At 37.0% G+C, this 101,331-nt stretch carries 89 protein-coding genes, 9 pseudogenes and 1 riboswitch; of the genes and pseudogenes, 25 read left to right on the forward strand and 73 right to left on the reverse strand.

The features are described from left to right. Positions 1-239 precede the first annotated feature (239 nt). On the forward strand, positions 240-584 hold the full coding sequence (locus Q8G36_RS19035; protein ID WP_305162769.1) for a hypothetical protein: 345 nt from the start codon (positions 240-242) through the stop codon (positions 582-584). A gap of 507 nt (positions 585-1,091) precedes the next feature. On the opposite strand, the gene Q8G36_RS19040 is transcribed toward Q8G36_RS19035, so the two are convergent. From Q8G36_RS19040 to Q8G36_RS19065, 6 genes and pseudogenes are all read right to left on the reverse strand, one after another. Continuing rightward, positions 1,092-1,544, reverse strand: a complete 453-nt coding sequence (locus tag Q8G36_RS19040) for a VOC family protein (protein ID WP_305162770.1) — start codon at positions 1,542-1,544, stop codon at positions 1,092-1,094. A gap of 732 nt (positions 1,545-2,276) precedes the next feature. After that, positions 2,277-2,744 (reverse strand): annotated as a pseudogene (locus Q8G36_RS19045) (VOC family protein). A 216-nt stretch (positions 2,745-2,960) separates the two neighbouring features. After that, a complete protein-coding gene (locus Q8G36_RS19050; protein ID WP_305162771.1) occupies positions 2,961-3,113 on the reverse strand; it encodes a hypothetical protein in 153 nt (50 codons plus the stop codon). Further along, a complete protein-coding gene (locus tag Q8G36_RS19055) occupies positions 3,107-3,502 on the reverse strand; it encodes a hypothetical protein (protein ID WP_305162772.1) in 396 nt (131 codons plus the stop codon). The genes Q8G36_RS19050 and Q8G36_RS19055 overlap by 7 nt, the downstream gene beginning before the upstream one ends. Positions 3,503-3,627: 125 nt before the next feature. Next, the gene (locus Q8G36_RS19060) at positions 3,628-4,128 is read right to left on the reverse strand and encodes a helix-turn-helix transcriptional regulator (RefSeq protein ID WP_305162773.1); all 501 of its coding nucleotides are present in this window, start codon (positions 4,126-4,128) and stop codon (positions 3,628-3,630) included. 307 nt (positions 4,129-4,435) lie between these two features. Beyond that, positions 4,436-5,287, reverse strand: coding sequence for a LysR family transcriptional regulator (locus Q8G36_RS19065; protein WP_305162774.1), 852 nt, complete (start codon positions 5,285-5,287; stop codon positions 4,436-4,438). A gap of 195 nt (positions 5,288-5,482) precedes the next feature. Here Q8G36_RS19065 and Q8G36_RS19070 point away from each other — a divergent pair, with 195 nt between their 5' ends. Continuing rightward, positions 5,483-6,733: an MFS transporter gene (locus Q8G36_RS19070; protein ID WP_305162775.1), complete on the forward strand. Its 1,251-nt coding sequence runs from the start codon at positions 5,483-5,485 to the stop codon at positions 6,731-6,733. A 200-nt stretch (positions 6,734-6,933) separates the two neighbouring features. On the opposite strand, the pseudogene Q8G36_RS19075 reads toward Q8G36_RS19070, so the two are convergent. The 7 genes and pseudogenes from Q8G36_RS19075 to Q8G36_RS19105 form a co-directional block, all read right to left on the reverse strand. After that, positions 6,934-8,050: pseudogene (locus Q8G36_RS19075) on the reverse strand (UDP-N-acetylmuramoyl-L-alanyl-D-glutamate--2,6-diaminopimelate ligase); the annotation flags it as partial. 173 nt (positions 8,051-8,223) lie between these two features. After that, a complete protein-coding gene (locus Q8G36_RS19080; protein ID WP_305162789.1) occupies positions 8,224-8,916 on the reverse strand; it encodes a 4'-phosphopantetheinyl transferase family protein in 693 nt (230 codons plus the stop codon). Between the two features lie 99 nt (positions 8,917-9,015). Further along, positions 9,016-12,468, reverse strand: a complete 3,453-nt coding sequence (locus tag Q8G36_RS19085; protein ID WP_305162776.1) for a type I polyketide synthase — start codon at positions 12,466-12,468, stop codon at positions 9,016-9,018. A 29-nt stretch (positions 12,469-12,497) separates the two neighbouring features. Then, complete coding sequence (locus tag Q8G36_RS19090) at positions 12,498-15,734, reverse strand: amino acid adenylation domain-containing protein (RefSeq protein ID WP_305162777.1); 3,237 nt, start codon at positions 15,732-15,734, stop codon at positions 12,498-12,500. Positions 15,735-15,857: 123 nt separating this feature from the next. Continuing rightward, entirely contained in the window at positions 15,858-17,057 is a 1,200-nt protein-coding gene (locus tag Q8G36_RS19095; RefSeq protein WP_305162778.1) for an FAD-dependent oxidoreductase, read from the reverse strand. A gap of 19 nt (positions 17,058-17,076) precedes the next feature. After that, entirely contained in the window at positions 17,077-17,424 is a 348-nt protein-coding gene (locus Q8G36_RS19100; RefSeq protein WP_283917670.1) for a DoxX family protein, read from the reverse strand. A 108-nt stretch (positions 17,425-17,532) separates the two neighbouring features. Continuing rightward, positions 17,533-18,120, reverse strand: a complete 588-nt coding sequence (locus Q8G36_RS19105; RefSeq protein WP_305162779.1) for a TetR/AcrR family transcriptional regulator — start codon at positions 18,118-18,120, stop codon at positions 17,533-17,535. Positions 18,121-18,333: 213 nt separating this feature from the next. Between Q8G36_RS19105 and Q8G36_RS29365 the strand changes: the two are divergent. The 5 genes and pseudogenes from Q8G36_RS29365 to Q8G36_RS19125 form a co-directional block, all read left to right on the forward strand. Next, positions 18,334-18,552: pseudogene (locus Q8G36_RS29365) on the forward strand (cytochrome c biogenesis protein CcdA); the annotation flags it as partial. Between the two features lie 1,437 nt (positions 18,553-19,989). Continuing rightward, positions 19,990-21,354, forward strand: coding sequence for a branched-chain amino acid transport system II carrier protein (brnQ, locus tag Q8G36_RS19110; protein WP_305162780.1), 1,365 nt, complete (start codon positions 19,990-19,992; stop codon positions 21,352-21,354). A 474-nt stretch (positions 21,355-21,828) separates the two neighbouring features. Beyond that, complete coding sequence (locus Q8G36_RS19115; RefSeq protein WP_305162781.1) at positions 21,829-22,776, forward strand: IS110 family transposase; 948 nt, start codon at positions 21,829-21,831, stop codon at positions 22,774-22,776. A gap of 5 nt (positions 22,777-22,781) precedes the next feature. Next, the gene (locus tag Q8G36_RS19120) at positions 22,782-23,060 is read left to right on the forward strand and encodes a hypothetical protein (RefSeq protein WP_201253575.1); all 279 of its coding nucleotides are present in this window, start codon (positions 22,782-22,784) and stop codon (positions 23,058-23,060) included. A gap of 384 nt (positions 23,061-23,444) precedes the next feature. Then, the gene (locus tag Q8G36_RS19125; RefSeq protein ID WP_034315006.1) at positions 23,445-23,648 is read left to right on the forward strand and encodes an alpha/beta-type small acid-soluble spore protein; all 204 of its coding nucleotides are present in this window, start codon (positions 23,445-23,447) and stop codon (positions 23,646-23,648) included. Between the two features lie 309 nt (positions 23,649-23,957). On the opposite strand, the gene spoIIP is transcribed toward Q8G36_RS19125, so the two are convergent. The 6 genes from spoIIP to Q8G36_RS19155 all read right to left on the reverse strand — a co-directional run bounded on the left by spoIIP (position 23,958) and on the right by Q8G36_RS19155 (position 30,984). Beyond that, entirely contained in the window at positions 23,958-24,692 is a 735-nt protein-coding gene (gene spoIIP / locus Q8G36_RS19130) for a stage II sporulation protein P (RefSeq protein WP_305162782.1), read from the reverse strand. Between the two features lie 225 nt (positions 24,693-24,917). Then, positions 24,918-25,880: a proline dehydrogenase family protein gene (locus Q8G36_RS19135; protein ID WP_305162783.1), complete on the reverse strand. Its 963-nt coding sequence runs from the start codon at positions 25,878-25,880 to the stop codon at positions 24,918-24,920. Between the two features lie 706 nt (positions 25,881-26,586). Then, on the reverse strand, positions 26,587-28,449 hold the full coding sequence (locus Q8G36_RS19140) for an ABC transporter permease (RefSeq protein ID WP_305162784.1): 1,863 nt from the start codon (positions 28,447-28,449) through the stop codon (positions 26,587-26,589). After that, positions 28,424-29,188 carry an ABC transporter ATP-binding protein gene (locus tag Q8G36_RS19145; RefSeq protein WP_305162785.1) on the reverse strand — a complete coding sequence of 255 codons (765 nt, stop codon included), beginning with the start codon at positions 29,186-29,188 and terminating at the stop codon, positions 28,424-28,426. Before Q8G36_RS19145 ends, Q8G36_RS19140 begins: the two co-directional genes overlap by 26 nt. A 90-nt stretch (positions 29,189-29,278) precedes the next feature. Continuing rightward, positions 29,279-30,280: a sensor histidine kinase gene (locus Q8G36_RS19150; protein ID WP_137020817.1), complete on the reverse strand. Its 1,002-nt coding sequence runs from the start codon at positions 30,278-30,280 to the stop codon at positions 29,279-29,281. A gap of 14 nt (positions 30,281-30,294) precedes the next feature. Further along, positions 30,295-30,984, reverse strand: coding sequence for a response regulator transcription factor (locus tag Q8G36_RS19155; RefSeq protein ID WP_305162786.1), 690 nt, complete (start codon positions 30,982-30,984; stop codon positions 30,295-30,297). Between the two features lie 131 nt (positions 30,985-31,115). Between Q8G36_RS19155 and Q8G36_RS19160 the strand changes: the two are divergent. Further along, a pseudogene (locus tag Q8G36_RS19160) lies at positions 31,116-31,217 on the forward strand (EamA family transporter); the annotation flags it as partial. Positions 31,218-31,617: 400 nt separating this feature from the next. Here the strand turns inward: Q8G36_RS19160 and Q8G36_RS19165 are convergent. Next, the gene (locus Q8G36_RS19165) at positions 31,618-31,872 is read right to left on the reverse strand and encodes a DUF192 domain-containing protein (protein ID WP_305162787.1); all 255 of its coding nucleotides are present in this window, start codon (positions 31,870-31,872) and stop codon (positions 31,618-31,620) included. A gap of 351 nt (positions 31,873-32,223) precedes the next feature. Between Q8G36_RS19165 and Q8G36_RS19170 the strand changes: the two genes are divergently transcribed. Both Q8G36_RS19170 and Q8G36_RS19175 read left to right on the forward strand, forming a co-directional pair. Beyond that, positions 32,224-32,820 (forward strand): TetR/AcrR family transcriptional regulator, encoded by a 597-nt coding sequence (locus Q8G36_RS19170; RefSeq protein ID WP_275732746.1) that lies wholly within the window; start codon positions 32,224-32,226, stop codon positions 32,818-32,820. Between the two features lie 170 nt (positions 32,821-32,990). Next, a complete protein-coding gene (locus tag Q8G36_RS19175) occupies positions 32,991-33,647 on the forward strand; it encodes a DJ-1/PfpI family protein (protein ID WP_137020917.1) in 657 nt (218 codons plus the stop codon). Positions 33,648-33,837: 190 nt separating this feature from the next. Here Q8G36_RS19175 and Q8G36_RS19180 read toward each other — a convergent pair whose 3' ends face one another. The 10 genes from Q8G36_RS19180 to Q8G36_RS19225 all read right to left on the reverse strand — a co-directional run bounded on the left by Q8G36_RS19180 (position 33,838) and on the right by Q8G36_RS19225 (position 41,558). Continuing rightward, positions 33,838-34,671 (reverse strand): MBL fold metallo-hydrolase, encoded by an 834-nt coding sequence (locus tag Q8G36_RS19180; protein WP_305161778.1) that lies wholly within the window; start codon positions 34,669-34,671, stop codon positions 33,838-33,840. Positions 34,672-34,722: 51 nt separating this feature from the next. Further along, positions 34,723-35,109: a MarR family winged helix-turn-helix transcriptional regulator gene (locus tag Q8G36_RS19185; protein WP_283918330.1), complete on the reverse strand. Its 387-nt coding sequence runs from the start codon at positions 35,107-35,109 to the stop codon at positions 34,723-34,725. A gap of 321 nt (positions 35,110-35,430) precedes the next feature. Continuing rightward, positions 35,431-35,637: a hypothetical protein gene (locus Q8G36_RS19190; protein WP_048682657.1), complete on the reverse strand. Its 207-nt coding sequence runs from the start codon at positions 35,635-35,637 to the stop codon at positions 35,431-35,433. Between the two features lie 50 nt (positions 35,638-35,687). After that, positions 35,688-36,320 (reverse strand): hypothetical protein, encoded by a 633-nt coding sequence (locus Q8G36_RS19195; RefSeq protein ID WP_305161779.1) that lies wholly within the window; start codon positions 36,318-36,320, stop codon positions 35,688-35,690. A 263-nt stretch (positions 36,321-36,583) separates the two neighbouring features. Continuing rightward, positions 36,584-36,988: a ClpX C4-type zinc finger protein gene (locus tag Q8G36_RS19200; protein ID WP_305161780.1), complete on the reverse strand. Its 405-nt coding sequence runs from the start codon at positions 36,986-36,988 to the stop codon at positions 36,584-36,586. Positions 36,989-37,215: 227 nt separating this feature from the next. Then, positions 37,216-37,467: a hypothetical protein gene (locus Q8G36_RS19205; RefSeq protein ID WP_305161781.1), complete on the reverse strand. Its 252-nt coding sequence runs from the start codon at positions 37,465-37,467 to the stop codon at positions 37,216-37,218. Positions 37,468-37,843: 376 nt separating this feature from the next. Beyond that, complete coding sequence (locus Q8G36_RS19210) at positions 37,844-38,956, reverse strand: DUF4030 domain-containing protein (RefSeq protein WP_305161782.1); 1,113 nt, start codon at positions 38,954-38,956, stop codon at positions 37,844-37,846. After that, positions 38,946-39,524 (reverse strand): RNA polymerase sigma factor, encoded by a 579-nt coding sequence (locus Q8G36_RS19215; RefSeq protein WP_305161783.1) that lies wholly within the window; start codon positions 39,522-39,524, stop codon positions 38,946-38,948. The genes Q8G36_RS19210 and Q8G36_RS19215 overlap by 11 nt, the downstream gene beginning before the upstream one ends. A 569-nt stretch (positions 39,525-40,093) precedes the next feature. Beyond that, positions 40,094-41,068 carry an anti sigma factor C-terminal domain-containing protein gene (locus Q8G36_RS19220; RefSeq protein ID WP_305161784.1) on the reverse strand — a complete coding sequence of 325 codons (975 nt, stop codon included), beginning with the start codon at positions 41,066-41,068 and terminating at the stop codon, positions 40,094-40,096. After that, on the reverse strand, positions 41,052-41,558 hold the full coding sequence (locus Q8G36_RS19225) for an RNA polymerase sigma factor (RefSeq protein WP_061461601.1): 507 nt from the start codon (positions 41,556-41,558) through the stop codon (positions 41,052-41,054). Before Q8G36_RS19225 ends, Q8G36_RS19220 begins: the two co-directional genes overlap by 17 nt. Before the next feature lie 654 nt (positions 41,559-42,212). Between Q8G36_RS19225 and Q8G36_RS19230 the strand changes: the two genes are divergently transcribed. Beyond that, positions 42,213-43,157: a hypothetical protein gene (locus tag Q8G36_RS19230; RefSeq protein ID WP_305161785.1), complete on the forward strand. Its 945-nt coding sequence runs from the start codon at positions 42,213-42,215 to the stop codon at positions 43,155-43,157. A gap of 286 nt (positions 43,158-43,443) precedes the next feature. Here Q8G36_RS19230 and Q8G36_RS19235 read toward each other — a convergent pair whose 3' ends face one another. The 3 genes from Q8G36_RS19235 to Q8G36_RS19245 all read right to left on the reverse strand — a co-directional run bounded on the left by Q8G36_RS19235 (position 43,444) and on the right by Q8G36_RS19245 (position 45,055). Next, on the reverse strand, positions 43,444-43,716 hold the full coding sequence (locus tag Q8G36_RS19235) for a hypothetical protein (protein WP_305161786.1): 273 nt from the start codon (positions 43,714-43,716) through the stop codon (positions 43,444-43,446). Positions 43,717-43,847: 131 nt separating this feature from the next. Further along, the gene (locus tag Q8G36_RS19240; RefSeq protein WP_305161787.1) at positions 43,848-44,213 is read right to left on the reverse strand and encodes a CPCC family cysteine-rich protein; all 366 of its coding nucleotides are present in this window, start codon (positions 44,211-44,213) and stop codon (positions 43,848-43,850) included. A gap of 626 nt (positions 44,214-44,839) precedes the next feature. Further along, a complete protein-coding gene (locus tag Q8G36_RS19245; RefSeq protein WP_305161788.1) occupies positions 44,840-45,055 on the reverse strand; it encodes a hypothetical protein in 216 nt (71 codons plus the stop codon). Positions 45,056-45,515: 460 nt separating this feature from the next. On the opposite strand from Q8G36_RS19245, the pseudogene Q8G36_RS19250 reads away from it, so the two are divergent. Continuing rightward, positions 45,516-45,647 (forward strand): annotated as a pseudogene (locus Q8G36_RS19250) (IS110 family transposase); the annotation flags it as partial. 230 nt (positions 45,648-45,877) lie between these two features. Here Q8G36_RS19250 and map read toward each other — a convergent pair. The 5 genes from map to Q8G36_RS19275 all read right to left on the reverse strand — a co-directional run bounded on the left by map (position 45,878) and on the right by Q8G36_RS19275 (position 48,954). Next, positions 45,878-46,618 carry a type I methionyl aminopeptidase gene (gene map / locus Q8G36_RS19255; RefSeq protein WP_305161789.1) on the reverse strand — a complete coding sequence of 247 codons (741 nt, stop codon included), beginning with the start codon at positions 46,616-46,618 and terminating at the stop codon, positions 45,878-45,880. 239 nt (positions 46,619-46,857) lie between these two features. After that, complete coding sequence (locus Q8G36_RS19260) at positions 46,858-47,529, reverse strand: HAD hydrolase-like protein (protein ID WP_305161790.1); 672 nt, start codon at positions 47,527-47,529, stop codon at positions 46,858-46,860. Between the two features lie 158 nt (positions 47,530-47,687). Further along, positions 47,688-48,005 (reverse strand): hypothetical protein, encoded by a 318-nt coding sequence (locus Q8G36_RS19265; RefSeq protein ID WP_305161791.1) that lies wholly within the window; start codon positions 48,003-48,005, stop codon positions 47,688-47,690. Positions 48,006-48,391: 386 nt separating this feature from the next. After that, a complete protein-coding gene (locus Q8G36_RS19270) occupies positions 48,392-48,727 on the reverse strand; it encodes a hypothetical protein (protein ID WP_305161792.1) in 336 nt (111 codons plus the stop codon). Beyond that, positions 48,685-48,954: a class I SAM-dependent methyltransferase gene (locus tag Q8G36_RS19275; protein WP_305161793.1), complete on the reverse strand. Its 270-nt coding sequence runs from the start codon at positions 48,952-48,954 to the stop codon at positions 48,685-48,687. Before Q8G36_RS19275 ends, Q8G36_RS19270 begins: the two co-directional genes overlap by 43 nt. Positions 48,955-49,268: 314 nt before the next feature. Between Q8G36_RS19275 and Q8G36_RS19280 the strand changes: the two genes are divergently transcribed. After that, complete coding sequence (locus Q8G36_RS19280; protein ID WP_305161794.1) at positions 49,269-49,628, forward strand: hypothetical protein; 360 nt, start codon at positions 49,269-49,271, stop codon at positions 49,626-49,628. Between the two features lie 211 nt (positions 49,629-49,839). Here Q8G36_RS19280 and Q8G36_RS19285 read toward each other — a convergent pair whose 3' ends face one another. Continuing rightward, positions 49,840-50,283, reverse strand: a complete 444-nt coding sequence (locus Q8G36_RS19285) for a cell wall hydrolase (RefSeq protein WP_305161795.1) — start codon at positions 50,281-50,283, stop codon at positions 49,840-49,842. Positions 50,284-50,438: 155 nt separating this feature from the next. Beyond that, positions 50,439-51,025, reverse strand: a pseudogene (locus tag Q8G36_RS19290) (LysE family translocator). Positions 51,026-51,156: 131 nt separating this feature from the next. Here Q8G36_RS19290 and Q8G36_RS19295 point away from each other — a divergent pair. Beyond that, positions 51,157-51,345, forward strand: a pseudogene (locus Q8G36_RS19295) (LysR family transcriptional regulator); the annotation flags it as partial. 181 nt (positions 51,346-51,526) lie between these two features. On the opposite strand, the gene Q8G36_RS19300 reads toward Q8G36_RS19295, so the two are convergent. The 6 genes from Q8G36_RS19300 to Q8G36_RS19325 form a co-directional block, all read right to left on the reverse strand. Continuing rightward, a complete protein-coding gene (locus Q8G36_RS19300) occupies positions 51,527-52,105 on the reverse strand; it encodes a TetR/AcrR family transcriptional regulator (protein ID WP_305161796.1) in 579 nt (192 codons plus the stop codon). Positions 52,106-52,220: 115 nt separating this feature from the next. Continuing rightward, complete coding sequence (locus Q8G36_RS19305; RefSeq protein WP_305161797.1) at positions 52,221-53,864, reverse strand: amidohydrolase; 1,644 nt, start codon at positions 53,862-53,864, stop codon at positions 52,221-52,223. A 43-nt stretch (positions 53,865-53,907) separates the two neighbouring features. Further along, positions 53,908-55,275, reverse strand: a complete 1,368-nt coding sequence (locus tag Q8G36_RS19310) for an APC family permease (RefSeq protein WP_305161798.1) — start codon at positions 55,273-55,275, stop codon at positions 53,908-53,910. 57 nt (positions 55,276-55,332) lie between these two features. Further along, positions 55,333-56,271 (reverse strand): agmatinase, encoded by a 939-nt coding sequence (gene speB, locus Q8G36_RS19315; RefSeq protein WP_305161799.1) that lies wholly within the window; start codon positions 56,269-56,271, stop codon positions 55,333-55,335. Between the two features lie 998 nt (positions 56,272-57,269). Then, positions 57,270-57,500 carry a hypothetical protein gene (locus tag Q8G36_RS19320; RefSeq protein ID WP_305161800.1) on the reverse strand — a complete coding sequence of 77 codons (231 nt, stop codon included), beginning with the start codon at positions 57,498-57,500 and terminating at the stop codon, positions 57,270-57,272. Between the two features lie 55 nt (positions 57,501-57,555). Continuing rightward, on the reverse strand, positions 57,556-58,032 hold the full coding sequence (locus tag Q8G36_RS19325; RefSeq protein WP_305161801.1) for a hypothetical protein: 477 nt from the start codon (positions 58,030-58,032) through the stop codon (positions 57,556-57,558). A 319-nt stretch (positions 58,033-58,351) separates the two neighbouring features. Here Q8G36_RS19325 and brnQ (Q8G36_RS19330) point away from each other — a divergent pair, with 319 nt between their 5' ends. Continuing rightward, positions 58,352-59,692, forward strand: coding sequence for a branched-chain amino acid transport system II carrier protein (brnQ, locus tag Q8G36_RS19330; protein ID WP_305161802.1), 1,341 nt, complete (start codon positions 58,352-58,354; stop codon positions 59,690-59,692). 76 nt (positions 59,693-59,768) lie between these two features. Here brnQ (Q8G36_RS19330) and Q8G36_RS19335 read toward each other — a convergent pair whose 3' ends face one another. From Q8G36_RS19335 to Q8G36_RS19375, 9 genes are all read right to left on the reverse strand, one after another. Beyond that, positions 59,769-60,101: a hypothetical protein gene (locus Q8G36_RS19335; protein ID WP_305161803.1), complete on the reverse strand. Its 333-nt coding sequence runs from the start codon at positions 60,099-60,101 to the stop codon at positions 59,769-59,771. A gap of 430 nt (positions 60,102-60,531) precedes the next feature. Then, positions 60,532-61,059, reverse strand: a complete 528-nt coding sequence (locus Q8G36_RS19340) for a DinB family protein (RefSeq protein WP_370694096.1) — start codon at positions 61,057-61,059, stop codon at positions 60,532-60,534. A 639-nt stretch (positions 61,060-61,698) separates the two neighbouring features. Continuing rightward, the gene (gene sdaAA, locus Q8G36_RS19345) at positions 61,699-62,574 is read right to left on the reverse strand and encodes an L-serine ammonia-lyase, iron-sulfur-dependent, subunit alpha (protein WP_141992553.1); all 876 of its coding nucleotides are present in this window, start codon (positions 62,572-62,574) and stop codon (positions 61,699-61,701) included. Positions 62,575-62,614: 40 nt separating this feature from the next. Beyond that, entirely contained in the window at positions 62,615-63,277 is a 663-nt protein-coding gene (gene sdaAB / locus Q8G36_RS19350; protein WP_305161805.1) for an L-serine ammonia-lyase, iron-sulfur-dependent subunit beta, read from the reverse strand. A 46-nt stretch (positions 63,278-63,323) separates the two neighbouring features. Continuing rightward, the gene (locus Q8G36_RS19355; RefSeq protein ID WP_207441097.1) at positions 63,324-64,358 is read right to left on the reverse strand and encodes a PTS sugar transporter subunit IIC; all 1,035 of its coding nucleotides are present in this window, start codon (positions 64,356-64,358) and stop codon (positions 63,324-63,326) included. A gap of 415 nt (positions 64,359-64,773) precedes the next feature. Continuing rightward, on the reverse strand, positions 64,774-69,105 hold the full coding sequence (locus Q8G36_RS19360) for an endonuclease (RefSeq protein ID WP_305161806.1): 4,332 nt from the start codon (positions 69,103-69,105) through the stop codon (positions 64,774-64,776). A 54-nt stretch (positions 69,106-69,159) separates the two neighbouring features. Next, a complete protein-coding gene (locus Q8G36_RS19365; RefSeq protein ID WP_305161807.1) occupies positions 69,160-71,970 on the reverse strand; it encodes a bifunctional metallophosphatase/5'-nucleotidase in 2,811 nt (936 codons plus the stop codon). Between the two features lie 837 nt (positions 71,971-72,807). Continuing rightward, positions 72,808-72,951, reverse strand: a complete 144-nt coding sequence (locus Q8G36_RS19370) for a PhzF family phenazine biosynthesis protein (RefSeq protein ID WP_305161808.1) — start codon at positions 72,949-72,951, stop codon at positions 72,808-72,810. 315 nt (positions 72,952-73,266) lie between these two features. Next, positions 73,267-74,679 carry a LysM peptidoglycan-binding domain-containing protein gene (locus tag Q8G36_RS19375; RefSeq protein WP_305161836.1) on the reverse strand — a complete coding sequence of 471 codons (1,413 nt, stop codon included), beginning with the start codon at positions 74,677-74,679 and terminating at the stop codon, positions 73,267-73,269. Between the two features lie 299 nt (positions 74,680-74,978). Between Q8G36_RS19375 and Q8G36_RS29370 the strand changes: the two genes are divergently transcribed. After that, a complete protein-coding gene (locus Q8G36_RS29370; protein ID WP_305161809.1) occupies positions 74,979-75,095 on the forward strand; it encodes a hypothetical protein in 117 nt (38 codons plus the stop codon). A 197-nt stretch (positions 75,096-75,292) separates the two neighbouring features. On the opposite strand, the gene Q8G36_RS19385 is transcribed toward Q8G36_RS29370, so the two are convergent. Further along, positions 75,293-75,991 (reverse strand): GntR family transcriptional regulator, encoded by a 699-nt coding sequence (locus Q8G36_RS19385; RefSeq protein ID WP_305161810.1) that lies wholly within the window; start codon positions 75,989-75,991, stop codon positions 75,293-75,295. Between the two features lie 403 nt (positions 75,992-76,394). Here Q8G36_RS19385 and Q8G36_RS19390 point away from each other — a divergent pair, with 403 nt between their 5' ends. After that, a complete protein-coding gene (locus tag Q8G36_RS19390; RefSeq protein WP_305161812.1) occupies positions 76,395-77,006 on the forward strand; it encodes a hypothetical protein in 612 nt (203 codons plus the stop codon). Positions 77,007-77,366: 360 nt separating this feature from the next. On the opposite strand, the gene Q8G36_RS19395 is transcribed toward Q8G36_RS19390, so the two are convergent. Continuing rightward, the gene (locus Q8G36_RS19395; protein ID WP_305161813.1) at positions 77,367-78,383 is read right to left on the reverse strand and encodes an ABC transporter permease; all 1,017 of its coding nucleotides are present in this window, start codon (positions 78,381-78,383) and stop codon (positions 77,367-77,369) included. Continuing rightward, positions 78,380-79,105 (reverse strand): ABC transporter ATP-binding protein, encoded by a 726-nt coding sequence (locus Q8G36_RS19400; RefSeq protein ID WP_305161814.1) that lies wholly within the window; start codon positions 79,103-79,105, stop codon positions 78,380-78,382. The genes Q8G36_RS19395 and Q8G36_RS19400 overlap by 4 nt, the downstream gene beginning before the upstream one ends. 118 nt (positions 79,106-79,223) lie before the next feature. Between Q8G36_RS19400 and Q8G36_RS19405 the strand changes: the two genes are divergently transcribed. Beyond that, a complete protein-coding gene (locus Q8G36_RS19405; RefSeq protein WP_305161815.1) occupies positions 79,224-79,823 on the forward strand; it encodes a TetR/AcrR family transcriptional regulator in 600 nt (199 codons plus the stop codon). Positions 79,824-79,866: 43 nt separating this feature from the next. Here the strand turns inward: Q8G36_RS19405 and Q8G36_RS19410 are convergent, their stop codons facing one another. Together Q8G36_RS19410 and Q8G36_RS19415 are read right to left on the reverse strand one after the other, a co-directional pair. Next, positions 79,867-81,126, reverse strand: coding sequence for an MFS transporter (locus Q8G36_RS19410; RefSeq protein WP_305161816.1), 1,260 nt, complete (start codon positions 81,124-81,126; stop codon positions 79,867-79,869). A 352-nt stretch (positions 81,127-81,478) separates the two neighbouring features. After that, positions 81,479-81,670 carry a hypothetical protein gene (locus Q8G36_RS19415; protein ID WP_076370632.1) on the reverse strand — a complete coding sequence of 64 codons (192 nt, stop codon included), beginning with the start codon at positions 81,668-81,670 and terminating at the stop codon, positions 81,479-81,481. A gap of 332 nt (positions 81,671-82,002) precedes the next feature. Beyond that, positions 82,003-82,145, forward strand: a riboswitch (cyclic di-AMP (ydaO/yuaA leader). Positions 82,146-82,320: 175 nt separating this feature from the next. Between Q8G36_RS19415 and Q8G36_RS19420 the strand changes: the two genes are divergently transcribed. Beyond that, a complete protein-coding gene (locus tag Q8G36_RS19420; RefSeq protein WP_305161817.1) occupies positions 82,321-83,652 on the forward strand; it encodes a TrkH family potassium uptake protein in 1,332 nt (443 codons plus the stop codon). 22 nt (positions 83,653-83,674) lie between these two features. Continuing rightward, entirely contained in the window at positions 83,675-84,331 is a 657-nt protein-coding gene (locus Q8G36_RS19425; RefSeq protein WP_305161818.1) for a potassium channel family protein, read from the forward strand. Between the two features lie 143 nt (positions 84,332-84,474). On the opposite strand, the gene Q8G36_RS19430 is transcribed toward Q8G36_RS19425, so the two are convergent. The 4 genes from Q8G36_RS19430 to Q8G36_RS19445 all read right to left on the reverse strand — a co-directional run bounded on the left by Q8G36_RS19430 (position 84,475) and on the right by Q8G36_RS19445 (position 87,454). Then, positions 84,475-85,308, reverse strand: a complete 834-nt coding sequence (locus Q8G36_RS19430; protein ID WP_305161819.1) for an STAS domain-containing protein — start codon at positions 85,306-85,308, stop codon at positions 84,475-84,477. A 65-nt stretch (positions 85,309-85,373) separates the two neighbouring features. Further along, positions 85,374-85,616: a hypothetical protein gene (locus Q8G36_RS19435; RefSeq protein WP_305161820.1), complete on the reverse strand. Its 243-nt coding sequence runs from the start codon at positions 85,614-85,616 to the stop codon at positions 85,374-85,376. Between the two features lie 79 nt (positions 85,617-85,695). Beyond that, positions 85,696-86,397, reverse strand: coding sequence for a class I SAM-dependent methyltransferase (locus Q8G36_RS19440; RefSeq protein WP_305161838.1), 702 nt, complete (start codon positions 86,395-86,397; stop codon positions 85,696-85,698). 436 nt (positions 86,398-86,833) lie between these two features. Beyond that, the gene (locus Q8G36_RS19445; protein ID WP_305161821.1) at positions 86,834-87,454 is read right to left on the reverse strand and encodes a class I SAM-dependent methyltransferase; all 621 of its coding nucleotides are present in this window, start codon (positions 87,452-87,454) and stop codon (positions 86,834-86,836) included. Between the two features lie 287 nt (positions 87,455-87,741). On the opposite strand from Q8G36_RS19445, the gene Q8G36_RS19450 reads away from it, so the two are divergent. From Q8G36_RS19450 to Q8G36_RS19465, 4 genes and pseudogenes are all read left to right on the forward strand, one after another. Next, positions 87,742-88,020, forward strand: coding sequence for a PadR family transcriptional regulator (locus Q8G36_RS19450; protein WP_370694097.1), 279 nt, complete (start codon positions 87,742-87,744; stop codon positions 88,018-88,020). 16 nt (positions 88,021-88,036) lie between these two features. After that, entirely contained in the window at positions 88,037-88,336 is a 300-nt protein-coding gene (locus Q8G36_RS19455) for a permease prefix domain 1-containing protein (RefSeq protein ID WP_305161823.1), read from the forward strand. Then, positions 88,329-88,604, forward strand: a complete 276-nt coding sequence (locus Q8G36_RS19460) for a pentapeptide repeat-containing protein (protein WP_305161839.1) — start codon at positions 88,329-88,331, stop codon at positions 88,602-88,604. Before Q8G36_RS19455 ends, Q8G36_RS19460 begins: the two co-directional genes overlap by 8 nt. Further along, positions 88,538-88,747 (forward strand): annotated as a pseudogene (locus Q8G36_RS19465) (pentapeptide repeat-containing protein); the annotation flags it as partial. The gene Q8G36_RS19460 and the pseudogene Q8G36_RS19465, both read left to right, overlap by 67 nt. A 241-nt stretch (positions 88,748-88,988) precedes the next feature. Here Q8G36_RS19465 and Q8G36_RS19470 read toward each other — a convergent pair. From Q8G36_RS19470 to Q8G36_RS19505, 8 genes and pseudogenes are all read right to left on the reverse strand, one after another. Then, positions 88,989-89,879, reverse strand: a complete 891-nt coding sequence (locus tag Q8G36_RS19470; RefSeq protein WP_305161824.1) for a PhzF family phenazine biosynthesis protein — start codon at positions 89,877-89,879, stop codon at positions 88,989-88,991. 424 nt (positions 89,880-90,303) lie between these two features. Next, the gene (gene galE / locus Q8G36_RS19475; protein ID WP_305161825.1) at positions 90,304-91,275 is read right to left on the reverse strand and encodes a UDP-glucose 4-epimerase GalE; all 972 of its coding nucleotides are present in this window, start codon (positions 91,273-91,275) and stop codon (positions 90,304-90,306) included. Positions 91,276-91,384: 109 nt separating this feature from the next. Beyond that, a complete protein-coding gene (locus tag Q8G36_RS19480) occupies positions 91,385-94,987 on the reverse strand; it encodes a CDP-glycerol glycerophosphotransferase family protein (RefSeq protein ID WP_305161826.1) in 3,603 nt (1,200 codons plus the stop codon). A gap of 157 nt (positions 94,988-95,144) precedes the next feature. Further along, entirely contained in the window at positions 95,145-96,032 is an 888-nt protein-coding gene (gene galU, locus Q8G36_RS19485; protein WP_305161827.1) for a UTP--glucose-1-phosphate uridylyltransferase GalU, read from the reverse strand. Between the two features lie 347 nt (positions 96,033-96,379). Beyond that, positions 96,380-96,503 (reverse strand): annotated as a pseudogene (locus tag Q8G36_RS29375) (hypothetical protein); the annotation flags it as partial. A gap of 234 nt (positions 96,504-96,737) precedes the next feature. Beyond that, positions 96,738-97,379: an NAD(P)-dependent oxidoreductase gene (locus tag Q8G36_RS19495; protein WP_305161829.1), complete on the reverse strand. Its 642-nt coding sequence runs from the start codon at positions 97,377-97,379 to the stop codon at positions 96,738-96,740. Positions 97,380-97,579: 200 nt separating this feature from the next. Next, positions 97,580-97,990: a disulfide oxidoreductase gene (locus Q8G36_RS19500; protein ID WP_305161830.1), complete on the reverse strand. Its 411-nt coding sequence runs from the start codon at positions 97,988-97,990 to the stop codon at positions 97,580-97,582. A gap of 2 nt (positions 97,991-97,992) precedes the next feature. Further along, the gene (locus Q8G36_RS19505) at positions 97,993-98,682 is read right to left on the reverse strand and encodes a DsbA family protein (protein ID WP_305161831.1); all 690 of its coding nucleotides are present in this window, start codon (positions 98,680-98,682) and stop codon (positions 97,993-97,995) included. 314 nt (positions 98,683-98,996) lie between these two features. Between Q8G36_RS19505 and Q8G36_RS19510 the strand changes: the two genes are divergently transcribed. Further along, a complete protein-coding gene (locus tag Q8G36_RS19510) occupies positions 98,997-99,431 on the forward strand; it encodes an Rrf2 family transcriptional regulator (RefSeq protein ID WP_305161833.1) in 435 nt (144 codons plus the stop codon). Positions 99,432-99,475: 44 nt separating this feature from the next. Here the strand turns inward: Q8G36_RS19510 and Q8G36_RS19515 are convergent. Beyond that, positions 99,476-101,331, reverse strand: a 1,856-nt coding sequence (locus Q8G36_RS19515) for an SH3 domain-containing protein (protein WP_305275178.1), incomplete at its 5' end; no start/stop codon positions are given.

A 101,331-nucleotide genomic window follows, 5' to 3' on the forward strand; every position in this document is an offset into this window, starting at 1 on the left:
CCTCATCTTATCAAAACGGTCCTATCTCTTTCGTTCATCTAAAGCAACCTATACCATGTGGTTTGAAATCCTGCGAATAAGCGAGTATTCGTGAGCATTATTTATTAAACTGAGGGAGTTCATTAAGAAAATCGATTCTGAAAACAGTTCGTGCTAATGAGTAACTTCATTTTTACTTTACATAAAGATTTTGCATTTGGGCAAAATTATAGAAATAAATTTAATTGGAGAACAACATTATGATTTTCCTTGCCCTTTTATTAATGTTAGGCGGTTTATTAATTATTAATACTATTTACGCTTATCACACCAAGCACATTGACTCGAATTTTTTATCCACTTTATGGTACTATATAAAACTTTTACCTCTTTTCCTGTCTGCGAGTATTATGATTGGATGCGGAGTGAAGTTTTTAACAAAAATTGTAGATAACTTAACCTTCTCACTTATTGTCTCTAAAGGAATGGAGATACTAGTTAGTGTCGCAATTGGATATATATTTCTAAAAGAAATTCCCAATTGGCGAACAGGGATTGGTATCACAATTATATTAATTGGTTTTTGGTTATTAAAAGGAAAATAGAAAGAGTTTACCTTGATAGACTCTTTCTTATGACAAGTGTACTTTCGTTAGTTATTCAAGAATATGGCCCAATTGTTGAACAAAAATCAACAGCACTCTTGAACTACCTGCCCCGTTAGTTCGATAAAAAAAAGGCTGCCGAAGCAACCCAATTTAATGAACTAACGCATCCGTTAGTTCATTAAGAAAATCGATTCTTATTAAAGAATCGCGCCCTTTTATTGAATAAGAATTTTCTTCAAATCGAGACGGATTGGCATATAACGTTTTCGTATTCACGAACCCGAGAGCTTAGAACGAAGTTCTTAGGCTCGCAGGGTTGTCGCCTGAATCTGCTTCCCTGCTTCTTCTTCTGGCGACCAAGGGGGCTCGGAGAGTCCCGCAGCGTGAATGCTGTGTTATATGACGTACCCGACTTCTTCGAGTTACTTTCACACTGCTTTTCTGTTTCAATTTTTACTTCAATAATGTATATTTCAGTAAGGCTTTTTATAAAACGTCACTTACTTATTTGTTACCGAGTTGTTCCGCCAAACCGATTAGAAGTCCTTCGGTTCCACGAATGTAGCAGAGCCGATACGAGTCCTCGTACTGAACCACTTCGCCAACGAGCTGAGCACCATACTTAGTGAGTCTGGAAACCATTTCGTCAATGTCTTCAACGGTGAACATGACGCGTAGATAACCGAGGGCGTTTACAGGAGCAGTCCGGTGATCTGATATAGCAGGTGGGGTGAGAAATCGCGAAAGTTCAAGTCGGCTGTGGCCATCTGGGGTAACCATCATAGCAATCTCTACGCACTGAGAACCCAATCCGGTTACGCGACCAGCCCATTCACCTTCGACAGTGGCTCGCCCTTCGAGGTTCAAGCCAATCTCCTCGAAGAAAGAGATTGCGTCATCAAGGGATTCTACAACGATGCCGACATTGTCCATTCTTAGTAATTTATTTTTTGCCATAGTTTTATCTCCTTATGTGTAAAAATTTATTATCTGATCATCTTCATAATTATTCTATTAAAAAGTTACAAATTCCTTCCAAACAAAAAACACCTTGTCACAGTTCATGATAACAAAGAAAAGTCACAGTATAGGAAAATGTGAAATTGGGATTTCGGGTATGTCATATAACATCTTGTTAACGAACAACACTTCGTAAACCCTCTACTATTGGAATATTCGCGAACCTTATTTCGTGAATGCCATCATGTTCAAATAGTTTCAAAAATTCGATACCGTAGTTGCTATTCGATAAAACAACTTCGACTTCCCTACAAAATATTCCTGCCCTGTACTCCATTAAATGGCCCAATTGTTGAACAAAGATCAAACAGCACTCTTGAACTAAACTGCCCCTTAGTTCCATAAGACTTATTGTAGAGGTGACATATACTGTGACAAAAAAAAGACGGTTTTACCGTCTAATAGATTGCACCAGTTTTCTTAGTAAAATCAAAACTAATATTACGCAAAGAGATGATAGAATTAATCCTGGAATTCCTATATTAGTTAACAAATTCACACCGCCTAATCATTACCATTTCTAAATTTTAGGTGTTTTGATGAAAATAGTCAATACTCACGGTTCGAATAAGCTACACTTCTAGAACTATCCTTAGTTGCATAAAGAAAAGGATTACCACAGCAATCCCCTTGTTAAACTCAATAATCCGTTACTGAAGCAGAGCAGAATTAGTTGTGAGCAGTATTTCGTCTATACCAATCCTCTAATGACATGTCTCCAAAATATTCCTCAAAGTCCAATCTTAAAGGAGCAATCAATTCAAGAGCATTTCCATCTGGGTCATCAAAATAAATAGCTGCGTGAGCTTATGGATTGTTATCTAGAACTAAAGGTTGTTGTTCTTCAGTTAAGTCAAAGGTTGTACGAATTTCGATTCCTTTACTATTTAACCAATCTTTTGCTGATGTCATGTCCTCTATATCTACTTGTAAAGCTACATGTCGTATTGAAGGATGGTAGGGAATTTCTACATGGTTTGTTTCCCAAAGACCAAGCCAACTTTTACCTTTCTCAATCCAGAAGAAAGCTAATTTATCATTTTGATATGCAATTTCTAAATCTAACTTTTTATAAAATTTTATTGAGTTTTCAAGATTACTTACAGGTAAATGTGCTTCATAAAGACCCTTTATCATTTCTCGTCCCACCTCGTTATGATATCTATACATTCCTTATATTTACTGTATCATACTAATATTTGGATTCTCCAGATATAGGCCTGAATCAAGCTACATTTATTATCGTAGTTTTTGAGTTAAATCAGAATTTTGTTGAACTATCCTGCCCCGTTAGTGCCATAAGAAAAAGGCTACCTCAGCAACCTTCCTTATTGAAGTAAAGCACCTGTTAATTTAACAACTAAACTTAATTTTTTTCTCTTTTACGAAATAGAAACCTGTCCCATTTTCTTGTGGAACAAACCCTTGTCGAGCTGAACTATTTTCTACCATATTTTGCTCTTCTGCTGTTATAACTGTGGTAACATCTTTTCCTTCAGCTACCATACCTTCTCTACGATCTTGCTCCTCTCTAGTAACAAGTTTATATGTATCTGTTTGTTTTGAGGAAACTTCTGCTGATTCTTCATTAACCCCACCACATAGCTAAAAACAAATAATGACCAAAGAGAAGTCGGTAAACCTATGGCACAAATTGCAAGGGGATATACACCAAATTTATCTTTTTCATTTTTTTGCTTTTTAATAGATATATAAGTTAATACAGGTGTAACTAAATACAAGAAAACACTTATCATTGTTAAGCCAGTTAAATAGTATATAGGGTATATTTTCGCAATATTTTCATTCATAAAATAAGAAATTCCCTGACCAAATATTCCTAATATGGTAGCCAAAATTATACTTCCAAGTATAAGAACATTAGCTTTTATCATCAATCCCACCTCCAATTCAAAATCAACAATAATATTTAAGTTATAAGATAACTGTTTCAAATACTGGGTTTTAATCGAATTTTTTTACAAATTATCAAACTTTATTTTAAATCAACAGCAAAATCTTATTCTTCATATATCCCCATCCCTATACCTTTGTCTATCTCGATAGTCCCCACCTCCTGTAATTCATTTAATCGACTTAAACTCTCTTCTTTATCAAAAGAACTATGCCAACGATAATCATATTGATCCAATATACGGTAATGGTTACTAATCAAATTTTGTTGCAAACGAAAATCCCCTCTATACTCGATTTCTTTCCACCATATCTTACCACCCATTGTTTTTTCTTTAGGCGTACCACCATTTTTGCTAGTAATTAACTGAACAAACTCAACTGGATTGTCACCAATTGATGATATCAACAATTGGCTATGATTAAACAAAGCACAAAATGCAACAACAGTGGTCCAATTGGCTTCTGTTCTTCTTTTTTCAATTTGAACTAGTGTTTTTTTTGAAATCCCTAGAATTTCAGACATCTTATCTTGAGAAAAACTTTGTTCTGTTCGGACAAGTTTCATTTTTTCTGATATTAAATTGATGAATTCTTCTTTTTCCATATATACTAAATCCTCCTTTTTAGTGTAATTTTACACTAAAAGTATTATTTTTCAAAAATAAATACCCTTTCTGAATAAAAAGCAACTTTAAAACACAAAGAAAAAAGCAAGAAATAACCTTGCTCTAAATAAGTTTGAAATGGGAATATTTCTTAATTAAAGCTTGTTGAACTAACCTGCCCTTTTAGTGCCATAAGAAAAAGGCTGCCTCAGCAACCTTCCTTATTAAAGTAAAGCACCCGTTAGTTCTATAAGAAAAAGAGCTGCAGTTCAAAGCAACTCTAAAGATAAAACCCCTTTTTTATAATTAACCAATCGTCTTCAGAACATTTTTTAATTGTACGATATTGTTCTGTTCGCCGTCGGACATCTTATAAACGAAAACGGTATTAATGACATTGTTAAAGCTTAATTTGTAATAGTGAATGTTTGTATAGTTATATAAATCTATAAGCTTAGTATTCAATACTGCAATGGTATTGCTGATTTGCAAAAAATCTTGGATACTGCTGATTGATTTTATTTCCTTTAATTTATATGGTATTTGATTATTCATAAGCCATTCGGTCACAGCTCTTGTATACATACAACCTATACTTAATACGAGCAATGTAATAGGTTTTTTCCAATCAAAATTGATGATATGGTCCTTACTTGAAATGATCTCGAATGTTTCAGTTGCAACGATGTCATAAGTTAAGTCGGGATATTTCTTAATAGGTTCACTAATGAGTGCACAATCTAATTCGGAATTGTGCACTTTTTGGTTTATGGCATTACTGGAATCTACGGCGAAATCCACATCCATTTGAATGTCGTTCATATTCAAAGTATTCGCGATGTGGGCACCATAGATTTTCAAGGTTGTATGTGATGTGCCAAAGTCCACTTTAGAGTTAGTTTGAAAGGCACCAATGTTTTGTAAAAATTCTTCGTACTCTTGTGCAATAAGTTGAAGATAGTTTTTATACTGTATTCCTACGCTAGTGATTTTCAATCCTTGGGGCGTGCGTTTAAAAACAAGGTTGCCAATTTCCGACTCTATTTTTTTCACTTTAGCCGTAAGGGCGGATTGAGTGTAGTTCGTGATTTCTGCAGACTTACTTAAATTTTGACGGTTTAATATTTCAATTTTCAATGCTATTTCTTTGATGTTCATATAGTTGGCACACCCTATAAAAAAATTTTATGAACCCTATCATTTTCCTCCATTTTACGCTTCTGGGCAATCAGAGTAAACTCTAGTTAGCTTAATAAGTAAGGGAGACTAGATAATGCTAGAAGCTAAAAATAAGAATTTATCCCACCGAATTATTATTGAACGATACATCAAGCATAGGGGGAGCATTTCTTAATGCATACATATTATAAATGGTTAATCGTATTGGTGGCCACGTTATCCCAAACTGCAGCAACCTTTGTGACATATGGCATGGGACCCATCGCTGCATTTTATCAAATTGAATGGAATTTAACACCACTTCAAACAGGCTTCATTGTTTCAGCGGTCAATATTGGTCCAATGTTTTCAATGCTGGCGTTCGGTTATTTGATGGATAAAAAGGGGGAAAAACACATTATCGGGTGGGGGAACATTTTATTGGGGCTCTCAGCTTTAACGCTAGTTTTTGTTAATGATTATATGGTATTGCTGCTTTTATTATTGTTGGTTGGTATATGGTACGGAAGTGCTCAAACCGGTGGAAGCACGGCCATCGTAAAATGGTTTCCAAACGAACATAGAGGTCTGGCTCTAGGGATAAGACAGACGGGAATACCAATTGGAGGATCTTTAGCCTCTGCAGTTTTATCCTATACATATTATCATTTCAATTTGCCATCAGTACATGTAGTACAAGGGATCGTAGCAATAATGGGAGGGCTGCTCTTCCTATTATTATATAACGAACCAGAAAGAACGAGTGTAACGGGATCAACCTCGGTTGGGTTCAAGGAGAAAATGAATGTCATCAAAAATAATAAAGAGTTATATCCGATGTATATAGTAGGTGTTGTGATGATGTCATTACAGATGATTATCATTGCGCATTTTATGAGTTATTTGCATAACGAAGGGGGCTATTCATTAACAGAGGCAGGAAAATATTTAAGCGTCGTTTTAATAGGTGGTATGGTTGGACGGGTAGTCATCGCATGGGCGAGTGATCAATTCTTTGAAGGTAAAAGGGAAAGGTTATTGCTAATTGTGATGGCTGTTACCGTAATTCTTACAGTGATGCTGCCACTCATCATGACTGTTGAAATGGAAATCTTGATGCTATTATTTTGTTTTCTTTTGGGTTTTGTAGCCATTGGTTGGTATTCCATTTTTATTGCTTGTATCACAGAGCAATCGGATTCACGTTTTATAGGTTTAACGGTGAGTTCAGCATTGACATTAAATCAATTATTCATTGTCATAGCACCCTCTTTATTCGGATTAGTCGTTAATCTATTGAACAGTTATCAACAAGCCCTATATTTGGCCGGAATATCTGTAGCTTTGGGAGCGATTAATTTATACAGAGTAAAAATAAAAAAAAGAATGGATCATGGCATCACCACAAAGTTTGATCAAATTAATACAAACAACCTTGATAAATGAATAAATAGAAAGGGCATGTTTTGAAAAAAGATTAATCAAAACATGCGCTTATACTATTTAATTGGAATATTGTTTTATAAAAAAGATTGATCATTTTTGTATTCCTTAATCAACTAAAGCACCCTATAGTTTAAGTACAATATTTCACAAACAAAAAGAAGATGCCTGGTTAAAGCATCGTTAAGACAAAGTAATTAATACTACTTCTCAGATATTGCCTTTCTCGCTATTTTTTTATCATCAAAATGAATTGTTTTATCTTTTAATTTTTGATAGGTCTCATGACCTTTTCCAGCTATTATAACAACATCATTTGAAGTAGCCTCTTTGATAGCATTATATATAGCTTCTTCTCGATCAGCGAGTAATTCATATTGTAATGAATTAGACTTTTTCATTCCTTTTTCTATGTCATTCATAATTTTAATAGGGTCTTCTGAACGTGGATTATCAGAAGTAACAAAAACATTGTTACGTATCTGCTAGCGATTTCTCCCATAATTGGTCGTTTTCCTTTATCTCTATCCCCACCACAACCAAAAACAGTAATTACTTTTCCTTTTGTGGATTCTTTAATTGATTTTAATACGTTTTCTAAAGCATCTGGTGTATGAGCGTAGTCAACTAAAACAAGATAATCTTGTCCTTCATCCACTATTTCCATCCTGCCACTTATACTTGTTAACAAGGAAAGACTACTTCTAATATTCTCAAGGGGTATTCCTTCAATTAACGCTGCTGTTATACCAGCTAATGCATTATAAACATTAAAACCCCCTACTAATTGGAGGTGTATTTCAATTTCTCCTTTAAAAGTAATCAGTAAAAACCGAATTCCTTGCGATGTCATGGTGATATTTTTTGCAGAAACATCAGCTTCATTGTTGATTCCGTAAGTAATAACCTCCACTGCTGATAATTTACGAAAATGTTCAAAACTTGGGTCATCTGCATTAGGACAGCATATTTTTCATCTTTAGATTTAAATGTATTTCCGAGCCTAGAGAATAAAAGCCCTTTTGTATTCCTATATTGTTCCATTGTGCCGTGATAATCTATGTGATCTTGAGTAAGGTTTGTAAATATGGCTGTTCTAAAGTTACACCCCATTACACGCTTCATGTCTAACCCTTGAGATGTAACTTCCATAACACAATATTCCGTGTTGTATTCCCTCATTTTCCGGAGGTTTCTTTGTAAAATTGGGGGTTCCTGTGTATTTATATCTGTGGGATACATGATTCCGTTAATCTGAATGCCGTTATTACCCATCAGACTAGTTTCCAAATAAAAAGCGGGGATGACTTCCCCACTTGTTTGACTAAATACATAAATCTAAATACCGTTAAGACATAAAAGTCCATACTTTAAATCTGCTTAAAGGAGTATTTATTTGCAATAATGATAGTCATTTATTTTTAATTTCTTCTAATAAAGAAATCATTTTTAATTAAACTGCTCATACTAATTTAGAAAATAATATTTTTTGGCTATATATTTCTGTAACACACAGCTGCTTTGTAATTAGTATCGAGATTTAACTCTTTTATTTCCCATCCTGTTAAGTGACCATTTTCAGCCTTTATCTCGATATTTAGATCTAATACATCGAATGATGTTAATGAATAGGATAAACCTTTGCCAATGGCCTTTACAAAGGCTTCTTTTCGAACCCATACTTCATAAAAAAACTCACATTGTTTTGAGTGTTCAAGAGTTAAAAAGGTCTGCTTTTCTCTTTCTGTAAAGATATAATCAATAACTGAAATAAAATTAAATAATTGCCTTACAAATTCAACATCAATCCCGATATCTTTCCCACTCCCTATTGCTATACAAAGATAATCGTGAGAGTGAGACAAGTTAAAAGATATCCCAGTTCGATGGATTTCATCAAGATATGGTTTACCATACGGATTATATTTAAACATAATATTTTTAGGACAATCATTAATATATTTTCCTATAATCCATCTTAATAAACCGCGGCTTATGATATAACGAGATCGAGACTTCTGGTCAATGAATTGTTTTGCACGCTCTTTCTCTTCATATAAAAGATATTCTTTTAATCTTCTCTTAATCCAATTAGGTTGAATTAAACTACCAAACCACACATCTAAACCAGGAATAACTTCCTTTTTTGTTAAAACTGATTCTAACTGTATTGATTGAATCGGCATGCCCAATTATTTCCTCCAATAAACATTTATCTATCTGTAAAGAAAACTCACTAACTGGAGAACCTATAAAGGTAAAGTATCCACTTCCTTTTTTAACCTTTATACAAGTAATAAAGAAAGATTCTTTTCGATTTCTTCACATATAATTTGCAAATTATTTGGTATGTTAAAAATTGAATAATGGTCACCTGAAAGAGAAATAACATTTAGGTTACCATCAATGTAATTTTTCCATTCTTCTTTACTAATGTCTAATTCACCCAAATATTTCGTAAGATCATTAAGATCAGAACCTCGTTCTATTGCATCAAAGATCAATATACTTCCCATAAATTTGCTTTGAGGTTTATATTTTTGAAGTATTTGAATATTCATACACCATATTTCAAAAAATTGCTTCAAATCACTTACTGGAAATTCTTTTGGAATAACATTTAATTTACATAAAGACTCTATCATTTCATCTAGTGTTTGTTCTTGAAGCTGTTCTATCATCTTATTACCCAAACTTTTCTTAGACCTAAATAATGCATTTACTAAAATCGGGAAAGATTTTACAAACTTTTCATTGTCTATGTTCTGACTATTATAGGTTGAAGGTACAAAACTATCGATCATAATTAGATCAGATACTTGTTCCCCTTGTTGTTGCAATTGCAAGGCCATTTCTAAGGCAAGGTTCCCTCCAAAAGAATAACCCCCAATAAGATACGGACCTTTAGGCTGAACTTTTCGAATCTCAGATATATAACGCTCTGTAAGTTGCTCCATACTTAAATTTGATGAATTCAACAACTCAACAGGAAACTGAATTCCATATAGCGTAGGATGTTCATTTAAGTATTTAGCAAGCTGATTGTAAATCATTACAGTTCCACCTGAAGGGTGAATGAAAAATAGATTTCTTGGCTGCGTTCCATCTTTGATTTTCAATACAATTTGTTCAGAGTTCAGCTTGAAGAGATTTTGGCTCTGATGTAGAGTTTGTAGATGAGTGATTAAACTTTTTAAAGTCGAATGGGTCATAAACTCTTCCATCGATACATTTATATTTAATTGACTCTTTATATCCGCTATAATGTCAATTGCTGTAAGGGAGTCTCCATCAAGGTTTAGGAAAAAGTCATCATCTGGAAGAATACCTTCAATATCTAAACTTTTTTCCCATATATATGTGATTTGTTTTTCTAGTGAATCGTTTTGTTCTGACCCTATATTAATATTATTTGTCTTCGTTTCTTTTTCAAAATTGGAATCAATATCAATCCAAAACTTCTTTTTATCAAATGGATAAGTCGGTAAAGGTATGCGCCCTACTGCCTGATTATCATACAATAATGACCAATCAATTTCGGTACCTGAAATCCACATTTTTCCTATTTGGTCTAAAAAGGCAAATGCAGGAGAGCTTTCAGGATTCATAATTGGTATTGAAAACAGGGTTACTTCTTTTTTAAAGAGATGTTCAGTAAATCCCTTAGGATCTGAAACGGAACATCTTCCGATCCAATGGCTATCCGGATTAGAAATAACAGCTTGAATATCTCTGCCACTAGAAGAAATCACTTTAATTCCCTTAGATGTTGAAATTACTTGTTGTCTATCAGCTAAGCCATACAATTTATTTAGTAAACTATCGATTACTTTATCTGTGCTCCAAATTCCTACAATAGACGCTGCGACAAAATCTGAAATCTGATCAGAACAGTTGATTTTTGTAGGATGAATTCCTAAATCAAGCAGTAATTTTGCAATTGAATGTAGACAAACAAATTGAAGAAGAATATCTTCACTTGAACAACGAAAATCCTCATGATCCGATTCTAATAGATTTTTTTTCAATGAACTTATATTTGACTTTGTTTCAATCTGTTGAATTAAGTCATCCACTTTTAAACGATAGGCGTTTAATTCATTATATAATTGAACATAGTATTTTCGATTAGCTGTTGCCGAAATGGAAAATGTATAAGGTTTTAAATTAGTTTCTGAAACTTGGTTCGTTTGTTCGCTTTGGTTACTTTTACATTCATCCAGTAACTCCTCTTTATCGTGACAAACCATGTATGTCCTAGCATCAAACACTTTACGTCCTACTGCTAGAGTATAAGCAATATCTGATAAAGTTTGATTGGGATGTTTTTTAATATGTTGTTGCAATTGATCAATCATTTGTTCTAATTTGTTTTCAGTTTTAGCCGACAAAATGAGGATATGTGGCCCTACTTGAGTTTCTGGAATCCTTTCCGGTGCCTTCTGTAATATCGCATGAGCATTGGTTCCTCCCATTCCCAAAGAACTGACCCCTGCATAGACTAAAGGATTTTCTTTGTTTCTCCTTTGTAACGATTCGTTAACGTAAAATGGACTATTTTGAAAATCAATTTTCTTATTAGGAGTTTTATAATGAATACTTCTAGGAATTGTATTTTCCTTTAGAACCATAGTTGCTTTAATCACATTAGCTATTCCAGCAGCAGCATCCAAATGACCAATATTAGGCTTTACTGAACCAATTGCACAAAATTGTTTTTTTGTAGTAGAAAATGCGTCACTTAATGCTTTGATTTCAATTGGATCACCTAAAGAAGTTCCAGTGCCATGTGTTTCAATATATTCAATATCTTCTGGTGTAATACCAGCCATTTCAATTGCTTCATGGATTGCATTAGCTTGACCTGTTGGACTTGGAGCTGTGAATCCTACCTTTAATCTTCCATCATTATTAATGGCTGTACTTTTGATAACAGCATGTATTGTATCTCGGTCTTCCAAAGCTTTTTCAAGTGGTTTTAATAGGATGATACCACATCCATTTCCTTTCACTGTTCCAGTAGCCTCATCATCAAATGATCTACAATAACCATCTTTGGATAATGTTCCACCTTCTTTATACAAATATCCCGTTTGCTGTGGAACTGTTATGCTTACTCCACCAGCTAATGCTATTTCACATTCTCCATTAATTAAACTTTGACAAGCAACATGTACTGCTACTAAAGATGAAGAACAAGCTGTTTGAATAGAAAGACTTGGTCCAGTTAAATTCAACTTATAAGATACTCGGGTACTCAGAAAATCTTTATCATTTCCAAGCATTACTGGATAACTTAAAATATCCTTTCCATATTCCTTACTTTGACATATATTACGAAGCAAGTAAGTACTTGGGCTCATACTACCATATACACCAATATTTCTCGGGTTGGCATTAGAAGGATACCCAGATACTTCTAATGCTTCCCATGCACATTCTAAAAAAATTCTTTGCTGTGGATCTGTTAATTTAGCATCATTAGGTGTGAATTCAAAAAAATCCGCATCAAAATATTCAATGTCTTCTAATACTACTCCCCTTTTCACATATTCATTTTTATTGTATGAATCTTTTTTCACCCCTGATTTTTCTAATTCATTTTCATTAAATGTATATCCTGATTCCTTCTCTGCAATAAGGTTATCCCAAAATTCACATGGCGTCTTTGCACCAGGAAATCTAGATGCCATACCAATAATGGCGATATCGGTAAACTCAACATTCAGTGTACTCATTATTGTACTCCCTCACTTAAAGATACTTTTTACTTGTTGTTTATTAACTTTCTTCTCATTAATGCTTCTTTTCTATTATTTAATTTTGGTACTTTCGCTTTTATTGGTGAAGGTTCTTCGAGTTGCTTTAAAAATTCTGCCAACGATAGTGGTGTAGTGTATTGAAATAAATCCACCATAGAAAAATCTTTGTATTTAGCCTTATCGTTCAACTTAAAATATACTTCTGTAATTAGTAATGAGGTACCGCCAATATCAAAGAAATTATCATAATCATTCACATTATCTACTTTCAAAACTTCCTTCCAAATTGTCTTGATCTTTTCATTAATTGACATATCTTCTAATGAATTACTAGATTCTTTAAGTAAAGGTGCAGGTAATGCTGCATAATCTATTTTCCCATTCACTGTCATTGGTTTGTAAGGTATCTCAAGAATAAGAGATGGCACCATATATTCTGGTAATTTGGTACGTAAATATAACTTCAAATCACTTTCATCAAGTTTATGTTCATTGTCCAAAACAACATAAGCGACTAGTCGAATATCATTATTTTTAAAAGTATGCACAATTACGACACTATCTTTGCAAGCAGAATGTTGCTGTAAAGTGAACTCAATTTCTCCTAATTCAACACGGTAGCCTCTTAATTGAATTTGCCTATCAATCCGTTCAATAAATTCCAATGTACCATTCGGTAACATCTTCACTTCATCGCCAGTTCGATAAACATTTCCTTGATCCGAAATACCTTCTAAAAATCGTGTCTTTGTTAATTCTTCTCGGTTATAATAACCTTTTGAGACCCCTGATCCACCTATATACAATTCTCCTGGTATACCTATTGGCAAGTTTTCCATATATTGATTCTTCACAAATAACTCTACATCTGTTAAAGGATATCCAATAATACTACAATTAGGATTTTCCAAATCATTACGTTTAATCGGATAATATGTAGCTAGAATCGTTGTTTCTGTTGGTCCATATACATTGAATAACTGAGGTTGTTTATCTCCATAGATTTCTATCCAGGGTTTCAAAATATTAAAATGCAGAGTCTCTCCACCAAGGATGATATAACGTAACGATAATGGAGCTCTACCTTCTTGATTTTTAACGACCTCTATTAACTGGCTAAAAGCAGATGGAGTCATTTGTAAAACGGTTATCTTTTCATTTACCATTAGTTCAAACATTTTATCGGGAGCTTTTCGGCTTAGCTCATCGACAATCACTAGCTTTCCTCCAAATAAAAGTGATCCAAATATTTCCCATATAGAAGGATCAAATCCATAGGAATGGTATAAAAACCAACTATCGTCTTCATTAAAATGAAAATCTTTTTCAGCAGCCTTAAATGATCTTAAAACATTATAATGAGAAACCATTACACCCTTAGGTTTTCCAGTCGAACCGGATGTATAGATAATATAAGCTAGCTGCTCAGGATCTGAAACTACATCTGGACAAGATTTAGGCATGTCTACAATTTCAATTTCAAGTTCTTTCCAACAATAGAAATTTTCTTTATCTTGCATCTTAATTAGTAGATCATTATCAATTATGCATGGAGGAAAATTTAAATCTGATAAAATATATTCTAAGCGTTCAACAGGCATTATTGGATCGACTGGAACATAAGCTCTTCCAGATTTAAGAATCCCCAAAATAACTGCTACTAGGGATGGTGAACGCGGAAGCGAAACTGCGATGTTCGTCTCTTGTTTCGGAAATTTTTCATTAATTAAGTGAGCAATTTGATTAGATAATTCATCTAACTGTTGGTAAGTCCATTGCTCTTCCCCGTTCTTAATTGATACTTTTTTAGGGGACTTCAAAACTTGCTCTATAAACATATCGTGAAGTGTATGTGCTAGTGGAAAATGTTTATTAGCTTTAAACAAACTTTGGAGTGTATTATTCTCCTTTTCTTCTAACAATGGAATATCTGATATCTTTTTGTTATCTTCACTTAAAATAATTTTTATTAACGCTGTAAATATGTTTTCTAAATGGGCATCTTTTAAATAGGAGCCATATTGTATTTTTACTCTGTATATATCTTCTATTTTTTCTACACTTGAGCTTAACGGAAAGTTAAGATATTCTGATCGAATTGGTATATGTGTTACCTTGCAGTCCGTTATATCAAAGGCAAGTTTTTGTGTATAATAAGTAAATAAAGTGTTAAATTTATCTGATACTTTATGAGGCTTCTCTGGAAGTATTTCTTTGATGTGAGATGAGATGTCAAAGTTTTGATATCTTATTAGAGACATTGTCTTTCGTTTTACAGCAAGACATAGGTCCTGAAAAGAATCATGTTCTTGAATATTAATACCTAGAGGTAAACTATTTACAAAATAGCCAAATATTTTCTTGTTATTCCTAGAACGATTGGCTAGTGGTATTCCAGTTACTATTTTATTTTTGCTAAAAAGCTTATGAACCATAATAAAATAAGTCGATAAGAAGAAACTAAAATCAGAAAGATTGTTCGTTTTAATATATGTACTAATTTTCTCTGATAAATCCGCTGGAAAATCAAAGTTCATCTCCTGACCTATTAATCTCCCATGTTTATCTCTTTTCTGTTCTAATTCTTCAATTTGAAGCGCTTCAAAATCTTTTAATTCTCCCTTAAAATAGGATAAAGCTCGATGATTATGTTTAAGGAATTCTTCGTGATTTATTGTAAAATAAGCCTCTTCTTCTATCTCTTCTTTAAGTTCTATTTCTATTTCATCTAAGTCTTTTTTACTATTATAATAAAAAGAAAAGAGGTTGAATTTTTCAAAACCACTATACCCATCAAAAATAATATGAGGAAAGCACATTGAAAAATAACTTATATTTTCATTACTATAAAACACTTTAAATTTACTAAGCGGCCATTCATTTATATTAATAACAGCTTGAGAAACTTCATTGGTATATTGTATGACGTTCTCTTCCCATTGTTCTTTGGTTAATGAGCTAGAGAGGTGTTCTACATCTAATGTGATCGCACGTGTTGAATCATATACTTGGAAAGGTAAACCTTCTTGTTGTTCAAAGTGAACCTTAAAAACGCCAGCACTTCCATAAATCATTCTCCATATTTCTGTAAATCTTTCTAAGTTGATTCTTCCTTCAATTTTATAACAATAAGTTAAATTATAAGATGGATCATGAGGATAAAATTGATGGTGTGCAAAAAGCATTTTTTGAACTGGTGTTAAGTGATATTTTTTTGTTGAATTCTGGTTTCCTTTTAACATATTTTTCTCCTTAGTTTTAATAACTTATATGTATTTTTACTTTTCATAAGAAAAGTAAATGTTTATAGTCGTTTCTCTTTTGTTTAAATGAATAATAGTTTTATAACTTATAAGGATAGAAAATCATTGAACTCGAACACGTTTGAATCCAGATGTTACAAGAATAACAATTAGCTTTCGCAGAAAATTAAATCGCTTAACTAGTTTAAAACCAATAGAAGAGTTTTTATCTTTAAGTATTGGGTCAATTATTTGTTTTTGCATGACACCTTGATAAGCTTGAATTATTTTTGTAGGTAATTCTCGTTGTTTTTGAACTCTAGCTAGATCTTTCAGAGAAACATGACCAGACTTTAAAGGAGCTGAAAGCACATTTGCAACAACTACGGCATCCTGAATGGCATAGTTTATACCGACTGCACCAAGTGGCGACATTGTATGTGCTGCATCTCCGATAAATAGTAAATTTGGTAAATACCACTGTTTTAGTCTACTTGAAGAGGCAGATAAAACAGATAATTGATCCCAATTTTTTAAGGATGAAATTCGATCTGAAAATTCTGGTACAAGTTCATATAGTGCACGATGTAAATTTTCCATCCCTTTTATTCTAATCTCTTTAAACGAACCTTTTGGAATAAACATTCCAATTTGCCAATAGTCTCCCCTATTTACACAAGCAAGCATATTTAACTGATTAGAATGATTAGAACGATTAAACATGTATTCTGGTTCAGTAGAATGACGTGGCAATCGAAACCAAATAATATCAATAGGTTTAGTTAATTCAGTCGGTGACACATTCGACAACTTACTAATAGTCGAATTACGACCATCGGCAGCTACTGTTAAAATTGATCTTATCTCATGAAATTCTCCATCTTTTTGTATTTTAACTCCATTTATTTTATTGTCTTCGTTCAATAACTCCACCACTTTTGCCCCCATAATATACTTGAAATGGTCATACTTCGTAGCTTCAGATACAATAAACTCTAAAAACTGTGACTGACTCATTGTAGTTAAGTGTGGGAATTTCGAACGTAATGTTGTGAAATCAAGTACTATTGAACCATGTGGAGAATCTATCTTTGCTGAGTATATTTTAGTATGGGGAATTTCGAATAATTTATTAATTAACCCTAATTCATCAACTATTTCCATTATTGAAGAATGGAAAACCTCTCCACGGAAGCTTCTATTAAACGACTTGTGCTGTTCGATCAATGTTACTGGAATACCTTTTCGTGCCAACAGTAAAGCAAGCATAACCCCTCCAGGTCCACCACCAACTACGCAGCAAGATGTTGAATGACTTAACATAAAAACACATCCTTAATTTTTAATTATTGTAATAACGGACTATTAGAATAATACCTAATATTAAACAAATTGTTGAAGGGATAGCCGTAGTTAGAGGTTGTTGAACCTTAAAAATATGCGTATAGATTGCACCAAGCATAAATACCATAACTATTGAACTACCTATGATTGCAAAACTACGATTCCAGAAACCAATAATAATTGCTATTGCAGCAATTATTTCCATAATTCCAGTAACTGTCATAAACCACATTGGATATTGGTACTCATTCCAATGTTCGACCTGAAATTTCAATCTCATTACTTTAATTATTCCACCTAAACCTATAAAAGCCGCCAAGATAATCTGTAAAATATTTATTATCATTTCCTAATTCACTCCCTAAATCATTTCAAATTTGTTGGATTTCTTCCCTACATCAACGTTGTAAAGGTTGAAAAAAAGATAACAAAAATGAAGGCTTGCTAAATATTCTTATGATTGATCAACTATGCCATTTATCACCAAATTTACAACTTCTTCTGCTAATATTTTTGGATTACTTTTATTTTTCATTAAGCATGAAGTAATTAAATGTTCAATCATCCCGAAGATACAAACAGCTGTGATATCCATCGACAAATTTGAACGAAAATATCCGGATTGCTGTTCATACTTTAAATTGTTTGCTAATAATTCAATTATTTTACCTTTAAAAGACTCTGAATCATGGGCAAGAATTAGACCGACTATCGTTAAATCTGGATTATCTATAAAAAATTGAAATAATATTTCTATAGAAATTAAGATTCGTTGAGTAAGGTCTTCTTTTTCAATTTTTGGAGATAAACGTTGAGTTTCAATCAACATGTGTAACTTATTTCGAAAATCCATGACTAATTCATCAAAAATAGCATCTTTACTAGAAAAATAGAGATAAAACCCAGGCTGAGTTAGGTTTGCACGTTTAACAATGTCACTTACTTTTGTGTTATAAAATCCATGAGTAGCAAATTCATATGTTGCTGCTTCTTTAATACGTGCTTTAGTCTCTTTTCCTTTTAAACCTTTTTCTTTAACCATTTGAGCTCCCTTCATTGCTATTTTTATTACTTTAAAGTAATATTACTCATTAATAACAATAACATATTATTGAAATAATGGTAAATAAATATATCATTAACTTTTTTTACCAAAATTAATTTTCACAAAATGTAGAATGTTATATGAAACTCTCTTTTCCTTAAATAGAGTGATTTTTGCCCGTTCTATACTGTTTGGCATCATTTTGGGTTAGGTTGGTCACCTTGTATTGGACTGACCCTTTCGTCTATCTTAATTCTGGCAAGCAAAAGCGGCATCTTAATAATAGGCATGATGCCTCTGCTCATCTATTCACTTGAACTCAGCATACCGTTTCTCCTTGCTGCGCTAGTATGGCCCCAATCTCTTAATATAAAATCTGAAAACTTAATAAATACCTACCTGTTATTCAGAAAGCAAACGGATGGATGAAGGTCACATTAAGGATTGTCGTATTCATAAGAAATTTTAAAGCTTATATCTACCTGCTTGTCTTCCCTGCTTCCATCCTCATTCTAATCATCTCTATTATGCAAACAAACGAATTTCGTAAATGTAAAAAAGCCGATGGTTCCCTTAGTAAAGGAAAAATCGACTTTTTTCTTTAAGCTTCTTCTAGTGTTTGATTAATTATCTCCTTTTAGTCTTTTATCAATCAATGCAAGGGAGAAACTAGATATTTCTTCCTCTATTGCAAAAGTGTATGATTGATCGATAAATCGATTTTAAGGATAATTTGTTAACTAGAATGCATAAGTACTTTAATATCATTTCATCAAAAACGTTAATATCACTTTACATTTTATTTGGCTCAGATGTAGCTTTGAAATAAAGATTGATCAAAAGGACCTCCTGAGTGAAAATAAAAAGAGTTCATTTTGAAAAAGATTAATCAAAATGGATTCTTTTCTTTTGATTTAGTTTACGGTGTTAATAAAATAGTTTAATTATTTTTAGTGATCCTTAATGATACAGATAGGTAAGGGTTTGAAATTATCGCTCCCTTTTCCCCTGTCACACCGTAGGGTGCAACTTTCACCGCATACGGCGTTCCAACTAATCCAATTTATTAATTTCTATGTGTAAGATGAGCATGTCTTCTTTTCAAAACCTTGGATTTTATGTCATTCCTGCATTGTTTACGAAATTCGTTTACCTTTTCTAACTGCTTTTTGTTCAATTCTAATGAGTTAAGCAGAGACTGGATTTTTACAATATCTTTTAGGTGTATAAGTCGATGGACTGCTTCATGAAGCTCTACCAAATTGGAAAACCTATCGTCTTTGACAGATGATATGGGTTCTTATGGTGGCAATGCCAGTCATTTATACCCAGTTCAACTCCCATAACTGCACACCTTCTCATAGGCAATCATAGATACAGGCTATTTTTTAACACACACTCCTTGTTCAACTAAACCAGCCACAAGTAAAAGAGCTATTCCAATAACCAATAGTCCGTAATCCACTTTATACCTCCTAATGACAACTTTATTTCTTGTTTTTTCCTCCTTTTTATCCTTTAAAGAGTAAGCAGTATGTATTACAATATATTAATAGTAATAAAATGGCATTATAGTTAATAATTACATATCACTAATAGGGAGCTAAGGGGAATTCCCTGTAATTCACACCGATTATCATTTAATCGTAATTATGGTAGTAATAGTTCTGCTTGTCGTTAAAATTTTAAAGAACCTATTGCATATTAAATAAGGCCACCCAAAAGGAGAAACTTAAAATTTATATTGAAATTAATTTTATCTAGTCATAATACGATACAATCTTATGTATTTAGTTTGGTGAATAATTTTTTGAAAATTATTTTTTTTCAAAAAGTAAAATTTAGTTATTTCATGGAGGGTTTAATTTGTCTACTAAAGTACCATTTTCATTTATAGTAGTTATTGGTTTAATGTTATTTGCTCTATTTTTTGGAGCAGGAAATTTAATTTTTCCACCAATGCTTGGTCAATCAGCAGGAATGAATATCTGGTCAGCAAATGCAGGGTTTTTAATAACAGGAGTTGGCTTACCGTTACTTGGTGTATTAGCACTTGGTTTTTCGGGGAAAGATGATTTACAGTCGTTAGCAAGTCGGGTACATCCTGTATTTGGTATTCTATTCACAACGGTTCTTTATTTAGCCATTGGACCTTTATTTGCTTTGCCTAGATCAGGAAACGTTTCTTTTGAAATCGGTGTAAAACCATTTTTGTCCGAAAATTCAGGCCCTTTACCTTTACTTATTTTTACAATCATCTTTTTTAGCATTACGTGCCTTTTTTCGATCAATCCCGCGAAAGTTATCGGAATTGTCGGGAAAATCTTAACACCAATCAAGTTAACGTTCATTGGAATCCTAGTAGTAGTTGCTTTTAATCATCCAATCGGAGATTTTCAAGCACCTGTTAAGAGTTATACAGTTCAACCATTTTTTAATGGGTTTAGAGAAGGTTATTTAACAATGGATACGCTTGCATCTTTTGTTTTTGGCATCATCATCATTAATGCCATTAAAGAAAAAGGTGCTAAAACAAAAAAGCAAATTATGGTTGTTTGTGGAAAAGCAACTGGAATTGCTGCCTTTTTCCTGGCAACCATGTATTCAGCTCTTTCTTATATGGGTGCTTCAAGCGTAGAAAAACTTGGGCATCTGGAAAATGGAGGTACCATCTTAGCAAAAGTCTCGGATTATTATTTTGGAGCTTATGGCGGGATATTATTAGGATTAATGATTACAGTAGCTTGTTTAACAACAAGCGTAGGACTTGTTACATCTTGTTCTTCATTCTTCCATAAACTATTTCCAAAGGTACCTTACAAAACAATTGCTATTAGTTTATCTATTTTTAGTGCAATAGTTGCCAATATTGGGCTAACGCAGTTAATTGCAGTTTCAGTTCCTCTCCTAACAGCTATTTATCCATTAGCTATTGTATTAATTTTCTTAACATTTTTTCATTCTTTATTTAAAGGGAAAGCTGAAGTGTATCAAGGAAGCTTACTTTTAACATTTATCATTAGTTTATTTGATGGATTAAACCGAGCTGGTATACGCTTTTCATCCATTAATAATTTCTTTCATGAAATTCTTCCTCTGTATGATGTAGGACTAGGGTGGATTATCCCAGCAATTGTTGGAGGATTTATAGGGTTTAGCAGTAGCATAATACGAGTGAAATTCGGTCTTAATCATCCAACTAGAATAGTTAAAAGAAAAAAAATTTCTTAAATATGTCAACCATTTTTTTTATTTGTTGACATTTTAATCGAAAGGCACCTGTTCGTTCTATAAGGGGTAGCGTCAGGAAAATGCAGATTTACAACGTTAAGGAAATTACGATATTAAAAAGCCCAATTTCTCAGCATTAAAATTGAGAAATTGGGCTTTTTTCGTTATTCAACTAAACTGCCCCGATAGTTCCATAAGAAACTCCTATGGCGGCGCTCCTCGCCGCCACCATCTACTACGAAAATCTAATCTCAAAAATAGAGTCTAACCCATTAACCCCTTGACAATAATGGTGATAACAATACAACCAGGCTGAACCTTTTTTGGTGGATCTTAAGGAGGATACCCTGTATAAGAAACTGGTTGTGACAGTATGGAAGAACCATTTAGTGTACTGCTAGTACGTATACAAAAATTTTTGTAACAAATCTCCTGTCATATGTATTGTTAATCTTTTATTGAGGTGATTCTCCTATGGAAGCAATGATTGAACGGTGTGCTGGCCTAGACGTACACCAAGAAACAGTAGTAGCCTGCGTATTATTTGGTCCATTAGAAAAAAAGCCAAAAACCTCTATTGAAACGTTTTCAACTACAACAACGGGACTGTTGGCTTTAAGTGATTGGCTCGCTACCCTTCAGGTATCCGATGTTGTGATGGAAAGTACCGGAGTCTACTGGAAACCAATATGGAATATACTCGAAGGATCTTTTCACCTTGTTCTGGCCAATGCCAGGCATGTCAAAAATGTTCCAGGTCGTAAAACTGATGTGAAAGATGCCGAATGGCTTGCCAAGCTTTTAAGATGCGGACTTATTGAAAGCAATTTTGTCCCACCAGAGGATATTCGTGATTTACGGGATCTTACTCGTTATCGGAAAAAATTGATTCATCATCGCACATCAGAGCAGAATCGCATTCACAAAATTCTTCAAGATGCTAATATCAAGCTAACATCCGTTCTATCAGACATTTTTGGTGTATCGGGACGCCGTATCCTTGAAGCGATTCTAAATGGTGAAAAAATAGAGACCGATGGTCTTCGAAAAATGGTGGATTGGCGAACAAAAGCAAGTATTACTGACATTGCCAATGCAATTAATGGGCGTATTCGCCGTCATCATCGCGATATGTTGCGGTACCATTGGGAGCATATGGGTTATTTAGAACAAACCATAGAAGAATTGGAAAAACAAATCGATCAACTCCTGTCCCCCTATCGTAAGGAAGTAGAATTATTGGATGGTATACCTGGTGTGAACAAAGCTGCGGCAGCCACTTTTATTGCGGAGATGGGTGTTGATATGTCCGTATTTAAGTCAGCTAAACACCTTGCCTCTTGGGCTGGTGTGAGTCCTGGAAATTACGAAAGTGCCGGTAAAGAAAAACGAGTAAAACGGCACAAGGAAATAAAGCTTTAAAAACGATGGCCGTAGAATGTGTATTAGCGACATCAAGGCAAAATAATCGAATTGCTTCACATCGAAAAAGGATTACCAAACGGCAAGGAAAAATGAAGGGACGAATCGCTTCTGCCCATTTACTATTAACGATTGCTTACAACATCTTAAAAACAGGAGAACCTTATCATGAACTAGGCTCAAATTACCTTGAAGAAAAACAAAATAACAAAGAATTAAAAATGATCGAATACCTAAAAAAGAAAGGCTATACAATCGCTCCATCTGAACAACAAACTGCATAACCAGTTAAATAACGACATAGTACATTTACCCCCATCAAAAAAAATGAGAATATGGAGGGTTTATTTTAGTATGGCTTTTTTACTGTTGTGTTTTCATACAAAAAAGGCTGCCTCAGCAACCTGCCTTATTGTATAGTTGAAACAAACTGTGCAATAGGAGGAGAAAGTCTCTCCCTCAGATTATTTGCTTTTTGGAGCTTCTAAAATCCTTACCTTGCGACCCGGTGGCTTCAATGTTTTCCTGTGCTCTCCCTTCTTGAGCCACAGATGAGTTTTAATTTCACTTAATCACTGCCTTAATTTATTTTAAATTCTATGTATATAACTCTTAACAATATCAAAACCTATGACTAGCAACACATTATATTCATAGGAGCTGACAACATGGCTAGAAATAACAACAATAATCAATTAGTAGTTAATGGTGCAGAGCAAGCTCTAGAACAAATGAAATATGAAATCGCTAGTGAATTCGGTGTTACACTTGGCGCTGATACAACATCTCGTGCAAACGGATCTGTTGGTGGAGAAATTACAAAACGTTTAGTGCAAATGGCTGAACAACAATTAGGCGGAAGAACTCGTTAATCGAAATCATATGTATTGTTAGGGATAGTGATTGGACTATCCCTATTTATAATTCTCCAAATCAAAAAAGAAACAGAAACATCAGTTGCTGTTATTTTGCTATGTTGCAGTACGAGGAAACTGTACTATACATATCCATACAGTCATATTGTGAAAGCAATCGTCATTCACTGTGCGTTTTCACTAAGCTACCTCTCTAGTTACATAAAAAAAGGCTGCCGCAGCAACCTCCCTTATTGAAGTAAAGCACCCGTTAGTTCATTAAGGAAAGCCATAATCAAACAACAATTTTATCATTCAAGTATAAAATTACTCATTAATTTTCTTTTGGATTACCTCTGCTATTTTTTCAATTGTTCGATATTCTTCTTCTAATGTATTTTCAGGACCACCAACGGCCATTACAGCTAATTCAGGAAAAATATCTTGGTTGTAAGTATTCGGGCTTTCTTTTAAGATTACACCCCGAGAAAGACTTGGATACATTTTTTCTAGTTCAACATGAAGGGTATTTGCTAAATTCACACTTTGGTCAAAGTAAGTTTTATTTGCTTTAGAAACGTAGAAGACAACTCTTGCATAATTTTCTCCATCTATTTTAATCGTAGAGTCTTCTTTAGAGATCGTATCGCGGTGAATATCCAATGCAATGCTTATATCATTCTTTTCTAGCGTTTCTTTCAGACTTTTACCGGAAATAGAGTAACTTTCTCGAAAGGATAGATTTTTCTCTTTTAAAACACTAGCAATATCAGTGGTATCTTGTATAACACTTATGTTTTTGCTCTCTAAATTCTCTTTTAACCGTTTTCCAACTAATGAAATATTCTTTACTGGATCATGTGCTTCATTTACATCATCTGTTTTTAATACAGGCAGAAATGATTCTTGATTATGAGTATGATAAATATATACTGATGAAACTTTACTTTTTGGTGAAACCTTACTTGCTTTTGCTACTTTCTCCTCCTTTTCCTCTTCCTGACAAGCAGTCATAGTTAAAACACCAATTATTAAAATTAACCAGATTTTTAGTTTCTTCATCCCAAACCACCTTCCATATTTTTGAAGACCTTGTACAACCTATTCGTTAACTTAGACTAATATTCAGAAGTACTGACCCTTCTTGTTTTTTTAAGCCCTAAATTTTGAATATAATATTCAAAATTCAAGGCTTAAAATAAAAAATTGATGTAGAGTTGACACAAACTGCGAAATAAAAAAAGGCAGAGCTCATTCATTCTGCCTTTAAAACATCCATAGTCTTCTTTATTCATAAAGGGAGGTCTGTAGGTTTTTTGACTCAATCATATCAGACACAAACGTATACAGATTTGGTGGATGCTCTGCAATGCGATGTGCAAGATATAAGTACCATTCCGTTCCATATGTGACGTACACCTTCGTCTGGAAGTTCTCATCTCTCAGTGATTTAAGTAAATCTGGACGAACACCATCTAACATTTCTACTTCAGTATATGGATTGGCAATCAGTCCATTTTCTTTGAGTGCTGCGACTAGCTTTTCATCATGTGTTGCTACCGACAGAGGATGGTTTCTTGCCACACAAGCCATAACAAAATCTACGTAACGCTTATCTAGTTCTACAGATCGTGGGATATACGTACCTTCTTTTTCTTGATAAGCACCTTTTACTAAGCGAATTTTCCCTTGAAATTTCAGTAATTCTTGCAGGTCAAATTGGGACCGGAGTAAGTGTACTTGTAATGTTATGCCGAGATTCGCATACATCGGTGACAGTGTTTTATATATGTTAAGGATCTGATCGGTCTTTTCTGACTCCTCCATGCTAATCATGAGCTGGATATCGTATTGTTGAGCTTGTAGTGCGATTTCTTTCAAGTGTTTAGTTGCAAGAGCATCTGAGATCGACATACCTATATGTGAAAGATCGAAAGAAATGGTTGATTTCATTTCTTTAGCGCCAATCTCGTTAATCAGTGAGAGAAATTCATTCTTTGCTGAGATACATTCATTTTCAGATCGTGTGTTTTCACCAAGATACTCGATGGATACTTGATAACCCATTTGAGCGAGAATAGAAATGCGTGCCAACCCCTCTGTCCGTGTATGACCAGAGACAAATCTTGTTGCAGCTTTCATAAAGAGAGGGAAAAGTTCCTTAGAGTTTTGTATGTATTCTTTGATATCTTCGTTTCGTGCGATGGATTTCAATGCTTTTGAAACACGCTGTTCTGCTTCGTTATACATTTGTATCACGCCTTAACAACTCCTTTAAGAACAAAATTTATTTATTAGGCACTAATCATACTGTTTTTATTTTTAAAGTAAATAAACAAATTAAATATGCTTAACCCTAAAATTATAAGAAACAAATATGAGGAAATAGCGTCTCCTGCTCAATTTAATTCATCAGCTATGTATCCCATAATTATAAGATTAATACCAGAAACAATTATTGAAGTTATTGAAGTAATACTAACTGTGAATCCATTAACGAGGTTGCTTCGTTTCTTTTGAACCAACAAAATAATGGAAATAACAATTAACCTAATTATAAAAGTAAAAAAAACTAATCTTAAAAAATCGTATAACTCTAACCCTTCCATAGTCATCCCCCTTATTATCCTTTTCCTATTATTTTACCACAAAAAACCATTTTCCTTATTCAACTAAACTGCCCCGATAGTTCCATAACAAAAAGAGCTGCCAAAGCAACTCTCTTATTGAAGTAAAGCACCCGTTAGAAGATCAAGATGATGATTTTGATTGCTGCCTTTAGCCTTTTGGACTAATGCACCCTATAAGGCGGTTGCTCGTTCGATTATGTTTGCGATTGAACAACCAGAGGACGTCGATATGAATTGAGATCATCGTCCGACCAACTGCTAGTGTCAATTGATGTTTTAAAAGGGTCAGATTTTGTCTGACCCTTTCTTCTTGTATTCTTATTCATTTAATTCGACGCCTTAATCTGCTTCGTATAGAAAAAGCTTACAATGAAGAAGTAAACAACCTGGATGGCTAAGAAAACACTTAGAACAATAACTGATTCCTTAAATAGGTTAAAATAGAACAGGTTCGATAACGCTGTAAGGGCTACAGCTCCGTGGATGAGAGCGACGAGTATTGGGGCGAAAAACAGAATCATTGTTTGTCTGTTTACTACTTTTTTCAGCTCTTTATCGGTTAACCCCATTTTTGATATCGACTTGAACTTTTGTTTATCCTCATCCAAATCCATGTAAAGTCGGAAGTAAAGGAAGCTGCCGGCTGATACGAAAAAGACAATCCCGATAAATAACCCGACAAATAATATTGGTCCGTATCCTTTCATAATTTCATATATTTCATATTCTACCGACATAATTTCATATCTTGGTAATTTTTCGTACAGCTTTTCAGAGGCGGCCATTACTCCTTTTTCTCCATCTGTTGCTTGCCACGCATAATAGCTTTGTTCATCCTCTGGTTCAAGAAGCTTTTGATAATCCTGATCTGAAACTATATAATAGGAATCTGTTGCAGGCAATGCTTTTGAATGTAGGACTTCCTTTGGTTTCAACGTTGCACCTGAAGTTAGTGTAATCGTTTCATTTAGTAGTTCCGTTGTTTGCCCAAAATTTGTTCCTTCAAATTCCACAACCATGACTTGCCCTTCTTTTATGTCAGTGGTTTCTTCACCAATTAGAGCGGAAAAGCGGTTAAAATCGGATTCTCTTGTGATCAGAAAGGTATCCTGTCCAATTGGATAATAGCGTAAGTCCGTGTACTCTGACTTTGTTTCAATTTTCTCTTCTTTTAATGTTTGATTGATAAACGCAACATTCTGTTCTTCATTTTCTTCACTTGTTTTATAGGAAAACGTGGTTGAATTCGTCGCTTTTATGCTTGATGTTAAGAAAGTTTGAAAGCCGAATAATGAACCAATGGCACAAAACGCAACCGTTGAAACCATCGAGACCATGAAAAAAGTGCGTGCATTATCCTTCATGCGAAAGGCTAAATCCGAAAACAGCAGCATATTGGTTTTAAACCAAAAAACACGTTCATTCTTCTTTAACCTTCTAATAATAAAAACACTTAATTGCGTAAATAACAAGTAGGTACCAATACAAACAACGATAATAACTGGCACCATTGCGGCTACAACCATCGTTCCTTCTACTAGTAAGGCAACAGCATACCCCGCCGCTAATAAAAGTACAGCTAACAACGTTAAAAAAAGGTTCGCTCTTGGCTCACCCTTTGATATTTTATTCCCTTTAATTAATTCAATCAGCTTTTTACTACGCAGAACATACGTAACAAATAATGAAATAAAGAAAAATAAAATAATAAAGGAAACAAAGGTGATCATGATTGCTTTCGTTGGAAAATAAAAAGACAGCGCACGTTCAATAATCAATACATTTTCAGCTAATAGTAAAATAGCCTTTGCAAAAACAACGCCAAGGAGTATACCACCTAATGTTGCTAAAAATCCAATGAACATATTTTCTAAAAACACCATTAAACGGATTTGTTTCATTGACATGCCTTGCATCACTAATAAACCAAACTCTTTTTTCCGAGATTGTAAAAACGAGCTCATCGAATATAAGACAAAAAAGAAGGAAAACACATAAATAATCCCTGCTGCTGCATTCATTCCATTCGTTACACTTGAGCTCATATCATCCCCGCTCAATACAGGATGATTCGCAAAAATAGAGAAGGTAAAAAAGACCATGACCGTAAATAAGCTACTAAGAAAGTAGGCTGCATATAACCGTTTATTACGTATGACGTTATTAAACGCGAACTGTCGAAAGGTCATGCGCATCCCCTCCCAATAAAGAAAGTGTATCAATGATCTTTTGGAAAAAGGCTTGGCGATTTTCACCACGGTGAATCTCCGAATAGAACTTTCCGTCACGAATAAAGACGACCCGATTACAATAGCTCGCTGCTTGCGCATCATGTGTTACGAGCATCATGGTTGTCTTCTCATTTTTATTAATGGATTCAAGCATTTCCATAACACCCTTTGAAGACTTGGAATCAAGATTTCCTGTTGGTTCATCCGCTAATAGCAGCTTAGGTGTATGAATCATCGCTCTTGCAACAGCTGCTCTTTGCGCTTGCCCGCCGGATATTTCATATGTCCGTTTTTTCATAATGCCTGTAATCCCTAATTTTCCGGCGATTTCATATGCCTTTTCCTTCATTTCCTTCACTTTTTTTCCGTCTAATGTTAACGGCAGAACAATATTTTCTTCAACCGTTAAGGTATGAAGCAGATTAAAGTCCTGAAAGACAAAGCCTAATTCACGGCGACGAAATTTGGCTAGCTCTTCTTTTTTTAATTTGTGTGGATTACTTCCATTGATCAGGATCTCTCCTGTTGTTGGTTCATCAATTGTGGCAATCATGTTTAGCAAGGTTGTCTTCCCGCTTCCTGATGGACCCATGACTCCAACAAATTCACCTGCTTCAATCGTTAAATCGATATCAGTTAACGCCCCGAAGGCAATCTTTCCTTCATAAATCTTGCTCACTTGTTTCACGTTTAGCATCACAAGTTCTCCTTTCATTCAATTCCTTTGACTTGTGACCAGTATAGCTCCTATTCATTCTTCAAAAAATCGATTTTACTTTCACTTTCCTTACATCGTTGTAAGGTTTTGTGTTGTTCCAAAAATAATTCGAAAGGTTGCACCCTCTCCAACCTTTGATTCAAGCTCGAGACGATGTTCAAGATGCTCGGCTGCCTCCTTCGTTAAATACAGCCCCATACCGGTTGATTCTCTAAATTTTCGTCCATTTTCACCTGTATAAAAAGGGTCAAATACACGGCGCTTGTCCGATTCTGGAATCCCTACGCCATAGTCCTTCACCTCTAAAACAGCCTCTCCCTCATTTTCATAAATGGCAAGATCAATTTTATGACTCTTGCCTTTTGAATACTTAACTGCGTTATTGATAAGCTGTGAAAGGATAAAGAACAGCCATTTTTCATCCGTCTCAACGATCATATCCTGTTTTTGCTGCAGCAAATTCGGATACACCTTGTTCCGAATATAGAATCGTTTATTTTCACTATTTACTTCATTTACCATTTTAGTCAAATTTACAGGCTTGATATGAAAATCCTGTTCGATTGTCCGAAGTCGAGCCATATAGAGAATAGTGTTTAAGCCGGTTTTCATCCGGTCTGTCTCTTCTCGGATACTGGATGAGTCAGGTTCATCCAAATTTTGCGCGATAAGCTCAATGACAGAAAGCGGTGTTTTCATCTGATGGACCCATTGATCCATAAACGTTAAGTGTTCATCCTGCTTAGATTCCAATGCTTTTATTTTTGTTTGATAAAGCTTGTATTGATCCTTTAAGAGATGATCAAGCGCCTCTGATATGGGGGAATGTTCAGTTGTTTGGAAGGAATCGTCAAGGGATTCAAGTGAGTTAGTAAGCCTTAAATAAAACCTGCGACGACTAAAATAGTGGTAAGCAAGATAACCCGTGAGAAAGAAAAGACCGAGAAAGATCGCATAAAGGGCTGGTAACAGATTACGATAGCCATCAAGCCAATAGATGCCGAGAATAAGAAAAAATTGGATCATTTGTACGGCAATTAATAATGCATGCTCTTTAAAGAATAATTTCATTTTTCTTCAACCTTTCACCATGTTACATTCAAACGATAGCCCGCACCCCTCACTGTTTCGACCGCTCCAGGAATCCCGACTGCTTCAAATTTTTTTCGAACTCTCGTAATATTCACATTTAACGTATTTTCATCCACATATACTTGTTCATCCCATAGCTTTTCCAGCAAGTCTTCACGACCGGCAACACGTGGATATCGTTCGAGTAAACTTTCGATTATGTCTGCTTCTTTTTTTGATAGTGGGACGGTTTTATCACGAAATGACAATTCCAGTCTTTCCGGGAATAGCTTTATTCCCCCTGTCTCTAAAATTCGTTCTTGGGCCTGTGATGCATATTCCCCGTAAGCACGACGAAGCTGACTGCGAATTTTTGCCATCACAATTTCAGGATGAAACGGCTTTGTGATAAAATCATCGCCGCCATTTTCGAGCGCCATCACCTGGTCCATCTCCCCTACTCGTGCGGAAATAAATATAACTGGACAGATCGACTCCTTCCGTATTTGCCTGCACCAGTAATAGCCATCAAAGCTAGGTAGATTAATATCTAATAGTACAAGGTCTGGTTTCTGCTTATGAAACTCATCCATAACATCATCGAAATTTTCCATAAAGATAGAATTGTAGCCATATTTCACCAAATATGATTTTAGGTGCTCCGCAATTTTTGGATCATCCTCAATAATTAATACTTTTTGCATCCTCTCACTCCTTTGTCTCTAGAAAATTATGCCATACAAAAAATGTGAATTTAAAACACATATCCAACCTTACAAGAATGTAAGGCATCTGTAAGGTCATTCAATTTCTTAAACATCTTAGTATAAATTAGATAGAAATTGGTGATTTGAATATGTCCATTACACTTGGAGGTATTGCACTACTTATTGTACCTTTAACATGGGCACTCATGTCTCTACTTGTAAAGCGTTTGCTAAGGTTAATACCAATTATTTCAAAATTAGGTGATTAACTCAATCTTTTATTCCATTAAAAAGGACACTTATCTTATTACAGATAAGCTCCCTTTAATGGAATAACGAAAATATGGGCTTATTCTTAAAATGCTTATAGCTTGTTGAACTAACGCACCCGTTAGTTTAAGTACATTTCTTCACAATCTTTTCAGTAATATTAACATAAATATCCATTGAAAAATCACCTCACCTCTAAGAACTAGTGGTGAGGTGAGATCAATTCAATCAAACTTTACATAATCCTCTTCTTTGATTTGATTCTTTTCAAACCATCCAAGATTCACCTCAATTGCATAATGATAAGAAAGTTCTGGATCATAGGTAGGACAACATTTATCCTCTTTACAAGGCTCCATATCAAGTATTTTTAGAATTTCCCCATCTTGAATCAATAAAAGCAATAGATGAAGGAATGAATGTGTTTTTCATCCAAAAGCCACCATATATTTTTTCCGAATACACAAATAACATCCCCTCATTTTCGGGTAATTTTCCAACAAACATTAAGCCCTTTTCTCTTTTTCTTTGAGTATCTGCAACTTGAACGGGTAATCTAGTTTCCCTGTTACCACTGAGTATTTTTATCATTTTTGTTTTTATTCTATTTTTCATGTTCACTCACCTTCGATTATTATTATAAGCAGGAAAGAAAATTGATGTCTTTTTAAAAGAAGTTCATGAGATTGAAATTTCCTTTTTTCGAAAAAACGTCTTTTCCCCTAATAATAAAAAGGAAGAAAGTTGGAGATAAAACGCAAACAAGAAGAAAAAAATAACTAGGCAAGCTCCTTTTCACTTCACACAAAAAGTTGATAAACCAATCCACGGAATAATCTCCTTCTTGATTCAATTTAAAACTTTATACACAGTTTTAGCCATACCTAGCCCCCATAGAGACTATTAGGCAGAGGTTGCATTTTTAGATATAATAAATGTTACATTCACATACAAAGGAGAAAATAAATGAATAAGGTAGATAAAACACGCGAACTTATTATTCAAACCTCCTTAGCCTTATTTAATAAAAAAGGCTACAGTCAAACTTCTATACAAGATATTATGAAAGCAACAAGATTACCAAAAGGAGCAATATATAGACGATTTGAAAATAAGAACGAAATTGCTATTGCTTCATTCGAATATTCTGTAAGCATTATCTGGAATCATTTTTTTGAAGCTACAAAATCTAAAGTTACAGCAACAGATAAATTAATAGCAATGTGTCATATTTATAAAGATGCTGTTAATAATCCACCTGTTGATGGCGGATGTCCTCTACTTAATACGGCCATAGAAACTGATTTTGGATTTCCAGAACTTCATGATAAAGCTGCCGAAGCCCATAATCATACTTTAATTATCATACAATCTATCATTGATGAGGGAATTCGTTCAAAAGAATTTCTTCAAGATGTAGATTCTTATTCTTTAGCATCCTTTTTGTTTTCCACAATAGAAGGCGCCGTTATGGCAAGTCGCTTGTCTTTAAATAATGAACATATGCTTCATAGCATTGGGCAAATAAGTATACTTTTACAGCACTACTCAGAAAAGAACTAGGGGTAATCCTAATACCTCTTGGTTCTTTAGCTTTTTTGTTCACTAAAATTACTAATTAATTTATGAAAAAAGTTAAATGAGCATGTATAATAAACCATACGGACCGGACGGTCCGGTTCGGTCCAATCCTGAAATTTAGCCAAAATACTATGTTTAAAGGAGTGTTCATCATGAAAGTCGCAATCATGCTTTACAATGGGATCACAGCCCTAGATGCAATTGGTCCATACGAGGTATTTGCTGCCGTAAAGGGTATCGAAGTGAAGTTTGTCGCCAAAGATAGGGGTTTAATCAAACTGGATTCTAAAATGGGGCATTTGCATGCCGATTTGAGTTTTTCTGAAGTTACATCAGCTGATATTCTTGTCGTACCTGGTTGTTGTCCTCCTAACTATAAGTCTAACATGAATGACGAAGACACATTAAATTGGATTCGGCAAATACATGAGACAACGAAGTGGACCACATCAGTGTGTAACGGCTCTCTGATTTTGAGTGCCGCAGGTTTGCTAAATGGTGTGAAGGCAACCAGCCATTGGGGTTCTTATGATCTACTCCATTCTCTTGGTGCAGTCCCAACTGGTGAGAGAGTGGCTCGCCAAGGTAAAATCGTTACAGCCGCAGGTGTCTCCTCCGGCATCGACATGGCCCTCCAACTAATAGCTTGGGAATGGGGGGAAGATATCAGTAAATCTGTCCAACTGCTTTTGGAATACGATCCTATGCCCCCGTTTGATTCGGGTTCACCAAAGAAGGCGCCGGCTCCATTGGTAGAACAATTAAGGGTGATGCTTCAAGAGCTTGCAAAACAAGAGCCTGAATTATAAATCAACATATGATAGGAATGAGGGAGACGATTATGATATCCTCTCCTCTCCTTTGTCCTGTTACTTTATGATTCTAGATAGGGGTCTCGCCACATGTTTATATGGATGTTCGGAATACTCAAAAATGTATACCTGTATTATTTGAATTGAACCACACATCATTAATTTCGTGTGGTAATGAAGAAACCTTTCAATCTTTTACAACTGTTCCCACATTGCAGTAAAAGAACTTTTGTCCGAATTCTTGAGCTAAGCTCATGCTTACCTCGAAGCCGGTACAATGGGACACTCCAAGGCGTTCAATATTCAATTCTTTCAACGCTTGAATGCTTTTTTCCTTCTGTTCGTCGCTTACGCACCATAAATGAGTGCCGCCGATAACGGTATGAATTCGGTTTTCACCGGTCTTTTGGACTGCATAATTGAGAATATTGACGATGCCTGCATGAGAACATCCTAGAATGACAAACAAACCTTTTTCCGTTTTGATAATAATGGACTGATCGTCCATAACCTGATCTTGGATATAACCTTCTTCCGTCTGCTGGACAATATCGGTATCGCCATGTTCAAAATCTGATAATCGAGGAACCTCACCTGTTAGATAAACATTTGGAGCGATTTCGGTAAATTCCGTGTTGAATTTAAAATTGGCCCCGTAGCTTTCAAGGTCAACTCTAGAAAAAGGGACTCCGATGTATTTATAACCCATCCGAACAAGATATCCTTCTTTGAACAGGTCAGGATGTGCAAAAACATCAACTGTTTTTGCCTCAACTGCCTTTACGGCAGCCAGCAGACCACCAGTATGATCGATATGATGATGGCTCAGTATAATTCCTTTAATACTGGATAAATCTTTTTTGAATACTTTCGCGTTATTGAGCAGTGCCTTACCTTGACCAGTATCGAAGAGATAATTACCATGATCCGTTTCCAAAAAAACAGACCAACCGTGTTCCGCAATCGCTCCCAGGTTACTGAACACACTGTTTTCAGAAAGAACTGTTGCCTTAACCTTCATAAAAAATCCCCCTTAAAGTAGTTTAGATTCTAAACTATATGTTCAAAAAAATTATTTCTGCAAAAACTCATTTAGCTTTTGAATGCATTTTTCGAAAATTTCGATCTCCTTTTGGTCTAATTGAGCGCTAAGCTCTTTGTAAAAATTCAGATGTAATTCTTCGTGGACTCGGTAAGCACTTTTTCCTTTTTCAGTAAGTGAGATAATTACCGCCCTAGAATCATCCGGGTGAGGGGAACGCTTAACGAGCTCTTTGCTTTCTAAACGTCCGATAATCTGCGTAACCGCACCTTTCGTTACACTGAGACGGGTGGCCAGTTCACTCATGAGGATACCACCATCGTAACCAATGGCGTCAATCGTGTGAATTTCACTTGGCGTCAAGGGGCCTGCGTCTCCAAAGGTGCGGGGATGACGTTCAAGTCGTTGGAGCTGCATAAATAAACGACCTAGATTTCGGCTTCCTGTTTTCATACTATACATGTTGTTTGATTGTTCAGAATTTTCCCTATTCATACCTTTAGTTTAGCTGTTAAACTATTTATTTGTCAAGGGAACCTTTGATCAGCTCGCCAATTACTTTAAATGGCCCGATTGTTTAACAAAGGTCAAACAGCACTCTTCAACTATCCTGCCCCGATAGTTCCATAAGGAAAAAGCTGCCTTAAAGACAGCTCCGATCTTAAGCTAACGCACCCGTTACTTTAAATTTCATAATCTGTTCTTTGTCCAAAATGATATTTTCTTTTTAAGACTATTTTAGCCATAATAACCGACGGAGTTTAAGATTATAACGCCAATGATGGTAAAACTTAATCCTCCAGCTATTATTAAGACGAATGTTCTGATTTTTTTCGTATCAAACCACGCAATTAACCCCGTTAGAATTGTGAAAATAATTCCGAAAAATATTGATGCATAAGGATTAGTTGGTTGAATCCAATCATACCAATTTAAAAAATCCATTAAATCTCCCCTATTTTAGGCTACGTTTCGTATTAAAAGCACTACATTTTCTAGATTAGTTCAGTTCTAAAAACAACCTGGATTTCCTCTCTGATCATTTGATAAGCAGACATTTCGCCTTGAAGGTAACCACTTCTAAAATCTATTTCATCTTCTTTAAATTTATTTTTTAACATTTCAGCCATTTTTTTATATTTTGCTAAATTTTTTTCTATGTGAGCTATCTTGTCATTATCGGTAGATTCCAACAGTAATTCCAAGTCAATAACAATTTTTTCATAACCAAGAGCCATTCCTTCAAATAAACCTCTTTGTAATCCTTGAGGAACTTTAGCTATTTCTTCCTTAGCTTCTTCAGGTATATCGTCATAGTACATTCCATTTACTAGGTCCAAGACGTTATTTTTACTTTGCTCTTTTGCTTCGGAAGCTCTTCTTTTTAACGAACTAATTAAATCTTTTACTTTTGTATTCACCATATCTCCACCTTTGAAATAATCAAATTCTCTTACTAGTCGATTAACAATCAGACGATACGCTTTACTCATCCCCAATAATAATTGTCTTTCCTGCTCATCAGCAGTTTCAAGCGTTCTACTAAGTTCTTTTTCCATATCTATAAAATCTAAAATGCAATCTTCAATCTTTGCTCCTCGAAACATTTTCTTTCTATAATCAGACACTTTAAACACCTCTTAAAATAAAACTACCATCTTTGTAAACAAATGTAAACAATAATTGTTTACATTTGTTTACAAAAAACGACTGAAATTTTTATCAGTCGTTTAAACTTATATTCATCTGCAACTATCCTGCCCTTTAGCTCCATAAGAAAAAAGAGCTGCCAAAGCAACTCCCTTATTAAAGTAAAGCACCCGTTAGTTGATTAAGAAGAAGGAAAACGACGCTTTTTAAATTCAAGCAACCTATCAATTTGATTTAAAAATCAAACTTTATATGAGTTGGATTTAATTACTTCTTCACCAAATTTTAAGCATTCTCTACAAATAGAAACACCTGGTCCTACAGCTAATTCTCCAACTTCTTCTTTACTTCTACGGCAAAAAGTACAGGTATCAACATGTTTAGGATGAATTGTGCTATCATGGTTTTTCTCTACTGCATTGTATAGCTCGTCAATTACTTTCGGCTCTATATAATCAAACTCCCCTTTTAATTTCAATGCAATAGTCGTATAAGCAATTGCCATACCTTCATAGAATCGCTGTCTCTCTAATTGTTGACTACCTTTAGTTTTCACTTCACATAACTGACTTAGCTTTTCTAATTCTAAAATGACATCTTCAATTTTAGCTCCTCGAAAAGTCTTCTTTCGAAAATCTTGGTCCATCAATATCACCTCCAATTATTTCCTTGTATACATTTGTACACATGGTTAATGGGTAATATTCTCTAAACTATAAAAAGTTCCTGCATTTTTTAGTTTTTTTGGAGGAGACAAATAAAATAGAAACATCCTTGTTGAACTATCCTGCCCCGTTTGTTCCATAAGAAAGAAGCTGCTGATCAACTCCTGGTAATGAAGTAAAGCACCCGTTGTGATTAGTGCCGTAAAATTTATTTATTTATTTCACCGTTTTTTGTTTTTATTTGTTTTAAAAAAACACCTACACCTACTATGAATAATACCAATCCAAATCCAAAGGTGAAATTTGTTATGCCCCAAATGTATGTGGGCGTTAAATCAAGAATAGCTTGCATTTGATGTATGTCACCATTATAAGCTAAAAAAATAAGTACCTTTTCTAAACCACTTAATCCCATTAAATTTATCCCTGAAAATAAAAGTGCCACACCAAATAGTTTCATAATACCCCTCCCTATACATTTAAATTTAACACTTTCCCAATTTATTTATTGGATTAACCTGCCCCTTTAGTAAAAGTACATTTCTTCACAATCTTATAACGGAATTAACACAAATATCCATTTTTTTATAAATGAGATATCTTTATTGAGTTATCTCTCCTACAAAAACTGCTTAAAATGATCACTCTTTGCCTTCCATATAAAGAATGTACTCACTTTTAGTTCCTACTGATTAGACACAAAAGTGAGTACATTAATTTTTTGAAATGGGTGATTAATAGGCAATTATAGATGCCTGAAATGTTCTTACATTTATGACCTTCTACATCCATTAGAAAAGGGCCATTTTTACATTGGCCCTTTTCTAATTAATGCTTTATTCATTCATCCTTTTCTTATCTTTACTAGTAATGATGATTTCGTACGGATCGTCCTTTACTTTTTGCCAGATTTCCTCTGAATGGATGAAGTCTTCAATCATGATGTTAAGCTCCTTTGCTAGGTCAGCTGTTTTCAAATCAGTGCTTGGCAGATTCATGCGAATTTCAATCTGCATTTTTTCCCCGTCAATGCTTTTGTAACCAACACCGGAAACATAATATTTTTTATAGGTCATGAATTCATGTCCAATTCCCGTAACCGCATCAGACCAACGGCTGTAATGCTCTCTTTTAGCTAGATTAAAGGTTTTAGTTTTAACTTTAAAGGAATTATTCCCAGCAGTTTTTAATGCATCTTCCACTGCTTTTTGAATTTCAGCAATCTTCTCTTTGCTTTCAGTATTAGGGAATTCAAGTTCAATAGTTTCTGGGCTAGCCGATAAAGCATTTTCATATCCGTATGATTTCAGAACGGGAATAACAATTTCGAAAGCCTCGGTAATTTCCTTGTCCCTTTGTGCCTGCCTTTTATTCTGAGGGGGTTCAGCAACAAATTTCATTACCTTAACTGAATAGTCCTCTATCGTTTTTCCTTTATATGGTTCTCCATGCATAATTTTAAATGCTACCTTTTTGATTGCAGGCCTCATTTTCTTTATCTTTTCCTCAGGAATATCGACGAAAATCCAGACTTCTCCTTCGCTTCCCCCCACAATCAGTGTTACTTCTTTCACTGGGTAGCCTTCTTTTTTCAATTCCTTTTTAATTGAGTCATCAAGGCTTTCATCATGTCGATTATAAATCGCACTTAGTGGCGGGATTTTTGCGATCATTTTTGCCATCGTCGGTGATACGAATCCCGACCCCATAAATAGAACCAAACTAGCTGCTGCTGCAATCGTGAAGGCGGCAATCCTTTTACCAAAAGACCATTGCTTTCTCATACTCCGTTGAAAATGAGCCCATTCCTGATTCACTTGTTCTATTCTACTTTCAGCAAACTCTCCATCCCTATACCTTTTAGGAAGTTCCTTTGTAAACCTCTCGAGAGATATTGGGATTTGGAGCTGTTCCTCCAATGTCTGCTTATCTTCTTCCTTATATCCCATATGATTTAGCCTCCAGCAGATATTTATCGTTCTTTTGCATTATTTCTCCGAGTTTTTTTCTTCCCCGCGCCAGCCTCGTTTTGACCGTGTTACTATTTTCACCCAGAATGAGACTTATCTCTTTAATTTGCAGATCTTCATAGTAATGAAGTAGAATGGGAACGCTTTGTTCTTTTGGAAGGTTCAAAATCAAATTAAGTATTTCCTTCATCGTTTCATTTTGAATTGCGCGGTTCTGGGCAGATTCCGAAACCATTTTCACTATTACTTCTGGGTGTTCTTCAATAGTAGAAGAATGAATACGAGTGCTTTTACGGTAAATATCAATAGCTCGAAAATATACAAGCCGATAAAACCAAGCCTTAAACTTTTGGATATTTTTATTTTTCATAATGCTAATGTAACAATCTTCAAGTGCATTTTGCACCGCATCTTCAGCAAGATCCTTTGAACGGAGAATCAGGAAAGCCGTTTTATAGGCAGACGGCAATACTTCCTCCACGAGCAGACTGAATGCCTCCCCATCTCCTTTACGGATGCGATCCATTAAATTTTGTTCATTATTCAAGTGAGGGTCCCCTCTCTATAATGTGTTCAATAGTATGTCGTTTTTCAGGATATGTTTGGTTTCACTTTTTATAAAAAAAGTTGCAGACGCAGGTTTTATTAGAGGTCCTACCAATGGCGGTACCCCTATATGTAATTGGAAAATTATCCATGATTATTAAACTAACCTGCCCCGTTAGCTCCATAAGAAAAGAGCTGCCTTATAAACAGCTCTGATCTCAGCTAATGCACCCGTTAGTACATTAAAGCATAGTTTATTATTTGTGATTTTTTAATATTCGAACCTCTTCTTCTAGTTTATCTATTTTTTGCTGAAGTTCTTTCTTCGATTGCACTAGTTTTCTTAGTAAAAACAAAACTAATATTACGAAAAGAGAAAAGATATAATTTCAATGTAATAGGGGCAACAATAAGATCTTGCTTGGCTCTATCAGGAATATCACTTGTGTCGTAACAATTGTCCTCCTCTTTAGCATTTGTAATTCTAACTCCAACATTCCTCCTTAATATTAATGAGCATCTTATATACATCAATCAGGATAGAGTGATCCACTCTACTCACTGATAATACTAATATTGATCTGTTGTGGCTCCTAAGGTAGCACCATTTATCATAGAATTGTCATTATACTTTTTTAAATCACTAGGTTTCCCTGTAACTACTACACCAATAATTTTAAGGTTCTCAGATTCTAGTTTAATTTTACCTTTATTAGTAATGTTATTGTAAATTTCAATTGCCTCATTCTGATAATTTCCACCATCGGATTTTATCATCTCTAGGATAGATATAAAATTAAATGCTGGCTCAGTTTTTGGATGATTATTATTTTGAAATCCATATGCTTCAAATCCACTTATGGTATGTCCTCTAGGAATATTCTCTTCTTCATTTAACTCGTTATGCTCTTTTATGTCATCCTTACTAAAGGTATCTACCCAATACCAAGCTAATTGATCTTTAAAAACTTTGTTGACTTCTTCTATTGAATATCCCTTATTAAATGAAAATGCCATTTCTACGACGGAGTTATCATCAATTTGATTAAGCAAAACCCTGTCATCGAAAATTTGCTTATAGTTAACTTCTGGGTGATAAAATTCAATTACTCTTTCTCCTTGGTAAAATAAAGGAATTCTCTCATCCTCAATACTCCCAGATCCTGAGGGACCATCAGTCGTAATCAATCTTGATGTTCCAAAAATAGTAAAGACTTTTTCCTGTTCTCCCCATGGGATTGGTACCCCTCCAACTTTTTTAACTAACTTTGTTTTTGTTGTTGCTGAAATCGGAGAATAATTATAAGTTGTTCCTTGTTCTTCAATATTTGCTCCCATAATTCCATTCCAAGTTGAATCTAAACTAGTTTCCTTTTCCATTTTCATTTTCATTACTGTATCACCAATAAAGTATAGACCAGTTAAAACGATTAAACTAATACTTAAAGAAATGAGCACCATTTTTAGCATTGAGCGTCTCTTTGCTTTTTTCACTAATTTCTCAAACTCAAAATCTTTAGGTATAAATTCATTTTCTTTGCTCATTGTCATACCTCCTATATTGTTCTATAAATTCTTTTCTTGCCCTGTGAAGAATGGTCTTAACGGATCCTTCTTTCATGCCATATAATTCTGCTATTTCATTTATTTTCAATCCCGTACTATATTTGAGAAGAAGTAGTTGTCTATATTTTGGTTTTAATCTTTTTAACAGTTCATGTATATCTTTCACTAATTCACTTTGTAAGAGGGCAATTTCAGGTGTGTCTTCCTCGAATAGTTCATGTATGTTAAATTTCAATAATATTTCTTTCCGCCTCGATTTCTTACGGGTCAAGTCATAGTATTGATTTACTGCTACTCTAAAAAGCCAACTTTGTGTATTTGTGACTGAATCAATATATTGTAAGAATTTATAAGCAGTATCCTGAACAATATCTTCTGCATCTTCCTTTGAAGCACCCATTTTCAACAGGTATGAGTAAACAAATTTCAATATTTCGTTAAGTTTTTTCCCCATCATGTAATCATTCATTTCCGACCTCCCACCTTTAAAACGTTTAAGTAAAAAAAAGGTTAACAAAAAATTGACAAAAATAGTTTACTTGTTTGTCTAATAACGTTTTTAACTATAAATAATTTTGTCTAAAATTAAAAAAGGACTAGGCTATAATGGGTACAGTCAGGAAAATGTGGATTTACAACGCTAAGATATTTTTCAATTAAAAAGCCCAATTTAACTCTGAATTAATAGAGAAAATTAGGCTTTTTTTATGCAATAGGGACTGTTGGTTCTTCTGCCTATAGCTTTCCTATAGCTTTGAAACAAAGTTTGATAAAATTAATACAAGAAACCTTGATAAATGAATAAATGGAAAGAGCATGTTTTGAAAAAAATTGATCAAAACATGCCCTTATAATATTTTTATTGGATTATTCATTTATAAAAAAATCGATCATTTTTGTGTTCCTTAATGAACTAACGCACCCGTTAGTTCATTAAGAAAAGCGATTCTTATTAAAGAATCGCGCCCGATTGTGGAAGATTAAAAGCTGTTTAAGGGTTCCCCACTTATTGAAACATTAACACTTCATAGGTGGCTGATGGAGATGCTTAATAAGAACATTAAAAACTATGTTACAATTAACAATGTTGGGTAAAAATGCTAATATTTTAGGGGATGATTTTTTGAAAAAAATATCAATGTTATTCATTTTATTCGGTATGTTATTTTTTGTAGTAGCATGTACATCAAATAAAACCAATAACGAAATGGAAAGCTCTGATAATAATGTCACATCTAAAGGTAGTCCAAATAATTTAATTTCCTACTATGAAACAATCAAATTAGAAAATGCCATTGAATCTTCTTTTAACAAAAATGTGTTTAAGAAAAAAGGGCATCCAGATGGCTATGATTTAACCCTTTCTCGAGAAAAGAAAGAAGTCATTCTCGTGATTAGACCTTATTCCAAGAAAAATTTTAATTATTTAAAAGACGATCTTCAAAGTAATATTGAAGAAGTATTGAGAACAAAAAAGTATAGGGATTATAAAGTAAAAGTTCTTGCTTATTGGAATGATACCAATCAGTCAGAAAGACAAAAACGAGAGGAAGAAATTATTCAGGAAGTAGCAAATGAAATGAAGAAGATCGATAAAATTGATGTTTTGTTGACAGGAACTTCATATTCAGCCACTGACGGACGCATTGTACAATTGGACTTAATGTTCTATAGAAACGATAAAGAAGTTATTGAGCCAAATGAGTTTAACAATTTTCATAAAGAATTTCTTAAGTTAGCTCAAGAAAAAGGATTTAATGTTAAGGATATTCCAATACGTTTTAAATCAAATTTAAAACGAGATTGGGAAATGAAAGTTATGCCATCAATAGATCAAGGGTTGAAAGAAATAAAGGATCTCAAAGTTACATCTACAACTATAATAGATGATCAGAATCCCATTATTATTAATACTTCCATAGACAGTACAGATAAAAAAGCTAAAGAAATAGGAAAACGTATTGAAGAACTTACAAATGAATTTTTTCAATATAAACAAATAAAAAAATCATTTCCTGGCCCTTATGAAATTCATGTTCTAAGTAAAGACAATAAGAAAATAAATTAAGCAATAAAAAAGGGATCTTCCAATCAAAGATCCTTTTTTATTGTATATAAGATTTATTAAGTAAACTAGCTTGCTGCTAATTGCTATGTTCCTCAACAATCTGGCCCTTTAATGGAATAATATGAATGACGTTTTTAAATAACTTTATTATGTTTTAAACGACTTTATTGTAAATTAAACAACTTTAATGTCACTTAACAGTATTCCTTATGGAACTATCCTGCCCCTATAGTTCCATAAAAAAAAGAGCTGATGATCAGCCCCTTATATAAAAAATAACGCATCGTTAGTACATTAATTTGTCTATACCCATTCCACAAAACATTATCGTTAGGATGAACCAAAATATATATTCTTTTTTCTTAACAATATAATTTTCAATTCCTGTTAGAAGGGTGATTATTCCTGCAATTAATCTTAAAATTCCAGAGTAAAAATACTCTATACTGTCATAAGATTGGAAATATAATACTACTGCTAAGATTATCAATGCCCACTGTATAAACAGAATAGGTTTATTTCTGTCATCCCAAAATTCTTTTCTCAAAAATGAACGCATTATTTTATCTCCTCAATCTAAATCAAAGTCTCTCGTATTATAAACTGTAATGAACTAACCTTCCTCGATAGTTGCACAAAGAAAAAGCTGCTTTAAAGACAGCTCTGGTCTTCTGCTAACGCACCGTTAGTTCATTTAGAGACTTCAATTAAAACCTTCTCGTAAGACTTTATTTTGCTCCAAAGTGCCTTATATTCTAACGAATCTGGTTCAAACTTGCCTAATTCAAAGAACGCACTTATTAAAGACTTTTTTACTTCAATTTCTTTATCAGTTTGAGTAAATATATTTCTTCTATCTCTATACATAATGAGATTTTCTTTAAAATTTCTTCTTGCTTCTGTAAGAGAGTAATCCCCATTTGGACCACCCCAAACTTGATTTGCATATGGATCGTCTTGTCCATCATCTTCCCAATTACAGAGTTCACATATATCATAAATCCCACGCTCTTTCAATGTTGGAAATCCACAACAAGGACACTTTTCACGTTGCACTAAAATCCCACCCTATTACCTTTGCTTTTTATCTAGAATAAATCCAATAGTTGCCACTAAAATCACTAGAAAGATACCTATACAGGCAGTAACTATGCCTTCTGTTTTGTCTTTTGCATAAAAACAAATATATGTATTAAAAGAGAAAAAAATTAAAAAAATTAATAACTTTGTAACTAAGTTAATTGTATTTATTGCTCTCACAGTAAATCACATTCCTTAATGGTGAATTAACGATATTAAATTAAAATTATTTGAACCTTTAAGAAAATAATAACAATAAAGAGTAATTATTCATAAGTGTAAAATAATCCATTTCCTTATGGAACTAACCTGCCCCGATAGTTCCATAAAGAAAAAGCTGCCTTAGATGCAGTTACACTAAATAAACCCCTTGGGAGCCAAGGGGTTTTTCATCTTTCACTTTTATTGTTTATGTATGATTTTATTCAACTAAAAAAGGATATTTTCTCTAAGTCCTCTTCCAATATCGGTCCCACCTACGCCAAATATTATGACAGCCACACATGCCATCCAACCCATTATTATACTAGAAAGCGCTTGCATCCTCAATCGACATCATTGGACTTCTAATTCTACGATTTAGTGTTTCATGGTTGTTCCTCTTAGTGTTTCTCAGCCTCAATTATACGCGAACCCTTATCATGTAGGTATTCAAGTGAGATACCCATTTTTAATGCTGTTTGTTCAATTAATCTAATTTCATGATACATAGCATCAGACAAGATTCCTTTTTCAATGTTCTTATTTATTTCATAATAAAATCCAGCCAATAATTCTAACGGTAGTTTACCGTAAAGGGAACTTTTTTCTTTCTCCATAAATACCTCCTAATTCGACAATACAAAAAACTAGCATAACACACATTGAAAGATTTTTGTTCAATAAAAACATAATTGACCTAGGGAAACTTTTTGAACTAGGAAAACCCTGAATTTGACCGATTTAGCCCAATTCAGGGTTTTCTAAAAGGGGCAAAGAGCCTACATAATCTAAAAATTAGGTTCTTCCATGTTATCTCGATTCCTTTATGAATTCTTTTCTAGAACATTTGAAAAACATAAGGAGCATGTTTTGAAAAAAGATTAATCAAAACATGCCCTTATACTATTTAATTGGATTATTCTTATAAAAATGATTGATGTATTCCTTAATGAACTAACGCACCCGTTAGCATTCCTGTAGATCGTTAAATATCAGGTTTGAAAAAAATAGAGCCCCTCAGTAAGATACGAGTATAGAGACCAATCTAACTCAAAATCTTAAGGAGGAAGCCCTACTATGAATTTTAAAATGCAAAACAAACAAAATCAACTAATTGAGAGAATTACGCCTCAACATCTAGTTGTTGGTGTGGATATTGCCCAACACGTACACGTGGCCCGTGCTGTAAACTTTCGGGGCATTGTGGTTGCCCTCAAGGCTGCCTAAGTAAATAAAGTGTCTAACTTTTTGGGTTCACTTCAAAGCAACTCCCTTATTTAAGTGGGTGGATGTGGGATACACCAATCGAATCCTTCTTTTATTAGATACGAGTAACATTCTTTAAAAGTGTTACGAATTGATAAGTTACTCCATTTAAGTTTCCTACACGGTAAGCGAACTACTTATATTTATACGAGTCTTTTCCGTCTATGCTTGAATTAAAGTGTGACAATAATCGGACCATTTTTAGTAAGGATAATCGTATGTTCCAATTGAGCTACATAGCTTTTTTCTGTAGCATAGGTCCAACCGTCTTCTTTTTGGAATACTTCTTCTTCAAAGGTTGAGATAAATGGTTCGAATGCGATAACCATCCCTTCCTTTAATATTTCATTATCCCATGGATCATTATAATTCAAAATATGGTCAGGTGCTTCGTGTATTCTACGTCCAACACCATGTCCTGTAAGGTTTTTAATAACAGTGAATCCATGCTGTCTCGCTGTTTCGAATACTGCTTTTCCGATTCTACTTTTTTTGGAACCGGGTTTTGCTTTCTTAAGACCTGCTTCAAATGCCTTTTTAGCAACATCGCATATTTTCGTTAATACTTCTTCTCCTTCTCCTACTACAAATGAGATTCCTGTATCTGCGAAATAACCGTTCTTTGAAGCAGATACATCTATATTTACTAGATCCCCTTCATGAATAACCCGATGACCCGGAATACCATGTGCCACTTCTTCATTAAGACTAATGCAAGTATAGCCAGGAAAATCATATTCACTTTTTGGAGCTGAAACTGCACCTGCTTTTTCTAAAAGTTCCCCGGCTATATCATCAAGTTCTTTGGTCGTTATGCCAGGAATTGTTCTTTGTACCAATTCATCTCTAATTGAGGCAATAATTTTGCCAATTTCCTTCAAACCATTAAAATCTTCTTCTGTTTTTGCAATCATTTTTTTCCTACCTCATTATCTTTTATCATCATTAAACTATATAAGTACTAATTGTACCTTTACTTTCTCGAAAAATAAAAGCAATGTAAATTATTTGGTACAATACCCCTCAGCTGAATTATTCTTCGATCAAGAAAAAGACCACAAAAAGGATCTGTTACATATGACTATACTAATTGGATTTACCTTCAAATTTTTTATAGAGTTAAACTGCCCCGTTAGTTCCATAAACCTAATTTTCACCTCATTGCATTGTCATTTAAATCTACTAAAACAGTTTTCAATTCAACTAAGCTGTTAATAATTATATCTGCTTGAGCAAGCTCATTTACTTGAGCAAAATCAAATTTACACCCTATAGCAACTAAACTATTATCTTTTGCTGCTTTAATATCAGATAATCGATCACCAATTACAGCACCTTTTTCAACATTATATTTGTTTACTATTGTATGTACTAAATCTGACTTATTTTGAGATTGTATTTGTTGTATACTAAATGTTTCCGTAACCCAATTATTTAAATTATAATACTTTACGATTGCATTTAAATATTCTATTTGCCCATTGCTTGCTATGTATATTGCACAATCATTATCTTTTAAATAGCCAAAAACTTCCTTTACATATGGATATAAAGCACCATTACCTACATTAATATTAGTAATTAATTTCTCGTGTAATAATTCATTTGCTTGTTGTCTGATTTCACTCGAATGTTCAGGTAATAAGGTTTCCCATACAACTGGTAAAGGTACTCCCATAATTTCTCGATATTTTTCAATGGGCGTTTTTTGATCCCACAAACTCATATTTCTCAAATGATCAAACGTTTCTTGAAGGGAAATTTCTAAAATTTTATCTGTTTGAAATAATGTACCATCCATATCAAAAATCAATGATTGTGTCATTTTCTATCCCCCTAGGCAAAATGAAATTTAAGCAAGAACCTATTAATATATAACTTGCAATATTCTGTTTTTTACAACTAACCTATCCCGGTAAATGAGCTACAAAAGCAACTCCCTTATTGAAGTAAAGTACCTGTTACTTTAAGAACAAAATTTATTTATTCGGCACTAATATTTCTGTTTTTCTTTTTAAAATAAATAAACGAATTAAGTATGCTTAACCCTAAAATTATAAGAAACATATTTGTAGAAATAATGTCTCCTGCTAAATTTAATTCATCAGCTATGTATCCCGTGATAATTAGGTTAATTCCAGAAACAATTATAGAAATCATCAAAACGACAGAAATTGTAAATCCATTAACAATGTTGTTTCTTTTTCTCTGAACCAATAAAATAGTGGAAATAACAATTAAACTAATTATAAAAGTAATAAAAATTAATCTTGACCAATCGTATATGTCTAACCCTTCCATAGTCAGCCCCCCTTATTTTCTTCTCTAATTTATATTACCATAAAAAACCATTACCCTTATTAATTCCTTCACAATCATGCAAATACCAAAAGGCATTTCTTCAAATGAGGAACTTATTACTTTGCACAAACAATGAAACTATTTAATGAATTCACATTTCCATTCGAATTGTCCATCAGTTCATAATAACTAGTTATCAACGCTCGTATCATGGAAGGAACTTTAATAAATTTTGCACGGATACTATTTGCATAACTTTTTCCCATTGACCGTCTTGTAATGATATTGCATCGACTGTAGTTGTTTTACCACTTCAAAATTTGCTTGCTGGAGTAGCTGGTGAATTTGAGTCTTATGAAACAAGTTTTGGATATTTCCTTCATTCTTTACGAAGTTTGAATACAATGCCAGAATGGAAACTGCACAAAAATGGGCACGTTGCGTAATGCAGGTAAAATCGAGGTCCCATTCTGCAAAACATATATGTTTTGCCAATCTGCTAATTTTTTAAAGTAATTCAATAAATCTTCTTGTTGCTTGAAATACCATGAACCATGCGATAATACCGCCACATCAAATGGTATAGTTGATTCAAAAAAGTCAAAATCCATTTTAAAATGAAAGTCAATACGTTCTCCTAATGGAGATTTCTTAATACGTTCTGTTGCTTGACCTAATGTTAACGGTGCTCCGCAATCGGGACTAGCAATATCACTACACATCCGTTTTCTCCTACTGAGTCTGCTATTGCAACGGTTGTATTCCCTTGACCACAACCTATTTCTAATACACGCATTCCTTTTCGTATCCCAAATGCTTCCACTAATTCCAAACGATGCTGCAACTGAGCTTGTTGTATCAAATCAACTTTAAATAATTGATATTTCGATAAAAAAGATATTGTTTTTTCGTTTAGTTGAAATGACTTCAAGTATAAATCATTCCACATTTATTGTGTATTGGTTCATCAACAATGAAAAAGGCTGCCTCAGCAACATCCCTTATTGAAGTAAAGCTCCCGTCAGACTAAATACGCCCCTTCACGATGCCATCTCTTCAAACGTGTTGATGCCGCCCTAATGAAAATCTGCACTGTTCCTAGTTACAGGAAAGCACGACCACTGTAAAAATGTTTAAAACATTGTCCCCCAGCACAATAATATTTAATGAAAGGGTTGAATAGGTGTTCGTAATTATGACTTTAATAACTCTTTTATAGGCAAAGTATATTTGTCTTTATTCCACCAAAGGAGGAATATCCATTTGAGGATCTCTTCAATATCGTTCAAAGAACCTCCAGTTCATCATGAATTCCCTCCCCTCTATGAAGGTTTAGGGCTGCCTGAGTTATCTTCATTCATTCAGCAACGGTTTGAATTTGCATATACCTTGGGGGAAGTCGAAAGAACCGGGCATGGCAGCATTCGCTTTTATAAACGGCAGGGGGATTTTAAAGTACATATACCTGATAAGTTGCCAGGAGTGGGGCCAAAAAAGCTTCGGAAATTAAAGGGCTTGTTACTGGAGGAAGCCAAAACAGCTTTCATCGAAAATATTGAATCGGAACCAGAAAAGCGGAAGGTGTACTACGCCGAATTTTCGTCGCCCTGGGAAAGACGCTAAATAATTGTGCTGTTCCACAGTCCGGACCTTAAATGAATAAAAAGCGCTGTTCCTTGTTACAACAATAAAAAATATAATAGCCTTCACTAAAAAATCCCCCAAACAACAATCCATATCTTACCTTATTTTACAAACCTTGTCGAAGTGCCCGATTGTTGAAAAAGAAAAGGAGCTGATAATCAGCTCCTTAAAATGAAATAATAGCTCCCAGTCAACCTCCGGTATAAACACTTGCACATGTTCCAGGTTTTGGTTCATAATAACAGTGATTTTTAAATTGACCAGCAAAAGGTTGATCATACCATGTTGGAGGGCATGGAGCATATGGATTAAAATACCAAAGCGCATATTTCCCTGGGTGTTGTCTCCAATAATCCAAATTCTGTTTCGCTAATCTTTTTTCAGCAGTTCTCGCTCTTTGATAAAACACATTACCTTTTTGAACAGCTTCAAAAGAATAATTTCCTCCTTGTACATGAAAAATGACTTGTCGAATTGTTCTTAAATCTTTAAAGTCCAAACAATTTGCTTTAAGACGATTAACAATTACATTTCCAACATATAACATCCCTTGCAGTCCTTCACCTTCGGCTTCAGCTCTCATCATCCTTGCCATTAAGTCAACGTCTGAACTTCGGTAACTTACTCTTGCCATTTTTTCACCCCAAATATATCGTATGAAAAAAAGCCTGCATTAATGTCATTGTTTATGAAATAAGAAGCTTACAGTAATAATAAGAACCTAAAGACAGCTCCGATCTTCAGCCAAACCTTTTAGCTCACGAGTTACTGTTGTTTCTTTTTGGGTAATCACAGAAAAATTGTACCGGCAGAGTATATCAATAACAAACACATAATTAACCGAAATGACTTGTCATGTTTAGAAAAAAATCTTTGAACAGCGAGCCGAATCCTGACCACAGAAGCAATGCCATCCATCCCAGAAAAATGGTTAACGCTAAATAGATAGCTATGAATTTAAGCGACTCATTAGACGGTAAAATAAACGCACTCAACACGGTTAAATAGAACAAAATGCTTTTGACATTGATAATTTGAAGAATGAAACCTGATAAAAAAGAAGACTGTACATCTCTGGATTCCTTCTTTGAACCTTTGGGCATACTAATCTGCCTAGCTAAGTAAAGAAGATATGTGGCACCGGCTATTTTAAAATATGGCTCTACAATAGGAATCCAATTGTAGAGGCTTGTTGTAAATACTCCGCTCATGATCCCTAATACTGCTAATACTGCAAATCCTGCCAAGATGCCGCTTGTGAACCTCTATGATCCAAAAAAGCCAAACCTCCTTGCTTCATTCATCAATAAGATGTTACTTGGACCAGGCGTAATCGATGTAATCATCACATACGAAAGAAACGCTATTATACTCATAATCTCACCTTCATTTACTATTTCCTAACGAACAGTCTTTATTGTAAGATGACTATAACTATAAATAAAATCGAAATTAAAAAAATCATTATCATTTTTTTCGATACATCTTCCAACTTAAGGAGAACGATATGGAAATTAGACACCTTAAAACGTTCCAGACTATTGTCGAAATAGGAAGTTATGCAAGGGCTGCTTCGAAGTTGGGTTATACTCAATCCACGATAACTTCACATATACAAGCGCTTGAACATGAGATTGGCGGGGAACTTTTTACTTATGCGAATAGAAATTTGCAGCTTACTACTCTCGGCAGAGATTCCAGGAGAGACCCCGCAGGCGCATAGGCGCCGAGGAGGCTCCCGGACCGCCCGCGGAAAGCGAGTGCCTTTGAGTGGAAATCAACGACAAATATTGTACAAACCCTTAAAAAACTGTAGACAAACTTGCTCGGAATAGCAAGTAAAGGATACCAATTTGATAGTTTTTAACCTTTATTTATCATTCACTTAGTCCATACCAAAAATTTTCCCATATATTCTGAATTCTAGGTTCCATTTCCTCTTTTCCATAATAAGAAAATTCCATGAATACCCCATCAATCAAACAGAGATAGGACATGATTAAGTTCTCGATTTTCACCTGGCGTATTTCTTTTTTGTCAATTCCTTCTACAAAGATAGCATGTAAGAGAGCGGAAAATGTTTTTTCAGATCTAAGGAATTTTTCATTCAATATGTGCTTCAAATGCTCCGGCGGAAAAATCATTGCTCTCTTTAAAAAAGTTGCTTTATCTTCATGGTTTTTATAATAGTTACAAGTATCAAGAAGGATGTGCTTTAACTTTTCTTCAGAAGAGAGTGTATTTATTTCTTCGACAAATTGTTCGACCTGTTGTATATGCTCTTCCAGAATTTCTTCAAACAGACACAAGAAAAGGTCATCCTTATTTTTGAAATGGTTATAGATTGAGGGTTTTTGTATACCTACCCTCTTGGCAATTTCCGATAAAGCAGTTCCCTCGTATCCGTACTTAGTAAAAAGTGTTAAGGAAATGTTCTTAATTTCATTTTTTGTCATAATGAGCCCCCAAACTATCTAACGTTAGTTAATATCATTATAAACTCATTTCCTTTTTTAAACTAAATATTTGATACCTTAGAACATCATTCTGTTTCTCTAAAAGATAAGAGAATTAGAATATGCTAGATAAAGAAGTTTCTTCGCTTTTATACACAACTTTCCCATCGTTTATTGTAAGTTCCACTTTAGTTTCGAGCACTTCATTTTCTGGAATATCAAAAAGATTTCTGTCTAAAACCACCAGATCAGCAAGTTTTCCCTCTTCTATTGTACCTAGCTCGTGCTCTCTAAAACATCCATAGGCTGAGCCATATGTATATGCTTGCAAGGCCTCTGCCAAAGTGAGCTTTTGTTCAGGATGCCATGTGTTTTTTGAATCTCCACTACTATCAACTCTTGTAATTGCAGTATATATTTGCCGCATTGGATTTAATGAGATAGATACCGGAAAATCTGTTCCTAAAGCTAAAGAGGCACCTGAATTTAAAAGCGACTTCGTCAGGAAAACATTTTTTTCCCTTTCAGGACCTATAATTGAAGAATATACCTCTCTTGACGAAGCAGCCATGTGATCAGGTTGCATAGAGACAATGACTCCTAGTTTTGAAAAACGTTCAATGTCATCCTGATCGATTACTTCAATATGCTCTATTGCATGCCTTGAGTCCCTTTTTCCATTTTTTCGTACAGCCTCTTCAAAAGCGTCTAAAGCTAAGCGAATTGCCGCATCTCCAATAGCGTGAAACCTGATTCTAAATCCAAGTTCATCTGCTTTAACAACTCGATTAATTAATACATCTGGATTTAGAGCTGGATGACCGCAGATATCCAATTGATCGGAATAAGGTTTTAGGAAGTAAGCGGTATGACCCGTGACTGTTCCATCAACAAATTGCTTTAATCCTGAGAATTGAAGTTTCCTTGATTCATATTTATTTTTCAGTATTTGAGCTTTATCCAAATTGCCATCTAATTCAGGAGTGATATGGAATCTAGTCGTTAATTCTCCTTGCTTATCCAATTTCTGAAAAAGGTCATAGTCTTGAATAAAGTGATCTATTGGAGCATACAAATCGTTTACAGAAGTTATTCCATATTGGGATAACAATTGTAAAAACTTTTTTAAAATCGTTTCTTTTTTATTTTGTGTTAACCGTAATGCCTCTTTTAAAACTATTTGTTGAGCATCTTCATATAAAATCCCAGTAAGTAAACCATCTTTATCTCTTTCATAACGACCAAAATCCGGATCACGTATATCCTCGGTAACTCCTGCTAAATCCATAGCTTTACTGTTAACCCATGTATAATGACCTTCAGCATGAAAAAGAACGACAGGACGATCTGGGATAACAGAGTCAAGTATTTTATAATGGGGTTCTTGTTTATCATGCCAATAACCTGCGTCCCATTGCATACCTATAATCCATTCTTCCTCAGAACAATCTTTAGAAAATTCCAGTACTTTTGCAGCTACTTCTTGAGCTGACCTGGCTTCAAATAAATTAACACTGTTTAAACTTAGTGCACTAAACATAATGTGGAGATGAAAATCATGAAATCCAGGCATAATTAATTGATTTCCATAGTTAAATACTTTTGTCTTACTTCCTATAAAAGGTTCAATCTCCGCTTTTGATCCTACACTCATTATTTTGTCACCTAAGATAGCAATTGCACCAGACGTTGGCTCATGTGTAAGCCCTGTGAAAATAGCATCACTAGAAAGAACAATATCTGCTTTTTTAATAGCCATAGGAGTTACCTCTTTTCATTCAAAATAATAAAACAGTAACTGATCATTGCACTAGTTTTACATCGAATTCTTCTTTTTGCTCTTCAAAATTCAGTTCAGGAGGACGTTCCTTAAACATTTTTGTTAAGTACAATAAGTAAATGAACCCTGCTGCCATCCAAGTAATTCCTAATACTAAAGAATGGATATCTAACTTTGTCATAAACAATATAGTAATACCAGCGCCTATTAAGGGAAGAAGTAAATATAAAATGATACTTTTAGGCGATCTCTGCTTCTGTCTCACAAAATAATGGATAAGCACAGAAAGATTAACGAATGTAAAAGCAAACAGTGCTCCAAAGTTAATGAAAGAAGTAGCTGTTGCTATATCCAAAAATACAGCACTCATAGCAACACAAGCAATGATCAAGATATTGAATATGGGCGTTTGAAATTTTGGAGAAACATATCCGAAAATTCTCTTAGGCAGAACCCTATCTCTCCCCATTGCATATAAAATCCTAGCTCCACTTCCTCCTGAAGCTATAGCAGAAGCAGTTGCAGATGTCACTACCACAGAAATAAACAAACTATTCAGAAAATTACCCCCGGTATAAATCATGATATCCACTATAACTGTATCCGGGTTCTTAAAATCATTAAAATTCGGGAAAATCGATTGTGCAAAATAGGTAGATGCAACAAATAATAACCCTCCAATTAATGTCGTAGCATAAATAGCTTTAGGAAGTGTTTTTTTGGGATTTTTGGTTTCTTCAGCTAGTGTAGTAACCGCATCAAACCCTAGAAAACTAAAACATAATAGAGGTACAATTGAGAGTAGATTATTAAAATTCACGTCAGGACTAAAAAAAGGATCCTTAGAAAACAACTCTCCGGTACCTTTTCCTGCTAAAAGTCCATTTATGCAAAGCAGGCTGAAAATGATAATAAAAAGAAATTGAAATATTACCAAAAAGGTATTCACATTTGCAGCAACCTTAATCCCAAAAATATTAATGGTTGTCACAGCAATAATAAAAGAAATAATAGCTACAATGATAGGAATACCAGGGAAGTAAGCATTCACCATAATCCCAAAAAGTAAAGCACTGATCATAGGACTGAAAAGATAATCCAATAAAATTACCCATCCTACCAGAAAACCAAGGTGTGGATTAATTCCTTTCTGCACAAAGGTATAAGCTGAACCGGTAGTGGGATATACCTGAACCATTTTTGCGTAACTATATGAAGTGAATAGCATGACAATTAAAGCAATTATGTATGCTGTCGGAATCATCCCATGGGTACGGTCAATGGCGATTCCATATGTGCTAAAGACTGTCACAGGGGCCATAAAGGAAAGTCCAAATACAATAACATATCTTGTATTTAGTGAACGCTTAAGCTCGGGTAATCCTTTCATCGCAAAGAGCTACCTCCTTTATTAAAAGTAATGACTGCTTTTAAATTAAAGTGATTATTAATTATTTTCTTTCGCACTTAATGCTGCAAGGCTAGCAAATTCATGTACAAGTGTTGCTGCTAAAAGTGAAGTGATTTGACTAGGATCATATGAAGGCAGCACTTCAACCACATCATATCCTATAAAGTTAAAGTCAGTTAGGGAACGTATCATTTTTAATGTTTCAAAGCTGCTAAAACCACCTGCTTCTGGTGTACCTGTTCCCGGAGCAAAGGAAGGATCAACGAAATCTATATCAAATGTCAAGAAACAAGGTGTGTTACCGATAGTTTTTCTAATCTCTTTCAAAACATCTTCAAATCCACGATCGGAAAGTTCACCTGTTGTAATCAAACGATAACCTAAATCAAGACTTGCCTGTAAATCCCCGGAGTGGTTTAGCGTGCCTCGGATTCCTATTTGAAATACTTTATCTGTCTGCAGCAAACCTTCTTCGTGTGCACGAATAAAAGGAGATCCATGCCAATATTTTTCCTCATAATATGTATCCCAAGTATCTGTATGGGAATCAAAATGAATCATGGCTACAGGGCCATATACCTTTGCCGCAGCTCGCAAACTAGCTAAAGTGACAGAATGATCTCCCCCTAATCCAATAGGTATGACCCCTTTGGACATTAATTCATTAATGGATTCCTTCATTAAATCATAACTACGATGGATATTATGAGGAATAACAGGGATATCGCCAATATCAATTGCATTCAGTTGTTCAAAAGGATATACCTTATGAATCGGATGATAAGGAAACAGGGTCATGGATGCTTGGCGAATGGCTTGAGGAGCAAACCTGGCGCCCACCCGAAAAGAAGCTGCTGTATCAAAAGGCATACCTACAATTGCTAGCTTTGCATCATGCTTTTGAGAAGGTAAACGCATAAAAGTTCCCGTTGTACAAAACTCTGGCTTTACATCTGGTGTAAGTGGATATTTCATAAGTATCATCTCCTGGTTTTAAATGAAAATCTTTTCATGCAAATTTTACAAACACATAGTGTAATCGCTTACAACCTATAATTCATTAGATTACTTTTTATTTCTAACACCTACTCCCCTCACTAACTAACGGTAGTTAGTATTAAACCAAATATAAACAAAGTTGTAAAAAAAGTCAAACTATTTTTTATTATCTATCAAATCCACCTTTTGATCAAAGTAGCCTTATCTTTCAATCCTGCCTCCATTAAAGTAAAGCCACCTATTCTTGTTATACGAACCTGCCCCTTTAGCTCCATAAGAAAAAGAGTTGCCAAAGCATCGCCCAGACTTTAGACAAATTCAAAGAAAATCAAGTAGGGAGTTGTTTTTGCAGCTCTGAGTTTATAGACAAAAGGGGTTTTACCTAAAATTTCAAAACAAAGTTGATTGGAATGGAAGGTGCGAGACTCCTGCGGGAAAAGCGCGTCGAGGGGAGACCCCGCAGGCGCAAGGCGCCGAGGAGGCTCCCCGACCGCCCGCGGAAAGCGAGTGCTTGAAGTGGAAATCGACGGTCGTGATTTTATAAACCCTCATAAAAACTGAGACAAAGTAAAAAATTGCGCCTTAATGGAATAACACCTGAGCTTCTAATAGAATTTTACACAGTTTCTTAACAAATAAGACCCGACCTTAGTTTGGTCCATCATTTTTCTGAACTTTGGAGACCCTATGGCTCCATAAAAAGAGCTGACAAAGCAGCTCCCTAACGTGCCTATTTTATATAGCCAGGAAAAGTTTCTACGCAAACTATACATCCAAGGCCCATAAAATCCCACTTTAGCATTCGTGTTATTCATCCCCAGGTCGATATTTTAAACTCACTTTTAACAACTAACTAAAATTGTTCCTTATTTAATACAATGAGTGGACATGTGTGTTATATTGATGCCAATATTTTCACTTTATTGATTAACCAACCACAGTTAGCCTAACGTCAGTTTAACAAAAACCGGAGTTTAATGATCATTTTCCCTGTTTCTTTTTCCTTCAAAATATATGGATACCGATAGAACAATGATTGCAAATAATACAATGTCAGATAACCAAAATAAGTCCCTATCAGTGATATACTCAACCATACTTAATATAGGAAGCCCGAATAGGAAAACTAAGAGTAAACCATCTTTTTTACTTTGTTTCCTTTTTTCAAAGAACAATCCCAGTATTTTTTCAAAAAATAATCTCATTATAAAACACCGCCTTAATTTCCACTGTTCCATGCCAAAAGACAGCCAAATTCAATTAAAGTCCGCCGTCTAAACCATCAATTTTTATCCCTCTGCTCCAATCACGGGTGATTTTTAATTCATTATCTATGATGGTTATCGTGAGCTCACCTTCTTTCTCATAAATTTCGGATGAATTCTCGTCATAAATCTTAAATACCGTTGTGTATGTGTAATCTACTGTGCCATCTTCATTTATACTTTGTTCTTCAAGCTTCACACTTTGCACTTCGATGCTTTTATTGATTTCTTTGGCTACCAGTGAAGGCATTGAATAAAAACGGTTAAGAATTTGGGCATTATATTCATCTTCTGATAAATATCCTTTAATATTGTCTGCCATTTCATCAAAGGTTGGAGGATTGGCTGGATCTTTAATGGTATATCGTGCAGTATAATAACCTTTAAATAACTTTTCTGCCTCTTCCAATTTGACTACATTTCCCTCGTTAACAGGGTTCCTCTCTGTCACTTCACCGTTTTCTTTGACCACTTCCTTGTTACATGCACCTGAAAACACAACGAATAACAACAAGAAGCTAAGAATTTTTTTAATTTCAGCACCCTCATTTCCTTTAAATTTCTTCTGTTCAAAATGAAATTCATTAGTATGAGCAGCTTATAGATGTTCAAAATAAGATAAGGGCGAATCACTGATCATCGAGGAAATAATAAAAAACAAAAAATATATTGAAATATCAATTTAATTTAGTTATAATACGATACGTTCTTAGTATTAGTGCTTATATAATTTTTAGAAAATTTAATAATTTTCTAAAATAGCAAATTTTGGTTTTCTCGGAGGGTTTATTTTGTCTAACAAGGTTCCATCTTCATTTATAGTAGTGATTGGGTTAATGTTATTTGCCCTTTTCTTCGGGGCAGGAAATTTAATTTTTCCGCCGATGCTTGGTCAATCAGCAGGTATGAATATCTGGTCAGCTAATGCAGGGTTTTTGGTTACAGGAGTAGGATTACCGTTACTTGGTGTGTTAGCACTTGGTTTTTCGGGAAAAGATGACTTACAATCATTAGCGAGCCGCGTCCATCCTGTCTTTGGTATTGTATTCACAACCGTTCTTTATTTAGCCATTGGTCCATTATTCGCAATGCCTAGAACAGGAAATGTTTCTTATGAGATCGGTGTAAAGCCTTTTTTGCCTGAAGATTCTGGGCCACTGCCTTTACTTATTTTCACCATCATCTTTTTCACGGTTTCGTGCCTTCTTTCGCTCAATCCTGCGAAAATTGTCGAAATTGTGGGGAAAGTTTTAACACCCATCAAGTTAACGTTCATTGGAATCCTGGTTGTAGTCGCTTTCGTTAATCCAATTGGGGATTTCCAAACACCGGCAGCACACTATATGGTTCAACCATTTTTCAATGGATTCAGAGAAGGGTATTTAACCATGGATACTCTTGCATCTTTTGTTTTTGGGATCATCATCATTAATGCCATTAAAGAAAAAGGTGCTAAAACAAAAAAACAAATAATGATCGTTTGCGGAAAAGCAACTGCCATTGCGGCCGTCATCCTTGCTACCATTTATACAGCTCTCTCTTACATGGGTGCTTCAAGTGTCGAGGAACTTGGACGCTTGGATAATGGAGGCATTATCTTAGCAAAAGTCTCGGATTACTATTTTGGATCATATGGTGGGCTATTATTGGGATTAATGATCACAGTAGCTTGTATAACGACGAGCGTAGGACTCATTACATCTTGCTCGACGTACTTCCATAAGCTATTTCCAAATCTGCCTTACAAAACGATTGCAATAAGTTTATCCATATTTAGTGCAGTCATTGCCAATATTGGACTAACCCAGTTAATTGCCATTTCTGTACCTGTAATGACTGCCATTTATCCATTAGCCATTGTATTGATCTTCTTAACATTTCTTCATTCTTTATTTAAAGGAAGACCTGAAGTTTATCAAGGCAGCTTACTTTTAACATTCATCGTCAGTTTATTCGATGGATTAAATGGAGCAGGTGTACACATTTCATTCATCAATGATTTCTTCACTACAATACTTCCTATGTACGAGGCAGGACTAGGGTGGATCATCCCCGCTATTGTTGGGGGATTCATTGGGTATGCCAGCAGCATCTTAAAGTCGAAATTCGGTCATAATCACCAAATAGATTAAAGGATATAAAATCGGTCCAGGAATATTTCCTGGACTTTTTTTATTTTCTGTAGGTCGAATTATTCTCTTGTAGGTTTCAATTTACGATGGTCTCACCGTCTTTTATAGCACTGACCTTAATTTCATAATCCTCCATGCCATGTTTTTGGGCAATGAGGGACATGGAGTGTGCGATTTCATTCTGCCTTTTTTCCTCCATTGGCACTTGAACTTTGATCGTTTTGTTATCCGTACGGACACTGACCGCTATAACCTCATAAAGATCGGAAACCTCACTGCTTTCATCCATTAAGGCTTGGATCTGTTCTTCAATCTTTTGATTGTCCAGGTGGTTGGAGACAAATAAAAGCGAAAGCGTACATAAAAGCACACCCACTCCTAGAATAATTCGTTTTTTATATTTCTTCATTCCCTATCTCCTTCTTCAATAACTCCTGGATTGTCGTGGTGTTAACGTATTGATATTAACCAATATACCATAAATTGTAATATATTATAATAATCCCCCTTAAATTCCTAAAGTGTCCAGTATCTCAACATGAAAAAAGCTGCCATAAAGGCAGCTCCAGAATGAAAGAAAAGCAAGTTTCCCTGCAGTTTTTATTTAATAAATGTTCCAGCTTGTTTTCAGAAATCCACTCCCTTTCCGCCGACAGATTGCCAAGCCTCCTCGCCGCAAGCATCTAGCGGGCTCTTGACCAGCAGTTATTCGGCAGGAGTGTCGCAAAAGTCATGTAATAATCCCCTCGGTAAAATCGTGATAGGGATTCGGTAAGGTACCATTCCCAACCCCTTATTGTCGACATGTGAAGTTGATAGCAGGGATATAAAATAATTTCTTATTCATTCCGTAATTTCTTCAGCAATTGAAAAATCTGACCTCTATGATGTGATTCATGTTCAATCAAATGGTAAACGACCCATTCAGGTGTGACGTCATATTGTTCAAGTACCCTCGGTTTACGCCAATCCGTTAGGTCCATTGTGAGAAAGTTTGAAAGAAATACTTCACGCACCTTATTGAGGCGGTAGAAATGTTCTTCGAATGTTTGTCCTTCAATGTGGCTTAGGGAGCCATCTTCAGCACGGCATCCTAATGGAAACAACGCGGATATTTCCGAATCCCATTCCGTAACAAGGACCTCCTCGTATAACCAATCTGCCTCTATCAGCGCTATGTGATATAACATCGAGCCAATCGTTTGCCTTTCATCTCTTTTTGAATCGAGTATATTTTGGCTGATTCCAGTCAATTCCGTTATAAGCGTACGGCGAACATCTTCTAAACACCATAGCGACCGCCCAATTTCCTCTTCATATCCCGGTAATGCAGATACCAGTAATGCTCTTCTCTCCACCAAGATCATCCTCCTCTTCATCAACGTACATTCTATTTAAAAGTGTTGTTTCCTTCTTTTATATGGAAAAACTAGTGAATAACCTGCCTTTTAGGGCAGGACAACAAAAAGAGCAATCCTTTAGATTGCTCTTTCGCTTGTTCCTGATTTTTTCGTATGTCATCGATATCGTAGATCGAAATTAACTCCCCAAAAAAAGATTGGCTCTCATCTCCTCAGATATACGCCTGCCCTGTAAATAATCCTGTTCCCGTTCTTGTTCAACCATCATACGTTGCTCCAGTTTTTGAGCATATAGTGCATAGCCGATTCCATGAGCCTGAAACATCGCTTTTTCCATTGCCGACGTGTACGTTAATTCGAGAAAATTAATGAAGAATCAAATCCTTCCCATAGTAAATTTCGTACTCATCTTATCATTGAAAGAGATAACTCACAAAGTTGCTATGGCTCCATATTCACTGATAATTCAGATTTTTTAACGAGTGTTTCTATCACCGTGTACATAAACGCCAAATCCCTCCATCTTCCTCTAATTTCCTTTTTTCATTCAAAAAGATAATCTTATTTGAGCATGTTGATGGGAGTTGTTTTTTAAGACAAATTAAAAATCCCATTAACAAATCTGTTGTTAATGGGACTGAATGTTTATTTATATGAACCGAAAATTTCCTTTGCCAATCTACGCCCAGTAGGAGTCGCAGCCAGGCCGCCCTCAGCCGTTTCACGAAGTGCAACTGGCATGGTCAATCCTATTTTATACATGGCATCGATAACTTCGTCACATGGAATGCGGCTCGTAATGCCTGCAAGTGCCATATCAGCTGCCGTTATTGCGTTGGATGCACCCATTGCGTTACGTTTCACGCAAGGAACTTCAACCAATCCAGCCACTGGATCACAAACCAATCCAAGCATATTTTTCAATGTGATCGCCATTGCTTCTGCAGCTTGGCTTGGCGTACCGCCGGCCAGTTCTACTATCGCAGCTGCGGCCATTCCACTTGCCGAGCCCACTTCTGCTTGGCAGCCACCAGCCGCTCCAGAAATGGAAGCATTGTTTGCAACAACGAATCCGAAGGCAGCGGAAGTGAAAAGAAATTCAATCATCTCCGCCCGGGTCGGGTTTAATTTTTCTTTCACGGCAAATAATGTACCGGGAACAACGCCCGCAGAACCGGCAGTCGGAGTGGCACAAATCATTCCCATTGCTGCATTCACTTCGTTCGTTGCAACAGCTTTACTTACGGCATCCAATAATAAATTACCTGCTAGTGCCTTGCCCGACTTGATATAATTTTGCAAAAGAACGGCATCCCCGCCCGTTAGGCCTGTAACGGATTGCACACCTTTCAGACCTCTCTCCACCGCTTGTTCCATCACTGTCAAATTCCTGTCCATCTTTTCAATGATCTGTTCTCTTGACAGGCTTGAGAACTCCATTTCTTGTAAAATCATGATTTCCGCGATTTTTACATTTTTACTTTCAGCAAGTTCAACCAACTCTGCTACATTTCGGAACATGTTTTTACCTCCATATCTATGCCAACACTTTTAATGATGATCATTCAACCATCCTAATGACTTGCGACACGTTTTCCAATTCTTCAATTTCCTTCATGACATCGCCCTTGATTTTCTGATCGACTTCAATCACCATGAGGGCCATTTGACCTTTTTCTTTTCGTGAAACTTCCATATGTCCAATGTTAATTTCATGATTGGCCAATACTGTCGAAACGGAAGATATTATTCCAAACACATCGTTATGCACGACTAAAATGGCTGGGTTTTCACCCGACAATTTAAGCTTGAACGTATTCAGCTCCGTTATTTCTATCGTTCCGCCGCCAATCGAGATCCCAACAAGTTCTAATTCTTTATCTTCGTCGAACAGTCTGATTTTGACTGTATTAGGATGATCCATCACAGTATCCTCGATTGTAAAGGAAACTTCCATACCGGCTTCTTCCGCTATCGTTAAAGAAGCAGGGATTCGTTCATCATCCGTATCGAAATCCAATATCCCGCCTACGACAGCAACATCCGTACCGTGTCCCCTGTATGTTTTTGCAAAAGAACCATATAAAGAAATAATCGCTTTCTTCGGTTGCTTTCCGAATAATGTCCTTGCTACTCTGCCAATTCTGGCAGCTCCTGCTGTATGTGAGCTTGAAGGTCCAATCATGACAGGACCGATTATATCGAATGCAGATCTGTATTTCATCGTGTAATGCCCCTTTTCTGGCAAAAGTTTTGTTTAACCGTATTCATTATGCCGCTTTTTGTTCTTCTTTCATCCTTATTTCTGAAACGGTCCTGATCTTATAATTCTTGAATACGATCGAACCAAGGAAACCTACCGTCGCTCCCACAACTGCACATATCCCAGCAGTGATCGTCACTTTTACTGGATCATTGAAACCATACATAACTGCCAACCCTGCGATCGGTGTTGCCGTACCGGTTGCATTATTCACTAAACCAAACATGGCCACGACCACGCCAGCAGCCGCTCCGCCAATGAAATTGGTGGAATACACCGGAATGGGATTTGCAGATATGATATCCGCTTGTGTCAATGGTTCAATCGCAACCGCTATTGTAGTACTTCTGTCTCCAAATTTCAAGCGATCGAACAAAACAAAATTCATGAAAGAGGATCCGAATACAGCAAGGGCCCCGATTGCCATAGGAAGTCCCGTCAATCCAAGCATTGCTGTCAATGCCATCGAGCTTAATGGTGCAGTGGCGACGACCGTGATGACTCCTCCAAGGATGATTCCCATTAAGATTGGATTACTGTTTGCCGTTTCCTTAATGATTCCACCGATATTCAGAAGCGTTGCATTGACCAATGGCGTTAATTGCTCACCAATAAACCGAACGAGCGGTGCTGCAATGAGGATGGTGACAATCAAGTCCAATCCAGCAGGGACTTTTTTCTCGATCACTTTCACAAGAAAAGCAACAAGATAGCCTGCGAAAAATCCAGGCAGCAAGCCTAAACCAGCACATGAAACACCAAGTAAAAGAGCATAAACAGGAGACACCCCTAGTGCTAATGCAACAAGTGAAGCCGCTGCAACGCCTCCCATGCTACCGGCTGCATCCCCTACTTCTCCAAGGAATTCAATTTTAAATAAGTCCCCTCCGACATACCGCTGAAATGCTTCCACTAGAAAAGCGGCAACCGCTGCATTAGCAAGGGCCCCCATTGCCTTCATCCCTTTTGGGGCTTTAAAACTGAATAATGAAAATAAACCAAGTACCAATAATAATAAGGCCGTTCCTTTTAAAATTTCCATTAAAATCTCTCCTCTTAGTGATTAGTTAGCATTCTTCATGACTTAATATGTTAAGCGAACTACTAATTCATTACAGGCTTCCGATTTAATAACAATCACCATCGGTCCTTTGTTTCCATTTCAAAGTTGGCTGTGTCAAGTTCTGGTCAATCAATTAAGGAATTCTTACGAAAAATGAGAAACAGAATAACTCTTATATTATATTAAAATATCTTTATTTACCCTGGTAATGTAAACCCTTTCATTGTATATCCCATATTAACATATAACACACTGCATACCTACTAAAATTTTTATTTTCAAACTGAGATAAATATCCGATTTTTCAGTATATTACAATAATTATTAATAATACCTACAACAATTAAAATGAAAAAAAGCAGCCATTAGGCTGCCTTCCCCTTCTATCTCCGATTTAACTCGCCTTTTTCTCATCGGTGGATTTAGCGGCACCCCAAATTTCGGATGCCCATTCAGGATGGTCGATGAATGGATTGCGGTTATTTTGCCAGTCATAAATGACATCATTGCGATGGCTCTCGAAATCGTCGACTGGATCGAGATCATTCCATTTCAAAAGTGTCGATAGCTTTCCATGAAGCGGCTTCGGATACGTGTTGACTGTATCGGATAATTCAAGATCCAACTCGCCGTTTCCTTCATATCGGACAGCCATGTAAAATAACATCCTTGCTATATCGCCTTTAACATGGTCTGGCGGCTCCCATGAATCTGAATCAAACTTACATTCACATCCACTATATGTTTGACCGCCCTCGTCAAAATCAAGGTGGCCCCGTTTACCATTAACTGTTACATCAGCGGGACGGAGGTGATGAAGGTCTGTCCCGGGACCTTTGCTTGTTCCAAAATCACCGTGGGACTTTGCCCAAACATGTTCACGGTTCCATTGTCCGATATTGCCCCCATTCGCGTTCTTCGAGATGGATTTTCCTGAGTAAAGCAAGATGACATTCTGTTTGTTCATCGGGTCTTCATCCGTTTCTTTAAGGGCATTCCACACTTGATCATAAGATAACATTGTATGACCCTTAATTATCGAGTGCAGAACCGATTTCAATTCCGTTCCCGTTTTTCCTGCCGCCGTTTCATAATAAGCTTCAAGCGGCATATCATTTGTTACGGTCAACGTGAAACGGGCAACCGCTTCCGATATCTGGTCCTCAGCCTTGACTGCAACAAGGTATGTTCCAGCTTCATTTGCAGGAAGGGTCAGTATCGGGCCGGTGACTGTACCGATAGTCGATGAAAAGGTCAGCTTATCTCCATCTGGATCTGAGAAGTGCTCACTCAAATCGATGGTGACCTTGGAACCGGCTTTCACTTCAAGATTTTCCAGGTTTTTCGTTATGACGGGCGCATGATTTTCTTTAGGGTCGAAAGGGGAAGCAATTGCTTCCCCCTTCGAATCGACAAACTTGATATTCGATGTGTCGACCCCTTCTGTTACCGACCAATTCTGAACATTTTCAGTGCCCCTGATTTCTTTTACATTGGCGTTATCAATGATGACTTCCTTCACCGCCATGCCTCCAAAATCAATGATTGCGCCTTCCTTATCCGATTTTATCGTCACAGCAGTATTCTTCAGCCCAAGGCCTTTGAGTACAGCATATGAACCTTTTAACCAGATACCTTCTTCGATGTTGGATGTTTCGTCAAGATCGATCAAAACACTAGGTGAAGCAACCGTAAGTCTTTTTGTTTTAACGTTTGTTACATGATACGTTTTTTCTGGAGCAGGAGGTTCAACTCCACCCGATTCAGATAACGAGGTAGAAATCAATACAGGGTCATGATCGCTTGCCCTTCCATGGACTTCCATGAATGATGAGTTAATATGGACAATATCGACTTTCGTAGCCGCGGCCATATTATTCGACACAAGGATATGGTCCAGTACTTGTGAATTGCCTTGATATGTGTAAGAATACCGTTTTTCAAAAGGGACTTTCTCGATCATATTTGTTAAATCTTTGCCCTTCAATGTTTTAAGCGGAGCCGAAAATTCAAAATCATTAAAGTCTCCAAGCAAGACGATATTCGCTTTGGCATCCTGTGACTTGATATCACTGACAAACCGATTGACGATCGCGGCAATTTGAAGCCTTTGTGTTTCACTTGAAAGGAAAGGAGGCTGGTTTTTACCGAATAATGGCTGGTCACCGCCCTTGGAATTAAAATGATTGGCAACCACAACTACGCTTTCGCCTTTAAATTCGAATTGAGCGGCTAAAGGCTTCCTGCTTGAAGTGAAGGCGGGATCGGTAGGCTCGATTCGTCCAGGGTTCAAGGTAAGTTTTCCATCTTTAAAGGCCACGGACTGTGTTGCCGTTCCTTTTGTTCCATCAGTCAATTTGACACGGTCCACATTATATAAAAAGCCTACACGGATATTCCCGCCGGGTGCCCCGCCATCAAGTTTATCTTCTGGAGCGATATCGATGAATTGATATTGCGGTCCGCCCAGCTCTTTTATTTTGTCGGTTAACTTCTTGGCACTTTGAGCAGAATCCGTTGTCCCGCTATCTGTTGCCCCATCATTATCTTGCATTTCCGTTACGCCGATGATATCGGGTTGTTTAAGATTGGTAATGATGGATGTTGCGATCGTTTCAACTTTCGAATTAGCGGTTTGAGTGGAGAAATTCTCGATATTATAGGAAGCGATCGATAGCTTATCAACATCCTTATCTAAGAATGTCACTTCCCGAGCCGTACCGCCATCCTTTAACGCAGGCAGCTGAGCTTTATCCGTCACTACCCTATAGTTGCTATATCCGTAGCTGATGACACCCGTAACCGAGCCTTCAAAGAAATCACCCGTTTTTGCTGTAAATGATTCATCATTTATATCCAGGGTAATTCTTTCAGGGTTGAAATCCGTTTCCGTTATTTTGACGCCCCCAACTGCAGTCGTCGTTTCCATATTCCCTGGAATCACGACCAATTCTCCATAGTCTTGAGGAGCAACCACTTTCGGGTTATATACTTGTACGAGCATTCCTTCCAGACTTTCGTAGAAATCAATGCCGTCTTCGCTCGGATTAAAATCTGTCAATCTATCATCATCGATGTTCTCAGACGGCGGAATGACATCTTTTCCGATGACGATCGGTTCTGGCATCGCTGCAGTGCCAAGCTTTTCAATAATCGTATTAGTCAATTCAGTTGTTGGCAGATCCGTCGTTTTCATTTCAGCGTATCCTTCGATATACCACTCCACGACTTTACCTGCCACTTTGACATGATCTCCCGCTTTCAGGCCATGTGCTTTGTTGTACACAAGTATTCCCTCGGAAGTCGTTAAGTCCTTATCCGGATTCAGATCTTGCATGTAAAAGTTATTCGCATCTTTTACATAAGTGACGACACCTTCCACACCTGAGACGAGTTGATTTTCATATGATGTAAAATGATTCATCCCCTGTATGTCACGAATCTTCACTTCATTGGTTTTGTTAACGGTATAGGCAAATGTGAAAACTTCCGATGTCTTGTCGTTGACAGCGATTGCCTTGATGACAGTATCTTTCGTTAAAATGATAGGTTCTGTGTACAAAGCACTTGAAGACGTCGGTGTGGATCCATCCAGCGTATAATGGATTTTCGTTTCTTCCCAACCAGATTCAAGTGATACTTTTGTATTTTCACTAACCGTACCAGGGAAAATATCCGTGTATACGGCTGGTTTGTTCACCAGTTCATAATCTTCAATACCACGCGGCTTCAACTGATACGTGTCATTGAACCTCGATCCGATTCCGGTTACGGAAATGACATCCCCTACTTTAAAGCTATTCAGGAAATCCTCATAACTCGAACCGGTCCGGTTATCATGGCGAACGATAACAGATTTCCCTTCAGTATCATCCGCCTTGAATTCGAATGTTCCGTATGTTCCCGATGCCGCCAATTCTGTAATGGTCGCTTTTTCAATGGTTACCAGCTCACCTTGTGTTTCCTCATTGACGCCAGATGCATCAATTTTTTGGATTTCAGGAAGCTCATTCCCAGAAGAAACCACTTTAAGGGAGGTTGGTTGGATTTGTAATTCCTTATTATAAGCGGATACTTGTCCGATTAAAGTAACCATATCCCCTTGCTTTACATCCGCAGGCCACGAAGAACCATAAACATATAGCCCAGCCGTTTCATCTTGGATATAAAAGCCTTTTCCTCCCCAATAACCAAGCCCCGTGGTGACCACCCCATCGACCTGAACTACATCTTCCGTATTCGTGCGTGCCTCGGCAATGGAGTCCAGAACCTTCACATCAGGCTGTTCAGGAGTTGTTCCCCCATCAGTGATGATCGTGTAATCCGTTGCGGATTTCAGACCGGGTACTGAAAAGTACTTTTCCAGCTTCCCCGTAATTGTCACCTGCGCTTTGAGTAATTCCGGATGTTCAACCAAATTCAAAGCCGTTCGGATATTTCCGGCTGGAAGCTGAACAGTCATGATTTTCTTAACATCCGTTTCATCCGGACTATCCGCAATACCTATATTCGTACCTTCAGTAAAAGGCGATGTTTGTTGATAGCTTGTACCGCTTTTAGCTGTACCGACAATGTATCCCTTCACCGTCGCCGTTCCACTGTTATTATTAATCGCTTCGATTACCGATATTGTCCCTTCCGCTTTTGCAGCGGCTGCATTTGGCAAAACCGTTGACAGCACGATCAGTATGGCAAAGAAAAGCTTGCTTATCCCGTTCTTCTTCAAGATCTCAACCCCTCCAACTTTTTTTCGCAGGCTCAGGAATCATTTGAATACCGCTTAAAGAATGGTTTCGCCTTTCACCATGACACCGCTCAGGTTCACGGTCTTACCGTTAAGTCCCGATAAATCCAAATTACCCTCGACTGTAACCTGTGAAAAAGTAAAGTTATCCGGAGGAGTTCCTGTTAATGTAAGATTCCCTTTAACCTCTGCATTTTCCAATGAAGCAATATCCGTAATGTCCACAACTACATTACCTTCATGGGTTTTTGGGGCATCAGCCGTTCCGCCAAAGTCCTTAGCCAATACCTCGGTCGGGTCTGTAGAGTTTCCGGCCACATCCTTGATGCGTCCTTCGATGCTCGGATCGACAGTTTTCAGCCCGCTAACATAATCCCGTAGATTCTCCCAATCAGCGAGTCCGATATCCGTCACTCTTCCTTCTTCATAAGCCTTTTTGAATACGGTGAATCCATCTCCGCCCTTGGCTGTAAAAGCATTGGTCGCCACGACATATTCCTTCGATGCATCCAATTCGGAATATGTTCCATCTTGTCCAAGGACTTCAACCTTTGTGACACGATTGCCTGCTTCCTTCGAACTGTCGTAGCTGAATTTCATTCCGGAAACATGCAGGAAGCCGCCATTTTCCTTAGGAGCGAGGCTTACACTATGCTCTAATGCTTCATTGATTTCTGCACCCGTCAGCTTCATCGTCGCTAACGTATTCCCAAATGGTAAAACGGTTAGGATTTCCCCTAAAGTGATCTCACCTTGATCGATGCCAGCGCGGATGCCCCCGCCATTTTGGAAAGCAATGACCGCATCCTTATTGAATTCCTTCGCTTTACTAAGCATTCCGTCCGTAATTAGATTACCCAGTTCGGTTTCATTTTTACGAACACTCGGTTTCGTTTCATCACCTGAATCACGAGGGGTTTCCAAGGCCTTTACAGCTGTTGCCCCAGTCTTCGTTTCCTTCAGCTCCTTAATCTTCGAGGAGTATGTTTCGAGCACTTTTGCCGCTTCAGGATCATCCTGTTTTTCAGAAAGCTTAATCAGCTGACCGGCTTGTCCGACAATCTTGCCTTTCTTATCGAATTCCACATCGATCGTTCCTAAAAAGTCGCTATACTGATACCCTTGAACGATGACTGTCGGATCTTTCGTTTTCCCCTTATCATCCTTATCAATAACAACGGGGGCGTTTAACTGCGTATGGCTATGTCCGCCCACAATCACGTCGATGCCTTTGACCTTGGCAGCTAATGTTAAATCATTGTCATAAACCGCATTATCATCGTAACCAATATGGGATACGGCAACTATCTTATTAACACCCATGCCTTTGAACGCCTTGACCGCTTTTTCGGCTTCTTCAAGATAGTTTTCAAATACTATACTTCCAGGGCTTGAAATATCTTTCGTTTCTTCAGTCGTAAGCCCGAAGAAACCTACCTTCTGGCCATCCACTTGTTTTACGATTCCATTGTATATCTTCCCTTGCTCTGGCTTACTTGAAATCAAGTCCGAGAAAAGTCCCTTAAATTTATCATCTTTGGAGAAGTCCACATTCGAACTGACAAATGGGAACTGTGCCCCTTCAACGAAGTCAGCCAAAGCTTGATGCCCTTCGGCGCTCGATCCCAAGTCAAACTCATGATTCCCGAATGTCATGACATCATATTTCATCAAATTCATGAAGCGAAGATCCGCTTGCCCTTTGAATTCATTAAAATAGAGGGTTCCCGAGAATACGTCACCAGCATCCACCAAAAGAGCTTGCGGTTTACTCTTACGCACTTCCTTAACAGCTGTCACCCTTTTGGCCACATTGTCCAAGTGGGCATGCGTGTCATTTGTATGCATCAAGGAAAGCGTGATTGCCTTCGCTGGATTTTTCAAAGCTTCTTTAGCAGCTGCTACTTTCTTATCCGCCAATGCTATTTTCGCTTCGAATTCCTTTCGGTCCGACTCCTTGATCCCATTTAAATGGATGTCGGCTCTCGCCTTTTTAGCCGCTTTTATCTGTTCTTTCGTTTTAAGTTCCCCATTGGCAAGGGCTACATAGGCATTGACCCGTTTTGCCGCTTCTTTTTTCTTTTCTGCATATTCCGCTTCATCATACTTACCTTTCACTTCTTTAACATAAGCGTGTATGGCTTTTCCGAGTTTGGATGTTTTGCTGACCTTTTTTAACTGCGAAGAAACGGTTTGCATCCGCTTGTCCGCGGTCTTTAAATCACCCTCCTTCACCCAGTAAGCGGCTTTTTCATAGTAGTACGGAACCTTCAGGTCACCGTTCAAAGCTGTTTTGGTCGATTTAGTGAATTTATCGTATAAAAGCTTTTCGATTTTCGCACCGTAAACCGTATCTTTAATATCTTTATCGGCCTTTTTCACGGCTTTATCCAGTGCCTCGTATTGATTCCTGATATCAATGGATTTCTTGGCAAGTATTGAATTCGTAAGGTTGCCAATCGATTTGCCATGTGCAGCTTTTGCTTTCTCAGCCGCTTTATATCCTTTTACATAACCTTCCGAACGAGTGATGTACTTATCATAAGCTTCGATTTCTTTGTATTTGGCATCCTTTTCTTTTTTGCTTAACATTGATTTTTTAATGGTAGAGTTGATGTCTTTTTTTGCTTGTTTTGCAGACTTGATTTGTTTTTCAACCGTGGTCACTGAAGCGAGTTTAGAAGTGTAGAAATAGGTATCGAATGGTTTTTTGATGGCGGCCTTGGCCGTTTTGATTTTACTATTAAGGCTAGTGGCAGCATCCGATGGTGCCGGCGCTACTGCTACGATCGTTGTCGCAGCCATTATGGCAGCTGATGCAATTTTTACGATTTTCTTTTTCCCCATTATCGTAATCCCCCCATAAGTTCTATACTGGCATAACATTCTGCTAACTTATCCATAGAAATGACACGCTTTTCCAAAAATTTAATCCCGACAAATTTACTTACCCATACACAAATCCACCCTACTTTTTTCCTCTAAAGATATGTGTATCTCCTATATTACAACAAAATAATCCAATTTTAAAACAAATTTACAATACAACATCGAATATTAACAGAATATTTTCATTATAATCACCTCTAAATACCTAATAGCAGACTGATGATATATCAACAAAATGATTTAATAGTAAAATAGAACCAAACCCCTTTCAATCACCCTTGGTCTTTATACCTAGGTTAATTAAAAACAAATAAGAGAGAGATTTAACTCGCTCTCAGACTGTAAACAAACTCAAAGAAAAGCGAGATTGCCTGCATTTTTTAAAATAAACTTTTCAGTCGATTAGCGTTTGCCTATAGTTTTTTTATGAAAGTTACAGCTGATTTCAGCAATCCGCTCCCTTTCCGCCGACTGGCTGCCAAGCCTCCTCGACTCAAGCGTCTGTGGGGTCTCGGCTAGCCAGTTATTCGGCAGGAGTGTCGCAAATTTCTTCCATCCATTGAGGGTTATAGTAAAAAAACATGAAGGATATTCTAATCTTGTTTTAAAATCATGGTTTGGGATGAAACCATTCCGAACCTCCTTTATTATCTAGATGGTTAAGTTCCCTTCGAATATTGTGACTGCATGTCCGGAAAGTTTAACTGTGTCTTCCGTTACTTCAACCTTCAGTAGTCCCCCTCTTTCCGATGCCTGATAGGCTATGGTGATACTTTTGTCCAGCTTACTTTTTCACTATGGTCCCAGACAGCAATGGGCCGAGCCCGTTACATGATCTTCGTCAAGGCCTTGGGCAGGGGAAAAGAAACGGGAAACGAAATCATATTCACTGCTATCCGATTGACTCGTTACAATGACGCCCCGAATCGGCAACCACAATGAAGAACACATTTCCTTTATGGTAATTACCCATACCTGTTTTTAAGGAGTTCTCTTTATCTCATAAAATGAAAAAGAGAACCATATAGCGGTCTTTTCGAATTCTATATTTTTCTGTTTCAATATGTCGTCCTCGATTAAGCCCCTTTATGGACTTGGATTCCAAGCGATTGTTAACGTTGTTATAAAAATCCGGTAATTCTTGTAGTGCATTTCGAAACCTAAAGTGTTTTCACTAAAATAGACAGCTTTATAAAAAAAGCTGCCCATCACTATATTAATTATGCGTGATCCACCTTACTGTAAACAAACACCCTACAGTTTCCGTACAATAAATGTATCCCCAAGCAGTTCCCAATTCTGGGGAAAAGGATAACCAAGTACCCAATAACTGAGACCCCTTGACCTGTAACTCTTCACCAGGTCGAATTTAGCTTTAGCACTGCGTGCGTCCTCAAACCAAACTTCATGTGTGCGTCCCTGATCATCTTTGTACCTATAATAAGGTGATTGGGCTGTCTCGTCATACTTTATTTCTACATTATATTGGACGGCGCGTCTGATGGCTTCCTGCATGTCGAAAGTCTCTGCTTCCTGCCCCTCTTCATGTGGAATAAGCCAGTCCCGTGCATAAATTTGAAATCCTATGAAGATTTTATTTGTTGGTATCACCGTTACGGCATAGTCAAGGACACGTTTTATTTCATTAATGGGAGAGATTGCCTGCGGCGGCCCCTTTCGGTAACCCCATTCATATGTCATCAGCACCACGAAGTCGAGCAGCCGTCCGTGAACTGGATAATCATGTGCCTCAACTAATGGTCCCTTTTGATTGGCGCTAGTTTTTGGGGCAAGGGAGGATGACACAAAGTAGCCTTCAGGATGCAACCGATCCACTGCTCTTTGGAGAAAGCGATTATAGAAATCACGGTCCTCTGGTGCTACACTTTCAAAATCGATATTCAATCCACGGTACCCTTTATTTTTCATCGTTTTTATGACGTTGGTTAATAATGTTTCCACTAAATTTAAATCAGAAAGGATCGTATGGGCAAGCTGAGTTCCAGCTTCCGTCGCGGAAAAATTCGTTATGCACATCATGGGTATGACGCCAGTCGACTGTGCCGCCCGTATCGTCGGGATGTCATCTATGACTTCTAAGCTGCCATCTTGCCTCATTCTATAACCAAATGGACTTACGTAGGTCAGATCGTAGGCTACTTCACGTACTTGCTCCGCACCGGCTTGCCCGTAAACGTTTGTAAAACCATTTACTTCAATGATGGGTTTTGGTTTCTGGGGAATCCTTATTATCCGTCCGATATGGATATTGGACGGATCTATAATCCTATTCATCTGCATAATGGCCTGAACTGTCGTTCCATAACGTCTTGCTATATCATAAAGGGTATCTCGTTCCCTTACGGAATGATAAATGACCGGAATGGTTAGCCTCTGCCCTGGGTAGATAGTAGAAGGATTTGTGATGCGATTCGATTGCATGATTTCCTGTACCGTAGTTCCAAACTGATTTGCGATTTTATCTAGAGTATCCCCTTGCTGAACCCTGTACTGAAGATAAGGTTCAGGAATCAAAAGTGCTAGGCCAATCACTATCTTATCTGGATTTTCAAGGCCATTGATCCGAACAATTCGGTTGGTGCTGACACCATATTGCTGGGAAATTCCCCACAAAGAATCCCCCCTATTCACCAAATGGATTTTCACATGCACTGCCCCACTTTCCTTCAAAATATTCCCTTCATTTTATTCCCTAGATAGCCCTAATATGTTTTTTTGAGTTCAACATTCCAGAATCCTTAGTTTTTTCTATCTTATTGTTTATAAATTTTGTTCCCCATTGTGAGCCCGGATTCTTTATTGAGAAAAACAAGGGAGTAATTACGGTAGAGGAACAAGAGGTAAGCAAATAAGCAAATCCCCCAAAGACAGGGTCATTGCCAAAACCGTACCTATAACGGTGACCGTGTAGAAGCTGGATCCATATCTATCAGTACGACAAAGAGATGTTACATGCGAAGCTGGTGGTCATTGATGGGGAAATTGCAGAGGTAGGCACAGCAAACTATGCGAAATACCAGGGAGCAACCTCAAACTTTTATCTTCCTGACTTTCATGCTTAATTTATTTTGGAATCTTCTTAGACCTATTGCAAAAGGTGAAGCATTTTGAGCTCCCCTATTTCCACAGCTGCAAATCATTATAGAACGAGAAATTTAAAAAAGAGCGATTGCTAACTAAATGCAGCCGCTCTTTGTATATTATTTATACTTGTTTCAGTTAGCTTAAAATCCAGTCATCTAAAGAATTCCCTGCCCTTTTAAGTCAATGTTAACAGTTTGGCAGAAGTATAATTATACTTCTCGATTGATAAATCAAAAACGGCTCCCGCTTTTAAAAAGACCGTACTTTCAACGATTAAAGTCGGATCACCTGGCTGCAAGTCCAAAAGCTTGGCATCATCGTCGTTTAGTTTCTCACACGAAATGATTTTATCCGCAAAACCGATATTCAACTTCAAATCCTCGACTATATATTCATAAATGGAACCATTTGCGATTTCTTTATTTATGATGGGAATGATGTCTTTATTGAAAAAGGACTCTTCTATTACAATGGGTTGACCATTTAAGTATCTAACCCGTTTTAGGTTATAGATTTTGGTTTTTACCTGGCATTTCATTTGTTTGGCCAATTTTTCATCGGCTTCTATTAATTCTAACTTCAACACTTTACTTTTCATTTCATCATTTGGAAACACTTTGGTTAAGCCACCCATATCCCTCATCGAAATGCAGCCCGGTCTGGAAAATTCCCTAAGGAATATGCCGCTTCCTTGAACTTGATAGATATACCCCTGCTCAACCAATATGTTGATTGCTTTTCTAATGGTGTTCCTGCTGACATCGAACTTCTTCATCAACTCTTCTTCAGTAGGTAACTTAGTATTTAATGTATATTTTCCATCTAATATTTCTTTCTCCATTTGTTCTACGACCATTCTATACTTTACAACCATATTTCCATATACCTTCCTCTATCCATAATGATTTAGAACAATAATTTAGACTGAATGATAGGTTTTCTTTACAATAGTTTATTTTATAACGATTGTAAAGAAACCTCTGTTTCTTTCAGACTGTAGTCAAATTCGAAGACAAGCGAGTTTGCCTGCAGTTTTTTTATTTTGGCTTTGTTAAAGGATGCTGTTAATTGAACTAACCTGGCCAGGTTAGTTTTAAAAGTGTTTCTACTACTAAAAAATCACAATAGTAAACTACACATTATTGTATTAAAGGGTGCCTTAGCTGAAGATTCGTGCTTTCTTTATGGCAGCTTTTTATGGAACAAAGGGGGTATAATCGACTGGTTTAATTTGGTAAAATTAATGTAGATTTAATAAAAAAACTGGGGGAAATCTTTTGAGAAAAAACTATTTCATTTTTAGCTTACTATTAATTTTGTCCTTGATGATAATTTCTGGTTGCACTAATTCTAAAGACAGCATAGCTACCATTTCAGTCAATTCCGATTCTGAACATACGAATACTTTTAAAAAATTAAATTTAGGGGAAATGTATGACTTTGATTTTAAATTAAACAAAGCAGATAAAACTTGGGTAAATGTTTGGATAGAAAGTTACAAAGATGGAAAACAAGAACCTCAACCATTAGCTGAACTATCTTATGGGAAAAGCCCTAACAAAGTGGAGGAAGGAAATTTAGGACTTGGAATAATAAATACTAATGATTTCCGTTTAGGTTTTCTTTATGCCCCCAATGTAACTGCAACCCCACAAAAAATAGACAAAATACATTCTGTTGGTGTGTTTAGTGGATGGGATTATGCCATAGGGGAAGAAAAATTAGAATTAAAATTAGGAGAAACGTATTTATTAGGTGCATATAGAGAATCCAAAGGAAACTCTATAAGGACATATAATTTACAAGACGAAAATGAAGTGAAGAAAATGATAAAGGATGATAGTATTATATTTTTACTTAAAATTAAAATAGAAGAAATCAATGAATAATTTTTTAATATGGAACAGCTGAAGATCAAAGCTGTCTTTAAGGCAGCTTCTTCTTTATGCACCCATAGGGTCAGAATCGTTTAGGAATAAAGGATAATCTAGTCTTGTTTTAAAATCATGGTTCAGGATGAGACCGTTCCGAACCCATTTTGTAGACAAAAGGGGTTCTATCTAAATTTTTTAAACAAAGTTGATTGGAACGGAAAGTACGAGACTCCTGCAGGAAAAGCGCGTCCAAATTCGGCCATGCGAAGAATAATTCGACCTTCAACCAAAATTCGGCCTACTTCCGGTAAAACAAAAAAGCCGGTTCCTCATGTTCCAGGAATCCTGCCTTTTTTGTTTAATGATAAGTTCATTTTATAGAGCACGGTATTTTTTAAAGCTAATGATATTGATGGTGATAAAAACGATGGCAAAGGCCAGGAGAATGAGCAGATCCAGTAAGACCTCATTGAACGTGAAACCTTTGTACATAATGCCATTCATGGCATCCGATGCGTAATAGAGAGGCATGATCTTGCCGATTTTTTGCAGCCAGTCTGACATGCCATCTAATGGGAAAATCCCTGTAAAGAAGACTTGCGGCACGATGACCAGCGGAATGAATTGTACCAATTGGAATTCAGATGTCGCGAAACTCGATAGTAATGTACCAAGTGATAATGCAACGAGCGCGACCAGTATATTCGTCAGTAAAACGAGCCAAATGGAGCCAACAAGGACGATATCCAATACATTGACAGCATATAGTACGACAATTATGGTTTGAACCAGAGCAAATAAGCCATATCCGATCACATAGCCCGCTACGATTTCGTATCTTTTAATCGGAGTGGCAAGCAGCCGTTCCAACGTACCACTTGTACGCTCTTTCAAAAGTGCGATCCCCGCTATTAAAAATACAAAGAAGAAAACGAAAAAGCTGACGAGCATCGGACTGAAAGTATCAAAACCCTTTGTGTTGGCATCTCCGTAAACATATTGCTCCTCAATTGAAGGAGTGTTTTTTTCATTTCCTTGCAAGCCATGCATCATTTGCATTTGAACGGCTTTTGCACGGGTCGGTTCGTCGTTCAATAGTGTGAGTTTCATTTTGCCATTTTCAACATGCAGCCAGCCATCCGTATCATTTTCCATCATTTTTTTCTGTGAAAATTTCTCAGCAGCCGTTACTTGAAAATTTGCTTGTTTCAATGCTTTAACGAGAGTGTCATCACTGCCTGTTACAACGATTTTCAAATCACTTGCTTCTGTATCGAAAATAAAATACATGAGCGTTAAAATGAGCAATGGAGCCAGGAAAAATAAAGCGAGCGTCCTTCGGTCCCGGCGCATCTGCTGTGTAATACGAGTAACAAGAGAGGCAATTCTCAATTTAGGCCACCTCCAATCCTTAAAAAAACATCATCTAGCGTTTCCACGGCAAATTGTTCTTTTAAAGCTGCCGGGGTTCCTGCCGCGATGATTTCACCTTCACGCAGCATCGCCAGTTTATCGCATCGTTCCGCTTCATCCATCACATGCGTCGTGATGATGATCGTCTTATGATCTTCATTTTTTAAACGCTCAAGTTCCTGCCAAATCGATTGTTTCAGCAAAGGGTCTATTCCTACTGTCGGTTCATCCAAAATGAGAATCTCCGGATTTTGGATGAGGGCAACCGCCAGTGACAGACGCCGTTTCATTCCCCCAGAAAAATGAGCAACCCGAACGTTCAAATCATTCGTCAACTGTACGATTTTAGCTGCATATTGAATGCGTTCTCTTCGTTCCTTTTTTGAAAAACGGTATAGCTTCGCAAAAAATTCAAGGTTTTCAGCTCCCGTCAGTTCTGTATATAAAGCATCGGACTGTGCCATATAGCCGACTTCCGTTAACAGTGCTTCATTTGGTACATCATGATCCAGAACCGTGACTTTACCCGCATCGGGCTTAATCAATCCGACAATCATTTTAATCAAGGTCGTCTTTCCGCATCCGGATGGACCTAACAGGCCAAAAATTCCACTTTTTTCAATATTCAGGCTCAATGGTTGAATGACCTTCTTCTGATGAAAACCCTTAGCAATTCCTTCAATGGAAATCGCATTTTTCATTGTACACACATCCTCCCTCTTTAATTAACACGGTGTTGAGTGTATCATCATTCTAAGGTTGCATTTGGTCTAATACAATCAACACATTTGGAAAAATGTTTAGTGAAGGAGACATTCCATGGCATCGATTCATGAGGATATGGTACAAAAGACGAAAATGCAGATACAACATCATTTTATTGCACTCGTTGAAGCAGAGGGGTTCTCACATGTATCAGTGAAGAAAATTGCAGAGCGCGCCAACATTAATCGGGGCACATTCTATTTGCATTACACAGATAAATATGAATTGATGGATCACTTACAGCAGGAATTGTTAAATGAACTTCAAACTCGGATTACTGCCATTTTGCCGAAAGAGGCTTTTTTGGCTCTTCATCAACAACAACTTTACCCGCCTTTCGTAGCGATTTTTCAATTCATCAGTGAACATGCTCACACTTTGAGGGCTATTCTTGGTGATCAGGGCGCTCCTTCTTTTGCAAAAAAAATAAAGCGCGTATTCGGTGAAGTACTGTTGGAGCGTTTGATCAGCCAACATCCAGCAGCTAAAGATGAAGCATTCCGCATGTATATGCACGCCTTCCTGACATCTGCGATTTTAGGGGTGATACAGGAGTGGCTGGAGAATTGTGAAGAGCAAACGACGGAAGAAATGGCGAAAATCCATTTTCAAATCTTGAACTTCATCAGCCAATTGCGCACATTCATACAATGACGATTTATAAAAGGCATGTTCCACCAACATGCCTTAAATCGGATTACATCTTTTCCTCCGCTTCTACCTCTACATTACCAACGGAAAAAAAACTGCTCTTCGATTTCTTCATACTAAGCATCGACAATAAAATTGAAAAGGCGAACATGATCATGGAACCTGAAATCACCACGAACCGAATCGAAATGAAATGAGCTGAAACACCAACAATTGCGGTAGACATGATGATCAATAAAGCTTCTAACAAGCCAAAAATACTTCCGACCCTGCCCATGATTTCCACGGGAATATTATTTTGATAAAAGGTTTGAAAGCCTGTGTTGGCAAACGCCAGAGAAAAGGCAATGATGAAAAAACCGATGGCGGCCAGTGAAAAGGAATTCGAAAAGGCATAGATCATATAACCTATCGAGACAAATAAAGATCCAAGACCCATCATGTACGAGATTTGCACTTTATTGATGAATATGGCATTGACTATGGCACCCCCAATGATGCCTGCCCCGGCGATGCTTACAAGAAATCCGTAATCGCTGTCCGACAAAAGGAGCACGGCCTTGGCAAACGCCGCTTCTTGGGAATCAATGGCCGTTTCCATCACCACCATACAGCTGAATAAGAAATAAATGAGCATGATATAGGAAGATTTCCGACTGAAGTCCAGGACGATGCCCCAATCCTTTTTCATGATGTTCCAAGACAGGTTATGACTGGATTGTTCAAGGGAACTTTCCTTTTCAAGATTAGGCATGAATAGAGTGATGATGCCGGATAATAGGAAGGCAGCCGCGTTAATATAAATCGCTAAAACGGGCGTACCGATTAAGAAAAGGATACCTGCTAGCGCTGGTCCAATCAAAAAAGCTCCAGAATCCATTAAGCTCCGCAATGAGTTAAATCGTTTCCTCTGTTCAACGGGTATTAATTTTGTAATATACGACCTTGATGTTGTTACGAACATGGCCCCTGCCATATTGATCACGAAGACAAGGGAATAGATGACCCAAATAGAAGAAGTCAATGGCAGCAAGGCTATGAATACCGTTCGAAATAGGTCAAGTTCCACCATTAGATTCCGCTTATTTATCCGGTCGATCACACTGCCTGCCCACACATTCGTAAATATGGCAGCCATCGGTTTAACGATATAAAGTCCAGCTACCGCCAAGGCTGAATCAGTCATATCCAGAACGATTAAATTAAGTGCAATGAAATAAACCCAAGAACCGAAGTTGGAGATACCAATCCCGCACAATAGAATGGAAGGATATTTCCAGGATACTAACGTATTTCTGAATGTCATCGCTTCTCCTCCTTTGACCGAACAATAAAAAAACCCCGTCCCCAAGCATTGCGTCCTGAGGCGAGATCAATTTGCGTTGTCATCCTATGTGTCATATCCCCTTCCTATCCTCTGCTGCTTTCGAGGCTCACTGGAAAGTGGTCATTTCATTTACTTTTCTCCTCTTTACGTCTATATTCACCATTACTAAATTTTAACATTATTGGTTAATATTGTAAACGATAGAAAAAACTCATTCAAAATAAATGAGTTTCAAAGCAAAACAAGATATGGATTTTTCGCTCAGCGTTCCTGGATAGAACACAGGGATTACATAATTGAATACCGCTAATGAATGTTGGATTCAGTTGATTTACCTTAGGGAAAACAATTTTAAAAACGGATTCTTTTTCTTATCCGTTATCCTTAACTCATCCATGATGATTTGATCTTCATGATCGGCTATCCATTTCCTTAGTGCATCTTTATCCTGGCATTGTGTTAAATATGTCTGGCCACCCTTGCCTGTAGCATTAATAACATATCTATTGAACGTCTTCTCCATAATTGCCCGCCTTTTTAATAAAATGTATTGAATCTTTAAATACGAATGTACTGCTTTTTTCTTTATCATTTACAAAAGAAACATAATATATATATATTACAAATTTTGATTGGCAATAGCATGTTCTGCTTGAAAGTATTGAATAAAGTATATCGAAACTGATTATCTAATTGGATTAATCGAACCTATCATAATGTGCTAACTAATATTTGTCAATACGTTTTTAAAATGTAAATGAAACGTAAATTTTCAGTTTTGTTAAAGAAATATTTTTTTGCGATTTAGGGGTTTACAACTGCTAAATGATGGGAGTAGAATACGTTTATCAATTTAATATATTTCGGCCTAAACTCAAGGAAATTGAGTACGGAGGACCCAATCATTTGGGGTTAATTCTGCCTTGCAGAAGGGATGAGATCAGCTCTTTCGCCATCCTACCCGTCAGCTAACTTCGTCGGCTAAAGCGAAGGAGGTCATAAGACCGCCTATTTCGGGAGATTTTTTGCACGCTATTTGTGGCAAATTAGCTGTTCGATGTTTTCGCAGGTCTTTTTATTATGCTTTTAAAAAGATTCGGAATGAGGATTGATGGTTAAGATATTCATACAGTTTTACTCATTTCATTTATAGGTAGGGATGATCATTTGAGAATGACAAAAAATTTATTGGATCCGCCAAAAATACTTGTACTCGGCTTTGCCATCCTGATACTTATTGGGGCTTATTTATTAACCCTGCCGATTTCCACTGAAAATGGAAATGGTCTTTCTTTTCTGGATGCTTTATTCACCGCAACCTCCGCTACTTGTGTAACAGGGCTTGTCGTAGTGGATACGGGATCTACTTTCACCACTTTTGGTGAGTTGGTCATCTTAACACTGATTCAGGTAGGCGGCTTAGGTTTCATGACATTTGCGACGTTTTTCTTTTTATTATTAGGCAAAAAGATTTCTTTAAAAGGCAGGTTAGTTCTGCAGGAATCCTTAAATAATCTGTCCATGGCGGGTGTAGTCAGATTAGTGAAACGGCTTTTAATTTTCACAGCGATCATTGAAGGCTTGGGTGCCCTTATCTTATCGATTCGCTTTTCTTTTGACATGCCAATCGGCAAGGCAGTCTATTACGGGTTTTTTCATTCCATATCGAATTTCAATAATGCCGGCTTTGATTTAATGGGGGAATTCAGGAGTTTGACCGCTTATGTATCGGATCCATTCGTAACCCTTACCGTCGCCTTCCTCATCACGTTTGGCGGGATAGGTTTTATCGTGATGAATGAACTATACGAATATCGGAATACCCATCGTTTATCCGTACATACGAAGATAGTTCTGATGACTAGCTTGACCCTTACGATCGCCGGCGCAATTTTAATCTTTTTATTCGAGTTCGGCAATGCCAAGACATTGCAGCCTTTATCTTTCATGGGTAAAATGCTGTCATCATTATTTCAATCGGTTACACCAAGGACGGCAGGCTCCAATACGCTGAATATCCCTGATTTAACTCAGCCTACATTACTGCTCATCATTTTCTTGATGTTCGTCGGGGCTTCACCTGGATCGACTGGCGGCGGGATTAAAACGACTACATTAGCGACACTTGTTGGAACGGTTTGGTCACAGATTAAAGGCAAGGGGGATGTGGTATTATTCCGTCACCGCATTGTGAGTGAAACGATCTTTAAATCATTATCCGTTACATTCATTGGCGTATTCATGGTTTCAATCATCTCCATTCTGCTGACCATCACTGAAAGCGGAAGTGACTTTTTGATGATTTTATTCGAAGCCACTTCAGCATTCGCCACAGTTGGACTTTCAATGGGATTGACCCCCGAATTATCACCGGTTGGCCGGATGCTCATCATTTTCACGATGTTTGCAGGCCGTGTGGGTCCTTTGACTTTGGCCTTTGCTATCGCTATGAGGCGCAAACCAGATCCGTTCCGCCGTCCAAAAGGGAAAATCATGATTGGTTAATCATAAATGAAGGAGTGTAAAAATGGGAAAACGACAATATGCCGTGATCGGCTTAGGCAGATTCGGAACCAGTGTGGCCCATAGATTATATACGGCCGGCCAAGAGGTATTGGGTATTGATGTCAACGAGGAAAGAGTCGAGAATGCGGAACTGAGCGTTACCCATGCGGTCATGGCGGATACGACTGAAGAAGAGACATTGAAAGCAATCGGAATCCGTAATTTCGATTGTGTCATCGTAGCCATCGGAAATGACATGCAATCAAGCATTTTAACTACCTTGCTTTTAAAAGAGCTTGGGGTCGAAAAGGTCATTGCCAAAGCACTTAATAAAAATCACGGTCAGGTGCTCACTAAAGTCGGTGCCGACTGGGTCATCTATCCTGAGAGGGATATGGGGGAACGGGTCGCGAATCAGCTTCTTTCCCCTAACATGCTGAACTATATAGAACTCTCTAAAGAATACAATATCGAGGAAATCATCCTCCCCGTGAGCATGAAGGGAAAAAGCCTTAGGGAGCTTGATTTACGTGCAAAATATAATATCAGCGTCATTGCCATCGTGAGTAATGGAGAAATTATCATAGCACCCTCACCGGATCAGGATATCCATGAAAAAGATATGCTTTTAGTGGTTGGCAATAAAGAAGATTTAGCCGTCTTTGCCAATATTGAATAACCGGCAGGTTCCGGCTCTTGCCATATGAGCCCAGTACCTATTTTTTAAATGCAGCATCACCTATACATGCGAGAAGACCGCCATATGGCGGTCTTCTCGATGAAATTCATAACGAGCATCCCCATGCCCTGGATATGTATGTATTATTTTATCGTACTGATAGCTTGGGCAAGAGTGGACTTTATCGTCACTTTATCAAAAGGCAGTTGAAGCTTAACGGCAGTCATGGCTATTTCCGGCCGAAGTCCTGAAAGGGTTGTTTGGATTCCGATCAAATGTAAGGATTCAATCAACTGAGACAGCTGGTGTGCGGATGCACTATCTATTGCATGAACGCCCGAGAGGTCAATGAAAAGCCTGGTGACATTTTTTTCAGCGCACTTTTGTAATGTGTTTTCAAGCAAGGACATGCCCCTCGTCGTATCAATATCGCCTATCAGGGGAAGCAACGCCGTGTTATCTTTAAGGGAAATGATGGGCGTGCTCAATTCATCGATCGTTGCCTGTTGGGCTTTCATAATTTTATTGGCATATCTATGATTCGCTTCCGTAAACCTCTCCATCACTTCACTGAACACCTTCACCACTACCCGATACCAGGAATTTATTTCCTCTTGTCTATATTTATCTCCATGCAACCCCACAAACCGGTCAATATAATCCAAGTATTGCTCTTGCGTTCGAAAAAACTCCCTCAATATAAAATAGATGGGTGTGCTTAAATGCTCCTCATCCTGACCGATCTCTTCAATCCAATCACCAAGCTGCTTAAAGAATTCCCTCTCCTCTGTATCAAAGACCTGAAAGAAACGTAAATGGAATTCATTATTTTGCTGCTTTAGTTTTTTAATCACTTTGGGATCGGGTGAGCTATAAACACCCGCCTTATCGTTTTTATTCAATGTTGCGTACCATTCCTCAGTCAATTGTGCTGCCACACCTAATAAAAAGGAATATAATTCTTTATTTCTGTGCATAAACTCCTCCTAATTTAGTTTTTTATAAAAAGCAGTCGATAAATCTAACGCTGAAATCAGCATTGTCAGGGTATTGAAAAATTATCAACAAAGTAAGCATCGAAGATAACCTCTTCCATACTTAAAATCTTATGATTTGAAGCCCAATGGCCCCTCTTTCCATATACCTTCCCAGCTGTTTTTGAAACCATACAACCACTGTTTTTCAAAAAAAAATCAGTAAAACCCTCAACTACTATTCTGGTAAATCTGCGTTCACCCATAAAGCATTTTATTGTAATAGTTTTATTTTTATATTTTGTTAACAAATTCCCCTTTTCTTCATAATAAAAAAGGACCTGATCCCAGATCCTCCGTTTAAAACCATTGCATCACCATTTTGCCTTCTCATTTCATAAATAACGCCGTCCATAAACCTTGCACCCCAAAGGTTTCATCCGATTGTTCCATTTTTCTCATTTTACGTATTTCCACCACTTCAAACTCCTTGAAGATCATTCTGAGTTTTTCTTCAGTAAAACCTAATCCGCCCTTAAGGCTTCTTTGCCTATATACTTCCCAATCTGAAATATCTGCGCCACCCAATATGCCGCCTTCGACAAAACAAGTAATCGAATACATCCCCTTAGGCCTTAACGCCTTTTTCACCATCTCCAAATAATTGATCCTTCGATGTGGAGCAATATGGTGAAAACAACCTGAATCATACACGAAGTCATATTGCCCTCCCTCAATATCCAAATCAAATATATTCCTTTGAATGAAGTTCACGTGGACATTTTTATCTGCCGCTCGTTCTTTTCCCCATTCAAGGGCTTCCTTCGAAAGGTCCACCGCATCAACGGAACAGCCCTTTTGAGCGAGATAAATGGCATTTCTTCCAGGTCCGCACCCAAGTTCAAGAACCTTTCCTGGCCCAATTAACCCACCATCAAAATATGTAACCAAATTCTCATCAGGGAAATTTCCGAAAAAGGGAACCCCTTTTTCACGGTCTTCATAAAAACCATTCCAGAATCCAGTTGGCTCACGCAATAACGAGTCCAGCATGTTCAATAGATCTTCATAGGTTGTAATCGTCTCCGGCAAAACCATCACCTCTCCCCATTATATCCCACCATTTAATTATACTGATTTCGGCCAGTGCCTATGTAACGGCAGCATCAAAAATGCGTTACATATGACGTTCAGACACTATTGGACCTTGTTGTTTATATATGGCCACTGGAATTTAAAGGTCAAAGATGCGTTCAAACTACCTTCTGATGGTATGATCCATTCTTACTTAATAACCCGATGATCAGCTCCTTATCCACTTTAGGGAGACATGGGTTTTATATAGACATGTCAAATATTACATGCTCTTTACAGCGGATCAGGTTTAACGACTACACCAAGGGAAAGAGGAGTCAGGTTCCTATTTTTTTAGCTTCCAAACAACAAAACTAAAGCTCTATGATGTATCCTGATGTCTTTGAATCCGACTCCCAATCCAATTCTGAAACATCCCTCAACCACCTTCCTATCAAATCCGTTTACTGATGATTATCTTTCTATACATTCCATTCAGCATGACCGGTCGATCTTCTTCAATTTTCATATTCTTATCATGTCTACTGAACAAGTCTTCAAACCTCAAGCCAATATCCGTTCCTAAAAATCGAATGATGAGGCGCAGAAGCTTTTTGGGCAATGAAAGCCGTTCATCTTTAGAGATAAACTTATCGAATATAATTATTTTCCCCTCCCCTTTTAAAACCCGGATCATTTCCTGAAGGCATTCATTGGCATCAGGTACGACGGAAAGGACCAAACTTCCCACTATATAGTCAAACGATTCATCAGCGAATTCCATATGCTGTGCATCCATCTCGAGGAAACTGATCGATGCATCATCAAATTTCCCCATCGCTTTTTTTAGCATATCCGCTGACAGGTCTATCGCCGTTATCTCAAGGTCAAGGTTCTTGATCAACTCCAAATCGGCACCCGTACCTACGCCCACAAATAGAACCTTTGCATCATCAAGAAAATGCATCTCTTCAAATATTCTTTTCCTGGCATCTAAAAAGAGATAAGAGTTGAAGATTTTGTCATAAATCGGCGACCACCCCTTATAAATCACTTTATTCCACGAATTATTCAACCTCCCCACCCCCTTACATCTTTCTTCTATAAAGCATAATCAATCCCTTCCAAGCGGATATTATATCTGCCAAATTAGTAAAATTAAAAAAAGTATGCGACGCAGTGATCCACGAAAACGGACATGTTAAGAACGACCCTCCTAATATAAAGCCCTTAACTCCGCGAAATACATTAATCAAATTACCCTGACTGTCATAGTAATATACTATACGATATACCAAAGGAGGTGAGGGTTTGGTTCAACGACAACTATCCTCTGACTTGCTTCGCGGACATGTAGATACGATGATTCTAAAACTCCTGCAAAGTGGCGATAAATATGGTTATGAAATCAGCAAACTGATATATACGAATTCCAATGAGCAATATGAAATTAAGGAAGCGACGATGTATTCCAGCTTAAAACGACTGGAAAAGGACGGATGCATCATTTCTTATTGGGGAGATGCCACACAAGGCGGGAGAAGGAAATATTACAAAATCACCCCAATCGGGGAAGACACATATATCCAAAATAAAAATGACTGGGAGCAGGCCAAACGAATACTTGAGCGCCTCCTATAAGAAAGGAAGATGAAATGTGATTGAAAAACTGAATGCACATGTTCATAACATTTTTGCGCCGTACAAAAGTGCAAAAACAGCAAAGGAATTGGAAGAAGAACTGCTGCAAAACTTACTGGAAAAATACAATGACCATAGAAGGAATGGTGCCAGTGAGCAGGAAGCGTATAAGCTGACTGTGGATTCGATTGGGGAAGTATCAGAGCTCATGGAATCACTCAATCTGCAATATAATGTGCTTGAGCAGGCGATAAACATGGACTATTCCAGGCAACGGCTTATTGGATTCCGACTTTCGCTCGGTTTCGGTGCATGATGGGAAGTTTAATTCCTGCGATTTAAGCCGTTCCGACTTCAGCCATTCCAACCTGACGAACAGCACATCTAAAAGCAGTAACTTAGATAATTGTATCTTTGAAAACGCCAATTTAACTGGTACCTTATTTAAAAGTACAAATTTAAAAGGCGTAACTTTCAAGAACAGCATTTATAATAAAAGCCATTTTTTAAAAGCTGTAATTTATCTGGTCTTATATTTGATGGGGAAACATTCAACCAAACCATTTTCGAAGGTTCTTCATTGAAAAAGGCATCATTTCGCGATGCCACACTCATCAATGTTCAATTTCGGATGTCCGATTTAAAGAAAATCGACTTTACGGGAGCTTCGATGGATAAACTCACTTACAACTTTGTACATGGAGCTAAGGTTGATCTTAGCGCGTGACCCTGATCTAAAGGGGGGATTTCCAATGACTATACCGACTGCGATCGTCGTATCCACCTCAATCATTTACGTGACCGTGTTTCTGACTGCGGCCGTTTTAAAAGGAATGAGCATGGGGGAATGATTCATCAAGAACCCTGTGCTATGACATGAAACGTCTTAGCACAGGGTTTTTACGTTTTCATAATGCCTTTTCAGATATGCTTATCATTCAACCGCCCATCCACCCCTGCATGAACCTTCAGACTTCCACTTCAAATTCTTTAACGTAGACAGCATTACCGGTGATTTCAATATCATAGGTGTCATGGTTTTTGGTAGCCGTAACGCGAACTCTGCCATCCTTTCCGATTTCATGCCCCTGTTCGATTAACAGATGCACCTCATCTTCAAGATCACCCTTTATGTATTTTGCATAATAAGCCCCCATTACACCTGAAGCCGTTCCTGTAACCGGGTCTTCAAGCGTACCTGAAAAGGGCGAGGAAAAATGCCGGGCATGCATATGGGCATCACTATCGTACGTCTCCAGACAAAAGGGATGAACGGAAGCTCTTGGCATTTCCTTTAATAATTGCGGAAACAGGCTATTGTTGGCCTTCATCCTTTTAAATGAACTTCTTTCTTTTACCGGAACCAGTAAAGTCCATAAACCTGTACTTCCATAAACAATAGGTAATTCACTTTCCAGATCTTCTATATCAAGGCCAAGGGAACTGGCCAAGCCACCTTTATCTCCGTTAAACGCTTCAAACTGCGGCGCGGCCTGCTTCATCGTAATATAAATATCAGGCCCCGCCGTCGTATGGATCTTGATTGGCAATATTCCCGCTCCTGTTTCAATCATCAGCTCATCTTTATCCAATAATCCCCTGGTCTTCAGTGCATGGATGGTAGCCATTGTCGCGTGTCCGCAAAGATTCATTTCGTGTCCCGGTGTAAAATAACGGACCCTAAGATCGGCAATATCGGAATCCATCGGAAAAGAGGTTTCATTGAACCCCACCTTCATCGCTATATCCTGCATTTCCTTTTCGGTCAGTCCATCCGCATCTAAAACCACACCTGCCGGATTCCCTTTATTCGGTGTACTGCTGAACGCATCGTAATGAAAAACCCTTACCGTTTTCAAATCTAACATCTCCTATTAAATGAATGGTGCTTCTATTTAATAGTAATTCTATTTCTCTATCCATATCCCTTTTTTTCCTATAGTAAGTGAAACAACCATTGTCCACCCCACAGACGCTTGCTTTGAAGAGGCTTGGCAGACAGTCGGCGAAAAGGGAGCGGATTTCTGAAATCAGCTATATTTTTTGGGGGAGAGTAAACCTGATCGTTGATTTCCACTCCAGGCACTCGCTTTCCGCGGGCGGTCCGGGAGCATCCCCGGCGCTCGCCTGCGGGGTCTCCCTTGGCCACGCTTTTCCCGCAGGAGTCTCGTACCTTACGTTCCAATCAACTGAAAGTTTTTTCAAATAAAAAAACTGCAGGCAAACTCGCTTTTCTTCGAGTTTGCCTGCAGTCTGAAATGACTACCAAGTCCCAAGGGAACATTAATTCATTTGAGATTTATGCCATTTCCACGCACTTTCAATGATTTCTTCCAAATCTATCGATGCTTTCCATCCTAGTTCTTCATATATCTTGTTGGCCAAAGCAACCAGGCGGGCTGGATCTCCAGGGCGACGGTCTGCATACTCAACTGTCGGTTTAACTCCTGTGACTTTTTCGCAAGTGTCGATTACATCCTTAACCGAAAATCCTTTTCCATTCCCAAGATTGTAGATGGCCGTATCCTTCTTCCCGGATAATAGGGCTTGAAGCGCGATTATATGAGCTTGGGCTAAATCCGTTACATGGATATAATCACGAATGCAAGTGCCATCTTCTGTGTCATAGTCCGTACCAAACACGGAAATCTTATCACGTTGACCTAATAAATGCTGTAAAATGATTGGAATCAGGTGTGTTTCCGGATCATGGCTTTCACCGATTTCTGCTGACGCATGTGCTCCGGCCGCATTAAAGTAACGCAAGACGACATAATGTAGTCCATATGCCTTAGCAAAGTCCCCTAAGATTTGCTCTACCATCAATTTCGAGCGGCCATATGGGTTAATCGGATTGGTTGGCTGATCTTCATCAATCATATCCACATTTGGTATCCCGTACGTAGCTGCCGTTGATGAAAAAATGAAATTCTTAACATCATGCTTGAGCATGGTATTCAATAATGTAAGAGTTGCACCTACATTATTATCATAGTATTTATAAGGATCTTGAACAGACTCCCCAACCAAGCTATTAGCGGCAAAGTGCATAACAGCTTTAATGGGATACTTAAGGAATATTTCATTCAAAACGGCTTCGTCCCCTAAATTCCCTTCCACCAAGATTGCCTTCGAATCGACCAGCGAACGAAAACCGGTTGAGAGATTATCCAGAATGACTACCTCTTCAGTATTCACTAACTCTTTTACAAGATGACTTCCAATATATCCTGCACCGCCAACGACCAAAATCATATAGAATTTCCCCTTTTACTTTAAGCTAAAATGAATCATTACCCAATCTCGCAACCTATATATGTACTTAGTGTGAGAGGTTCTTCTAATTATAAGAACCTCCCACATTTTATAAGCATTTATTGAAGGTTTCCATGGCCAATCCATTATATTGGGTGTAATCAAACTTCGCTAGTTTAGGATTATCATTACTAACCATAGTAGATAAGCCCTTTTCCAGTCCATCAATGCTATTTTCGACAAGTAAACCAAATTTACCGTTTTCCAAAACGGTTCGGTTAGCCACTATATCAGTAGCCATGATTTTCATTCCTAAGGTCATTGCCTCCAATAAAACCATAGGCTGCCCTTCATAATGTGAGGAAAGAACGAAGCAGTCACATTTTCCCATGAACGAAAATGGATTTTCAAGCTGGCCCAAAAGATGAATGGAATGATTTAAGTCCAGCTCATCAATGATTGCCTGCAAATCTTCCTTTAAAGGTCCTTGTCCTAAAATAAACAGTTTACTATTTTTGTGTATCTCATGAAAGCCTGCGAATGCACGAATCAAATTATCTTGACCTTTTTCAGGAGATAATCTTCCCATATTGACAAAGTTAAAATCATTTTCATCAGGATATGGAACGAATTGATTATTCACTTCCAATCCATGCACCTCTTGTACGATTAACGCCTGTTTATCGATCCAGCCTATGGATATCCCGTCCAATAATATATGGGCATAAGTACCAAGTTGAGTAACCGCTTCTTTATCGAATTCCACGACCCGGCCATTGAAGGCTGGCCCATTTTCCAAGACCATCGCATCCTGCAGCCCATAAGGCTTATCCCATATATTATAGTCGCCTAAGTTAATTTCCGCAGTGCCGCGCACTTCCCGTTCTTTTAACAGGATTGGCTCTTCTATGATTTCGAATGCCCCCGTATTTAACCAGCCAATTTTCTTATTATCGATTTCGAAAAGGTAATAGCCGCCTTTGCTGGTTCTGTTATACTTTATGATTCTGACGATTTGCCCTTCAAAATCGATTGCCTTGGTTACTCTTTTAGCCTTGTAGTTCGGATAAGCCTTCGTCCAGATTGTATGGTCTTCCGGGTTAGTTATTTTTCCATACTTCTGATTACCGGTGTTTATTTCCTTCAGCGTTCTATTCTCAATCTTATCAATGAATTTTTTATTGTTTTTATAGTTTCTCGATATTATATACTTTCTTTTCATCATGATTTGCAGCTTGTCATTAAAGCTCATGTCTTCATTGATTGTACAATGTTCTAGCATGGATAAAGCAGAATTATCTATCCAGCCTATTATTTTGTTTTTTACAGATATTCTGCTATAAATCGAATGCTGGGTTTTTGCTTCCCTATCGACTTTTACAATGATCCCTTTAAAATCATGACTGCCGGAAACTTTGTACGTTCCTTCAACCTTATACGGCAAGGACCAAATATAGTGCGATCGAGGTCTTACTAACCTTGCAATTTTATCCACTTCTTTTTCATAAATAATGCTGTCTGGCAACAGCTCCACAGCTTCTTCACTAATCCAGCCAATTATTTGATTGTTATGACTGAATTTGTAAAAAGTTTTTTGATCAGAATGGGCCTTTCTCGAAATCACGATTTCAGCACCTTCAAATCGTTCTTCCAGTGGAAATTGAGTGGCATTCGAAATTCCCGGAAGGGTATTCCAAACATGATTATCCTTAACATCCCTTAATATCGCCCTTGCTTTGAAGTTTTCTGTGATCAATGCCTTTTCATCATTTTCGATAACTTCAGGTTCATTTGACTCGATTTGAAGGATTTTATCCGGGTTGATAGAATTCATTACATAATCAAATTTATCGAAGTCTGCATACTCCAATAGATTCTTTCGGTTTAATTCCATCGTTCCCTCAGAAACACTTACCAGTTTATCAAACCGATGGTATACCGAAAAAATCCCTCTTAGATTAATACGGTGAGGTCTCTTTCCATTAATGATGCGCTCACTATCAGAAAGCAAATCATTATGCATATAACAAACTTTCTTTTTTGCGTCTGCCGCCAGCAGATATTTAGCCCAATAATGGCTATAACCGCTAAAATCGATAACAAAATCAAACTTTGTTTTACCGAATAAACGTGCATGCTCTCTAATATAAGCATTTTCCGGGTAAAGCTTCTTCCCTAAGAAACCTCTTTCCCCTCTGTTATGGATGAATTTATCTTTGTAGACTTCCAAAAATTTATACACAGGCAAGCCAGGTTTGAATAGAAAACGCACATTCTTATTAACCTTGCCCATATTTTTCAAAACCTCGTACGAGTGAGGAGTGGCAGTAAAACAGCTGACATCATATTTATCATAATCAATATTATTCATTAAGTTAAGGAAAGAGGATGTAATCCCGTTATCCCTCAATCCGCCCGGATAAATTAATATTTTTTCCTTTGCGGAATCCAGCCCAGAAATTGTATTTAGTTGTTTCGTAGACTTATTGAAAATATTATTGACTATTCTCTCTGTTACTTTTCCATCCTCATGGTAAGTGAATTTTTCCTGCATTTTTTTATATTTATCGGAATATCTCAATTTTACATTTTTAATATCTTTAATGGCTAGTGCCAATTCTTTGGAGTTAAAAAGCATCGGTCCCGGAAGTTCATCATTTTGGAGATATTGTCCCCTTTGCTCTGCATAAACGTCGGTATCCCAAGTGTAAAATAGAATGGGCTTATCGGTAACAAGGTAATCAAAGAAAATGCTGGAATAATCCGTGATAAGCAAATCAACTGCAGCAAGCAATTCATTTGTATCCACATGGTCAGGTATTAGCCGATCCTTGATTTCCAAATGCTTGGCCGCTTCTTTATACAGGAATGGATGCACCTTAATAAAAAGGTTATATTGTTCACCGATTTGACTTTGTAAATAAGTAATATCTGCAATGATTTGAAGAAGATCGTTATCTACTTTGGCCAAATTCGTCCCCTTCCAAGTCGGGGCATATAAAATATTTTCCTTAGCATCACTGATTTTCAAACCTAGAGTCCTTAGATAATCCTTATACTCCCCCGGATTCGTATTCAGCGTCAAATCGATCCTCGGATATCCTTCTTCTATTATTTCACCTTTATACAATCCATTTAACTTATAGCTATGGGTAAATATGTTGGTAGTATGGGCATTAGGGCTCAAAATGACATCTGCGCTCAAAAAGTTCCTGACAACGTTTTGAGATACCGAAGGGTTACCGGGTATATCAAAGCCCATGTTCTTAAGTGGCGTTCCATGCCAGGTATTGATGTAAATTTGATCGCTTTTAGGGATGAAGAAAGACTGGAATGTGGAGTTATTGATTAAATACTCACTCGTTGCCAACCATTTTAAATATTCCTTTGAATTACGTTGAACAAATTGAACATTCGGCATACCCTTATACTTCGCTATTACACCTGAGAGGACACTGAAATCCTGGATGGACCAAATGTGCATAAAATCTTGATAGTCTTGATTTTCCAGCATATATTTAAACATCGCGTATGGACTGTCAGTCATACTGTTTCCATCACGACTCTCATATAGAATGGTGTTTTTTTGTACGCTTAATTTCTCATAATACTTTGCATATCTATTTACACGCTGATGATTTCCCTTCATTAGGAAATTGGCGATAGGCTGTTTAAGGAAATCGACTTTTCTTTTTATTACCTTCTTATTCACTAAATAGGCATCCCCTTTTATGGATTTATATTCACCATTCCAAACTATGTTTGCCTTTCATTAACCAAAAATAACAACTATGAATGATCAATAGTTGGAGATTTTTTAAAAATGATTACTCTATTAAATTAAAAGGTTATGAATGGGCAGTAAAAGTTTATTTGTCCACTGCCTTGTGCAGTTCAAGGATATTTTCCATTACTTTTATGATGTCGTCCCTTAAATCAGGACGTTGCAGGGCAAACTCAATTGTCGTTTTCACAAAGCCATCGACAACGCCGACATCATAGCGTTTTCCTTCAAAATCGTAAGCGAAGACTTTTTGGATTTCATTCAGTTTTTGGATGGCATCCGTTAACTGGATTTCACCGCCAGCCCCTGTTTCCTGCTTGGCTAGGAAATAGAATATTTCCGGAGTCAGTATGTATCTTCCCATGATCGCTAAGTTGGATGGTGCCGTTCCTTGTTTTGGCTTTTCGACGAAACGGTTCACTTCGTATCTTCTGCCTTCTTGTGTAAGCGGGTCAATGATGCCATATCTATGTGTTTCGTTCTCACTTACCGGCTGCACCCCAATGATGGATGAACCTGTCGCATCATATTCATTGATTAATTGACGTAGGGAGGGCACATCGCTTTCTACGATATCATCGCCTAAAAGGACGGCAAATGGCTCATCACCAATAAAGTTACGTGCACACCAAACAGCATGGCCGAGGCCTCTCGGTTCTTTTTGCCTTATGTAGTGAATATTAGCTAAATTGGACGGGTATTGCACCTTCTCCAATAAATCGAATTTCCCTTTATCCCTCAAGTTATTCTCTAGTTCGTATGCATTATCAAAATGATCTTCTATCGCTCGTTTATTCTTTCCTGTGACAATGATTATATCTTCAATTCCCGCTTTCACGGCTTCTTCTATAATATATTGTATAGTTGGTTTATCGACTATTGGCAGCATTTCTTTAGGCATAGCCTTCGTTGCGGGCAAGAATCTGGTTCCCAATCCCGCTGCAGGTATAATGGCCTTTTTAACTTTTTTCATTCTTGTAACTCCTTCATATTAAGATAAAACTACAAATTTTACTTATTCACCCTTTTTATAGTAACATAGACTCGTTTTTTGTAAATATATTAGTGGAAAAAATAACCTCCATTTGTAAACGCAACCATAATTGAAACTTCCACCCAATGCAATATCCCGCTTTTTTCTTGAAAAATATAAGGCCTTTCCCCGATATTTCAGGAAAAGGCCTTATTTTTCTTAATTATATGACTGATAGGTCCAAAGACTTATTCATTTAGCACTATTGATCATCTCATTAATATTTTCCATGAAAGCATTCATGACCTGCTTCAATTTCAGCTCGGCTTCTTCCATCGTTTCACCATGGATCCCGAAATAGACTTTGATTTTAGGTTCTGTACCAGATGGCCGCAAGCATACCCATGGGCCATCCTCAAGGAAGTACTTCATTACATTTGTTTTAGGTAAATCAATGACTTCTTCCCTATTGGTGCCCACCGTCAGCTTTAATCCATCTTCGCATAGCCCTTCTTTATTTGTTGGGAAATCTTCTAACAAAAACTAACAGTAATAATTAATATTAAAAGCCGTTTATAGGATTTTCTTGCTATATCATCAGCAATATATGGACATCAGTCAATATTTTCGGCAAAAATTTGTTGTAAATGCATTTAAATGGAGGCAAAAAAATGGACGTCACCACAATGGGCGACGTCCACTTAATTATTCTGCTTCGGCAACAACGGTAAAGCGTTGGTTGATGTGCTGCGGGTTTTCAATTTCATCAAGTACTGCAAGGGCAAAATCGGCATAGCTTACATAGCTTTCACCCTTTGAGTTTACAAGAAGGTTATCTTTACCCAGTTTATACCCACCTGTTCTAATTCCTTGCGGATCAAAGAAGGCGGAAGGACTGATGAACGTCCATTGGATGCCAGTGGCGTTTTGCAGATCTCCAAGGTTCTTGGATTGATTATCCGCTGTTGCAAAGTATTCTTTAGGGAACTCAGGCGTATCCAGTACACGGATCGTTTTTGCCTCGTCAACGAAAAGGCTTCCAGCTCCGCCAACAACGATCAGTTTAGTTTGAGGAGCCCCTTTCACTGCCTCAATCAGGATTTTCCCTGCATCGACATGCAGATGTTCTTTCCCTGGAGCAGCGCCAAAGGCATTCACTACCACATCGAATTCATTAATATCTTCTGCTTTCAGATCGAATACGTCTTTTTCCAGTACGGATGCTCCTTGAATTTGGACTTTTGCTTCATCCCTGACAATGGCCGTAACTTCATGCCCCCTAGTCAATGCTTCCTTTAAAATTAGACTTCCAGCTTTTCCGCTCGCACCAATAATACCGATTTTCATTTTATTTCCCCCTATATTTTGTTTTGAAATTTTAATTGTAACCAAATAACTTACATGTAATAATATAAATTACAGGTTGCCGTTTTGTCAACTTTATTATTTAGAGGTGTTTCGTCGATATATTGCTGTTTTCGCCGATATATCTTGAGTTTCGTCGATAAATATAAAAAACACCATTCCTTTTAGAATGGTGCACTTAATTACAAGCTTTTTTTCTTTATCATGAGCAGTCCCATGCAAATAGTGATGAGAGTAAAAGCGATAAAGGCCAAAAAGGGGATCGTTATGAACCCTAGCCAATTTATATACTCACCTGAGCAGGGAACACCGCTTTGGCACATTTCGAAATGCTTTAGTGCTGGAATTTTTTGCAGACTATAGTGATACCCTGACACCAACATGCCCAAAATCGATAATGGGAGGATGTATCGATGGATTTTCAGGTCCTGCTCATAAAAGGCCCGACCCAATAAAATAACGAGCGGGTACATCAAGATCCTTTGATACCAACAAAAGGTACAGGGTACATAATGGAGAATCTCACTAAAGTAGAGACTTCCAGCAGTGGCGATGATGGACAGGAGCCAAGAAAATAATAGTGGCTTGTTCATCACTATTTCTCCTTCGCTGCATCATCAACCATTTTCACTAAATCATCAATTGTATTTCCTTCAAACTTCTTGCCATTGACAAATAAGGAAGGAGTTCCAGAAACGCCCAATTCGTCAGCCAACTCCATATCCTTATTCCATTGGTCCTCGGATTTTTCGGCTTTAAAAGAGGTAACGACCTTTTTCACATCTTTGTCATTTGCGATTTCTTTCAATGTTTCTTCTAAGAATTTGTCCGTAAATACATCTTCCTTTTCATATTTCAGGTCATCTGGCTGCTTATCGTACAACAGCTCATGAAATTTCCAAAAAGTATCATTACCTAATTCCTGATAAACACTTTCCGCAAATTTAGCGGATCTGGTTGAATCGACGTTAATGAACGAATAATTCATGAAATAAAATTGCGCTTTTCCTGTATCAATCAATTCACTTTGTATAGAAGGAAAGAATTGTTCCTCGAATGTCTTACAGACTGGACATTTATAATCACCAAATTCCACTATTTGGACAGGAGCCGATTTTTCTCCCAAATAAGGCTGTGATTTATAATCGATTTCATTAACGGCTGTATCTTCGTCTTTCCCATTTGCTAAAAATATAAAGCCAATAATGATTACAGCGATTAAACCTATGACCCAAAACGTGAATGCAGAAGATTGTTTTTGATTACCCTTTTTTTTATTAGCCATCATATACCTCCATCACTTGTAGTTGTGTTGATATTCCTTATCCAGCCATAGGGGCCGATTTCAGTTCCCCCCTTCCTGCACCTTTCACCTGTAACTAGTTCATTTACACGTTATAATATAAGTTTCACCATGCTGGTTTGTCAATTACACATACCTTTTATTTTGGCCTTTGCTGAAACGGCGTTACTTGACAAGGAAACGGTTAATGGATAAATATTATTCTTGCAGGCCATTATAACTTGTAATCACTTGAATTACATGTTAAATAATTTATACTATATAAGAATAGAGATTTTAAAGGAGAGAAAAAAGAGATGTCCATCAGTACCCGCTTTTCCGTAGGGATCCATATATTATCTCTTTTAGAAATAAACAAAGAAGGCGTTAACACTTCTGATTTTATTGCAAAAAGTGTAAACACCAACCCAGCCTTAATCAGAAAAATCACCGGCATGCTGAAGAATGCAGGTTTAGTGAACGTTCGGCCGGGTATCGCCGGAGCGACATTGGCCAAGGAATTATCGGATATCACTTTGCTCGATGTTTATCAGGCTGTTAACGTTGTCTCCGATAAAGAATTATTTGGAATCCATGAAAATCCTAATCCAGCATGCACTGTTGGACGAAATATACAAGATACAATAGAGCCCATCTTTTCCGTTGCTGAACTTGCCTTGGAAAAGGCGTTGGGAGTGGTGACGATCGAGGATGTCGTTAGGGGCATTCTGGAAAAGGATAAAGCTAAATAGCAAAAAAACACATGAGTTGGACTCATGTGTTTTTTCCTGTTTTTTTATTTATACTTAGGAACTTCAATCGTCAATTTATAGGAATCTAGTAAACTATACAAATTATAAATCTGTTTCAATTGTTTTGCTGCCCAGCCAATATCAGTCGCATACTGGTGTGAAGCATATCCATATTTCTCTGCAGCTATAGGATTCCATCTCATTTTGTAAAGCGTGTCCTGTCTAGCAGAGATATATCCTTTGGCGATGAATTCGGCACCGCCTATTATGGCCGCTTCCGGAGTGAACCAGCCTGCATTATAGGCGTATTGAGCGCCGCTGCTTAGCGCCGTTCCGTCAAATGCTCCCACTCCATACATATTATAGACCGTTTTCCCATTCACCTTTACGCCAGTCGCTAACGATGAAGTGCCATTCCCGGTCTCCAGCAAAGCATGTGAAATCAGGTAGATCTCATTGACCCCATATTTTTCCCCTGCCGCTGTAAAGGTTGCTGCTTGGCCTTGTAGAATCCCTTTACCTGAAAGGATTCTATTATTCACTTCAGAAACGTTCATGTTGGTGACTTGGGAAAGCTTGACGAATTGGAATGTATTTACTGGATCATTCACAAAATTATTGGGTTTAAGATTATATTCTATATCTTCCGGACTGGCATTTACCCATGTCTTGTTATAGTCCACCTCATACCAATAGTATCCGTCAGAGCCCTTTACTTTCGATTTAATATTCAATGATTGATAATTGCTGACAGGACCGACTACCCAATAATTAGATCCAGCTCCGCCCCTGACACGCCATCCGGTTCCTTTAACTGTACCTTTTGTTGAATTGAATAAAGTTAATCCATCTTCACGTATGTAGGTTTTATACTTTTTATCCGTTTGACCATTTACGGCCATTTGAATTTCAACCATCTTTTCCATCGTAAGATTATACTCTTTATCGATCCTGATTATCGATCCATTTGAACTTCCTGGACCTTCAGGTGCTTTGGCCGTTAAATATTGCGTACTGACATATCCGGTTTTTCCATTGGCCGTGACTCTTGACCAGCCATTAGACTCTGAATACACCGTTACGGCCGTATTGTTTACAAGCTTGGCTATAATTGAAGCGGAAGCTGATGCAGCAGACCGCATATTCAGACTGGAGCCATCATTCACATTTACATATTTAACTAACGTGTTTTCTTCTTCGTCCGGATTCAACCCCGGTACTGAACCAGGCTTCGTTGCTGATAGATATTGCGTACTGACATAACCTTCTCCGCCATACGCTTTTACTTTTGACCAGCCATTTGATTCCGAGATGATTTCTACCTCTACACCCCTTGCCAATTTCACTATGACGGAAGCACTTTCTGACGGCTTATTCCGCATATTCAGTGAACCCGTGCTGACATTTACATATTTCGTTGTCGTTTTTTCAGGTATGGATGGTTTGAAGTCCGTTCCAGGCTTTGTTGTTGAAAGATAGTCAGTACTGACATATCCGTCCTTTCCATTGGCTTTGACTTTCGCCCAGCCATTGGATTCCGAGTACACCGTCACTTTCGTTCCTTTTGAAAGTATTGCGACTATGCTTGCGGTAGCTTTCCCACTTTTTCGCATATTCAGTGAACCCGTGCTCACATTCACATATTTCGTCGTCGTTTTTCCAGGTGTGGCTGCCGTTGATCCCGATCCTGGCTTCGTTGACGATAGATACTTGGTACTGACATATCCGTCCTTTCCACTGGCTTTGACTTTCGCCCAGCCATTGGATTCCGAATACACCGTCACTTTCGTTCCTTTTGAAAGTATTGCGACTATGCTTGCGGTAGCTTTCCCACTTTTTCGCATATTCAGTGAACCCGTGCTCACATTCACATATTTCGTCGTCGTTTTTGCAGGTGTGG

The sequence above is a fragment of the Peribacillus frigoritolerans genome, assembly GCF_030676415.1.
GTDB classification, from domain to species: domain Bacteria; phylum Bacillota; class Bacilli; order Bacillales; family DSM-1321; genus Peribacillus; species Peribacillus frigoritolerans_A.

Excerpts from the sequence above, each read along its gene's own strand:
- Q8G36_RS19035 (WP_305162769.1), top strand. The coding sequence starts at position 240 with ATGATTTTCCTTGCCCTTTTATTAATGTTAGGCGGTTTATTAATTATT.
- Q8G36_RS19040 (WP_305162770.1), bottom strand. The coding sequence starts at position 1,544 with ATGGCAAAAAATAAATTACTAAGAATGGACAATGTCGGCATCGTTGTA.
- Q8G36_RS19050 (WP_305162771.1), bottom strand. The coding sequence starts at position 3,113 with ATGGTAGCTGAAGGAAAAGATGTTACCACAGTTATAACAGCAGAAGAG.
- Q8G36_RS19055 (WP_305162772.1), bottom strand. The coding sequence starts at position 3,502 with ATGATAAAAGCTAATGTTCTTATACTTGGAAGTATAATTTTGGCTACC.
- Q8G36_RS19060 (WP_305162773.1), bottom strand. The coding sequence starts at position 4,128 with ATGGAAAAAGAAGAATTCATCAATTTAATATCAGAAAAAATGAAACTT.
- Q8G36_RS19065 (WP_305162774.1), bottom strand. The coding sequence starts at position 5,287 with ATGAACATCAAAGAAATAGCATTGAAAATTGAAATATTAAACCGTCAA.
- Q8G36_RS19070 (WP_305162775.1), top strand. The coding sequence starts at position 5,483 with ATGCATACATATTATAAATGGTTAATCGTATTGGTGGCCACGTTATCC.
- Q8G36_RS19080 (WP_305162789.1), bottom strand. The coding sequence starts at position 8,916 with ATGCCGATTCAATCAATACAGTTAGAATCAGTTTTAACAAAAAAGGAA.
- Q8G36_RS19085 (WP_305162776.1), bottom strand. The coding sequence starts at position 12,468 with ATGAGTACACTGAATGTTGAGTTTACCGATATCGCCATTATTGGTATG.
- Q8G36_RS19090 (WP_305162777.1), bottom strand. The coding sequence starts at position 15,734 with ATGTTAAAAGGAAACCAGAATTCAACAAAAAAATATCACTTAACACCA.
- Q8G36_RS19095 (WP_305162778.1), bottom strand. The coding sequence starts at position 17,057 with ATGTTAAGTCATTCAACATCTTGCTGCGTAGTTGGTGGTGGACCTGGA.
- Q8G36_RS19100 (WP_283917670.1), bottom strand. The coding sequence starts at position 17,424 with ATGATAATAAATATTTTACAGATTATCTTGGCGGCTTTTATAGGTTTA.
- Q8G36_RS19105 (WP_305162779.1), bottom strand. The coding sequence starts at position 18,120 with ATGGTTAAAGAAAAAGGTTTAAAAGGAAAAGAGACTAAAGCACGTATT.
- Q8G36_RS19115 (WP_305162781.1), top strand. The coding sequence starts at position 21,829 with ATGGAAGCAATGATTGAACGGTGTGCTGGCCTAGACGTACACCAAGAA.
- Q8G36_RS19120 (WP_201253575.1), top strand. The coding sequence starts at position 22,782 with ATGGCCGTAGAATGTGTATTAGCGACATCAAGGCAAAATAATCGAATT.
- Q8G36_RS19125 (WP_034315006.1), top strand. The coding sequence starts at position 23,445 with ATGGCTAGAAATAACAACAATAATCAATTAGTAGTTAATGGTGCAGAG.
- spoIIP (WP_305162782.1), bottom strand. The coding sequence starts at position 24,692 with ATGAAGAAACTAAAAATCTGGTTAATTTTAATAATTGGTGTTTTAACT.
- Q8G36_RS19135 (WP_305162783.1), bottom strand. The coding sequence starts at position 25,880 with ATGTATAACGAAGCAGAACAGCGTGTTTCAAAAGCATTGAAATCCATC.
- Q8G36_RS19140 (WP_305162784.1), bottom strand. The coding sequence starts at position 28,449 with ATGACCTTTCGACAGTTCGCGTTTAATAACGTCATACGTAATAAACGG.
- Q8G36_RS19145 (WP_305162785.1), bottom strand. The coding sequence starts at position 29,188 with ATGCTAAACGTGAAACAAGTGAGCAAGATTTATGAAGGAAAGATTGCC.
- Q8G36_RS19150 (WP_137020817.1), bottom strand. The coding sequence starts at position 30,280 with ATGAAATTATTCTTTAAAGAGCATGCATTATTAATTGCCGTACAAATG.
- Q8G36_RS19155 (WP_305162786.1), bottom strand. The coding sequence starts at position 30,984 with ATGCAAAAAGTATTAATTATTGAGGATGATCCAAAAATTGCGGAGCAC.
- Q8G36_RS19165 (WP_305162787.1), bottom strand. The coding sequence starts at position 31,872 with ATGAAAAATAGAATAAAAACAAAAATGATAAAAATACTCAGTGGTAAC.
- Q8G36_RS19170 (WP_275732746.1), top strand. The coding sequence starts at position 32,224 with ATGAATAAGGTAGATAAAACACGCGAACTTATTATTCAAACCTCCTTA.
- Q8G36_RS19175 (WP_137020917.1), top strand. The coding sequence starts at position 32,991 with ATGAAAGTCGCAATCATGCTTTACAATGGGATCACAGCCCTAGATGCA.
- Q8G36_RS19180 (WP_305161778.1), bottom strand. The coding sequence starts at position 34,671 with ATGAAGGTTAAGGCAACAGTTCTTTCTGAAAACAGTGTGTTCAGTAAC.
- Q8G36_RS19185 (WP_283918330.1), bottom strand. The coding sequence starts at position 35,109 with ATGCAGCTCCAACGACTTGAACGTCATCCCCGCACCTTTGGAGACGCA.
- Q8G36_RS19190 (WP_048682657.1), bottom strand. The coding sequence starts at position 35,637 with ATGGATTTTTTAAATTGGTATGATTGGATTCAACCAACTAATCCTTAT.
- Q8G36_RS19200 (WP_305161780.1), bottom strand. The coding sequence starts at position 36,988 with ATGGACCAAGATTTTCGAAAGAAGACTTTTCGAGGAGCTAAAATTGAA.
- Q8G36_RS19205 (WP_305161781.1), bottom strand. The coding sequence starts at position 37,467 with ATGAAACTATTTGGTGTGGCACTTTTATTTTCAGGGATAAATTTAATG.
- Q8G36_RS19210 (WP_305161782.1), bottom strand. The coding sequence starts at position 38,956 with ATGGGATATAAGGAAGAAGATAAGCAGACATTGGAGGAACAGCTCCAA.
- Q8G36_RS19220 (WP_305161784.1), bottom strand. The coding sequence starts at position 41,068 with ATGAGCAAAGAAAATGAATTTATACCTAAAGATTTTGAGTTTGAGAAA.
- Q8G36_RS19225 (WP_061461601.1), bottom strand. The coding sequence starts at position 41,558 with ATGAATGATTACATGATGGGGAAAAAACTTAACGAAATATTGAAATTT.
- Q8G36_RS19235 (WP_305161786.1), bottom strand. The coding sequence starts at position 43,716 with ATGCGTTCATTTTTGAGAAAAGAATTTTGGGATGACAGAAATAAACCT.
- Q8G36_RS19245 (WP_305161788.1), bottom strand. The coding sequence starts at position 45,055 with ATGGAGAAAGAAAAAAGTTCCCTTTACGGTAAACTACCGTTAGAATTA.
- map (WP_305161789.1), bottom strand. The coding sequence starts at position 46,618 with ATGATTGCAAAAACAGAAGAAGATTTTAATGGTTTGAAGGAAATTGGC.
- Q8G36_RS19260 (WP_305161790.1), bottom strand. The coding sequence starts at position 47,529 with ATGACACAATCATTGATTTTTGATATGGATGGTACATTATTTCAAACA.
- Q8G36_RS19265 (WP_305161791.1), bottom strand. The coding sequence starts at position 48,005 with ATGGAAGGGTTAGACATATACGATTGGTCAAGATTAATTTTTATTACT.
- Q8G36_RS19270 (WP_305161792.1), bottom strand. The coding sequence starts at position 48,727 with ATGTGTAGTGATATTGCTAGTCCCGATTGCGGAGCACCGTTAACATTA.
- Q8G36_RS19275 (WP_305161793.1), bottom strand. The coding sequence starts at position 48,954 with ATGTGGAATGATTTATACTTGAAGTCATTTCAACTAAACGAAAAAACA.
- Q8G36_RS19285 (WP_305161795.1), bottom strand. The coding sequence starts at position 50,283 with ATGGCAAGAGTAAGTTACCGAAGTTCAGACGTTGACTTAATGGCAAGG.
- Q8G36_RS19300 (WP_305161796.1), bottom strand. The coding sequence starts at position 52,105 with ATGACAAAAAATGAAATTAAGAACATTTCCTTAACACTTTTTACTAAG.
- Q8G36_RS19305 (WP_305161797.1), bottom strand. The coding sequence starts at position 53,864 with ATGGCTATTAAAAAAGCAGATATTGTTCTTTCTAGTGATGCTATTTTC.
- Q8G36_RS19310 (WP_305161798.1), bottom strand. The coding sequence starts at position 55,275 with ATGAAAGGATTACCCGAGCTTAAGCGTTCACTAAATACAAGATATGTT.
- speB (WP_305161799.1), bottom strand. The coding sequence starts at position 56,271 with ATGAAATATCCACTTACACCAGATGTAAAGCCAGAGTTTTGTACAACG.
- Q8G36_RS19320 (WP_305161800.1), bottom strand. The coding sequence starts at position 57,500 with ATGAGATTATTTTTTGAAAAAATACTGGGATTGTTCTTTGAAAAAAGG.
- Q8G36_RS19335 (WP_305161803.1), bottom strand. The coding sequence starts at position 60,101 with ATGAAGAAATATAAAAAACGAATTATTCTAGGAGTGGGTGTGCTTTTA.
- Q8G36_RS19340 (WP_370694096.1), bottom strand. The coding sequence starts at position 61,059 with ATGATCTTGGTGGAGAGAAGAGCATTACTGGTATCTGCATTACCGGGA.
- sdaAA (WP_141992553.1), bottom strand. The coding sequence starts at position 62,574 with ATGTTCCGAAATGTAGCAGAGTTGGTTGAACTTGCTGAAAGTAAAAAT.
- sdaAB (WP_305161805.1), bottom strand. The coding sequence starts at position 63,277 with ATGAAATACAGATCTGCATTCGATATAATCGGTCCTGTCATGATTGGA.
- Q8G36_RS19355 (WP_207441097.1), bottom strand. The coding sequence starts at position 64,358 with ATGGAAATTTTAAAAGGAACGGCCTTATTATTATTGGTACTTGGTTTA.
- Q8G36_RS19365 (WP_305161807.1), bottom strand. The coding sequence starts at position 71,970 with ATGGGGAAAAAGAAAATCGTAAAAATTGCATCAGCTGCCATAATGGCT.
- Q8G36_RS29370 (WP_305161809.1), top strand. The coding sequence starts at position 74,979 with ATGTTACATGCGAAGCTGGTGGTCATTGATGGGGAAATTGCAGAGGTA.
- Q8G36_RS19385 (WP_305161810.1), bottom strand. The coding sequence starts at position 75,991 with ATGGTTGTAAAGTATAGAATGGTCGTAGAACAAATGGAGAAAGAAATA.
- Q8G36_RS19400 (WP_305161814.1), bottom strand. The coding sequence starts at position 79,105 with ATGAAAAATGCGATTTCCATTGAAGGAATTGCTAAGGGTTTTCATCAG.
- Q8G36_RS19405 (WP_305161815.1), top strand. The coding sequence starts at position 79,224 with ATGGCATCGATTCATGAGGATATGGTACAAAAGACGAAAATGCAGATA.
- Q8G36_RS19410 (WP_305161816.1), bottom strand. The coding sequence starts at position 81,126 with ATGACATTCAGAAATACGTTAGTATCCTGGAAATATCCTTCCATTCTA.
- Q8G36_RS19415 (WP_076370632.1), bottom strand. The coding sequence starts at position 81,670 with ATGGAGAAGACGTTCAATAGATATGTTATTAATGCTACAGGCAAGGGT.
- Q8G36_RS19420 (WP_305161817.1), top strand. The coding sequence starts at position 82,321 with ATGACAAAAAATTTATTGGATCCGCCAAAAATACTTGTACTCGGCTTT.
- Q8G36_RS19425 (WP_305161818.1), top strand. The coding sequence starts at position 83,675 with ATGGGAAAACGACAATATGCCGTGATCGGCTTAGGCAGATTCGGAACC.
- Q8G36_RS19430 (WP_305161819.1), bottom strand. The coding sequence starts at position 85,308 with ATGCACAGAAATAAAGAATTATATTCCTTTTTATTAGGTGTGGCAGCA.
- Q8G36_RS19450 (WP_370694097.1), top strand. The coding sequence starts at position 87,742 with ATGATTCTAAAACTCCTGCAAAGTGGCGATAAATATGGTTATGAAATC.
- galE (WP_305161825.1), bottom strand. The coding sequence starts at position 91,275 with ATGATTTTGGTCGTTGGCGGTGCAGGATATATTGGAAGTCATCTTGTA.
- galU (WP_305161827.1), bottom strand. The coding sequence starts at position 96,032 with ATGAAAAAAGTTAAAAAGGCCATTATACCTGCAGCGGGATTGGGAACC.
- Q8G36_RS19495 (WP_305161829.1), bottom strand. The coding sequence starts at position 97,379 with ATGAAAATCGGTATTATTGGTGCGAGCGGAAAAGCTGGAAGTCTAATT.
- Q8G36_RS19500 (WP_305161830.1), bottom strand. The coding sequence starts at position 97,990 with ATGAACAAGCCACTATTATTTTCTTGGCTCCTGTCCATCATCGCCACT.
- Q8G36_RS19505 (WP_305161831.1), bottom strand. The coding sequence starts at position 98,682 with ATGGCTAATAAAAAAAAGGGTAATCAAAAACAATCTTCTGCATTCACG.
- Q8G36_RS19510 (WP_305161833.1), top strand. The coding sequence starts at position 98,997 with ATGTCCATCAGTACCCGCTTTTCCGTAGGGATCCATATATTATCTCTT.